At 25.8% G+C, this 115,343-nt stretch carries 139 protein-coding genes, 7 pseudogenes and 1 riboswitch (2 of these 147 only partly in view); of the genes and pseudogenes, 73 read left to right on the top strand and 73 right to left on the bottom strand.

All coding sequences use genetic code 4. The features are described 5' to 3' along the window. Positions 1 to 256 carry the 5' portion of a hypothetical protein gene (locus ACQH23_RS01790; protein ID WP_425378698.1) on the bottom strand. The gene continues 167 nt to the left of window position 1, outside the view, so only the first 256 of its 423 coding nucleotides appear in the window; the start codon lies at positions 254 to 256; its stop codon lies off the left edge, out of view. A 278-nt stretch (positions 257 to 534) separates the two neighbouring features. Here ACQH23_RS01790 and ACQH23_RS01785 point away from each other — a divergent pair, with 278 nt between their 5' ends. The 5 genes from ACQH23_RS01785 (at position 535) to polA (ending at position 5,541) form a co-directional block, all read left to right on the top strand. After that, a complete protein-coding gene (locus ACQH23_RS01785) occupies positions 535 to 1,440 on the top strand; it encodes a hypothetical protein (protein WP_425378697.1) in 906 nt (301 codons plus the stop codon). A 119-nt stretch (positions 1,441 to 1,559) separates the two neighbouring features. Then, positions 1,560 to 2,075 (top strand): lipoprotein, encoded by a 516-nt coding sequence (locus ACQH23_RS01780; protein ID WP_425378696.1) that lies wholly within the window; start codon positions 1,560 to 1,562, stop codon positions 2,073 to 2,075. A 131-nt stretch (positions 2,076 to 2,206) separates the two neighbouring features. Then, positions 2,207 to 2,479 (top strand): hypothetical protein, encoded by a 273-nt coding sequence (locus ACQH23_RS01775; protein WP_425378695.1) that lies wholly within the window; start codon positions 2,207 to 2,209, stop codon positions 2,477 to 2,479. Next, positions 2,454 to 2,864, top strand: coding sequence for a hypothetical protein (locus ACQH23_RS01770; protein ID WP_425378694.1), 411 nt, complete (start codon positions 2,454 to 2,456; stop codon positions 2,862 to 2,864). The genes ACQH23_RS01775 and ACQH23_RS01770 overlap by 26 nt, the downstream gene beginning before the upstream one ends. A gap of 67 nt (positions 2,865 to 2,931) precedes the next feature. Further along, positions 2,932 to 5,541 (top strand): DNA polymerase I, encoded by a 2,610-nt coding sequence (gene polA / locus ACQH23_RS01765; RefSeq protein ID WP_425378693.1) that lies wholly within the window; start codon positions 2,932 to 2,934, stop codon positions 5,539 to 5,541. 181 nt (positions 5,542 to 5,722) lie between these two features. Here polA and ACQH23_RS01760 read toward each other — a convergent pair whose 3' ends face one another. From ACQH23_RS01760 to ACQH23_RS01740, 5 genes and pseudogenes are all read right to left on the bottom strand, one after another. Further along, positions 5,723 to 6,025 (bottom strand): hypothetical protein, encoded by a 303-nt coding sequence (locus tag ACQH23_RS01760; protein WP_425378692.1) that lies wholly within the window; start codon positions 6,023 to 6,025, stop codon positions 5,723 to 5,725. A gap of 157 nt (positions 6,026 to 6,182) precedes the next feature. After that, complete coding sequence (locus ACQH23_RS01755) at positions 6,183 to 6,995, bottom strand: IS30 family transposase (RefSeq protein ID WP_425378691.1); 813 nt, start codon at positions 6,993 to 6,995, stop codon at positions 6,183 to 6,185. Positions 6,996 to 7,084: 89 nt separating this feature from the next. Further along, the gene (locus tag ACQH23_RS01750; RefSeq protein WP_425378690.1) at positions 7,085 to 7,405 is read right to left on the bottom strand and encodes a hypothetical protein; all 321 of its coding nucleotides are present in this window, start codon (positions 7,403 to 7,405) and stop codon (positions 7,085 to 7,087) included. A 21-nt stretch (positions 7,406 to 7,426) separates the two neighbouring features. Then, positions 7,427 to 7,492 (bottom strand): annotated as a pseudogene (locus ACQH23_RS01745) (hypothetical protein); the annotation flags it as partial. 173 nt (positions 7,493 to 7,665) lie between these two features. Then, positions 7,666 to 7,929, bottom strand: a complete 264-nt coding sequence (locus ACQH23_RS01740; protein WP_425378689.1) for a hypothetical protein — start codon at positions 7,927 to 7,929, stop codon at positions 7,666 to 7,668. A 225-nt stretch (positions 7,930 to 8,154) separates the two neighbouring features. On the opposite strand from ACQH23_RS01740, the pseudogene ACQH23_RS01735 reads away from it, so the two are divergent. Both ACQH23_RS01735 and ACQH23_RS01730 read left to right on the top strand, forming a co-directional pair. Continuing rightward, positions 8,155 to 8,622 (top strand): annotated as a pseudogene (locus tag ACQH23_RS01735) (IS3 family transposase); the annotation flags it as partial. Between the two features lie 113 nt (positions 8,623 to 8,735). Next, a complete protein-coding gene (locus tag ACQH23_RS01730; protein ID WP_425378688.1) occupies positions 8,736 to 10,844 on the top strand; it encodes a polyribonucleotide nucleotidyltransferase in 2,109 nt (702 codons plus the stop codon). 121 nt (positions 10,845 to 10,965) lie between these two features. On the opposite strand, the gene ACQH23_RS01725 is transcribed toward ACQH23_RS01730, so the two are convergent. Together ACQH23_RS01725 and ACQH23_RS01720 are read right to left on the bottom strand one after the other, a co-directional pair. After that, entirely contained in the window at positions 10,966 to 11,352 is a 387-nt protein-coding gene (locus ACQH23_RS01725; RefSeq protein WP_425378687.1) for a hypothetical protein, read from the bottom strand. 41 nt (positions 11,353 to 11,393) lie between these two features. Continuing rightward, positions 11,394 to 11,501 (bottom strand): IS3 family transposase, encoded by a 108-nt coding sequence (locus tag ACQH23_RS01720; protein WP_425379282.1) that lies wholly within the window; start codon positions 11,499 to 11,501, stop codon positions 11,394 to 11,396. 611 nt (positions 11,502 to 12,112) lie between these two features. Next, positions 12,113 to 12,284, top strand: a riboswitch (cobalamin riboswitch). A gap of 364 nt (positions 12,285 to 12,648) precedes the next feature. Between ACQH23_RS01720 and ACQH23_RS01715 the strand changes: the two genes are divergently transcribed. The 6 genes from ACQH23_RS01715 to ACQH23_RS01690 all read left to right on the top strand — a co-directional run bounded on the left by ACQH23_RS01715 (position 12,649) and on the right by ACQH23_RS01690 (position 17,515). Continuing rightward, the gene (locus tag ACQH23_RS01715; RefSeq protein WP_425378686.1) at positions 12,649 to 13,104 is read left to right on the top strand and encodes a hypothetical protein; all 456 of its coding nucleotides are present in this window, start codon (positions 12,649 to 12,651) and stop codon (positions 13,102 to 13,104) included. Between the two features lie 173 nt (positions 13,105 to 13,277). After that, positions 13,278 to 13,901, top strand: coding sequence for a deoxynucleoside kinase (locus ACQH23_RS01710; RefSeq protein ID WP_425378685.1), 624 nt, complete (start codon positions 13,278 to 13,280; stop codon positions 13,899 to 13,901). 46 nt (positions 13,902 to 13,947) lie between these two features. Then, on the top strand, positions 13,948 to 15,936 hold the full coding sequence (locus tag ACQH23_RS01705; RefSeq protein WP_425378684.1) for a transketolase family protein: 1,989 nt from the start codon (positions 13,948 to 13,950) through the stop codon (positions 15,934 to 15,936). Continuing rightward, positions 15,936 to 16,547: a bifunctional 4-hydroxy-2-oxoglutarate aldolase/2-dehydro-3-deoxy-phosphogluconate aldolase gene (locus tag ACQH23_RS01700; protein WP_425378683.1), complete on the top strand. Its 612-nt coding sequence runs from the start codon at positions 15,936 to 15,938 to the stop codon at positions 16,545 to 16,547. Before ACQH23_RS01705 ends, ACQH23_RS01700 begins: the two co-directional genes overlap by 1 nt. A gap of 14 nt (positions 16,548 to 16,561) precedes the next feature. Beyond that, entirely contained in the window at positions 16,562 to 17,143 is a 582-nt protein-coding gene (locus tag ACQH23_RS01695; RefSeq protein ID WP_425378682.1) for a nucleoside 2-deoxyribosyltransferase, read from the top strand. 108 nt (positions 17,144 to 17,251) lie between these two features. Beyond that, complete coding sequence (locus ACQH23_RS01690; RefSeq protein ID WP_425378681.1) at positions 17,252 to 17,515, top strand: hypothetical protein; 264 nt, start codon at positions 17,252 to 17,254, stop codon at positions 17,513 to 17,515. 48 nt (positions 17,516 to 17,563) lie between these two features. Here ACQH23_RS01690 and ACQH23_RS01685 read toward each other — a convergent pair whose 3' ends face one another. Both ACQH23_RS01685 and ACQH23_RS01680 read right to left on the bottom strand, forming a co-directional pair. Continuing rightward, complete coding sequence (locus tag ACQH23_RS01685; protein WP_425378680.1) at positions 17,564 to 18,514, bottom strand: IS30 family transposase; 951 nt, start codon at positions 18,512 to 18,514, stop codon at positions 17,564 to 17,566. 183 nt (positions 18,515 to 18,697) lie between these two features. Continuing rightward, positions 18,698 to 18,961: a hypothetical protein gene (locus ACQH23_RS01680; protein WP_425378679.1), complete on the bottom strand. Its 264-nt coding sequence runs from the start codon at positions 18,959 to 18,961 to the stop codon at positions 18,698 to 18,700. Positions 18,962 to 19,337: 376 nt separating this feature from the next. Here ACQH23_RS01680 and ACQH23_RS01675 point away from each other — a divergent pair, with 376 nt between their 5' ends. Then, positions 19,338 to 19,787, top strand: a complete 450-nt coding sequence (locus ACQH23_RS01675) for a hypothetical protein (protein WP_425378678.1) — start codon at positions 19,338 to 19,340, stop codon at positions 19,785 to 19,787. A gap of 93 nt (positions 19,788 to 19,880) precedes the next feature. Here the strand turns inward: ACQH23_RS01675 and ACQH23_RS01670 are convergent, their stop codons facing one another. Next, positions 19,881 to 20,126, bottom strand: coding sequence for an HPF/RaiA family ribosome-associated protein (locus ACQH23_RS01670; protein WP_425378677.1), 246 nt, complete (start codon positions 20,124 to 20,126; stop codon positions 19,881 to 19,883). A gap of 415 nt (positions 20,127 to 20,541) precedes the next feature. Here ACQH23_RS01670 and ACQH23_RS01665 point away from each other — a divergent pair, with 415 nt between their 5' ends. The 9 genes from ACQH23_RS01665 to ACQH23_RS01625 all read left to right on the top strand — a co-directional run bounded on the left by ACQH23_RS01665 (position 20,542) and on the right by ACQH23_RS01625 (position 24,524). Beyond that, a complete protein-coding gene (locus tag ACQH23_RS01665; RefSeq protein ID WP_425378676.1) occupies positions 20,542 to 20,781 on the top strand; it encodes a hypothetical protein in 240 nt (79 codons plus the stop codon). 516 nt (positions 20,782 to 21,297) lie between these two features. Then, positions 21,298 to 21,615, top strand: a complete 318-nt coding sequence (locus tag ACQH23_RS01660) for a hypothetical protein (RefSeq protein ID WP_425378675.1) — start codon at positions 21,298 to 21,300, stop codon at positions 21,613 to 21,615. A gap of 9 nt (positions 21,616 to 21,624) precedes the next feature. Then, entirely contained in the window at positions 21,625 to 21,792 is a 168-nt protein-coding gene (locus tag ACQH23_RS01655) for a hypothetical protein (protein ID WP_425377945.1), read from the top strand. Positions 21,793 to 21,805: 13 nt separating this feature from the next. Next, positions 21,806 to 22,096, top strand: coding sequence for a hypothetical protein (locus ACQH23_RS01650; RefSeq protein WP_425377946.1), 291 nt, complete (start codon positions 21,806 to 21,808; stop codon positions 22,094 to 22,096). Next, positions 22,089 to 22,235 (top strand): hypothetical protein, encoded by a 147-nt coding sequence (locus ACQH23_RS01645; RefSeq protein ID WP_425378112.1) that lies wholly within the window; start codon positions 22,089 to 22,091, stop codon positions 22,233 to 22,235. Before ACQH23_RS01650 ends, ACQH23_RS01645 begins: the two co-directional genes overlap by 8 nt. 2 nt (positions 22,236 to 22,237) lie before the next feature. Beyond that, entirely contained in the window at positions 22,238 to 23,014 is a 777-nt protein-coding gene (locus ACQH23_RS01640) for a hypothetical protein (RefSeq protein WP_425378674.1), read from the top strand. Between the two features lie 2 nt (positions 23,015 to 23,016). Further along, positions 23,017 to 23,787 (top strand): recombinase RecT, encoded by a 771-nt coding sequence (locus tag ACQH23_RS01635; RefSeq protein WP_425378673.1) that lies wholly within the window; start codon positions 23,017 to 23,019, stop codon positions 23,785 to 23,787. Between the two features lie 82 nt (positions 23,788 to 23,869). Beyond that, positions 23,870 to 24,340: a hypothetical protein gene (locus tag ACQH23_RS01630; RefSeq protein ID WP_425378672.1), complete on the top strand. Its 471-nt coding sequence runs from the start codon at positions 23,870 to 23,872 to the stop codon at positions 24,338 to 24,340. 4 nt (positions 24,341 to 24,344) lie between these two features. After that, positions 24,345 to 24,524: a hypothetical protein gene (locus tag ACQH23_RS01625; RefSeq protein WP_425377672.1), complete on the top strand. Its 180-nt coding sequence runs from the start codon at positions 24,345 to 24,347 to the stop codon at positions 24,522 to 24,524. A gap of 25 nt (positions 24,525 to 24,549) precedes the next feature. On the opposite strand, the gene ACQH23_RS01620 is transcribed toward ACQH23_RS01625, so the two are convergent. From ACQH23_RS01620 to ACQH23_RS01595, 6 genes are all read right to left on the bottom strand, one after another. Beyond that, on the bottom strand, positions 24,550 to 24,882 hold the full coding sequence (locus tag ACQH23_RS01620) for a hypothetical protein (protein WP_425377640.1): 333 nt from the start codon (positions 24,880 to 24,882) through the stop codon (positions 24,550 to 24,552). 87 nt (positions 24,883 to 24,969) lie between these two features. Continuing rightward, positions 24,970 to 25,623, bottom strand: coding sequence for a hypothetical protein (locus tag ACQH23_RS01615; protein WP_425378671.1), 654 nt, complete (start codon positions 25,621 to 25,623; stop codon positions 24,970 to 24,972). A gap of 15 nt (positions 25,624 to 25,638) precedes the next feature. Beyond that, positions 25,639 to 26,661, bottom strand: a complete 1,023-nt coding sequence (locus ACQH23_RS01610; protein WP_425378670.1) for a hypothetical protein — start codon at positions 26,659 to 26,661, stop codon at positions 25,639 to 25,641. Then, entirely contained in the window at positions 26,651 to 27,589 is a 939-nt protein-coding gene (locus ACQH23_RS01605) for a hypothetical protein (RefSeq protein ID WP_425378669.1), read from the bottom strand. The genes ACQH23_RS01610 and ACQH23_RS01605 overlap by 11 nt, the downstream gene beginning before the upstream one ends. Positions 27,590 to 27,595: 6 nt before the next feature. Further along, positions 27,596 to 29,002, bottom strand: coding sequence for a hypothetical protein (locus ACQH23_RS01600; RefSeq protein WP_425378668.1), 1,407 nt, complete (start codon positions 29,000 to 29,002; stop codon positions 27,596 to 27,598). 17 nt (positions 29,003 to 29,019) lie between these two features. Then, complete coding sequence (locus tag ACQH23_RS01595) at positions 29,020 to 29,481, bottom strand: hypothetical protein (protein ID WP_425378667.1); 462 nt, start codon at positions 29,479 to 29,481, stop codon at positions 29,020 to 29,022. A gap of 309 nt (positions 29,482 to 29,790) precedes the next feature. Here ACQH23_RS01595 and ACQH23_RS01590 point away from each other — a divergent pair, with 309 nt between their 5' ends. Continuing rightward, entirely contained in the window at positions 29,791 to 30,444 is a 654-nt protein-coding gene (locus tag ACQH23_RS01590) for a hypothetical protein (protein ID WP_425378666.1), read from the top strand. Positions 30,445 to 30,540: 96 nt separating this feature from the next. Further along, positions 30,541 to 31,059: a lipoprotein gene (locus ACQH23_RS01585; RefSeq protein ID WP_425378315.1), complete on the top strand. Its 519-nt coding sequence runs from the start codon at positions 30,541 to 30,543 to the stop codon at positions 31,057 to 31,059. 68 nt (positions 31,060 to 31,127) lie between these two features. Here the strand turns inward: ACQH23_RS01585 and ACQH23_RS01580 are convergent, their stop codons facing one another. The 7 genes from ACQH23_RS01580 to ACQH23_RS01550 form a co-directional block, all read right to left on the bottom strand. Next, complete coding sequence (locus tag ACQH23_RS01580) at positions 31,128 to 31,820, bottom strand: IS3 family transposase (RefSeq protein ID WP_425379281.1); 693 nt, start codon at positions 31,818 to 31,820, stop codon at positions 31,128 to 31,130. 102 nt (positions 31,821 to 31,922) lie between these two features. Next, positions 31,923 to 32,345, bottom strand: coding sequence for a transposase (locus ACQH23_RS01575; protein ID WP_425378665.1), 423 nt, complete (start codon positions 32,343 to 32,345; stop codon positions 31,923 to 31,925). Positions 32,346 to 32,457: 112 nt separating this feature from the next. Next, positions 32,458 to 35,667: a hypothetical protein gene (locus tag ACQH23_RS01570; protein WP_425378664.1), complete on the bottom strand. Its 3,210-nt coding sequence runs from the start codon at positions 35,665 to 35,667 to the stop codon at positions 32,458 to 32,460. A 3-nt stretch (positions 35,668 to 35,670) separates the two neighbouring features. After that, positions 35,671 to 37,062 carry a hypothetical protein gene (locus tag ACQH23_RS01565; protein ID WP_425378663.1) on the bottom strand — a complete coding sequence of 464 codons (1,392 nt, stop codon included), beginning with the start codon at positions 37,060 to 37,062 and terminating at the stop codon, positions 35,671 to 35,673. Further along, positions 37,055 to 37,333: a hypothetical protein gene (locus ACQH23_RS01560; protein WP_253301740.1), complete on the bottom strand. Its 279-nt coding sequence runs from the start codon at positions 37,331 to 37,333 to the stop codon at positions 37,055 to 37,057. Before ACQH23_RS01560 ends, ACQH23_RS01565 begins: the two co-directional genes overlap by 8 nt. A 96-nt stretch (positions 37,334 to 37,429) precedes the next feature. Continuing rightward, positions 37,430 to 38,794, bottom strand: coding sequence for a PBSX family phage terminase large subunit (locus ACQH23_RS01555; protein ID WP_425378662.1), 1,365 nt, complete (start codon positions 38,792 to 38,794; stop codon positions 37,430 to 37,432). Further along, a complete protein-coding gene (locus ACQH23_RS01550; protein ID WP_425378661.1) occupies positions 38,787 to 39,185 on the bottom strand; it encodes a hypothetical protein in 399 nt (132 codons plus the stop codon). The genes ACQH23_RS01555 and ACQH23_RS01550 overlap by 8 nt, the downstream gene beginning before the upstream one ends. Before the next feature lie 388 nt (positions 39,186 to 39,573). Here ACQH23_RS01550 and ACQH23_RS01545 point away from each other — a divergent pair. Together ACQH23_RS01545 and ACQH23_RS01540 are read left to right on the top strand one after the other, a co-directional pair. Then, positions 39,574 to 40,557, top strand: a pseudogene (locus ACQH23_RS01545) (IS30 family transposase). A gap of 481 nt (positions 40,558 to 41,038) precedes the next feature. Beyond that, entirely contained in the window at positions 41,039 to 42,391 is a 1,353-nt protein-coding gene (locus tag ACQH23_RS01540) for a M17 family metallopeptidase (RefSeq protein ID WP_425378660.1), read from the top strand. Positions 42,392 to 42,516: 125 nt separating this feature from the next. On the opposite strand, the gene ACQH23_RS01535 is transcribed toward ACQH23_RS01540, so the two are convergent. The 3 genes from ACQH23_RS01535 to ACQH23_RS01525 all read right to left on the bottom strand — a co-directional run bounded on the left by ACQH23_RS01535 (position 42,517) and on the right by ACQH23_RS01525 (position 44,877). Then, positions 42,517 to 43,467 (bottom strand): IS30 family transposase, encoded by a 951-nt coding sequence (locus tag ACQH23_RS01535; RefSeq protein WP_425377874.1) that lies wholly within the window; start codon positions 43,465 to 43,467, stop codon positions 42,517 to 42,519. A gap of 295 nt (positions 43,468 to 43,762) precedes the next feature. Further along, entirely contained in the window at positions 43,763 to 44,611 is an 849-nt protein-coding gene (locus ACQH23_RS01530; RefSeq protein ID WP_425378659.1) for an IS3 family transposase, read from the bottom strand. A gap of 95 nt (positions 44,612 to 44,706) precedes the next feature. Then, positions 44,707 to 44,877: a hypothetical protein gene (locus tag ACQH23_RS01525; RefSeq protein ID WP_425378658.1), complete on the bottom strand. Its 171-nt coding sequence runs from the start codon at positions 44,875 to 44,877 to the stop codon at positions 44,707 to 44,709. Positions 44,878 to 44,934: 57 nt separating this feature from the next. Here ACQH23_RS01525 and ACQH23_RS01520 point away from each other — a divergent pair, with 57 nt between their 5' ends. Continuing rightward, complete coding sequence (locus tag ACQH23_RS01520; protein WP_425378657.1) at positions 44,935 to 45,198, top strand: transposase family protein; 264 nt, start codon at positions 44,935 to 44,937, stop codon at positions 45,196 to 45,198. A gap of 260 nt (positions 45,199 to 45,458) precedes the next feature. After that, entirely contained in the window at positions 45,459 to 46,055 is a 597-nt protein-coding gene (locus tag ACQH23_RS01515; RefSeq protein WP_425377606.1) for a DDE-type integrase/transposase/recombinase, read from the top strand. 58 nt (positions 46,056 to 46,113) lie between these two features. Here the strand turns inward: ACQH23_RS01515 and ACQH23_RS01510 are convergent, their stop codons facing one another. Further along, the gene (locus tag ACQH23_RS01510) at positions 46,114 to 46,377 is read right to left on the bottom strand and encodes a hypothetical protein (RefSeq protein ID WP_425378526.1); all 264 of its coding nucleotides are present in this window, start codon (positions 46,375 to 46,377) and stop codon (positions 46,114 to 46,116) included. A gap of 243 nt (positions 46,378 to 46,620) precedes the next feature. Between ACQH23_RS01510 and ACQH23_RS01505 the strand changes: the two genes are divergently transcribed. The 7 genes from ACQH23_RS01505 (at position 46,621) to ACQH23_RS01475 (ending at position 53,148) form a co-directional block, all read left to right on the top strand. After that, positions 46,621 to 47,301, top strand: a complete 681-nt coding sequence (locus tag ACQH23_RS01505; protein ID WP_425378656.1) for a terminase large subunit domain-containing protein — start codon at positions 46,621 to 46,623, stop codon at positions 47,299 to 47,301. Positions 47,302 to 47,307: 6 nt separating this feature from the next. Further along, a complete protein-coding gene (locus tag ACQH23_RS01500; protein ID WP_425379280.1) occupies positions 47,308 to 48,240 on the top strand; it encodes a terminase TerL endonuclease subunit in 933 nt (310 codons plus the stop codon). A 170-nt stretch (positions 48,241 to 48,410) separates the two neighbouring features. Then, positions 48,411 to 49,319 carry a phage portal protein gene (locus tag ACQH23_RS01495; protein WP_425378655.1) on the top strand — a complete coding sequence of 303 codons (909 nt, stop codon included), beginning with the start codon at positions 48,411 to 48,413 and terminating at the stop codon, positions 49,317 to 49,319. Continuing rightward, positions 49,300 to 49,509 (top strand): hypothetical protein, encoded by a 210-nt coding sequence (locus tag ACQH23_RS01490; protein WP_425378654.1) that lies wholly within the window; start codon positions 49,300 to 49,302, stop codon positions 49,507 to 49,509. Before ACQH23_RS01495 ends, ACQH23_RS01490 begins: the two co-directional genes overlap by 20 nt. Before the next feature lie 206 nt (positions 49,510 to 49,715). Then, entirely contained in the window at positions 49,716 to 51,362 is a 1,647-nt protein-coding gene (locus tag ACQH23_RS01485; RefSeq protein ID WP_425378653.1) for a hypothetical protein, read from the top strand. 50 nt (positions 51,363 to 51,412) lie between these two features. Beyond that, positions 51,413 to 52,954: a sodium-dependent transporter gene (locus tag ACQH23_RS01480; RefSeq protein WP_425378652.1), complete on the top strand. Its 1,542-nt coding sequence runs from the start codon at positions 51,413 to 51,415 to the stop codon at positions 52,952 to 52,954. Beyond that, positions 52,954 to 53,148, top strand: a complete 195-nt coding sequence (locus ACQH23_RS01475) for a hypothetical protein (protein ID WP_425378651.1) — start codon at positions 52,954 to 52,956, stop codon at positions 53,146 to 53,148. The genes ACQH23_RS01480 and ACQH23_RS01475 overlap by 1 nt, the downstream gene beginning before the upstream one ends. Before the next feature lie 284 nt (positions 53,149 to 53,432). Here ACQH23_RS01475 and ACQH23_RS01470 read toward each other — a convergent pair whose 3' ends face one another. Beyond that, complete coding sequence (locus ACQH23_RS01470; protein WP_425378650.1) at positions 53,433 to 53,558, bottom strand: hypothetical protein; 126 nt, start codon at positions 53,556 to 53,558, stop codon at positions 53,433 to 53,435. Between the two features lie 75 nt (positions 53,559 to 53,633). After that, positions 53,634 to 53,816: a hypothetical protein gene (locus ACQH23_RS01465; RefSeq protein ID WP_425378649.1), complete on the bottom strand. Its 183-nt coding sequence runs from the start codon at positions 53,814 to 53,816 to the stop codon at positions 53,634 to 53,636. Between the two features lie 309 nt (positions 53,817 to 54,125). Here ACQH23_RS01465 and ACQH23_RS01460 point away from each other — a divergent pair, with 309 nt between their 5' ends. The 6 genes from ACQH23_RS01460 to ACQH23_RS01435 all read left to right on the top strand — a co-directional run bounded on the left by ACQH23_RS01460 (position 54,126) and on the right by ACQH23_RS01435 (position 59,098). Continuing rightward, a complete protein-coding gene (locus ACQH23_RS01460) occupies positions 54,126 to 54,188 on the top strand; it encodes a hypothetical protein (protein WP_425379279.1) in 63 nt (20 codons plus the stop codon). Positions 54,189 to 54,642: 454 nt separating this feature from the next. Next, positions 54,643 to 56,706: a fructose-specific PTS transporter subunit EIIC gene (locus tag ACQH23_RS01455; RefSeq protein ID WP_425378648.1), complete on the top strand. Its 2,064-nt coding sequence runs from the start codon at positions 54,643 to 54,645 to the stop codon at positions 56,704 to 56,706. Between the two features lie 69 nt (positions 56,707 to 56,775). Then, complete coding sequence (gene pfkB / locus ACQH23_RS01450) at positions 56,776 to 57,708, top strand: 1-phosphofructokinase (protein WP_425378647.1); 933 nt, start codon at positions 56,776 to 56,778, stop codon at positions 57,706 to 57,708. Between the two features lie 233 nt (positions 57,709 to 57,941). Beyond that, positions 57,942 to 58,364 (top strand): hypothetical protein, encoded by a 423-nt coding sequence (locus tag ACQH23_RS01445; RefSeq protein WP_425378646.1) that lies wholly within the window; start codon positions 57,942 to 57,944, stop codon positions 58,362 to 58,364. A gap of 90 nt (positions 58,365 to 58,454) precedes the next feature. Beyond that, positions 58,455 to 58,718, top strand: a complete 264-nt coding sequence (locus ACQH23_RS01440; RefSeq protein WP_425377916.1) for a transposase family protein — start codon at positions 58,455 to 58,457, stop codon at positions 58,716 to 58,718. A gap of 173 nt (positions 58,719 to 58,891) precedes the next feature. Beyond that, on the top strand, positions 58,892 to 59,098 hold the full coding sequence (locus tag ACQH23_RS01435) for an IS3 family transposase (protein ID WP_425378645.1): 207 nt from the start codon (positions 58,892 to 58,894) through the stop codon (positions 59,096 to 59,098). Positions 59,099 to 59,167: 69 nt separating this feature from the next. Here ACQH23_RS01435 and ACQH23_RS01430 read toward each other — a convergent pair whose 3' ends face one another. Further along, positions 59,168 to 59,305: a hypothetical protein gene (locus tag ACQH23_RS01430; protein WP_425378644.1), complete on the bottom strand. Its 138-nt coding sequence runs from the start codon at positions 59,303 to 59,305 to the stop codon at positions 59,168 to 59,170. After that, positions 59,306 to 60,256 (bottom strand): IS30 family transposase, encoded by a 951-nt coding sequence (locus ACQH23_RS01425; RefSeq protein WP_425378643.1) that lies wholly within the window; start codon positions 60,254 to 60,256, stop codon positions 59,306 to 59,308. Between the two features lie 57 nt (positions 60,257 to 60,313). On the opposite strand from ACQH23_RS01425, the gene ACQH23_RS01420 reads away from it, so the two are divergent. Continuing rightward, complete coding sequence (locus ACQH23_RS01420) at positions 60,314 to 60,652, top strand: hypothetical protein (RefSeq protein ID WP_425378642.1); 339 nt, start codon at positions 60,314 to 60,316, stop codon at positions 60,650 to 60,652. Positions 60,653 to 60,692: 40 nt separating this feature from the next. Here the strand turns inward: ACQH23_RS01420 and ACQH23_RS01415 are convergent, their stop codons facing one another. The 6 genes and pseudogenes from ACQH23_RS01415 to ACQH23_RS01390 all read right to left on the bottom strand — a co-directional run bounded on the left by ACQH23_RS01415 (position 60,693) and on the right by ACQH23_RS01390 (position 65,360). Next, a complete protein-coding gene (locus ACQH23_RS01415; RefSeq protein WP_425378641.1) occupies positions 60,693 to 60,962 on the bottom strand; it encodes a hypothetical protein in 270 nt (89 codons plus the stop codon). Positions 60,963 to 61,153: 191 nt separating this feature from the next. Then, positions 61,154 to 62,137 carry a UPF0236 family transposase-like protein gene (locus tag ACQH23_RS01410; RefSeq protein WP_425378640.1) on the bottom strand — a complete coding sequence of 328 codons (984 nt, stop codon included), beginning with the start codon at positions 62,135 to 62,137 and terminating at the stop codon, positions 61,154 to 61,156. 434 nt (positions 62,138 to 62,571) lie between these two features. Further along, positions 62,572 to 63,873, bottom strand: coding sequence for a YitT family protein (locus ACQH23_RS01405; RefSeq protein ID WP_425378639.1), 1,302 nt, complete (start codon positions 63,871 to 63,873; stop codon positions 62,572 to 62,574). A gap of 297 nt (positions 63,874 to 64,170) precedes the next feature. Next, complete coding sequence (locus tag ACQH23_RS01400; protein ID WP_425378638.1) at positions 64,171 to 64,683, bottom strand: hypothetical protein; 513 nt, start codon at positions 64,681 to 64,683, stop codon at positions 64,171 to 64,173. Positions 64,684 to 64,800: 117 nt separating this feature from the next. Then, positions 64,801 to 64,857, bottom strand: a pseudogene (locus ACQH23_RS01395) (hypothetical protein); the annotation flags it as partial. A gap of 284 nt (positions 64,858 to 65,141) precedes the next feature. Next, complete coding sequence (locus ACQH23_RS01390; RefSeq protein WP_425378637.1) at positions 65,142 to 65,360, bottom strand: hypothetical protein; 219 nt, start codon at positions 65,358 to 65,360, stop codon at positions 65,142 to 65,144. Between the two features lie 71 nt (positions 65,361 to 65,431). Between ACQH23_RS01390 and ACQH23_RS01385 the strand changes: the two genes are divergently transcribed. Together ACQH23_RS01385 and ACQH23_RS01380 are read left to right on the top strand one after the other, a co-directional pair. Then, on the top strand, positions 65,432 to 65,695 hold the full coding sequence (locus tag ACQH23_RS01385; RefSeq protein ID WP_425378330.1) for a transposase family protein: 264 nt from the start codon (positions 65,432 to 65,434) through the stop codon (positions 65,693 to 65,695). Continuing rightward, entirely contained in the window at positions 65,662 to 66,042 is a 381-nt protein-coding gene (locus ACQH23_RS01380) for an IS3 family transposase (RefSeq protein WP_425379278.1), read from the top strand. The genes ACQH23_RS01385 and ACQH23_RS01380 overlap by 34 nt, the downstream gene beginning before the upstream one ends. Positions 66,043 to 66,054: 12 nt before the next feature. Here the strand turns inward: ACQH23_RS01380 and ACQH23_RS01375 are convergent, their stop codons facing one another. Then, positions 66,055 to 67,005, bottom strand: a complete 951-nt coding sequence (locus tag ACQH23_RS01375; protein ID WP_425378636.1) for an IS30 family transposase — start codon at positions 67,003 to 67,005, stop codon at positions 66,055 to 66,057. Between the two features lie 116 nt (positions 67,006 to 67,121). On the opposite strand from ACQH23_RS01375, the pseudogene ACQH23_RS01370 reads away from it, so the two are divergent. Together ACQH23_RS01370 and ACQH23_RS01365 are read left to right on the top strand one after the other, a co-directional pair. Further along, positions 67,122 to 67,415: pseudogene (locus ACQH23_RS01370) on the top strand (DDE-type integrase/transposase/recombinase); the annotation flags it as partial. 39 nt (positions 67,416 to 67,454) lie between these two features. Then, entirely contained in the window at positions 67,455 to 67,637 is a 183-nt protein-coding gene (locus ACQH23_RS01365) for a hypothetical protein (protein WP_425377776.1), read from the top strand. A 283-nt stretch (positions 67,638 to 67,920) separates the two neighbouring features. On the opposite strand, the gene ACQH23_RS01360 is transcribed toward ACQH23_RS01365, so the two are convergent. The 8 genes from ACQH23_RS01360 to ACQH23_RS01325 all read right to left on the bottom strand — a co-directional run bounded on the left by ACQH23_RS01360 (position 67,921) and on the right by ACQH23_RS01325 (position 75,212). Beyond that, complete coding sequence (locus ACQH23_RS01360; RefSeq protein WP_425378635.1) at positions 67,921 to 68,388, bottom strand: UPF0236 family transposase-like protein; 468 nt, start codon at positions 68,386 to 68,388, stop codon at positions 67,921 to 67,923. Between the two features lie 5 nt (positions 68,389 to 68,393). Continuing rightward, entirely contained in the window at positions 68,394 to 68,912 is a 519-nt protein-coding gene (locus ACQH23_RS01355; protein ID WP_425378634.1) for a UPF0236 family transposase-like protein, read from the bottom strand. Positions 68,913 to 69,236: 324 nt separating this feature from the next. After that, complete coding sequence (locus tag ACQH23_RS01350; protein ID WP_425378633.1) at positions 69,237 to 69,464, bottom strand: hypothetical protein; 228 nt, start codon at positions 69,462 to 69,464, stop codon at positions 69,237 to 69,239. Continuing rightward, positions 69,388 to 69,612, bottom strand: coding sequence for a hypothetical protein (locus ACQH23_RS01345; protein ID WP_425379277.1), 225 nt, complete (start codon positions 69,610 to 69,612; stop codon positions 69,388 to 69,390). Before ACQH23_RS01345 ends, ACQH23_RS01350 begins: the two co-directional genes overlap by 77 nt. 683 nt (positions 69,613 to 70,295) lie before the next feature. Next, positions 70,296 to 71,528, bottom strand: a complete 1,233-nt coding sequence (locus ACQH23_RS01340) for a DUF2130 domain-containing protein (RefSeq protein ID WP_425378632.1) — start codon at positions 71,526 to 71,528, stop codon at positions 70,296 to 70,298. A 418-nt stretch (positions 71,529 to 71,946) separates the two neighbouring features. Continuing rightward, positions 71,947 to 72,963 (bottom strand): ABC transporter ATP-binding protein, encoded by a 1,017-nt coding sequence (locus ACQH23_RS01335; RefSeq protein WP_425378631.1) that lies wholly within the window; start codon positions 72,961 to 72,963, stop codon positions 71,947 to 71,949. A gap of 25 nt (positions 72,964 to 72,988) precedes the next feature. Further along, positions 72,989 to 74,275, bottom strand: coding sequence for a hypothetical protein (locus tag ACQH23_RS01330; protein ID WP_425378630.1), 1,287 nt, complete (start codon positions 74,273 to 74,275; stop codon positions 72,989 to 72,991). 706 nt (positions 74,276 to 74,981) lie between these two features. After that, positions 74,982 to 75,212: a hypothetical protein gene (locus tag ACQH23_RS01325; RefSeq protein ID WP_425378629.1), complete on the bottom strand. Its 231-nt coding sequence runs from the start codon at positions 75,210 to 75,212 to the stop codon at positions 74,982 to 74,984. A gap of 298 nt (positions 75,213 to 75,510) precedes the next feature. Here ACQH23_RS01325 and ACQH23_RS01320 point away from each other — a divergent pair. The 12 genes and pseudogenes from ACQH23_RS01320 (at position 75,511) to ACQH23_RS01265 (ending at position 81,120) form a co-directional block, all read left to right on the top strand. Beyond that, positions 75,511 to 76,339, top strand: a pseudogene (locus ACQH23_RS01320) (IS5 family transposase). 381 nt (positions 76,340 to 76,720) lie between these two features. Beyond that, positions 76,721 to 76,873 carry a hypothetical protein gene (locus tag ACQH23_RS01315; protein ID WP_425378628.1) on the top strand — a complete coding sequence of 51 codons (153 nt, stop codon included), beginning with the start codon at positions 76,721 to 76,723 and terminating at the stop codon, positions 76,871 to 76,873. Between the two features lie 266 nt (positions 76,874 to 77,139). Continuing rightward, the gene (locus tag ACQH23_RS01310; protein WP_425378319.1) at positions 77,140 to 77,379 is read left to right on the top strand and encodes a hypothetical protein; all 240 of its coding nucleotides are present in this window, start codon (positions 77,140 to 77,142) and stop codon (positions 77,377 to 77,379) included. A gap of 516 nt (positions 77,380 to 77,895) precedes the next feature. After that, positions 77,896 to 78,213 (top strand): hypothetical protein, encoded by a 318-nt coding sequence (locus tag ACQH23_RS01305; protein ID WP_425378425.1) that lies wholly within the window; start codon positions 77,896 to 77,898, stop codon positions 78,211 to 78,213. A 9-nt stretch (positions 78,214 to 78,222) separates the two neighbouring features. Next, positions 78,223 to 78,390, top strand: a complete 168-nt coding sequence (locus tag ACQH23_RS01300) for a hypothetical protein (RefSeq protein ID WP_425377995.1) — start codon at positions 78,223 to 78,225, stop codon at positions 78,388 to 78,390. Positions 78,391 to 78,403: 13 nt separating this feature from the next. Beyond that, positions 78,404 to 78,694, top strand: coding sequence for a hypothetical protein (locus tag ACQH23_RS01295; protein ID WP_425377946.1), 291 nt, complete (start codon positions 78,404 to 78,406; stop codon positions 78,692 to 78,694). Beyond that, positions 78,687 to 78,833: a hypothetical protein gene (locus ACQH23_RS01290; protein WP_425377635.1), complete on the top strand. Its 147-nt coding sequence runs from the start codon at positions 78,687 to 78,689 to the stop codon at positions 78,831 to 78,833. The genes ACQH23_RS01295 and ACQH23_RS01290 overlap by 8 nt, the downstream gene beginning before the upstream one ends. 2 nt (positions 78,834 to 78,835) lie before the next feature. Further along, positions 78,836 to 79,612, top strand: a complete 777-nt coding sequence (locus tag ACQH23_RS01285) for a hypothetical protein (RefSeq protein ID WP_425378627.1) — start codon at positions 78,836 to 78,838, stop codon at positions 79,610 to 79,612. Positions 79,613 to 79,614: 2 nt separating this feature from the next. Beyond that, positions 79,615 to 80,265 carry a recombinase RecT gene (locus tag ACQH23_RS01280; RefSeq protein ID WP_425378626.1) on the top strand — a complete coding sequence of 217 codons (651 nt, stop codon included), beginning with the start codon at positions 79,615 to 79,617 and terminating at the stop codon, positions 80,263 to 80,265. Between the two features lie 69 nt (positions 80,266 to 80,334). Next, a complete protein-coding gene (locus ACQH23_RS01275; protein ID WP_425377744.1) occupies positions 80,335 to 80,481 on the top strand; it encodes a hypothetical protein in 147 nt (48 codons plus the stop codon). Then, the gene (locus tag ACQH23_RS01270) at positions 80,466 to 80,936 is read left to right on the top strand and encodes a hypothetical protein (RefSeq protein WP_425377671.1); all 471 of its coding nucleotides are present in this window, start codon (positions 80,466 to 80,468) and stop codon (positions 80,934 to 80,936) included. The genes ACQH23_RS01275 and ACQH23_RS01270 overlap by 16 nt, the downstream gene beginning before the upstream one ends. Before the next feature lie 4 nt (positions 80,937 to 80,940). Next, positions 80,941 to 81,120 carry a hypothetical protein gene (locus tag ACQH23_RS01265; protein WP_425378625.1) on the top strand — a complete coding sequence of 60 codons (180 nt, stop codon included), beginning with the start codon at positions 80,941 to 80,943 and terminating at the stop codon, positions 81,118 to 81,120. Between the two features lie 25 nt (positions 81,121 to 81,145). On the opposite strand, the gene ACQH23_RS01260 is transcribed toward ACQH23_RS01265, so the two are convergent. The 6 genes from ACQH23_RS01260 to ACQH23_RS01235 form a co-directional block, all read right to left on the bottom strand. Further along, positions 81,146 to 81,478, bottom strand: a complete 333-nt coding sequence (locus ACQH23_RS01260; RefSeq protein ID WP_425377640.1) for a hypothetical protein — start codon at positions 81,476 to 81,478, stop codon at positions 81,146 to 81,148. Between the two features lie 87 nt (positions 81,479 to 81,565). Next, positions 81,566 to 82,219: a hypothetical protein gene (locus tag ACQH23_RS01255; RefSeq protein ID WP_425378318.1), complete on the bottom strand. Its 654-nt coding sequence runs from the start codon at positions 82,217 to 82,219 to the stop codon at positions 81,566 to 81,568. A gap of 15 nt (positions 82,220 to 82,234) precedes the next feature. After that, positions 82,235 to 83,257: a hypothetical protein gene (locus tag ACQH23_RS01250; protein WP_425378624.1), complete on the bottom strand. Its 1,023-nt coding sequence runs from the start codon at positions 83,255 to 83,257 to the stop codon at positions 82,235 to 82,237. After that, on the bottom strand, positions 83,247 to 84,164 hold the full coding sequence (locus tag ACQH23_RS01245) for a hypothetical protein (protein WP_425378230.1): 918 nt from the start codon (positions 84,162 to 84,164) through the stop codon (positions 83,247 to 83,249). Before ACQH23_RS01245 ends, ACQH23_RS01250 begins: the two co-directional genes overlap by 11 nt. A gap of 6 nt (positions 84,165 to 84,170) precedes the next feature. Continuing rightward, positions 84,171 to 85,577 (bottom strand): hypothetical protein, encoded by a 1,407-nt coding sequence (locus ACQH23_RS01240; protein WP_425378623.1) that lies wholly within the window; start codon positions 85,575 to 85,577, stop codon positions 84,171 to 84,173. A gap of 16 nt (positions 85,578 to 85,593) precedes the next feature. After that, a complete protein-coding gene (locus ACQH23_RS01235) occupies positions 85,594 to 86,055 on the bottom strand; it encodes a hypothetical protein (RefSeq protein WP_425378566.1) in 462 nt (153 codons plus the stop codon). 313 nt (positions 86,056 to 86,368) lie between these two features. On the opposite strand from ACQH23_RS01235, the gene ACQH23_RS01230 reads away from it, so the two are divergent. Together ACQH23_RS01230 and ACQH23_RS01225 are read left to right on the top strand one after the other, a co-directional pair. Further along, entirely contained in the window at positions 86,369 to 87,298 is a 930-nt protein-coding gene (locus ACQH23_RS01230) for a hypothetical protein (protein ID WP_425378622.1), read from the top strand. Positions 87,299 to 87,408: 110 nt separating this feature from the next. Then, positions 87,409 to 87,915, top strand: coding sequence for a lipoprotein (locus ACQH23_RS01225; RefSeq protein ID WP_425378621.1), 507 nt, complete (start codon positions 87,409 to 87,411; stop codon positions 87,913 to 87,915). Positions 87,916 to 87,951: 36 nt separating this feature from the next. On the opposite strand, the gene ACQH23_RS01220 is transcribed toward ACQH23_RS01225, so the two are convergent. The 5 genes from ACQH23_RS01220 to ACQH23_RS01200 are packed head-to-tail and all read right to left on the bottom strand — an operon-like array spanning position 87,952 to position 94,699. Further along, complete coding sequence (locus tag ACQH23_RS01220; protein ID WP_425378620.1) at positions 87,952 to 91,182, bottom strand: hypothetical protein; 3,231 nt, start codon at positions 91,180 to 91,182, stop codon at positions 87,952 to 87,954. Positions 91,183 to 91,185: 3 nt separating this feature from the next. Then, on the bottom strand, positions 91,186 to 92,577 hold the full coding sequence (locus tag ACQH23_RS01215; protein WP_425378312.1) for a hypothetical protein: 1,392 nt from the start codon (positions 92,575 to 92,577) through the stop codon (positions 91,186 to 91,188). After that, on the bottom strand, positions 92,570 to 92,848 hold the full coding sequence (locus ACQH23_RS01210) for a hypothetical protein (protein WP_253301740.1): 279 nt from the start codon (positions 92,846 to 92,848) through the stop codon (positions 92,570 to 92,572). The genes ACQH23_RS01215 and ACQH23_RS01210 overlap by 8 nt, the downstream gene beginning before the upstream one ends. Then, a complete protein-coding gene (locus ACQH23_RS01205; RefSeq protein WP_425378619.1) occupies positions 92,848 to 94,308 on the bottom strand; it encodes a PBSX family phage terminase large subunit in 1,461 nt (486 codons plus the stop codon). The genes ACQH23_RS01210 and ACQH23_RS01205 overlap by 1 nt, the downstream gene beginning before the upstream one ends. Beyond that, positions 94,301 to 94,699 carry a hypothetical protein gene (locus tag ACQH23_RS01200; protein ID WP_425378309.1) on the bottom strand — a complete coding sequence of 133 codons (399 nt, stop codon included), beginning with the start codon at positions 94,697 to 94,699 and terminating at the stop codon, positions 94,301 to 94,303. The genes ACQH23_RS01205 and ACQH23_RS01200 overlap by 8 nt, the downstream gene beginning before the upstream one ends. A 388-nt stretch (positions 94,700 to 95,087) precedes the next feature. On the opposite strand from ACQH23_RS01200, the gene ACQH23_RS01195 reads away from it, so the two are divergent. From ACQH23_RS01195 to ACQH23_RS01185, 3 genes are all read left to right on the top strand, one after another. Continuing rightward, the gene (locus ACQH23_RS01195; protein WP_425378308.1) at positions 95,088 to 96,071 is read left to right on the top strand and encodes an IS30 family transposase; all 984 of its coding nucleotides are present in this window, start codon (positions 95,088 to 95,090) and stop codon (positions 96,069 to 96,071) included. 153 nt (positions 96,072 to 96,224) lie between these two features. After that, the gene (locus ACQH23_RS01190; RefSeq protein ID WP_425378618.1) at positions 96,225 to 96,398 is read left to right on the top strand and encodes a hypothetical protein; all 174 of its coding nucleotides are present in this window, start codon (positions 96,225 to 96,227) and stop codon (positions 96,396 to 96,398) included. A 14-nt stretch (positions 96,399 to 96,412) separates the two neighbouring features. Beyond that, the gene (locus ACQH23_RS01185) at positions 96,413 to 96,913 is read left to right on the top strand and encodes an IS3 family transposase (protein ID WP_425378617.1); all 501 of its coding nucleotides are present in this window, start codon (positions 96,413 to 96,415) and stop codon (positions 96,911 to 96,913) included. Between the two features lie 272 nt (positions 96,914 to 97,185). On the opposite strand, the gene ACQH23_RS01180 is transcribed toward ACQH23_RS01185, so the two are convergent. Genes ACQH23_RS01180 through ACQH23_RS01165 form a run of 4 tightly spaced genes read right to left on the bottom strand, consistent with a single transcriptional unit; the run spans position 97,186 to position 98,639 of the window. Beyond that, positions 97,186 to 97,404, bottom strand: coding sequence for a hypothetical protein (locus ACQH23_RS01180; protein WP_425378616.1), 219 nt, complete (start codon positions 97,402 to 97,404; stop codon positions 97,186 to 97,188). A gap of 18 nt (positions 97,405 to 97,422) precedes the next feature. Then, positions 97,423 to 97,809 (bottom strand): UPF0236 family transposase-like protein, encoded by a 387-nt coding sequence (locus tag ACQH23_RS01175; RefSeq protein WP_425378615.1) that lies wholly within the window; start codon positions 97,807 to 97,809, stop codon positions 97,423 to 97,425. Between the two features lie 45 nt (positions 97,810 to 97,854). Next, a complete protein-coding gene (locus tag ACQH23_RS01170) occupies positions 97,855 to 98,115 on the bottom strand; it encodes a hypothetical protein (protein ID WP_425378614.1) in 261 nt (86 codons plus the stop codon). 5 nt (positions 98,116 to 98,120) lie between these two features. Beyond that, the gene (locus tag ACQH23_RS01165; RefSeq protein WP_425378613.1) at positions 98,121 to 98,639 is read right to left on the bottom strand and encodes a hypothetical protein; all 519 of its coding nucleotides are present in this window, start codon (positions 98,637 to 98,639) and stop codon (positions 98,121 to 98,123) included. A 235-nt stretch (positions 98,640 to 98,874) separates the two neighbouring features. On the opposite strand from ACQH23_RS01165, the gene ACQH23_RS01160 reads away from it, so the two are divergent. From ACQH23_RS01160 to infB, 6 genes are read left to right on the top strand one after another with little or no spacing between them, the layout of a single operon-like run. Beyond that, positions 98,875 to 99,177 carry a hypothetical protein gene (locus ACQH23_RS01160; protein WP_425378612.1) on the top strand — a complete coding sequence of 101 codons (303 nt, stop codon included), beginning with the start codon at positions 98,875 to 98,877 and terminating at the stop codon, positions 99,175 to 99,177. Positions 99,178 to 99,190: 13 nt separating this feature from the next. Next, entirely contained in the window at positions 99,191 to 99,364 is a 174-nt protein-coding gene (locus ACQH23_RS01155) for a hypothetical protein (protein WP_425378611.1), read from the top strand. Continuing rightward, the gene (gene nusA, locus ACQH23_RS01150; protein WP_425378610.1) at positions 99,348 to 100,781 is read left to right on the top strand and encodes a transcription termination factor NusA; all 1,434 of its coding nucleotides are present in this window, start codon (positions 99,348 to 99,350) and stop codon (positions 100,779 to 100,781) included. Before ACQH23_RS01155 ends, nusA begins: the two co-directional genes overlap by 17 nt. Positions 100,782 to 100,800: 19 nt before the next feature. Further along, positions 100,801 to 101,076 (top strand): RNase P modulator RnpM, encoded by a 276-nt coding sequence (gene rnpM, locus ACQH23_RS01145; RefSeq protein WP_425378609.1) that lies wholly within the window; start codon positions 100,801 to 100,803, stop codon positions 101,074 to 101,076. A 2-nt stretch (positions 101,077 to 101,078) separates the two neighbouring features. After that, positions 101,079 to 101,384: a L7Ae/L30e/S12e/Gadd45 family ribosomal protein gene (locus ACQH23_RS01140; protein ID WP_425378608.1), complete on the top strand. Its 306-nt coding sequence runs from the start codon at positions 101,079 to 101,081 to the stop codon at positions 101,382 to 101,384. Between the two features lie 23 nt (positions 101,385 to 101,407). Further along, complete coding sequence (infB, locus tag ACQH23_RS01135) at positions 101,408 to 103,261, top strand: translation initiation factor IF-2 (protein WP_425378607.1); 1,854 nt, start codon at positions 101,408 to 101,410, stop codon at positions 103,259 to 103,261. A 137-nt stretch (positions 103,262 to 103,398) separates the two neighbouring features. Here infB and ACQH23_RS01130 read toward each other — a convergent pair whose 3' ends face one another. Beyond that, positions 103,399 to 103,896: a hypothetical protein gene (locus ACQH23_RS01130; RefSeq protein ID WP_425378606.1), complete on the bottom strand. Its 498-nt coding sequence runs from the start codon at positions 103,894 to 103,896 to the stop codon at positions 103,399 to 103,401. A gap of 28 nt (positions 103,897 to 103,924) precedes the next feature. Then, the gene (locus tag ACQH23_RS01125) at positions 103,925 to 104,263 is read right to left on the bottom strand and encodes a hypothetical protein (protein ID WP_425378605.1); all 339 of its coding nucleotides are present in this window, start codon (positions 104,261 to 104,263) and stop codon (positions 103,925 to 103,927) included. A gap of 57 nt (positions 104,264 to 104,320) precedes the next feature. Between ACQH23_RS01125 and ACQH23_RS01120 the strand changes: the two genes are divergently transcribed. Continuing rightward, complete coding sequence (locus tag ACQH23_RS01120) at positions 104,321 to 105,271, top strand: IS30 family transposase (RefSeq protein WP_425377887.1); 951 nt, start codon at positions 104,321 to 104,323, stop codon at positions 105,269 to 105,271. A 12-nt stretch (positions 105,272 to 105,283) separates the two neighbouring features. Here ACQH23_RS01120 and ACQH23_RS01115 read toward each other — a convergent pair whose 3' ends face one another. From ACQH23_RS01115 to ptsP, 3 genes are all read right to left on the bottom strand, one after another. Next, positions 105,284 to 105,607, bottom strand: a complete 324-nt coding sequence (locus ACQH23_RS01115; RefSeq protein ID WP_425378604.1) for a hypothetical protein — start codon at positions 105,605 to 105,607, stop codon at positions 105,284 to 105,286. Positions 105,608 to 105,923: 316 nt separating this feature from the next. Next, on the bottom strand, positions 105,924 to 106,670 hold the full coding sequence (locus ACQH23_RS01110; RefSeq protein WP_425378603.1) for a 4-diphosphocytidyl-2C-methyl-D-erythritol kinase: 747 nt from the start codon (positions 106,668 to 106,670) through the stop codon (positions 105,924 to 105,926). 677 nt (positions 106,671 to 107,347) lie between these two features. Continuing rightward, a complete protein-coding gene (ptsP, locus tag ACQH23_RS01105) occupies positions 107,348 to 109,084 on the bottom strand; it encodes a phosphoenolpyruvate--protein phosphotransferase (protein ID WP_425378602.1) in 1,737 nt (578 codons plus the stop codon). Positions 109,085 to 109,580: 496 nt separating this feature from the next. Between ptsP and pgsA the strand changes: the two genes are divergently transcribed. Both pgsA and ACQH23_RS01095 read left to right on the top strand, forming a co-directional pair. Then, on the top strand, positions 109,581 to 110,297 hold the full coding sequence (gene pgsA / locus ACQH23_RS01100; protein WP_425378601.1) for a CDP-diacylglycerol--glycerol-3-phosphate 3-phosphatidyltransferase: 717 nt from the start codon (positions 109,581 to 109,583) through the stop codon (positions 110,295 to 110,297). Continuing rightward, complete coding sequence (locus tag ACQH23_RS01095) at positions 110,275 to 111,078, top strand: SDR family NAD(P)-dependent oxidoreductase (RefSeq protein WP_425378600.1); 804 nt, start codon at positions 110,275 to 110,277, stop codon at positions 111,076 to 111,078. Before pgsA ends, ACQH23_RS01095 begins: the two co-directional genes overlap by 23 nt. A 190-nt stretch (positions 111,079 to 111,268) precedes the next feature. Here the strand turns inward: ACQH23_RS01095 and ACQH23_RS01090 are convergent. The 6 genes and pseudogenes from ACQH23_RS01090 to dnaK form a co-directional block, all read right to left on the bottom strand. Beyond that, positions 111,269 to 111,376 (bottom strand): annotated as a pseudogene (locus ACQH23_RS01090) (IS5/IS1182 family transposase); the annotation flags it as partial. A gap of 501 nt (positions 111,377 to 111,877) precedes the next feature. Further along, positions 111,878 to 112,438: a UPF0236 family transposase-like protein gene (locus ACQH23_RS01085; protein ID WP_425378599.1), complete on the bottom strand. Its 561-nt coding sequence runs from the start codon at positions 112,436 to 112,438 to the stop codon at positions 111,878 to 111,880. Positions 112,439 to 112,737: 299 nt separating this feature from the next. Continuing rightward, positions 112,738 to 113,061, bottom strand: coding sequence for an IS3 family transposase (locus tag ACQH23_RS01080; RefSeq protein WP_425378598.1), 324 nt, complete (start codon positions 113,059 to 113,061; stop codon positions 112,738 to 112,740). A gap of 14 nt (positions 113,062 to 113,075) precedes the next feature. Then, positions 113,076 to 113,339, bottom strand: coding sequence for a hypothetical protein (locus tag ACQH23_RS01075; protein WP_425377654.1), 264 nt, complete (start codon positions 113,337 to 113,339; stop codon positions 113,076 to 113,078). Between the two features lie 433 nt (positions 113,340 to 113,772). Beyond that, a complete protein-coding gene (gene dnaJ, locus ACQH23_RS01070) occupies positions 113,773 to 114,888 on the bottom strand; it encodes a molecular chaperone DnaJ (protein WP_425378597.1) in 1,116 nt (371 codons plus the stop codon). Positions 114,889 to 114,956: 68 nt separating this feature from the next. After that, on the bottom strand, positions 114,957 to 115,343 hold the 3' end of the coding sequence (dnaK, locus tag ACQH23_RS01065) for a molecular chaperone DnaK (RefSeq protein ID WP_425378596.1). It continues 1,398 nt past the right edge of the window; the window shows 387 of its 1,785 coding nt (coding positions 1,399–1,785); the start codon falls outside the window, past its right edge; it ends in the stop codon at positions 114,957 to 114,959.

Genomic DNA, 115,343 nt, shown 5'->3' with positions numbered 1-115,343 from the left:
TTAAAGTTTGCATTTTTTCAGTCAAAGAAGTACCACTAACTTTATCTAAATTAGTTTTAATATCTTCAATTTTAGTAGATGGAACATCTTTAAAGGCTTTTAATTCATCTAATTCATTAGATAATTTAATAAAGTCTTCTTTTGATATAACATCTTCGCGTTTTTGCACACTTTCTCTAATTTGCTTTGCTTCATTATTAAACTGATTTAAGATATTTTCTGCAATTTCTTCACTTAAACCTTGTTCGATTAACAAGTCAGCATAACTCTTTTTTACGGAAAAAGATTAAACCTATGCCTTCATTATATACTATTATTTTACTAATACAACACTTTATGTAAAATAATATAAAATAAAATTAATATATTTCATTGCTAATTCATCCCTTAAAACACGCGTAATAAGAAGTATTTAACAAGATAAAAGTTTTTAAAATAATTACTAATTTTGCTTGTATATATATATATATATATATATAATGACAGTAGATCTTGATAAAAATTTTCAAGATTAAGAAATGAAGAAAAACAAGTATGAAAAAATTACTTAGTTTATTAAGTGTATTAACAATTAGTGGAACTGCTATACCAACAACAATTGCTGCTAGTCCTTATCAAAAAGGGAACAATAAATTAAATATTATAAAAAGAGGTATTAATTCACAAAAATTAAATAATTTAATAGATATCAAAAATAACCTATCTGAAAAAGTAAAAGATATGGGTGAAAAAGTTATTGAAGAATGTCAATTAATGATATTACTTGAACGTGATTTAACGCTAAAATTACAAGAATTAGGAAATTATCTTAAAGAAGATTTATCAAAAAATATTACTATAAATAAAAATAATCTAAAACAAAGTATTCAAAATTTAGGACAAAATGTAAAAACTCTTGGAATAAAAATGAAAGCAGTTGGAGAATTAGTAAAACAAATAACTAATGGTTTAATTAAAAGTTTAATAAATGTAGAAGATTTAGGTAATGGTTCTATTTCTCAAGGAGAAATTTTAGAAAAATTAGGTGAAATTATTTATTTATATCAAAATGAAAATTTAACTACTGATAGTGTTAATATATCTAAAATAAATGAAAATATTAATATTATTGGTCAAAACATTAATACTATAGGTATAAAATTAACAATAGATGAGAAACTTAAATATTATCCAGACATATTACCGGGATTACCAGATTATAGAAATATTTTAAAACCATGATTAACAAATGAATTAAACGGATATGTTTTAGGTAATAAGTTAAAAGAAATAGGAACTAAAATACAAAATATTCAAATAAATAATAATCAAATATCTAATCAAAATATTGAAGATTTAGGTGAAGAAATAAAAAATGTTTCTTTAATAATAGAACAAGGTTATAAATCTACAAAAGCTTTTGGTTTTTCATTGATTGAATTAGGAAAATTTATAAAATAATCAGTATAATTAAATTGATATAAATATTTTTTAAAATATTTATAGATGAAAATAATCTATATTATTTTCATTTTTAATTAAATTAACAAATAAAATTATATAAAAAAGAAAGGATAAATATGAAAAAAATACTAAATATTTTATGATCAATCACTTTAATAGGAACAAGTACAACAAGTTTAGTTGCTTGTAATACACCACAATATAGTGAAGAAAAATTAAAAGAACAAAAAGAAAAACATAAAATAGATACAAAAAACCAAACTATTAGAGACAATTTAGAATGAATTGCACCACAAGAAAAACCATTTAATGAGATTGATAATAAATATTATTATGTATTATGAAAGGGTCAGAAGTGGAATATTAAAAAGTTTAAAAATAATGAAAAAATACAAAATAAATATAGTTTTAAAATTTTAGAACAAAAATATGAATACAAACTTAAATTACATCGTTATAGTTTAAACTATGAAGTTGATTTAAATGTTTATGAACCATCTAATATGACAAACTGACCTTGAAGAATAGACCATGGTACTTATTTTAAATCAGTTTATCGTTGAAATTCATTAGATAAACCAGAACCTGATTTAGTTTTAGATGATAAAGACAATATAAAAGTTAAAGATTAATAAAAAATAGGGTTTTAGACTGCACCCCGTTTAGTAAGTATTAATAAAAAGGTTTACAATAGACTGCACCCAAAAAAGTAAGTAAAGAAAAAAAAGTCTTTGCTAAACTTTTAAAGGAGGTGCATTTTTATATGGCAAGAAAAGGACAAAAATTTAATAAATATACAGCAGATTTTCGAAAAAGGATAGGACAAGAGATTAAAAATAATAGTATAAGTTTTATTGCAAAAAAATATGCAATTAATAAAAAAACTGTTGCTTCATGGTATGAAAATTTTAAGAAAGGAATTTTAAACACCAATAAAGGTCCAAAAGAATCATTTGAAAAAAGAGATTTAAACTATTACAAAGTTAGGTATGAATTACTAAAAAAGCTTCATGACTTTTACAATTTGGCAAATTAATTATTATTCTAGAAAAATTAAAAAATTAATTCGAAATCTTAGTTCCGATGCATTATTTTTTTATCTTGAAAAACCATCAATAATATCAGGATATGGTAATAAAATTAAGTATTTAACAACGAATCAAATTAATAAATATCAGATTATAAATCTTAAAATTATTGATTCAAAAATCTCATCAATTACTAAAGATGTTTATCATGAATTTGATCATAATTATCAATACTATAAAACAAAGAAAATAATTAATAATCTTTACTTTAATATGTTACAACAACCAGCTTTTAAAATTAATCCAAAATTAAAAAAATTTTATATTGCTTTAAAAAAAGAATATCAATATGTCATGTTATATGGAAGCGGGGGCGCTTTTATTGTCTGATAATTTAATTTTAAAGTATAATTTAAAATTAAATTAGGCTATAATTGGACATAAATGAGGAGGTTGTAAAATGAAAAAAGTATTGTTAATTGATGGGAATTCTTTGCTTTTTAGGGCATTTTATGCTACAGCTTATAATGGCGAAATGTTAAAAAGTTTAGATGGAACACCAACAAATGCTGTTTATGCTTTTGCTAATATGTTGAATAAAATCTTAAAGGCAAACAATTACAATAGTGTTGTTGTTGCTTTTGATAAAGGCAAAAAGAATTTTCGGCATGATTTATTAGAGAACTATAAAAATGGTCGGAGCAAAACGCCAAATGAATTAATTGTCCAATTTCCGATTGTTAAAGAATTTTTAGATAGTTACCAAATTCCATATTTAGAACAAGAAGGATATGAAGCAGATGATTTATTAGGGTGTTTAGCAAAAGTTGCTGAGCAAGAGAATTACTATGTTGATATTTTTTCAAGTGATAAGGATTTATATCAATTAATTACTGACAAAACAAATATTTTAGTTCCTCGACAAGGGGATAGTGCCGATGTTATTGACCAAGCTGCTTTAGCAGCAAAGTGAGGAATCAAGTCTTTTCAAGTTCCTGATTTAAAAGGATTAATGGGTGATTCTTCTGATAATTTAAAGGGTGTTCCTGGTGTTGGCGAAAAAACAGCCGTAAAATTAATTAAGGAGTATCATTCAATTGAAAATTTATATGATAATATTGACCAAATTAAAGGTGCGTTACAAAAAAAAATGGTAAAGCATAAAGATAGTGCTTTATTATGTAAAAAAGTAGCTACTATTTTTTGTGATCTTAATTTGGAACAATTTGCCTTTATTCCATTCGAACCAAAGCAAGACGTCCTAATGCAGTTTTATTTAAAATATAATATGAACTCATTTGTAACAAGATTATTTAATAATAAGGAAAATGATATTCAAAATACTAGTTTAAAAGTTAAAATTATTGAAGCATGGCAACCTGAATTTAACGAAGATAACACGACGGTTTATTTAGAATTATTAGATGAAAACTATCATAATTCAGAAATAATTGGCTTTGGAATTGTTAATTCAAAAGGTGTTTTTTATTTTGATTATATTGATGCAAAGCATGATAAGATATGACACCAATTTTTAAGTGACAACAAACATCAGAAGATAACTTATCATGCCAAGAGTTTAATTGTGGCTTTAGCGCGGGATAATATTTTTGTGCAAAATATTACTTATGATATGATGCTTGCCAGTTATGTTTATAATTCAAATGTTAAAAATAGTTTAGATACTTATATTAATTTATTTGATAAAAAACAAATTTTAACTGATGAATTATTTTATGGCAAAGGGGTAAGAAAACAAATTCCTACTGATGTAATTAAATTGAGTCAGTTTATTGGTGAAAAAGCATCATATATTCATAAGTTAAGACCAAAAATTATTGAGTTATTGAAAAGCAATCAACGGTATGATTTATATCATAATATTGAATTACCAACTGCTTTTGCCTTGGCTCGAATGGAAATTAATGGGGTTAAAGTTGATCAACATGAGTTAACAACGCAAACAGTACGGATTGAAAAAATTGTCCAAGAATTAAATGACGAAATTAATAATCTTGCCCAAAAAGAAATTAATCCTAATTCACCGAAACAAATTTCAGAGTTATTATATCAAGACTTGGCATTACCTGACCGGAAAAAGGGGTCAACGGCGCAAGAAACCTTAGAAGAAATTAAAGCTAATCATAGCATTATTCCTAAAATATTAGATTATCGAAAATATCAAAAATTATATTCAACGTATTTAAAAGGGATGGAAAAATATATTTTTACCGATGGGAAAGTTCATACGATTTATAAGCAAACTTTAACAAATACTGGGCGTCTTTCTTCAGTGGAACCTAATATGCAAAATATTAGCATTCGCGATGAAATCCAAAAAGAGGTTCGTAAAATTTTTGTTGTTTCATCAAGTAATAATGTTTTATTATCATGCGATTATTCGCAAATTGAATTACGGATTTTAGCGCATATGTCAAAAGATCAAGATTTAATTACTGCTTTTAATAACAATGAAGATATTCATACTAATACGGCAATGAAAATTTTTAATTTAACAAAAGATGAAATTACGCCAAATATTCGTCGTAGTGCCAAAGCAGTTAATTTTGGGATTATTTACGGAATTAGTGATTTTGGTTTGGCAACTGATTTAAATATTTCTGTTGCGAAAGCAAAAGCAATTATTAGTAATTATTATCAACAATTTCTGACAATTAAGACTTTTATTGAAAGCCAGATTGAATTTTGTAAACAAAATGGTTATGTTACAACAATTTTTAATCGGAAACGTTATGTTCCAGAAATTAATGATCGTAATTATATGCAACGTGAATTTGGGAAACGAATTGCGATGAATATGCCAATTCAAGGGAGCGCTGCGGATATTATTAAAATTGCTTTAAAAAATATTGACCAAGAATTTTTAAAATTAAATTTAAAAGCAAAAATTATTGCACAAATTCATGATGAACTAATTTTTGAAATACCACAAAACGAATTAACGCAAGTTCAAAAGATTGTTAAAACATTAATGGAAGATTCAACCAAATTAGATGTAAAGTTAACAGTTGATATGAAAACCGAATTAAGTTGATATGATTTAAAATAATCTTAAATCATATCAACATTTTTTATAAAATATGATTCTTTATTAACAACTTACTTTTTATTACCTGAATTGTAAAATTAAATGGGATAGTTAAACAAATAAAAATATTGTGTTAAAATCCAAATTTAAAAAAGGAGAAATAGTAGACTGCACCCCGTTTAGTAAGTGTTAATAAAAAGGTTTACAAACTTTCATTTATTATATATTTTTCTTTTTGGTTTGAATATCATTTATTTCATTTTTTAACATCATTAATATATTCATTATGAGATTTATAATTTTTATTATGGATTGTTCCTTTTTTAAGTAATGAATGAAAACTTTCAATAATAATGTTGTCTGCACAATGATAATTTTTACCCATTGAAATTATAATTTTGTTATCTAAACATTTACTATTATAATCTTTAGATGTATATTGATATCCGTGATCTGAATGAATTATTGTTTTATTTAGATCTTTTTTTATTTTTTTAATTGCCAAATTGTAAAGTTAAGTGCAACTAAATTATTTTTCTAACCAAATATTCGATTGGCGAAAGATAATTTAGTATTTTTCTTGGTCTTTGGTTTAAAGACAATATAAATTTATGAACTGCATTTTTAGTAGTATTTGAAAAATTAAATTTTTTAGGAAATTTTTATCTAATTAAACCATTAGTATTTTCATTAGTACCTCTTTGTCAGGGTGAATATGCATTAGCAAAATAAATTTTCACATTTAAATTTTTTTCAAGTTGTTGTCAATTAGCAAATTCTTTACCACGATCAAATGTTATAGTCTTAACAAGATTATTTGGAAGAATTGATAAATAATGGCTAATATTTTCGTTAATAACTTTAGTAGTTCTATTTTCAACTAATATTGCTAAAGTAAATCTTGATGTTCTTTCAACTAAAGTTATTAAACATGATTTACTTTTACCTCGTGATGATACTACGGTATCACCTTCTCAATGACCAAGAGTTACGCGATTATTAACATTAGCATTTCGTTCTTTAATTAATTTACCATTAAATTTACCCCGATTTTCTTGATATTTTCGTTTCTTACCTTTTCTTCTTAAATTTTTATTAGTAACTTTTTCAAGTAATCCAGAATAAATTCAATTGTAAATTGTTTTAAAACTAATAATTCATTCTTTATGAAAATTTTTAATTCTGCCATAAATTTGTTCGGGTGATCAACCTAATAATAATTTTTGTTGTACATATTTTACTAATTCTCTATTTTTAAACTTATGAAAATAAATATGTGATTGTTTTCTATTTTCTGCTTTATTTTGTGCAATTAATGAAAAATAATGATTATTATCTTTATTTCTATTAACTTCTCGAATAATAGTACTAATACTTCGATTAAGATTTTTAGCTATTTCACTAATTTTTATTTTAAACTTCAATTGATTATCAATATAAATTCTTTCATCTATGCCAAGATGTTTATATCCCATATAAAAACTCCTTGCTTTATTTTTTCTAAAATAAACTTAGCATCATAAAATTTTTATATGAGATTTTTTGCAATTTTATTTACTTGCACTTACAAGTATAATTCAGCAATTTTATTAATTGCAGCATTTAAATTATCAATTACAAGTTTGTTATTATTAAATTTTGATCATTTTACATCAATAATTTCTTTAGTATATCCATCAATTATTGTTGATTGATAATGTTTTTTACCATTTCAAATTAAATAAGTTACATCAGTAAATAAAATTGAAAATCTTTCTTTAATATCATTAAAATTACGATTTACTAAATCAGGATATTTAATTATATTTTTATTTCTATTTTGTTTTATTAATATTTTTATACGCATACGCTTTACATATTCAGCTTGAATATTATTTTCTTTCATAATTCGTAATACTTTCTTAGCATTATAAACAATGCCATAATCTTCTTTTAAATATTTGGTAATTCGACGATAACCAAATTGTTTTAAATTTTCTTCATAGACTTTTACAATATTTTTTAATGATTCGCTATCCTTGCCATTACTTGAATAATTTTTATATTTATCTCAATAACTACGCTTTAAATCTGTTACATCAAGTAATAAATTTAGTGGATATTTATTAATGTTTTCTTTGATAAAAAATACAATTTTTCTTTTATTTAATTGTAAAAGTCATGAAGCTTTTTTAGTAATTCATACCTAACTTTGTAATAGTTTAAATCTCTTTTTTTAAATGATTCTTTTGGACCTTTATTGGTGTTTAAAATTCCTTTCTTAAAATTTTCATACCATGAAGCAACAGTTTTTTTATTAATTGCATATTTTTTTGCAATAAAACTTATACTATTATTTTTAATCTCTTGTCCTATCCTTTTTCGAAAATCTGCTGTATATTTATTAAATTTTTGTCCTTTTCTTGCCATATAAAAATGCACCTCCTTTAAAAGTTTAGCAAAGACTTTTTTTCTTTACTTACTTTTTTGGGTGCAGTCTATTTATCGCGAAGAAAAATTCGCCAAATTATGATTAAAAATCAGTTAGTATCTAAATACACCAAATTAAAATATTGTAATCATAAGTCAATGGTTAATAACGACGAAATTAGCAACGTTTTAAACCGTGAATTTAATAATAAACAACCAAATGAAGTTGTTGTTAGTGATTTAACATATGTTCAAGTTGGTGCTAAATGACATTATATTTGTTTATTAATTGACTTGTTTAATCATGAAATAATTAGCTATAGTGCCGGGACAAACAAAACAGCCCAACTAGGACAAAAAGCCTTTTATTCAATTACAAGACCATTAAATCAAATTACGTTATTTCATACTGACCGGGGTAATGAATTTAAAAATAAAATCATTGATAATATCTTAAATACTTTTAACATCAAACGATCATTAAGCAATAAAGGCTGTCCATACGATAATGCTGTGGCTGAAACAACTTACAAAAGTTTTAAAACGGAATTTATCAAGGGGCAAAAATTTATAAATTTAACCCAATTAAAATACAAATTATTTGACTTTGTGCATTGATATAACAATATTCGAATTCACGGTCGTTTAAATTATTTAACACCTGTTGAATTTAGAAAACAACAGTCCATATAAAAAGTGTCCTAAAAAGGGTTGCCAATCCAATATTTATATCATATCGTAAATATAAAATAATGTGTGATAAAATTAAGAAGATAAATTATAACAGAGAGGAATAAAGATTTTTGATGGCAAAACAAGTATTTAAAAAAATAATAAATAATCGAAAGTTGATTGTAGAACATGGTCAGTTAGCAAAACAAGCAAGTGGCTCAGTCTTAGTTCGCTACGGAGAAACGGTTGTTTTAGTAACAGCAACAGTTAATAATAAAGTTAGTGAAGCTGATTTTTTTCCGTTGACGATTGTTTTTCAAGAAAAATTATATTCAATAGGTAAAATTCCAAGGGGATTGTTAAAACGAGAAGGGAAACCATCAGAATATGGGACATTATCAGCACGGGTAATTGACCGATCTTTACGGCCATTATTTTCTGAAAACTTCCGGAATGAAGTGCAAATTGTTATTAATGTTTTAGCAGTTGATAATGATAATGATGTTCGAATTGTTAGTTTATTTGCCGCATCATTAGTCCTTGGTATTTCAAAAATTCCTTTTGCTGGACCAGTAGCGGGAACATTAGTAATGGTTGATCAAAAGAATAATATTATTATTAATCCCTCATTAGAGCAACTAAATGATGGCCAAATGGAACTAATTGTGGCAGGAACAGTGGATGCAATTAATATGGTTGAAGCAGGGGCCAAAGAAGTTTCCGAAAATTTAATGTTGCAAGCAATTTTAACTAGCCATGAGATTATTCAGGAGTTAATTGCTTTTCAAAATGAAATTATCGCTAAAGTTGGGGTTCCCAAAATGGCGGTTGAATTGTTTCAAGTTAGACCAGAAATTATGACTTATGTTGATGAAAATTATGCAAAGGAATTAGTTACTGCAGCACAAATTAAAACAAAGATTAAACGTTATGAGACAATTGAATTTTTAACTGAGCAAGCAATTAGTCATTATCCTGTTCCATCATCGCTTGCGGAGAAAGAACAAAAAAAGTTAATTACCGAATTAAAAACAGCGTTACATGATATTGTTCGCCAAGAAGTACGTCGTCAAATTATAATTGATAAAACTCGGTTAGATGGCCGGAACTTAGATCAAATTCGTCCATTAAGTAGTGAGATTGATATCTTACCAGTTGTTCATGGGAGTGCTTTATTTACGCGTGGTGAAACACAAGTTTTATCAGTTGTAACGTTAGGAACATTAGGGGAAAAACAAATTATTGATGGTATTACTGACGAAGAAGGGAAACGCTTTATGCACCATTATAATTTTCCCCCATTTTCTGTTGGACAAACTAACCGAATGGGTCCTCCTTCACGACGAGAAATTGGCCACGGTGCATTAGGAGAGAAGGCCTTAAGTCAAATTATTCCGAATGAAAAAGTGTTTCCATATACAATTCGAATTGTTTCAGAAGTTTTAGAATCAAATGGTAGTACTTCGCAGGCATCAATTTGTGCTGCGACATTAGCTTTAATGGCCGCTGGTGTTCCAATTACAGCTCCCGTAGTGGGAATTGCAATGGGATTAGTTAAAGAGGGGAAAAATTATACTATTTTAACTGATATTCAAGGAATGGAAGATCACCTTGGCGATATGGACTTTAAAGTAGCGGGGACGGCAACGGGGATTTGTGCCTTACAAATGGATATTAAAATTGCGGGGATTGATAAAACAATATTAAAAGAGGCATTAATGGCGGCTAAAAAAGCACGTTTAACAATTTTAGAAAATGTCTTGGCTGCGATTGCAACTCCACGGTCGGAGTTAGCCCCAACAGCGCCAAAAATGAAAACATTTATTATTCCAGTTGATAAAATTCGGGAAGTTATTGGTCCTGGTGGTAAAATGATTATAGCTATTATTGAAAAATCTGATGATGCCAAAATTGATATTGAAGATGATGGACAAGTTACCATTTATCATAAAGCAACAACGGCAATTGAAAAAGCATATCAATTAATTAAAGCGATTGTAACGCCCGTTACAATTGGTGAGGAAATAATTGGACCAGTTGTTAAAATTGAAAAATTTGGGGTTTTTGTTAATTTGAAAGAAAGTGTTGATGGTTTAATTCATATTTCGAAGTTATCAGACAAAAATGTTGAAAAAGCGGAAGATATTGTTCAATTAAATGATAATGTTAAAGTTAAGGTTTTAGAGATTAATGAAAAGGGGAAAATTAAATTACAATTAATGGAAATTTTACCTAAAAAGTAACTTAATTTTTTAATAAAAAACTTTAATTTTGTCGAAAACTCTTGATAAAGTCAAAAAAAATCATCAATATGACAATTTGAAAACGAATTTGGTGGAAGATTATTATTGTTCTTTAACTTTTTTAGATGTTAAAATATAATACCGTTGCTTGTTGGTTTGGTGTTAAACCTTTGTGTTGGTATTTTCATTTTCAGAGATTTAAATAATTTTGAATGTTAGTAAAACCTAAACCCTGATAATGAATTAAGGCTTCTTTAAGACTTGCTTGTAATTTACTAATTTTATTTAATTTTCGATAACTGGCATCAGGATTTGTCCTAGTTTTAGTGGCATATAAAGTAGAACTTGTTTGTTTTGCTACTAATAAATATAATGGTTGCATATCAGAAATAATAATGAAATTTTTGTTAATTAATTTTGTATTCATATTTTCAATAATTCACTGTTTTTGTAATCGTTTGGTATTAGTGGATTGAACAAAAATATTATTATTAGTATCAACCGCCATTTGAATACAACATGGATTGGCAACCCTTTTTAGGACACTTTTTATATGGACTGTTGTTTTCTAAATTCAACAGGTGTTAAATAATTTAAACGACCATGAATTCTAATATTGTTATATCAATGCACAAAGTCAAATAATTTGTATTTTAATTGGGTTAAATTTATAAATTTTTGCCCCTTGATAAATTCCGTTTTAAAACTTTTGTAAAAGTAGACTGCACCCCGTTTAGTAAGTATTAATAAAAAGGTTTACAAACTTTTATTTATTATACTTCTTGAGATACTAACAAAAATAAAAAAATTACAAATAAAAAAAATTAAATTAAACTTTAAAATAATCATTTTTAAAAATTTTAATTGCTTTTTAAGCATAAATAATCAGGTATCGCAAGAAGACTAATATCATGGTTTAGGTTTTACTAACATTCAAAATTATTTAAATCTCTGAAAATGAAAATACCAACACAAAGGTTTAACACCAAACCAACAAGCAACGGTATTATATTTTAACATCTAAAAAAGTTAAAGAACAATAATAATCTTCCACCAAATTCGTTTTCAAATTGTCATATTGATGATTTTTTTTGACTTTATCAAGAGTTTTCGACAAAATTAAAGGAGAATTTTCATAAAATTAAATCAAAAAAGCGATATACTTATTTTAACGATAGAACTGCTATTAAATGTATATGGTTTCCACAAATAATTTGTTAATTTTAACTTGCATTTTAAAACTAAACTTTATATTATTACTTTAACAACTTTAAAAAGCAATTTTGGATGTTACGGGAATTAGGTGTGAATCCTAGGCTGTCCCAGCAACTGTAAAGTGAATGAAAACTAAGATAGTTTCATTGAGAAATAATTTCTTGAGAAGGATTAGCGAGTAAAGTGAAACAAAGCCAGTAGACCGATCTAAAAAACATTGATGAGATATCAATGCTGCACTTATAGTTATTATCTCTGGGGTTGGATAATTAATTATTTATTAGTGAAAACTATTAAATAATAATTTGAAAGACGTCAAAAAGCGTTTTTTAGTTGTTAATTTAAAGCAGTAATCCTATTTAAAGGAATTATTTAAAAAACAATAAAATAATAAGAATTAATTAATAATTAAGTGAAATAAAATGTAATTTAAAATAATAGTATAAATTAAACATCATTTATGTGAATATACAACAATATTCTTTTTCGTGTTTTTGAAATGTCATTAAATTTTGAAAATTTTAAATAAGAATAGGACTGATAGGGATTTATTGTTAATTAAATTAATCGGAAAAGAGAGGAACAAAGAATGACACCACATATTAATGCCAATAAAGATGAAATTGCGAAAGTTGTTTTAATGCCAGGCAACTCATTACGAGCAAAAACAATTGCGGAAAAATATTTAACTGATTTGAAATTAATAAATAAAGTTCGTAATATGCTAATGTATACTGGCAAGTATCAAGACATTGAAGTAACAATTGCCGGAAGTTATAATCCAGATATTAAAGTTTATGATATTTTTAATGTTAAAGAGGCCTTTGGTGAGAGTAATTATGCTAAAATTGCGGCTAATATTTATAGCAATTTAATTGCAGCGAGTGAAAAATTATTTACTGAGATTGAGGCAGTAGCGCAAGCTAAAGGAATTAAAACGCATACTGGCGTTGCTGTTTTTTATCGTTATGATGACTCCTTAGCCTTTATTACTGAACATAATTTAGATGTTGTTGAAATGGGAATCGTATGTTTTATTTGCTAATGCGATTGTAACCCAAAAACAAGTAGCAACTTTATTAACAGTTTCTGATCATCTTGTGACCAAAGAAGGTACGACAGCATCGGAACGCCAAAATAATTTTATGATAATGACTGAATTAGCGTTAGATACTGTTGTGCAATTAATGGGTTAGACCAAATGAAAGGAGCAATAAAATGAAAATTGCAGTCTTTGGAACCGTTGGAGCCGGGAAAACAAAAGTTAGTGATGAATTATGTCAACAATTAAACTATGATTTATTTAAAGAACCATTAGAAGAAAATCCATATTTTAATGACTTTTATCAAGACATGGCAGGATTTGCTTTTAAAATGCAAATTTATATGTTAACAACAAGAATTGAACAGTATTTTAATATTGATAATTACGACAATACTATTTTTGATCGCACAATTTTAGAGGACCCGGTTTTTGTTCGCGTTTCACATTTATTAAACATTATGAATGAAACTGATTTTAAAGTTTATAATCGTTTCTTTCAAAATGTTATCATCCCAATTTTGAAACAAAAATTAGGGTTTGATGTCATTATTTATTTAAAAGTTTCAACAGCGAAAGCTGTTGAACGAATTAAGCAACGTGGGCGTCAATTAGAATTAGAAACCCCATATCACTATTGAGAAAAGTTAAATGAACAATATGAAGTTTTATATCATGAGTTAAAAAAGGACTATAAATTTATTGTTGTTGATGCTGATAATGATGATTTTTCTGAAAAGATAAATGTCATTATGCAAAATTTATTAACCCTTGATAATAAAATTTCTTGTTTAATTTAAAAAATAATTATTATTAAAATTTTAATTTAATAAGGAGGAAGTTAGAATGAAAAGCATAAATAATAATATTGAAACAAAAAGTTTAAGTAATTTAAGAATTTTGGGGTTAGATCCAATTATCTATAATAAAACTGGTCACCCTGGGATTGTCTTAAGTGCAGCACCACTGATGCAAGCAATTTATTTAAATAATTTAATTGCAAATCCGGCCGTTCTTGATTGAATTAATCGTGATCGTTTTGTGTTATCACCAGGACATGCTTCAACACTACAATATGCAATTTTACATTTAGCTGGTTATAATTTAACAATTGAAGATTTGAAAAATTATCGTCATATTAATTCAAAAACCCCAGCGCACCCTGAATATGGGGTAACACCAGGAGTTGATAACTCTTCGGGACCATTAGGACAAGGAGTTGGCTATGGTGTTGGAATGGCTTTAGCGGAACAACATTTAGCTGCTAAATTTAATAAACCAGATTATAAAATTATTGATCATTATACGTATGTATTGTGTAGTGATGGTGATTTACAAGAAGGTGGGGCAATTGAAGCAATCCAGTTAGCTGGGGTATGAAAATTAAATAAATTAATTATGTTATATGATTCAAATGATTGTCAATTAGATACGAAGTGTGATGCTGTTTTAAAAATTGATTATCAAGACTTTTTTGAAGCGCAAAACTGAAATTATATTCGGATTGAAGATGCCGATGAAGATTTAACAGCAATTCAAAAAGCAATTGCCCAAGCCCAAAAAGCTGATAAACCAACTTTAATTGAATGTAAAACAATTATTGGTTATGGTCATCCAAAACAAGGATCACCAATGCATTCTTCACCATTTACGCCAGAAGAAATGGACCAAGTTAAAGGATTTTATGATTTTAACCATCCGCAATTTTATGTTGATAATGATGTTAAAAAACATTGACAAGAGACATTTGTAAAACGTGGATCAACAAAATATGAAGAATGAAAGAAAAAAATTACGGCTTACAAAGCAGCTTTTCCAAAAGAACATGCAGCATTATTTACCGTACCAACAGTTGAATTAAAAGCGTTTGAAGGATTATTAACAACGGACAAAGATAAAAAAGCGGGAACGCGAATTATTATGGGAGAGGTATTTAAACATTATCAACAAAAATGTCCAAATAATATGTTTGGTGGTAGTGCGGATTTAGGAACAGCGACAAAAATTATTGGTTATAATGGGTCATGAACAATTGAAACGCCCGAAAATAATAATGTTCATTTTGGGGTGCGAGAATTTGCAGCCGGAACAATTAGTATAGGAGTTGAATTACATCACGGATTAAAAGGATTTAATTCAACATTCTTAATTTTTGCAGATTATATGAAACCATGTATTCGTATGGCTTGTATTCAAAACTTACCTGTTATTTTTGGTTTTTCACACGACTCAATTGGGGTTGGTTTTGATGGAAAATCACACCAACCAGTTGAACAATTAGCAATGTTACGAAACTGTCCAAATTTGAATGTTTTTCGTCCTGCTGATATTAAGGAAGCAATTGGATGTTTGAAAGCCAGTGTCGAATCAAAAAAAACGCCATCAGCATTAGTTTTATCGCGCCAAGATACGCTATATCAATTGGCAGAAACATGTTGAGAACAAACACCTAAAGGTGGTTATGTTGTTGTTGGAGAAGATGAGAAAAAACCATTAGACGCTATTATTATTGCAACAGGGACCGAGGTTGCTCCAGCAATTGTCGCGGCTAACACAATTAAGAAAAACATTCGGGTTGTATCAATGCCTTGCGTTGAATTATTTGAACAACAGCCAAAGGCTTATCAAGAAAAAATTGTTCCAAAAGAAGTGACAAAAGTAATTGCATTGGAATTTTCAAATGATTATGTTTGATACAAATTTGTTGGGAAAACTGGTTTAGTGTTAGGAGTTGATGACTATGGTTTATCAGGAAGCGCTGATGCGATCATCAAGTATAAACACTTAGATCAAACTTCGATTATTAATAGAATTACAGCATATTTGGCAGAATAATGATTACATTAAAAAAAGTATTAGCTTATAAAACTTTTTATGTAATTCGAAATCATAATTATGCTGTTGCGCAACAAATTTGTGAACAGTTAATTAACTTACAAGTAAAATGTTTAGAATTAACTTTTACGATTCCTAATGTTGAACAATTAATTAAATTTTTTCGATATAAATATCCAGCAACATTAGTTGGGGCGGGAACCGTTTTAACATTAGACCAAGCAATTCGAGCTACGGAAGCCGGAGCGCAATTTTTAGTCGGGCCAGTTTTTAATCAAGCAGTTAGTGATTATTGTCATCAAAATAATTTATTATATATTCCAGGAGCGATGACATTACAAGAAGTTAGCAATATTGTTAATGCAAAATGGGAAATTATTAAAATTTTTCCAGCGACAGCTTTTAAATTAAATTTTATTCAAACAATTAAAATATTTTTCCCCACAAAAGTTTATATGGCGTCGGGAGGAATTAATTTAACGAATTATGAAGAGGCAACAAGGTTAGGATATGATTTAATCGCCGTTGGGGCTTTTATTACCGGAGATGTTAATAGTAAAGGTCTTGACTTGGAAAAACTTAAAATATTTGAAACAATAGTTAATCAATAAAGGAGAAAAATAATATGAAAGATAATAGAAAAGTAATTTATAATGCGGGCAGTATGTTTACTGAGGCCCAATGAAATACAAGAAAACGAGAAGGCGATTTGTTACGCGAAATGTTTCCAGATTTTGTGATTGGTAATCCTGTTGATTTTGAAACAAATCAAACAGTTCGTCCAACAAATAAAGCAATTTTTGAATTAGATTATGCAGGATTAACGGATGCTAATTATGTTATTTTTGAATTAGATGGATGAGATTCAGGAACACATATGGAATTTGGTTTAATGGTTGAGCAAGCATTGCATAATAAGAAGAAATATTTATTTCCAGTGATTTCTGATTTTCGTTTACAACAGGGAATTTTAAAAGGAGAATTCCCTGGTTTTGGTTTAAATGAAATGATTACTGGTGCATTATATTTTGAACCATTAAATAGTGGTGATATTCCGCAAATTACGTTATGCGACTCACATAAGATGGCATGTGAAGCAATTAAGGCAATTGAAATGGGGGAAATCGCTGATTATAGAGAAAAATATGATATTAAGGATATTTTTAAAGAAGATAAGTTATATAATGGTTTTGATTGTCAAATTTAAAATAATTATCCGAATTACGAAAAAGTCAAATTCAATATTAGACTGCACCCAAAAAAGTAAGTAAAGAAAAAAAGTCTTTGCTAAACTTTAAAGGAGGTGAATTTTTATATGGCAAGAAAAGGACAAAAATTTAATAAATATACAGCATATTTTCGAAAAAGGATAGGACAAGAGATTAAAAATAATAGTATAAGTTTTATTGCAAAAAAATATGCAATTAATAAAAAAACTGTTGCTTCATGGTATGAAAATTTTAAGAAAGGGATTTTAAACACCAATAAAGGTCCAAAAGAATCATTTGAAAAAAGAGATTTAAACTATTACAAAGTTAGGTATGAATTATTAAAAAAGCTTCATGACTTTTACAATTAAATAAAAGAAAAATTGTATTTTATCGCCAAATTGTAAAGTTAAGTGCAACTAAATTATTTTTCTAACCAAATATTCGATTGGCGAAAGATAATTTAGTATTTTTCTTGGTCTTTGGTTTAAAGACAATATAAATTTATGAACTGCATTTTTAGTAGTATTTGAAAAATTAAATTTTTTAGGAAATTTTTCTCTAATTAAACCATTAGTATTTTCATTAGTACCTCTTTGTCAGGGTGAATATGCATTAGCAAAATAAATTTTCACATTTAAATTTTTTTCAAGTTGTTGTCAATTAGCAAATTCTTTACCACGATCAAATGTTATAGTCTTAACAAGATTATTTGGAAGAATTGATAAATAATGGCTAATATTTTCGTTAATAACTTTAGTAGTTCTATTTTCAACTAATATTGCTAAAGTAAATCTTGATGTTCTTTCAACTAAAGTTATTAAACATGATTTACTTTTACCTCGTGATGATACTACGGTATCACCTTCTCAACGACCAAGAGTTACGCGATTATTAACATTAGCATTTCGTTCTTTAATTGATTTACCATTAAATTTACCCCGATTTTCTTGATATTTTCGTTTCTTACCTTTTCTTCTTAAATTTTTATTAGTAACTTTTTCAAGTAATCCAGAATAAATTCAATTGTAAATTGTTTTAAAACTAATAATTCATTCTTTATGAAAATTTTTAATTCTGCCATAAATTTGTTCGGGTGATCAACCTAATAATAATTTTTGTTGTACATATTTTACTAATTCTCTATTTTTAAACTTATGAAAATAAATATGTGATTGTTTTCTATTTTCTGCTTTATTTTGTGCAATTAATGAAAAATAATGATTATTATCTTTATTTCTATTAACTTCTCGAATAATAGTACTAATACTTCGATTAAGATTTTTAGCTATTTCACTAATTTTTAATTTAAACTTCAATTGATTCTCAATATAAATTCTTTCATCTATGCCAAGATGTTTATATCCCATATAAAAACTCCTTGCTTTATTTTTTCTAAAATAAACTTAGCATCATAAAATTTTTATATGAGATTTTTTGCAATTTTATTTACTTGCACTTACAAGTATAATTCAGCATAAAAGAAAACCTTAATAAATTTAGTGGATATTTATTAAGGTTTTCTTTGATAAAAAATACAATTTTTCTTTTATTTAATTGTAAAAGTCATGAAGCTTTTTTAATAATTCATACCTAACTTTGTAATAGTTTAAATCTCTTTTTTCAAATGATTCTTTTGGACCTTTATTGGTGTTTAAAATCCCTTTCTTAAAATTTTCATACCATGAAGCAACAGTTTTTTTATTAATTGCATATTTTTTTGCAATAAAACTTATACTATTATTTTTAACCTCTTGTCCTATCCTTTTTCGAAAATATGCTGTATATTTATTAAATTTTTGTCCTTTTCTTGCCATATAAAAACGCACCTCCTTTAAAAGTTTAGCAAAGACTTTTTTTCTTTACTTACTTTTTGGGGTGCAGTCTAGTCTACTTTGTAAAGATTTATAAGATATTTAATAAATGTGTAAACAACTTTAAGTTAACGAAAAAGTTGTGATAAAAAGTTTCTATTTTAAGAATTTAAGATGCTGCCATTTCTCTGAATTAATTAATAATTATGGGTTTACAAATAAAAAAACAACCCTTTTTATTTAACAAGAGTTGTTTTTTGTCGCTTCATCGTACATGATACAATATAAAGAGTTTTCTACAAAATTAAAGAAGATTTATCACCAATATTTTTAAAAATAAGTTATAATATAAATAATGTTATGGTTAAGGAGGAAAACAATGGCAAAAATGAAATATGTAACAATTAAAATTACTGTAACATTCCAAAAAGTAATGCTTTGAATTTCTGGGTTTTGATTATTTATCTTGGCAATTTTAAATTCTTTTCCTATCGTTCATGTTAACACAAGACTTTTTGATCTTCATAATACTGGTGGCGATAAGGGCACAATTATTTTAATTACAGCTTTCTTATTTATTTTTATTGCAACCTTTATTCGACATAAAATCGGTAAACTAGTTGCAGGAATTATTTTTATTACTATTGCAGTTGTTGGAATGATTGGAGCAATTATTACTTCAACAAAAGAAGTTTCAACATGAGTAATTGTTGTTGGTGAATTAATCGCTATAATTGGTGCATTAATTTGATTATTAGAAGGAATTGGGGCAATTCGTGCCACTAAAAATAGTCCTTCAACAAGTACAACACCTACAAACAAACAGTAATTAATTACAAACAATAAAAAAATGTTTAACCAAATTGGTTAAACATTTTTTTATTAATGTCTATTATTCAAAATCAAACTCTTCTTCTTCTGCCTAAATCACTGTCTCATAAAACTTTCCTAATGATTGATTTTTATTATGACGGTCTTCTTGTTTTCCTTTAATTTTTCGTAGTTGTTCTTCAATTTTATATAGTGTTTGATCAACTGCTTTATAAAAATCACTATTACGAACTTCTGCTTTTAAGAAATTATTTCGTCCTCTAATATCAATTGCAGTATGAATTACAATATTATTTTGCTGAATTATACTTGTAAGTGCAAGTAAATAAAATTGCAAAAAATCTCATATAAAAATTTTAGGTTGTATAAATTATTTAAGGGTTTTAATTAATACCTTAGAAATTGTGGAATAATATACCACTTACTTATCTAGATTATATTACTTGTATCATGTACGATGAAGCGACAAAAAACAACTCTTGTTAAATAAAAAGGGTTGTTTTTTTATTTGTAAACCCATAATTATTAATTAATTCAGAGAAATGGCAGCATCTTAAATTCTTAAAATAGAAACTTTTTATCACAACTTTAAGTTAACGAAAAAGTTGTATTACACATTTATTAAATATCTTAGAAATTTTTACAAAGTGTACCTTTTTTTCTCCAATTTTAAGGTGTTGTCCTTTCTCTGTTTTAGTTAATTAATTTGGCTAATAAATAAAAAAACTTAATATTAAAGGAAGGAGTAAGTAATGGAAATTAATACGCAACAAACAATCTGTGATGTTGATAATTGCTATAAAGCAATATCATTAATTACCGAAGAATTTTTATCAAATAAAGTTTTATGAACTTGTGAAAAACATAAAGATTTATTAAATCGTACAAAAGATAAAAAACAAACGCGGTTTTATAAAAAATTAGAAAATTCAAAAATTATCTTTGATTGAGAAACTGGTTCTTTTAAACTTTGATTTTATAAAACAACTTAATGCAGTGTGGGACGGTTATTTTAAATAACTAAGTGCTTCCATAAGAACATGAGTTTAAGCTCATTCCCACAGCCAGCCGAGGCAAGTACTGAAATAGTGTATGAGGAAACATGTAAATCGGCGCTGGTTATATTTAAACTAAGCGATAGTCGTGATAAGTGCAAAGTCAACATCGAACGACAATAAAAATAGAGATGGCCACTTTATAAATAAATTTGCGATAGACATTGTCCCATCGAGGATGGCAGCGGTTCTACAAACCACAAAGCCAGCACCAGGCTCTTCAAGGTGCAAGTGAATTTATTTTAAAAACTGAACGTTTTGACTTGAAATAGTGCGGATGAAGAGAGAGAATTCTCTGGCTTTACCTCATAAAAACAACTGTCTATTATCTAATAATAAACAAATATTAAATATATTATCGCCACCGCTCACCCCCAGTGAAGCGGATGGCGTAGTAAATAAATAGATAAATACTTATATAACTAATTCTCGCTTTGGCACTTTCACTTGGGAGTGAGTGCCAGCGAATTAAAAATAGGAGGAAATATAATGGAATATAAAAGTTTGTATATTAATAAAACTTGAAGTGAAATAACAACATCATTTGATTGAGTGAATTGTCAACCTGTTAATTGTCGTATTTCTCATCATAAAAATCATTATGATTTACAGTGTTTAGAATGAGCAAAAATGTACTTAAATTTATTTGAAGATAAATGAGATGTTATTGCTTCTTATATGCAACATTATAAAATTAACGATATTTTAGATTTAGCATCAGATGGTTGAAAAATATTACAAATTGAGAAAAAAATCAATCAAATAATTTAGGAGGTTTATATGAAAAAGTTAAATAAAATTTGTCTTAAACAAAGATATTGAGATTATTGTTTTCATAAAGAATGCAATAAAGAAAATAAATTGAATGAATTAATGCTTAAAAGTTATCCAGTTTCATTTGAAGATATGACTGATGAACATTGAGCATTAAACAATAAAAATAATTAGGAGGAATAAGAAAATGTCATATTGTATTAGTGATTACTTAAATGAAAAATGAATTAATAATAACGCATTAAAAATTAGTAATAAAGATATTATTTATGCACAAATTGATAGTGACTATGATAAGAGTTGAGAATTAAATTTATATCTTAAATTTGGTAATGAAGAACGACATGTAGGTAATATTTCATTGCCAAAAGATTTTGATTTAAATTTAAAATGATATGAAATTGATGAGGTTAAAGGTTTAATAGATGATTATTTAGAAGATGAAGAAGCAGACTACGAAGTGATAAATTATGAATAATATGTGAAAAGATGAAAGTGGTTATGTTTATAGCGAAGAAGATTTATTTAATATCGCATTAGAAGAATGTTGTTCAGAAGAAAGTGCCTATGAATATATTGATAATTTAATTATGGATATGAATTTGGAGGAAATTTAATTATGGCAGATTTAAAATTAAATAATCAAATTAAAAATATTACCTATCCATTTTATTTAAAAGGTAATGATTTTAAAGAATTAAGTTTAAAAGCATTACCGATTAAAAATTGAATTGATAATCACGGTAAAGAATTAACAGATTTTATCTATCGTCATCTTAATCATTATGCATTAAATGGTTATCAAGATATACATTTAAAAGATATACCCAGTGCTATTAGTAAAATTGATTTTGTTTTTAGAGAACCATTAGAATTAATAAAAGATTTTAAAGATGAATTAAATCGAATTAGAGTTAATATTATTAATTTAGAAAAAGTACTTCAAAATAATAAAATTGAAATTAAAAATAGCCTAATACAAGTTCAATATTTAAAACAACAACAGTTTATTAAAACTAAAAAACAAGAACAAGAAAATAGGGTTGAATATGCTAATAACTTAACGCCTGATATGGGGTTAGACATGGACCAAATTGAAGATGAACAAGTTCGTGTTATGGAAGATGTAGCAAAAATAGAACAAGATTTAGAAAAAACTACTAGTAAATTTCGGAAAGAAAAAATATTAATTAAAGATATTGATATTTTGGGTGTTAATGATGATTTTTTACAAAATGCTGATAAATTAGAACTTATTAATTTAATTAAAAATTATTTAATTGTTGATGAACAAATTGTTAAAAACGAAATTAAAAAACAATGAGATAGTAATAAAAACATTAATACTATTGGTGTTAATGGAATTAAATTCAAAATAAATAAAGGAGAGAAATAATTATGAATAATCAAATGGGAATAAAAGAATTAGTAGCAACAGCAATTAAAGCATATGAATTAAATGTTAATGCTAAATATTTACAAGAAAATTTAATTGCTTTACAAGAACTAAAATTAAAAAATAATCAAAGTTATATGAATTTAGTGGGTAATGCTGATAATGGAAAAATTACAGCCTTAGGAATTATTAATTTAAGTAATAAAGGTTTAATATTCGGAAAAGATTTTAATATTATTCCATTCAAAAATAAATTAACAACTATTATTGATAGTAGTGTGTTTCAAAAAAGAATGGAACAAGAAAATTGAATGTTAAAACGAGGAATTATTTATAAAAGTGAAAAATTTGTATGAGATACCGATTTACAAAAACCAAAATTACATGAAATAGATTTTATGACAAATACCAGTCAATATGAAAATATTATTGGTGCTTATGCTTTTGGAATTAATCGTTTAACTGGTGAAACAAAAGGAATTTTATTAAGAAAAGCTGATATTGACCGTTTAAAAAATAGTAGTCCAAGTGGAAATAGTGAATATTCGCCTTGAAATAAATGACCAAAAGAAATGGTTGAAGCAAAATTATATCGTAAATTAGCCCAAGAATTAGGTGTAGATATTACTGACATTGATTTAGATGAAAAAGAAATTAAAGAAGATGGTAATTTTGATTATATACCTTTTAATGATATTACTGTCGCCAAAAATAAGGGGCAGATGAGCGATGAACCCTTATCAAACAATATAAATATACCTCATCTTATATAGAAATAGCGGATACAAACAATAATGTAGTTAAAGAAGAAGATATTTCTAATGTAGTACCAACAGTTAATAATAATGATGAAGAATGAGCAACTTGATAAAAATAGGTATTGACCCATCAGGGACTGGTACTACTGCTATCGTTACTTTTAAAGATAATAAATTAATTGATAAATCCGAATATACACATTATGATTGAATTACACAACCCGATATTATTTTAGATGTATTAAGACCAGATGCAATTGTTAATATTGAAGATTGTTTATATACATCTGATAATGCAAGTAAAGATAGGGATGATTTATTAAAAGTAATTGGAACAGTTAAATACAATACAAAAAAAGTACACAATATTAATTGAGTATCACCAAAACATACTAAATCAATTGTTAAAAATATGGAAAATTTAAGTAAATATAATGACAGTTGTATATGAAAATTTGATAAAGATAGTAATTTAATTTATCAATATGGTAAAGGTTGAAAATATAATAATGAGAAAATAAGTAATCATTTACGAGATGCAATTATTATTGCTAATTATGAGGTTTAATATTATGAAAAAATCATATAATCAAAAAACAGGAAAATATTATTCTTGTAAAATTCGAAATGTTAATATTTACTTAAATGAAAATGAAGAAAAAGTTTGAAATAAATTATCTAACTTTGATACTTATTCACAACGAATAGAATATCTTATTAATTTTTATATAAGTCACAACAAAGAAAAATAAAAAATAACCTTAATTGGTTATTTTTTTAAATACTATTTGTTAGTTGTCTAATAGCATCTTTTTGTGCTTGTTTTTTGTCGTTTACTTTAACTTGTTTTTTAACATTTTTAATTTGACCTGTTTTAAGGGCTAATTCTGTTGCATAATCAGGTCCTCGTAAATGTTTTTCGTGGGCAATAACAGCCGTTCTCAATTCTCTAAGTTCTGCTTTATATTTTTTAATTTTTTTAGCAGATAATCCAAGAATACCAAGACTACCCATTCCACCAGCACCAGCTAACACAAGTAAAGCAATCATTAATGTTTCATTCATGTTTTTGTTTCCTTTCTTATCCTTACTCAAACAGTGGCCATCCATTTTTTCAGAACAAAATAATTTATAAATTAAGCTATATAACCACCCAAAATATCTACCACCCCTATATATAGTCTATTTTAATAAAATTTAATTATTAGTTTCATAATTATTATTTATATTTAATTTTTTGTTATTTTCTTCTTGTTTTTGTTTTTTAATATTTTCGTTTTGTGTATTTTTAAATATTTCTTCTGTTATACCATCTAAATTATTTCATTGTTTTGCTATTCTTGGTTGAATAACACGCGGATTAATCCGACAATCTAAACAATGTCTTAAATGGTCTTTTTTTCATTTTAATTTATCAATTAAAATAATAATTAAAGAAATTATTAAAGTAATTAAAGGTAAAATTGTAAATAATAATCCCATTTTAGATAATTTTAATCGTGGAATATCAATTTTCATATCTACTTTTGGTTTACTACTAGCAACAAATATACCCTGAATTCCATGTGTAAATAAAGGTGTTAATAAAATGGCAATACCATTGCCTCAATATTGACCATAATTGTATCAATTAATTTGATCCTTAATACTATTAATCATCCCGTATTCCAATCAAAAATTTAATGCTAAAAACATTAAAGTATAAAAACTAACTACTCAACTCCTAATTTTATATTTTCTTTCTCATTCTCTAATATCTTTATGAGTTCAATTATAAGTTGGAATAGGATCTTTTTTAAATCAATTTCAAGGTAATGCACCCTTTAATCAAGTTGTTTTATCTTGCTTCATTAATTAAACCCCTTTCTAACTTACTTTTTTTCTTTCAATGTGTAAACCAGTAATTGTTCCATCTGTCCCACCAGTACGTATAGCAATAATTCCATCATCTTCTAATTCTACGCGATGAGAAAAAACGTTTTCTAATTCAAATGATCCAACAGTTATTTTTCCCCTAAAATTTTTGTATGTTGATAAATAATAATAATTTTGATTACTTGTTTTAATTCAAATATTGTATTTATAATTTTCTTTATCTCAATTTTGTATTTCATAATCAAACCTTGTATTATCTAAATCACTAGTGTCAACAATTTCTCAATCTGAAATATTTGTTTTTCAAACACCATTTTCATAATAAATCGTATCATTATCAAACGGAACAACAAGTTTAATATATTCATTATAATCAATTTTACTATAATCGATAATTGTTGGGTGAGTAATATTAATAGTATTATCGGTTTGTACTCGTTCTTTTAAATAAAATAATAAAGTTTCATAAAATGTTTTTTTAGTAATATATTTATATTCTTCTTCTCAAGAATGAGCATAATTCCCTAAATGATAATTATATGGTCTCGTAACTGTTTTACTAGATATAATATCAATTATTTCACCAGCTAATTTTAAAGCATTTTTAACATCTCTAGTAATATTTTCATTTGCTTCGGGGTCATTGGTTTGTGAATAAGCAACTCCACCTTGTGAAAATGAAGCACTACCAGTTAAATCATTAACACCTTTTGGTAAATATCAATTCATAACTGCTAATAAACAAGCAGATTGAATATAACTTAATCATTTATCATATTCAATTATTCCAGTATTATCTTTTTTTACTCAGGGAAATAAATCTTTTTTATTAATCTTATCGGAAATTGTTCCACCTGATAATCTATCCATTCATAAACTAGTTTTTAAAATAGCATTATAAATTAAATTATCATTATAAGCAGATTGCTTACGGTCATTAATAGGTTGTCAAAGTTTACTTTCTTTAACATCTTCAACTGTTATAAATAACAAATTACTTAAATTATTTTCCATATAATACACCCCTTAATTGATTATGATATTTATTTCTTAAATTAGATAGTTTATAACTATTAACTTTTCTTTGTGCTTTTTTAATTTTTTTAATAGTTTGATTAGTTTTATAAAACATACTTTTAACTGGTGTTTTATATAAATTATTAATATTTTTAACATCACTTTTTCGCTCTCGATACCATTTTTTATTATTAATTTCACCAGCAAAATTGAAATTAAAGTGTCCAATCTTTAAATTATTAATAAACCTTTTAATTTGTTGTAATTTTTGAATATGTGGTAATGTTAATTTGATATTTCCTTTTGGGTATTTTTCTTTTAATTCTTTTGGTAATCGTTTTTTAATATAATCTCTTAAATGACTAGGTAATCATTTTCTTAATCAATAACGCCAAAATAAAGTTCCAGCATTAGATACAGCATTACTTAATAATTTTCAAATTTCAAATGGAACACTAGGATAAACATATGGACCATAAAACTTCGGATGTTTTGCTGTTTTTGTATATATTAAAATAGTTAAATTGCCTGTTAAAGTTAATTTATTTGTTATATTAAACATACCACTATCAAGCCAACTACTATTTAAAGGTTGTCAATTAGTGTTTAGATAATTTTCTTTTTTAAATTGTTCTCTATTTTTAATATTGTTATCTTTTTCTAATTTACTTAATATTTGTTTAATTTCTTTTTTATGACCTTTTTTAATTAAATTTAAATAAGTATAAGGATTTAATCACTGATAAATATCTTCAATTTTATTTGTAATTTTATTATATTTATCAGTAACATAATTAATTGGCTTTAATACTTTATTTTGAACTTGATTAACTCTATTAATTAAATTAACAAACTTATTTATTAAAGGTTTATTTCCTAAATTTTCTGTTAATAAAGTTAAAATTCGTAATATTAATAAATTCATTGTTTATTAAGAATTTTTAATTACTACTTCAATTGACTTTGTTTTACCAGTTGCTTTGTTTTTACCTTCAATTAAAACTTCAACAATTTTATCATTTGTAATATCAATTGGTCAGTCTTCACCTTTAGGATTAATAGAATAATCAAAATCATTTTCAGTTAAAGAACTATCTACAGTTTTAACTGCTTTTAAAACAACGTCTTTAAATTGTGGTTTTAATCATCCATCACTAACATCTTTGGGATCTGGTAAATTAATGATTGGTTTATCTAATTTATTTATTTTACTAATATCTATTTTAGCAACATCTGGTGTTAAAATTACATTAGATTTTGTTGTATTTATTGGTGTAGAAATTTCATAATCAACCGGCACTCTAAATGTTTTATTTAAATTACTTTTAGCAGTATCAATTTCTTCTTGTGTTGGTTGTTTTTCTAAAATAATCTTACATGTTTTTGGATATAAAATAGTTGGTGTTGCATATTGCACTTTACCAATTCATTTAGGGTTAGCAGTATCATTATCTAAAACTTGTTGAATAGTATCCATATTAATTGGATATGCTCATACTTGTTTATTAATAAGTAAACCATTTATATTAGTAAAATTATAACCTTTATCTCGGTTAACTTGTCCTTTTGTATATGTTTTTTCTAAATGAAAACTTTTCGATACCGGAATACCCATTGCGGTATTTTCATATAATTCACCATTAACCATTGCTTTTAATTGAGCTTGTGAACCAATTACTTTTAAATAAGCAGGTGTTAATCCTAAATAGGCTCTTCGGCCTAAAACCATAAACATTTTATCGGTTGGTAAACCAAAATATAAATTACTAATTTGATTAGTTAATTCAATCAAAGTTTCATTTAATGTAAAGAATGCTTTATTTGCTTCATCGGCACTATCGGCTGTATAACTACGAAATGGAATTACTTCATATTGACCATCTGCTAAACAATAATCATAAATCCCCTGAATTAATTCACATTCTAAATTAACAAATTTATTCTGGACAACACTAGCAATAGCATCAGCAATAATACCATTTTTAATATTTTGTTCTATCATTGCTAAGTCAAATGCTTCATTCATTAATTTTAAATTAAATCTTTTATTAATAGGCACCGGAATTCTTGTTAATCCCATAGTTTGAGTTGCCCCACCATTTGGTAATGCATAATCATCTTGTCATACCACACGATGAGTTAAATTATATAATGCTTGTCCTGCATTAGGTAATCAAGCAACTTGTTCAGCAGTTGCAGTTGCATATTGCATAATACTTGCATGCTCATTCATTAATGGTCCTCTTAGCATAGCGTTAACCATATCAACATAGGCTTTTTGACCTGTTGTATTACCTTGTAATGTAAAATGTACTTGCGGCAAATTAATTGTTGCCATAATATTTCACTCCCTTATTATCTAAGGTTTTTAAGTGTATAATCAGTTAATTTCTTAATTTCTTCTGGAGTATATGCTCCTTTTTCTTTAATAGTTTCAATTTCATCATTTTTATTTTCAACCGAATTTTCAATCATATCTTTAATTAAATTAGCTGGTGAAACTGATGGTTGTTCTTGCACAAACAAATCAGGTTTTAATTCTTTTAAAGTTTGCATTTTTTCAGATAAAGAACTACCACTAACTTTATCTAAATTAGTTTTAATATCTTCAATTTTAGTAGATGGAACATCTTTAAAGGCTTTTAATTCATCTAATTCATTAGATAATTTAATAAAGTCTTCTTTTGATATAACATCTTCGCTTTTTTGCACACTTTCTCTAATTTGCTTTGCTTCATTATTAAACTGATTTAAGATATTTTCTGCAATTTCTTCACTTAAACCTTGTTCGATTAATTGTTCTTTTATAAGTGCCATTTTATAAACTCCTCTTTTTTTATCCTTGTCCGATTAACAAGTCAGCGTAACTCTTTTTTACGGAAAAAGATTAAACCTATGCCTTCATTATATACTATTATTTTACTAATACAACACTTTATGTAAAAATAAATAAACTTAATATATTTCATTGCTAATTTACCCCTTAAAACGTGTATTAATAGCTTTTTAACAAGATAAAAGTTTTTAAAATAATTACTAATTTTGCTTATATATATATATATATATATATACTGGGAATAGATCTTGATAAAAAGTTTCAAGATTAAGAAAAGGAGAAAAACAAGTATGAAAAAGTTACTTAGTTTATTAAGTGTATTAACAATTGGTGGGACTGCTATACCAACAACAATCGCCGCTAGTCCATATCAAAAAGAAAATAGTAAATTAAATCGAGTTAAAAGAGACACTCAACCTCAATATTGACAACAACAATATAGTCCGGCAGAGTGTTTTTATAATCCGATAGATTTTAATCGCACCGTACGTTATAATAAAAACGGCACTTGAGAATATGACAATATTACTCAAAGTGAGAGAAATTGTTTATGACAAAAAGGTATTAGAGAAGCAAATTTTAGAGCACAACAAAGAATTCAAGAATGAAATAGTTATTATGAAAAACAAAGAATTGAACAACAACAACATAATTATAATCAACAAGTTAAGAGAGAGTGAGAAAAAGAACAACTTCTAAAATTCAAAAACGATTTAATACAAGCAGAAAAAGAAGGAGCAAACTTAACTGATGATTTAAGAGCTGCTTTTAAAATGCACGGACCTAAAGTTATTGGTGCTGGAACAGGTGCTTTAACAGGGGTAACTATTGGTCTTTTATGTGGCCCCGGGGCACCCGTTTGTTCTGCTGTTGGTTCAGTAATTGGAGCAATTGTTGGAGCGATTTCTGGTGGTGTTGCTTATGAAATAATAAATAGAATATAATAAATAAAATTATTATATTTATGGAAATAATATAAAAGTTATTTCCTTTTTTAATTAAATTAACAAACTTTATAAAAATACAAAGGAATTAAAAATATGAAAAAAATATTAAGTATCATAGGTGTAATATCATTAATAGGAACAAGTACAACAAGTTTAATTGCTTGTAATACACCACAATATAGTGAAGAAAAATTAAAAGAACAAAAAGAAAAACATAAAATAGATACAAATAATGAAAATATTAAAAACCATTTAGAATGAATAGCACCACAAGAAAAACCATTTAATAAGATTGATAATAAATGATATTATGTAACATGGCGTGGTAATAAAAATCATAATTGAAGAATTATTAATTTTAAACATAATGAATTAAAAATAGGGAAAATATTTGATAAATATAATAAATATACATTGGAATTAAGAGAAGAAACGGGATATCCATTTTATTTTACTTTATATGTTAGATATTCTTCTTCTTGAGCTCCGGCAGATTGAGAATCATATAATGGTGCCGGTACATACTTTAAATCAGTTTATCGTTGAAATTTAGATACCAATGAACCTAATTTAATTGTTGATGAAAATAGTAATGTAAAAGTTAATGAATAATAGGAAAAGAAATATAAATAAAATTAACATTTTAAATAAATATGCACAGTTTCAGATAACTGAGAATTTTAATTAAAAAATGCTTTCATTTCATATTGAAGTGGTGGCATTTTTAAATTTAAAATTTTTCTTTTTTCATTATAATGAATTATATAATTATCTACAATATTTTTTACTTCTAAAATATTTTTACAGTGTGATAATTCTGAGTTCTCGTTTTTAAGAATTGAAAATTGATTTTCAATCGGTGAATTATCTAAACAATTGCCTCTTCTTGACATACTTATATTTATACCGTGTTTTTTTAATAATTTTTCATAAGCTTTTGAAGTGAAATGAATACCTTGATCAGAATTAATAGTTAATTCACCTTTGATTATTTTTCTTTTAATAATTGCTTCTTTGATACAATTATTTACTCAATTTACTGTTGGAGTTGTTGTTAAAGAATAATTTACTATTAAATTACTAAATAAATCCTTGATTGCAAATAAATATACTCATTCTGTGATTGTTTTAACATACGTAATATCAATTGATCACTTTTGATTAGTTTTTTCAGCTTTAAAATTACGTTTTAATAGATATTTATGTCGAATATGTTCATTTGTCATTTTTAAGAAATGATTAATTTTTTTTCTTGTTTTAATTCTTACACTAGAAATTCTATTAGCTAATTTCATATAACGATAAACTGTTGAATTCGACACATTAATTTTTTGCTCTTCCAAAGATAATTTAATTTGTCTGTGTCCTTTAATACTATTTTCTCTATGAATTGCTTTAATTATTTCATATATTGAATAATCAATATTTGGTTGATATTCATCACAATTTTTTGAATATTTATTTCAAGTATCATATTAAATTCTTAATTCTTTTAAATATCATGATAAAGTAATTTTTGAAACTTGCAATTCTGATTTAATAAAAGCAATTTGTTTTCTAATGTTTGTTTTTGTTTTTATCTTTGGAAGAGCTTCAAGCTTTTTTAAAACTTCATTCTCAGCTTTTATTCTTTCATTTTCTTTTTTTAATAAATAGTTTTCACGTTCTAAGGGGTTTTTAAACTTATTTAATTCAAAATCTTTTCGCTTTTTTCGTTCTTTTAGAATTTCTTTATTTTGTTGAAATTGATTTACTCATTTTGAAATAGTTGCTAAACTAATATGATATTCTTTTGCTATTTCACTATAAGATTTATTGTTAATTGAGTATTCATTAACAATTTTTTCTTTAAATTCAAAAGAATGATCTTTAGACCCTTTTATTTTACCTTTAGCCATATAAAAATGTTTCTCCTAACTTTATATATTAATAATAATCTAGAAAAATTTTTATTTATATATCTCAGTTAAAAGAAACATTGCACATTTTAAATAAATCTCTTTTTTATTTTTATCTAGGTTTAAATGTAATTTTAACAGGATTATCACTCATATTTACCATATTTAATATACTCAAAGCATTTAAGTCTATGATTATACCTTTATCATTACCTAAGTAATAAGTTCAATTTGCCGATAAATTAGCAAATACTACTTTTGAAAATCTAATTTTTAATTTTACATCATTAGTATAATATGCTTGTAAATATGTTTCTGTAATTTTTTCATTATCATTATTAGATAATTTTGTTATTTGTAATAAAAATTTAATATATTCAATGATTCCAACTTTTTCAGTTTTATATTTATTTGCATATTCTTTACTTGGCAAACCATCAGTATAAGCAGTAGCAAGTGTTTGAATTTTATTAGTTATATTATCAGTATATAAAGTTATTGTATTTTCAAAATTAACTTTATCAGTTTGTGATATACCTGCATTTTGTAAAGCAATATTAGATAATGTTCCATAATTATATGCACAAAACTCATTATAACCACCACCTAAAATACTTACATCTCTATTATTAATAAAATGCTCTATATCAGGTTTCGAACATCTAACTTGTAAATTATTAAGATTACTTATTTCAATTTTTTTATATGAACTAATAAATTTATCAATACTTTGAATTGTTGGGTCAATTTGTTTTAAATCAACTTCAATTTCATAATAAGCATTATTAAATTCATCATAAAATAAATTAACAGGAATTACAGAATTTTTTGGTTTTTTACATTGTGCTGGGGCTGTAATTTTAGTTTTTAATGGTTGTACTACATTAGCGCCTCAAATATCTTTTGTATATTCTGAATAATTATATGGCACTGGTGGTAATACATATTCAGGGTAATTAAATGTTGGTATTTCATAGTCATGTGGTAATAAGAAACTAGTTTTATAATTAGTTGTCATATCGCGTAAATAATTATTTAAGGTACTTTTTGTTTTACCTCTGAAACTCCATACTGATAAACGTAAATAATCTTCTTCATTATTGGTATATGGGTTATCAGCATAAAAGATAATTTCAAAATTACCTTTATATAATGCTTGTATTGAAAACATATCAATAATATAACTACAATTTGTCCCATCTGGTGTTTGTAAGAATTCACAATCATTATCTTCTTCACTATAACTAACTGGTGTTTGAGCATCTACTGCTGTTGTAAGTTCATTAATTAAATAAATTCGGTTAGTTTTTTCGTTTAATTGTTTTAAATTATATGTTGAATAAACTATATTATTTGTTGGTTTACCATCCTTAGTTAAAACAGTACCTACTAATTTATCAGTTAATAAAGTAGTAAACCCGAAACTAGTAGCATTTGCTCCAAAAATAGCACCAACTTTATCATTGCCTTGTTCTCTAAATATTTCAAAAGGTAAATAACATTTACCTTTTGAGTTTTCAGACCAAAAAGCATCATTATAAAAACTATAAATATTAGCACTCATAAATCCATTTAATCATTGAAAATTAGGTCAAGTTTTTTCATCTTGATTAATAACTCAGCCTCAAGGAATACCAAACGAAATAAAGTTTAAGAATTTACCAACTCCGCCTGGTATCGTAAAAGGATTAAAAACTAACTTTTGAGTATAATTTAAAGGTAAGACAGTAATTTGGCGATTAATAAAATTATTCATATTTAAAATATCTCAAACATTACATGAACCCATTTTATTGTATTCAATTTGAACACTACCAACAGTATTACCAAATTCATCTTTTCTTCTAAAATATGATGATGCTTGGGTACTAATAATATTATTAACGTCACCACTATTTACTTTTATTTGACTTGGTGGTGTTATTTTTCAATTTTTAGACCAATAAAATTTAGAGTCCTTATTTTCTTCATTAATAGTTGTTCCAACAGCGGGATTAGTTGCTGTCGAACTTTCTTGGTCAGTTATAACAATACCCTCACTATTTTTTTGCTTTCAAAAATCATATCTACTTTCCATATCTTTTTTTCAGTTTTCATAACCGGTTATCATTGTTGGTTGAATCCCTTGAATGTTATATCAACTTACTTCTGGTGATGCATAAGTATTTACTTTATCAGGCGGACACGGATACATGTTATACATTAATAAATCTCGTGAATTCATTACTTTTGGATTAAATTGACCTTTAATAATTGGTCTCCCAATTACAGGCATATCAAAAAAGATCGGATTACCATAAAATTTAACGGCCATTGCTCTAACACCGGGGTCTTTTAATAACATATCATCTAATTCAATAGTTGATGTATTTGTTTTCTCATTATAAGTTATTTTAGGAAAACAATAACCTTCCCCAGGTGCTGATGTTTGAATAAATTGTCGTACTGATAAACCACTATTACTAATTTTGTCATTAATACTTGAAAAGGTAATTTCTTGTCATAAAAAACTACCATCATATGGTGAATAATAATTAATAACATTTGATGGATATAATCATTGTCTATCTTGGGGAGCAATATTTATATTACCTCCACCAATATTTAATCCATGGTCATTAAAAACCGTATAAAAATTATAATAATCATTAATATTTAATTTACTTGCATCTTCATCTAAAATTAATAAAGTATATTGTCTTTCAGTTGATTGCTGAGTAAATACTTGTTCAAATTTAGCTTCTCCAAATTGAATTGAACTTCTATCATCAATCATATAAGCATCTCAATATTTACCAACCTTAACTTCTTTTGTATAAAAATTATCAGCTTTATTATCATTATTAATAAAATAACTTAATTTATATTGCTTTAAGTATGCTAACATTCTATTAATATCATAAATGTTTTCACCATCAATTAATTTTCAATAAACATTATTATTTTCATCTTTTAATTTTATAGCGAAAGGTGTTTCATTATTTGCTCATATAGTTGAATTAATTGATTGTTTACTAAAATCATCAATTGTTAATATCTTAATTTCTTCACCTTTATGTTTTTGAACTATTTTTAAACTATCTTGTCATTGAGCAATCGTACTTTCCATATTATCAAATATTCTTGAATAACTACCATAATCACTAGGCTTTGCGTTATTAGGTTTTCAACCTGTTTCAGTATCAGGAATATATGAACTATAAACATTAAAAGGAAATACCATTCAATGTCTATTATCTTTTATATTTTCTCTGATATCTATTAAAGTATCGTGGGCTTGTCTTCTTAATTCTTCGATAACTCCTGGGTTAATTCTACTCATTTTTTAATTCTCCTTTATTTCCGTTCTACCTTGTAAGGCGTTTTGATTATTACCAGTTTCATCATATTCTAGTAATTTATTATTATGTTCGATTTCTTTGGCTTGCATTTTATCTTGTCATTCTTCTACTTTCTCAAAATATTTTGTTGCTTCTAATTCATCAATATTGTCATATTCAGTTATAGCTCTTATTGGTTCCATTGTGCCATTATCTAATATAGCAGTAATTAATTCATTTTGTCGCATTTGGTCAACTAAACTAGCACTAATAAAATCAAAACCATAAGGCCGTTCACCAATACCATCTCATAAACCATAATATTTTAAAACAGTATCAAACATCTTAGTATAATATTGCTTACGATATGCTTGTAAATATGCTTGTTTTTCTAAGTCTTTTGTTTTAGTTAATAATGACTGTGTTTTATTCTGGTCATTATCTGATTTATCACCAAAAGGACTAGAAAAATGACATGCTAAATATACTTGTTCAATAATTGATTTTTGATCTTCAGTATATGTTTCTAAGGTTGGTGCACCTTGTACTACTTGTAAAGATTGTGATGATGTCCCATCTGCTGCCGTTTGACCTGATTGAATGAAAATATCATCAAATACATCTTGTAATGCTTTTTTATTTCCCATATTGTAAGCATTCATTAAACCATCATCTAATACCCCATATCAGTGCGTACGATTAGCTCATCGTTCTTTTGATTTAATATTAAAACTATCTTCTAAATCAAATTGTAATTTATAACAATTTGCCATTGTAGGTCATGGATTTAATGTAGTTGAAGTTGATAAGAACAACGGATTAGGTTCATTAATCATTTCTCAAAAAGGTACTATACCTAATTTATTTTTAAATTCTTGAACTAAAAAAGGTCTAACATCATCTTTAATTTGTGTTTTACTTTGTCCAACAACTACCTCGTTATTTTTTGGTCAACCTTTAATAACTATTTTATCTTTGGTACAAATTAAATTTAAAATAAATCCACTGTCTGATTGATGATAATTTAATCAAATATCAGCCCCTTGTTCAATTTCATTTATTTTACTTACACGAGATGTAAAGTTAAAAGGGTTAATTCATAAATCAATATTGCCATCACTAGTTTCTAATAAACCAAAAATAGTTTTACCCATTAAACTTGCTGTTAATTCGTTTTTATCTAACTTTTCTTTTATTTTATAATTTTCATATCATCAATTTAATTTTTCTAAAATATCTTTACGATGAGACTTAAATAAAATATCTTTACCATTTATTAATCGCATTTGATGACGAGCAATAATATTTGCTAAATTAATTGTTCAATCATAATTATAAAATTTTAAAACACTATTAATATCACTTAAGTTTGGTAAACTAGGGAAAGTATTATTCATGGTTATTTTGCTCCTTTAATTTTAAGATAAGTGCATAATTAATAATATTTACTGTTAATAAATTTGGCTCATTTGCTAAAACTTGAACACATACTTTAACTTTTTGATATTTTTTAATATATTCGTTATATAAATTTAATTTACATATTGCGATATTATCTTTTTTTAATTCTTGACAAAGTCTTTTTTTAACTTGTCCACAAACAGACATATAAGGTCTTTTTGCATTTATTACACGTTCATCATGGATTACATAAATATCTTTTTTCATTAAGTTATTCACTCCCTTTGTTGTAATAATTTATAATCTGCTGAATTATTATGTTTAACCATTGGTATTAATTCAAAATGTAAAGCATAAAAATCACTATCAAATGTATCAATCATATAAGTCTAACATTCGTTCTTCTCTGGCATCTGGTTTATCTTCTCATTGAATTAATTCATATTGGGTTTTACTGACAGGACATTTTTCTCATAATCATTTTAATTGGTTTGTATTTATTAACATTGTAAATGCTTCAATCCGATGTCTTATTTTAAATTTCTGTTTTTGTGCTGGTTTAAATGTCATATATTGCCCAAAAGTATAATTATATTTTTCTCTATTTAAACTTTGTAATGTTGAATATGCACTATCATCAACATTTATACTAATACCCTGCTGTATTAAATTAAAGTATTGATTTAATTGATTATTATAAAACTCTAAAATATCTTTTACTTGTTCTAATTCTGTTTTAAATTGCTGTGTAGCATTTGAATGCGTATACTCAGAAGATTTATAAGCTTTTTTATCAAATGAATTATATAGTCAAAAACTAGCGGCAGTAGTATGTCCCTTAGGACTGGTCGCGTTAGCAATATCAACACCACCTAATAATTTCGTTGGTTGAATAATATCTGTTGCTTGCATAATATCAATATATCTTGCAAAAATTGAACCACTAGTATTACCGGGCAATCCTCAACTCCATACTCTTGCTCTTTCAATATCTAATTGTTCTAATCTTAATTGTTCATTAACTTTATCTTGTGGTAATTTATAATTAAGTCTTCAACTAGAATAATGAATAATAATTTTCATATTTCATTTTTCAATATATTTAATTTGTTCATATTTACTACGCATTATTTCTTCATTAAAAGATAATAATTCATTACAATAACCAACAATATATCTTTTTAAACTTTCAGGATTACACGTATTAATTGTTATTTTATTTTGATAACCACGAATAGCAAACTCTAAATCACTTAAATCTTTTTGTTGAAATTGGTCACATTCTTCTCTTCAATCAATTACTAATTTATACTTATTCAAATCAGCAAAGGCTTTTAATTTTTCTTTTCGACTTGGTGAATGTAAACCTTTACAATATATTTTGCTACCATTTGATAAAGTAAAAGTAAAATTTGATAAATTAATACTATAAGGTATATTATTTTCATCTAACATATTTCATATATTTTGAAATACACTATCTTTTAAATCTTTACTCCAATACATACTAGCAATTATACAAATTGGTTCTTTAATTAATAAACTAATTTTTAATAATTCACCAAACATTTTAATATTTGATATAGTCTTACCACTATATCGTGTTCCAATTTGATTAATTTCATTAACTAATTCATATTTCTTAACAAATGGATATTTATTACCAATATTACTATTTTGTAATAACCAATAAGGAGTTTCTAATAAATAAGTAAAATGATTAAGCATTATTTTCAGTTTCTTTTTTAATATCTCTAATATCCGTTTGTAAATTAACAATTATTGGTTGTTGATTATTTAAGTTTAATTCTTTTTCAAGTTCTTTTTCTTGTAGTGAATATTTATAATTAAATGCACGCTGTCAATATAACCTAGTACCTTCTGGCGTTTTAACCATTTGTTTAATAAGTTCACTTTCTATTTTATCAACTTGTTTTTCAAGTAAAGGAACTATCTTTTCGCTCCGATAAATTTCTTGTCTTCAATGGCGAGAAAGATTTAATTTATTGGTTAAATCATTTAAAGTATAGGGGATATTAGGTGATTTATCACGTCAAAACTGCTCTATTTTACGATAAAATGTTCGTAAACTTGCTGTTTTTGGATTAAATTCTTTCATTTTTACTCCTTTTTCCATACTAAAATTGCTATTATTTAATAAATATGATTAAATAAAAGAGTAAACTATATCTGAAAATATAACAAAGAACCATCGCGGTTCTTTTTTTATCATTTACATTTTACATCAAAATAAAAAAAAGTAAACTTAATTACCGCAATGTTTCTCCTAAATTTATATATTAATAATAATCTAGAAAAATTTTTATTTATATATCTCAGTTAAAAGAAACATTGCAGTAAACTTAATTACTTTATTTTTTATAAACAGCTTTAAGAGACAGAATTTACTTACTGTTTATCACTTAGATTATATACTTATAAAAATAATTGTCAATAATTTTTAATTTAATGTTATAAATATTTTAAAAAGAATTGGAGACAGAAAAATGCAAAAATATACACATGTAAAATTTGATGAACGAAATTTATTTAAAGATTTATTATTTTCTGATATTTGTAAAAAGAAAAATGATTCAATTAATTTATCAGAAATAGCACGGCAAATGAATCGTGGAATTAATACTGTTAAAAGAGAAATAAAGCGATTTAAAAAGGTAGAAGATTATATGCCAGTTGAAGCACAAAAAGATTATAAACAAAAGCGAAAAAGGTCTATTAAAAAACTACCTACATTTACAGAAGAGCAGCAAGAATTTTTAAATTTACGATTTAATATTTTTGGTGATTCGCCAGCGTAAATTATTCATCGATATTTTATAAAGTTTGGTGTTAAATTTCCTGCTTGTGTTAAAACTTTTTATAAATGAATTTATTTAGGTCTTTTGGGTTTGTTAAAGAAAAATTTATTAAATGGTGGCAGAAGAAATATAACAAAGAAAAGACCTGATAATCGCGGAAAATTAGATGATAAATTCAAATCAATATGAGATATTGAAAATAAAAAATCTAATGTTGGTTTTTTTGAAATGGATACCGTAGTTGGAAAAGACCATCAATCTAGTTGTTTGGTATTAGTTGAACAAAATAGTAAAAATTATTTTGCAATTAAATTAGGAGAACATACTGCTAATGAGGTTTTAGAAAAACTTGAAGAATTAGTTAAAATTAATGGTTTGGTTGGAAAAATTAAAGGAATAATAACTGATAGAGGAAAAGAATTTAGTAAGTTTGAAGAAATAGAAAATATTACTGGTTCTAATATTTATTTTTGTGATCCGGGTTCACCAAAACAAAAACCATTAATTGAAAGAATGAACCGTGAATTTAGAAAACGGTATATTAAGGGAACGGATTTTAATAATGTTACTCAACAAGAAATAGATTGAGTAGTTAATGTTATGAATGAAAAATTAAGGCCTTGTTTGAATTGAAGAACATCTAAAGAAGTATTTTTAAATAATTTTAGATAAGTTTATTTTAAAAATTTAATAAATTATTTTTCAGTGTGCTTAAATATGCTTAAAATAGACTAAATTTACAAATATTTTAATTTTTTTAAAAAAATAGTTGCATTTATTTTAAATGATGTTATTATCATACTAACAAGAGACAGAATTTGCTGCTTGAATTTACATAATACAACTTTTAATTTTATTGTCAATATATTTTTCTATTTTTTGTCCTTATCTTGTGATAATTTCGTAATAGTTATCTATCAAAAATTTCGCAATCATTTAAAATTAAAAATGATTGCGAAATTTTTGATAGATAACTATTACGAAATTATCACAAGATAAGGACAAAAAATAGAAAAATATATTGACAATAAAATTAAAAGTAATATAATCTAGATAAGTAAGTGGTATATTATTCCACAATTTCTAAGGTATTAATTAAAACCCTTAAATAATTTATACAACCATTATCTATATAGAAAGAAGGAATTTTACAATGGTATTATTAAATGATAAGAAACAAGATTTAACTTTAAAAGCAATTTTTAAAGGTGACGAAATTAATCCCTTAGTTGTTCAAGAAAATGGCACAACAACTTTAATTTCAGAACAAAAAACAATTTATGCTTATTTTGAAAAATCATTAACTTTTAAAAGTGCAGAAGATTTTATAAAAAAATTTATGACAACAATCAAATATAATTTAAACATTGATGTTGATACTTTCAAAAAAAGAGCCAAAGCAAATAGTCATCTTTTCCAAGCCTTAGCCGAAGGAACACTATATGCATTAAATGATAGTTATAATTTAAAAACAGGTAAAAAAGAAAAAACAGATTACACAGTTAATTTAATTCACACCTGTGAAAAAGCGCCTACCGTATTTAAAGAAATTCAAATTAAAATGGAGTTTGTGAACTTTGCTCGTATGTTACAAGATACTCCTCCAAATTTAATGTATCCAGAAGTTTTTGCTGAAAAAATTACAGCAGTGGCAAAAGGAATACCAAATTTAAAAGTGAAAATTTTAGATAAAAAAGAAATTGAAAAAGAAAAAATGAGGTTACTTTTAGCTGTTAATGCTGGAAGTTACTTAGAACCACGCGTTGTTGTTTTAGAATATTTAGGTGATAGTAGCAAAAAAGAAAAAGTTGGGTTAATTGGAAAAGGAATTACTTTTGATAGTGGTGGATATAATTTAAAACCTTCAACAGCCTTAACTGGAATGAAATTTGATATGTCTGGAGCAGGAATTGTTTGTTCAACTGTCTTAGCTTTAGCAAAAGCCCAAGTTAAAACAAATATTGCCGCAGTAGCTTGTTTAACAGAAAACCGTATTGGTGGTAAAGCAACCCTAACAGAATCAGTTATTACTTCAATGAATGGAAAAACAGTTCAAATTGACAATACTGATGCTGAAGGAAGATTAGTCCTAGCCGATGGTATTACTTATGCTATTCGTAAATTAAATGTTTATAAATTAATTGAAGCTTCAACTTTAACTGGAGCAATTCTAGTTGCCTTAGGAAAATTATTAACTGGAGTCTTTGCTAACAATGATGCTTGATATGATCAATTTGCTCAAGCAGCAACTAATGCCCATGAAGGAATTTGAAGAATGCCAATTTTAGAAGAGCACACTGCCGTAATGCGAAAAACACCAATTGCCGATTTAACAAATGCTGAAAGTTCACGTTTTGCTGGTAGCTCAACTGCTGCTGCCTTCCTATGCGAATTTGTGGAAGAAAAACCATATATTCATTTAGACATTGCTGGAACAGCAGATACTAATAATGGTCGTGGAACCGGAATAATGATTAAAACATTATTTGAACTATTTAAAGGATAATCCCAAACATTTTGCAACCGCAAGATGTTTTTTTATTGCATGTAGAATAAAGGATGAAGTAGGAAAAAACAACTCTTATTAAAGGATTGTTTTTTTTATTTGCCAAATTGTAAAGTTAAGTGCAACTAAATTATTTTTCTAACCAAATATTCGATTGGCGAAAGATAATTTAGTATTTTTCTTGGTCTTTGGTTTAAAGACAATATAAATTTATGAACTGCATTTTTAGTAGTATTTGAAAAATTAAATTTTTTAGGAAATTTTTCTCTAATTAAACCATTAGTATTTTCATTAGTACCTCTTTGTCAGGGTGAATATGCATTAGCAAAATAAATTTTCACATTTAAATTTTTTTCAAGTTGTTGTCAATTAGCAAATTCTTTACCACGATCAAATGTTATAGTCTTAACAAGATTATTTGGAAGAATTGATAAATAATGGCTAATATTTTCGTTAATAACTTTAGTAGTTCTATTTTCAACTAATATTGCTAAAGTAAATCTTGATGTTCTTTCAACTAAAGTTATTAAACATGATTTACTTTTACCTCGTGATGATACTACGGTATCACCTTCTCAATGACCAAGAGTTACGCGATTATTAACATTAGCATTTCGTTCTTTAATTGATTTACCATTAAATTTACCCCGATTTTCTTGATATTTTCGTTTCTTACCTTTTCTTCTTAAATTTTTATTAGTAACTTTTTCAAGTAATCCAGAATAAATTCAATTGTAAATTGTTTTAAAACTAATAATTCATTCTTTATGAAAATTTTTAATTTTGCCATAAATTTGTTCGGGTGATCAACCTAATAATAATTTTTGTTGTACATATTTTACTAATTCTCTATTTTTAAACTTATGAAAATAAATATGTGATTGTTTTCTATTTTCTGCTTTATTTTGTGCAATTAATGAAAAATAATGATTATTATCTTTATTTCTATTAACTTCTCGAATAATAGTACTAATACTTCGATTAATATTTTTAGCTATTTCACTAATTTTTATTTTAAACTTCAATTGATTCTCAATATAAATTCTTTCATCTATGCCAAGATGTTTATATCCCATATAAAAACTCCTTGCTTTATTTTTTCTAAAATAAACTTAGCATCATAAAATTTTTATATGAGATTTTTTGCAATTTTATTTACTTGCACTTACAAGTATAATTCAGCATTTGTAATTTTTTTATTTTTGTTAGTATCGCAAGAAGTCTAATAAATATTTATTGAATTATTTTGATTTTTTAAATAAACACTCTTGCTTGTTGAGAAACATTTTGATTTATTAAAAATTGGTAATTATTTTTATTAAAATAAAAATTATGTTCTTTTTGCTGCACAGTTTCAGATAACTGAGAATTTTAATTAAAAAATGCTTTCATTTCATATTGAAGTGGTGGCATTTTTAAATTTAAAATTTTTCTTTTTTCATTATAATGAATTATATAATTATCTACAATATTTTTTACTTCTAAAATATTTTTACAGTGTGATAATTCTGAGTTCTCGGTTTTAAGAATTGAAAATCAATTTTCAATCGGTGAATTATCTAAATAATTGCCTCTTCTTGACATACTTATATTTATACCGTGTTTTTTTAATAATTTTTCATAAGCTTTTGAAGTGAAATGAATACCTTGATCAGAATTAATAGTTAATTCACCTTTGATTATTTTTCTTTTAATAATTGCTTCTTTGATACAATTATTTACTCAATTTACTGTCGGGGTTGTTGTTAAAGAATAATTCACTATTAAATTACTAAATAAATCCTTGATTGCAAATAAATATACTCATTCTGTGATTGTTTTAACATACGTAATATCAATTGATCACTTTTGATTAGTTTTTTCAGCTTTAAAATTACGTTTTAATAGATATTTATGTCGAATATGTTCATTTGTCATTTTTAAGAAATGATTAATTTTTTTTCTTGTTTTAATTCTTACACTAGAAATTCTATTAGCTAATTTCATATAACGATAAACTGTTGAATTCGACACATTAATTTTTTGCTCTTCCAAAGATAACTTAATTTGTCTGTGTCCTTTAATACTATTTTCTCTATGAATTGCTTTAATTATTTCATATATTGAATAATCAATATTTGGTTGATATTCATCACAATTTTTTGAATATTTATTTCAAGTAACATATGAAATTCTTAATTCTTTTAAATATCATGATAAAGTAATTTTTGAAACTTGCAATTCTGATTTAATAAAAGTAATTTGTTTTCTAATGTTTGTTTTTGTTTTTATCTTTGGAAGAGCTTCAAGTTTTTTTAAAACCTCATTCTCAGCTTTTATTCTTTCATTTTTTTTAATAAATAGTTTTCACGTTCTAAGGGTTTTTTAAACTTATTTAATTCAAAATCTTTTCGCTTTTTTCGTTCTTTTAGAATTTCTTTATTTTGTTGAAATTGATTTACTCATTTTGAAATAGTTGCTAAACTAATATGATAGACTGCACCCAAAAAAGTAAGTAAAGAAAAAAAGTCTTTGCTAAACTTTTAAAGGAGGTGCATTTTTATATGGCAAGAAAAGGACAAAAATTTAATAAATATACAGCAGATTTTCGAAAAATGATAGGACAAAAGGTTAAAAATAATAGTATAAGTTTTATTGCAAAAAAATATGCAATTAATAAAAAAACCGTTGCTTCATGGTATGAAAATTTTAAGAAAGGGATTTTAAACACCAATAAAGGTCCAAAAGAATCATTTGAAAAAAGAGATTTAAACTATTACAAAGTTAGGTATGAATTACTAAAAAAGCTTCATGACTTTTACAATTAAATAAAAGAAAAATTGTATTTTTTATCAAAGAAAACCTTAATAAATATCCACTAAATTTATTACTTGATGTAACAAATTTAAAGCGTAGTTATTGAGATAAATATAAAAATTATTCAAGTAATGGTAAGGATAGCGAATCATTAAAAAATATTGTAAAAGTCTATGAAGAAAATTTAAAACAATTTGGTTATCGTAGAATTACCAAATATTTAAAATAAGATTATGGCATTGTTTATAATGCTAAGAAAGTATTACGAATTATGAAAGAAAATAATATTCAAGCTGAATATGTAAAGCGTATGCGTAGAAAAATATTAATAAAACAAAATAGAAATAAAAATATCATTAAATATCCTGATTTAGTAAATCGTAATTTTAATGATATTAAAGAAAGATTTTCAATTTTATTTACTGATGTAACTTATTTAATTTGAAATGGTAAAAAACATTATCAATCAACAATAATTGATGGATATACTAAAGAAATTATTGATGTAAAATGATCAAAATTTAATAATAACAAACTTGTAATTGATAATTTAAATGCTGCAATTAATAAAATTAAAAAAATAAAAAAAGATCTAAATAAAACAATAATTCATTCAGATCACGGATATCAATATACATCTAAAGATTATAATAGTAAATGTTTAGATAACAAAATTATAATTTCAATGGGTAAAAATTATCATTGTGCAGACAACATTATTATTGAAAGTTTTCATTCATTACTTAAAAAAGGAACAATCCATAATAAAAATTATAAATCTCATAATGAATATATTAATGATGTTAAAAAATGAAATAAATGATATTCAAACCAAAAAGAAAAAGATATAATAAATGAAAGTTTGTAAACCTTTTTATTAATACTTATTAAACGGGGTGCAGTCTAAAATACAATTTTTCTTTTATTTAATTGTAAAAGTCATGAAGCTTTTTTAATAATTCATACCTAACTTTGTAATAGTTTAAATCTCTTTTTTCAAATGATTCTTTTGGACCTTTATTGGTGTTTAAAATCCCTTTCTTAAAATTTTCATACCATGAAGCAACAGTTTTTTTATTAATTGCATATTTTTTTGCAATAAAACTTATACTATTATTTTTAATCTCTTGTCCTATCCTTTTTCGAAAATCTGCTGTATATTTATTAAATTTTTGTCCTTTTCTTGCCATATAAAAATGCACCTCCTTTAAAAGTTTAGCAAAGACTTTTTTTCTTTACTTACTTTTTTGGGTGCAGTCTAAAGAAAGCGATCAAAAAAATGAAGTATCTCCTATATTCCAAACAAACAATAATCTATTAGATGAGATTCTACAAATAGAAGAAAAGTAATTTATAATGGAAAAAACTATGAATAGTAAAACTAATTTAGAATTATATAACGAGTGAATTAAAAAAATAAAAACATTGTTTGTTTGAAAATTAAAAAGATATTATCTAATTTAGTTAATGAATTAAAAAATAGTAAAAGGTTTTATTTTAATAAAAAACAAGCAAGTGGTGCAATAATTTTTATAGAAAGGTTTTGTCATCTTTCAACTGGTGAATATGCGGGGCAAAATTTTAAATTAGAATTATGACAAAAAGCATTTATAGAAGCATTATTTGGTTTTTATGAAAAAGAAAACAATATTCGTAGATTTAAAGAAGCATTATTAGTTGTTGGTAGAGGGAATGGTAAATCAACCTTAGCATCTGCTATTGCTTTAAAATGTTTGTTATTGGATAACGAAAAAAGAGCAAGTATATATACAGTTGCAACGAAAAAAGAGCAAGCAAAAATAATTTTTGATGAAGTTAAAAGTATGATTAGACAAGAAGAATGATTAAATAGTAAATTAAAAATAACAAGAGATAAAATAGAATTTTTAAGAGATTGATCACATTTTCAACCATTAGCATCAGAAGATAAAACATTAGATGGTTTAAATCCATATGTAGTAATTTTAGATGAATTGGCGGCTATGAAAAAAAGAGACTTATATGATGTTATTAAATCAGCAACATCAAAAAGAAAAAATACATTAATGCTTTTAATTACAACAAGTGGAAGTACTCGTGAAAGTATTTATGATGAGAGATATGAATATGCTTAAAAAGTATTAAATAATATTTATCAAAACGATAATTTTTTACCTTGAATATATGAATTAGATAATTTTAATGAATGAAAAAAATTTAAAAATCTATATAAAGCAAATCCAAATCTTGGTATTTATAAAAATATTGAAAAGTTAAAAGAAGAATGAGAAACAGCAATTAACCAACCATTACAACAACCAAGTTTTTTAACTCGCCATTGTAATATTGCTTCACTGCAAGAAACTTCATTATTTAATTTTGGCTCTTTACAAGAAAAAAATAATAAAAATGTTAATTTAGAAGATTATTTTAAAAATAAATATTGTACTATTGGTATTGATTTATCACAAACAATGGACTTAACTGCTGTTGTAATTTTAATACCCGAAAAAACTGGTGAGTTTTTTATTTTTCCACATTTTTTTATTCCCCGAGAAAGAGCATATAAAAATGAAAAAGAAGACAAAGTTTTATATTCTGTTTGAGAAAAACAAGGATACATAACTTTTACACTTGGATCCGCTGTAAATAGAGATGAAATAATTGATTATATTATTGAGACTGTTAAAAAATATAATTTAATTTGTGTAAAAATTGGATATAATAGATATTATGCAGATTATATAAAAGAAAAATTGGAACAAAACGGTTTTTATAATAGAACAGAAGTTGTCACAAATGGTATATATACAATATCACCATTAGTAAAATCGATTGCTCCATTATTTTATGATGATAAAATTATTTATAATAATCACCCTATTTTTAAATGAAATTTAGATAACACAAAACTTATAACAGATAGCAAAGAAAATGTTATGCCAATTAAAAAAAGTTCACGTAAAAGGATTGATGGTTTTATGGCATTATTATTTGCTTATAAAATGTATATAAATAATGAACAACATTTTAAAATTTATCAAACAGACATAGGAAAAAATTTTAATGATTAACTAATTTTAAAGTACATTTTTTATAAAGACTTGTACTTTTTTAAATAATGATGGTATCATCGTGACGACTTAAATTATTGATTTAAGTAAGGGAGGGTAATAAAATTGCTCTGTGATTTAAGAAAAAACAAAAAAAAATAAATAATAATTTATCCAAAAAACAAAATTTTATGTATATTAATCATGACTTTAAAACTTTTTTATCAAATTTTACTAATAATTATGAAATTGATGTTGTTAAAAGCACAATTAATCGAATAGCAAGTGATATTGCCCAGTTAAAAGAAATACCACAGTGTGTCGAAAAAGAAAATATTAAAACCACAAATAAATATAATTTAAAATATTTATTAAATGTTAGACCAAATTTAGGGATGAGTACTTATGATTTTTATTATAAAATAACAACTAATTTGTTTTTACAAGGAAATACTTTTATTTATATTCAATGAGAAAATGACAAAATTAATTCTTTAATTCCTATTGAGTATGATTTTTTAGAAATTTTATTCGATAAAAATAATCAATATTTTATAAAGTTTTATTTAAATAACACAAATTTAGTATTACCATATGATGATTTAATACATTTACGAAAATTTTATAATAAAGGATTATTCGGAGAAATTCCAAATAAATCATTAGAATATTCAACAAAATTACTAGAAGAGATGATTAATTCCTCAATTAATAATTTAAAACAATCAGGTAATTTAAAAGGTATATTAAAAGTTAATAATATAGTTGCTCCAGAACAATTACAAGAAAAATTAAAAGAATTTGTAGATAATAATTTACAAAATAAATATCGCGGTTTTGCCATTTTAGATAATGGTCTAGATTTTCAAGAAGTAGATTGTAATATTTCTAACTTAAATAAAGAACAAATGGAACAATATCGAAATAATATTTATAACTTTTATAATGTTGCTTCTGAAATTGTTAATGGAAAATATAGTCCAGAGCAATATCAAGGTTATGTTAGTTCTGTTATTCAACCATTATTAACACAATGAGAACAAGAATTTAGTTTTAAAATTTTCAGCAAAACGAGTACTATTGGGAAATTTACAAGATAAAACAGCATATTACGCAAAAATGTTAGAGCATAGTGTTTTATCACCAAATGAAGTTAGAAATCAAGAGGGATATGAAAGTGTTGAGGGATTAGATATTTATGGAATGACAAAAAATTCTGATTGGCAAGAACACGAAAAAATTAGCTGAATTATACTTGCACTTACAAGTATAATTCAGCTAATATATTAATGATGTTAAAAAATGAAATAAATGATATTCAAACCGAAAAGAAAAAGATATAATAAATGAAAGTTTGTAAACATTTTTATTAATACTTACTAAACAGGGTGCAGTCTACTTTTTTTAAAAGTCCTTTTTTTTAAAATAAGACTTATTTTAAATTAAACTAGTGTGTAGCAGTAATAAATTTTTAAAATATAAAAGGAGAAAAAATTATGGGAAAGTTTCATGCAATAGCGAGTAGTTTATGAGTGTTTGGAACTGTTAATTTGGCATTTATACCAACTACTAATTTTGTTGATTCAAATGGATACATTGGATTAACAAATATTACATCAACTAGTCAAGATGATTTTATTTATTCTGGACGAATATTGCTTGAATTTATTTATAAATCATCAAATATTAGTAGTAACAGTACAATAAGAGAAATCGAACAAAATATTATTCAAAATAAAGATACCATTTATAATGGTTGAGGTAAAACATGTAATGTTACAATAAATCGAAAGGAACTGTTTGAAATGTCGTTAATCGGTTCAATTGTTAACATTAGTGGTTATGGAATGGAAAGTTGAAAAGAATTTTTTGCGGAAGCATATGCGAAGTGAACAACAACACCAGATGCGATGAAAAATAAGAGTTGAGAAATTTTGAATGAGTTTTTTATTGATATTTATGCGCCCTTACAAAAAAATAATTTTGGTTCACAAATAAGTACGCTTCAAAAGAGCCTTGATTTCATTGACCAGTATCTTGCGTCATCAAAAATTATTTACGATACTAATTTAGCAAAAAAATCATCTGATGCTGTTAATTTAAAATATAGTTCTAATCTTTTTGGTTCTCGTTTTGGGTTACAACAAACAATTGGAGAAGAAGAGAGTTATACTTTTAATGCTCTTAAAACGGCATTAATTATGTGACAATCAAATAAAAATAAGGACATTAAAAATAGTCATTTTCCTATTTTAAGTAGTGTAATATACCAAAATATTATTGCCAATGGATGATGGGATTTATCTGATGAATTAGCAAAAATGATGAATGATTCCTATACGAAAGCCCAAAGGTCATCCCGTAGAAAATATGAAGACTTTATGAGTGCGGCAAAACAAAAGAATTATGCATCATTTGATAAATTAGATCAGACTTTAAAAAATTTAACAAGGTATGAGAATAATTATTATCACCGAAAAGGTAGCACCATTTTCTTAAAAGATAGTGTTCAAGCAGTTCAAGATTATTATCGTTGAAGTGATGATGAGGTTAGGAATTTTGAAAATCAAATTTTGGATTTATTTAATATAACCTATGCTGTAACGGATAATAATTTTAAATATTTCTTAACTGGTTTTATTTTTTCACCATATGCCCGATTGGAAAATCAATCAGAACGGACAGCAGCTTATACAAGTTATTCTTTTGAAAATGCGATAGGAACAAGCAATCAAATTGTTACAACAAGAAAAGCAAATATTGTTATTTCTACTGAAGGAATTGATAATACTATGCGCGGAAGAGTTAGTTCGCAATATAATAGTGGATGATGAAGTGCACCGAATCAATTTTATATTTTAAATCATGAGATGGGACATGCTGTTGATGCTTATTATGGAATGATTAAAGAAGCCCGTAATAATGCACAAGATTATTTTAAAGACATTTTAGATAATATTGGGGTTAGAGGTCAATATTCAGGGAATATTTTTGGTTACGATGATGTTTCTAGTTATAATCAAAAAGTTAATCTTATTAAAATAATTTTAATTGTTATTTTTGGGGTTGTTTGTACAAGTATTATTATTGCTGTTATTTGGGGGGCACGTCGCAAGATGCCACCACAAAACAAAAAAGATTAATAAAAATGCAAGATTGTTGCATTTTTATTTAAAAGCAAAGGAGGAGAAAAATGAGTATTAAGAAGCAAATGACAAAATTTGGATTTATTGTTTCATCATTAGGAGCCGCAATTGGCTTAGGGGTAATTTGAGGGTTACCTGGTTATATTAATAAAAATGGGGGATTTTATTTTTTCTTAATTTATATTTTGGCGATGTTAATTGTTGGGGTGCCCTTATTAATTTTTGAATTTAATTTGGGGAATCTCCGTCGGAAAAGTGTTATTAATATTTTTGATAAGGAAAGTGTGCACTTTAGCCGGTTTATGGGGTGATTTCAAGCGACATTAATGATTATTATTCCGATTTATTATTCAGTACTAGTTGGTTATACGATTATTTCAATTGGGATTGAGTTTAGTCCGACCTTAATTAGTAATGTTGATGGGAATATTTTTAATAATCATATTTTAGAACAGGGCGGTTTTGGCGTCATAAATAATGGTGGTTTTCAATGACTTGTCTTCTTAGCTTTTCTATTTGTGGTCTTGTTAGTTGGAGTTATTTTATTATTTGGAATTAAAGGAATTGAAAAAGTTAATAAATTTTTTATGCCCTTATTATTTTTAATTATTTTAATTTTAGCAATTTATATTTTAACTGTTTCCGGTAGCCACCAAGGATTAGCAACATTATTTTTACCCGAAAATTTAAAAAAATTACAACAAAGTGAAACCTGATCAAGTGTTTTTTCCCTATCCTTTTTTACAACATCATTAGGGATGGGAATGATGATGCGGTTTTCTGGTGTTGGACCGCATAATCAAGATAATGCTTCAAAAGCGTATTTATTGGTAATTGGAATTTTATTTTTATCGATTACTAATTTAATTTTTATTTTTGGCGCATCAGGAGCAATCGTTAATAATTTAGTTACGGATAAAAGTAATATTTTATTATTTCAACAACAAATTGCCGCAAAGTTCGGGAATGATTTAATGGTTTTTGTTTTTAATGTTTTACCCGAAACATTCCACATTATTAATCAGAATACTGCCGTCGGAATTGGAAATTTCTTAGGGGTTTTATTCTTTCTCGCTTTATTTATTGCTGGATTAAGTACAACAGTCGGAAATGTCGAAGTTGTTGTTGATGCGATTGAAACCCAATATGAAATTAGTAATCAAAAAGTAATTTGTGGAATTTGTTCAACAATTATTTTGGTTGGTTTAGCATTAGTTTTTGAAAGTACTTATCAAGTAATTAATTCATTCCAATTGTTAGCAGCGGGGTTAGATTTAATTTTAGTATCGTTAGCCCAAATTATTTTCTTTGTTTGATATGCCAGAAAAATTAATATTATAATAAATTACAATAATCAAGTGTCATGAATTAAATTACGAAAATTATATCAATTAATGATGCATTATTTAATTCCCTTGATTTTAGGGGTTATTATTGGCTTTTCAATTTATGATTTTATTATTAGTTGTACTAAAAATGTGTGATATATTTCAGTCTTAGCGTTTGTTTTAGGAATTTTTGTGCCAGTCTTAGTGGCAAGTCTAAATAATTATTATGGAATAAAACGCGAAAAAGGAGGGGTAAAATAATGTTAGTCACAATTGCTATTGTTGTTTTATTGGTTTTATCAACTTTATTAGCCGTTGCTTTTGGTTTTTTTATTTATAAGGATTGACAACGTAGTCAGCATACATTAGAGGTTGACCAAAAGCTGGCAATGGAAAATAAATTAGAAACGGATTTAGAACCAAGTTTAGATCATAAAACTGATAAAGAAGAGTAGGTTTAATATTTCCTGAATTGTAAATATATTTGGGACATTTTATTGAATATTTTGTATTAAATTCAATGAATTTTTATAATTTAATGATTTTATTGACATTGAATTTATTTTCAATGCTATTTTATTTAAGTAGACTGCACCCTGTTTAGTAAGTATTAATAAAAATGTTTACAAACTTTCATTTATTATATCTTTTTCTTTTTGGTTTGAATATCATTTATTTCATTTTTTAACATCATTAATATATGCCAAATTGTAAAGTTAAGTGCAACTAAATTATTTTTCTAACCAAATATTCGATTGGCGAAAGATAATTTAGTTGCACTTAACTTTACAATTTGGCATTTTTTAAACTTCAATTGATTATCAATATAAATTCTTTCATCTATGCCAAGATGTTTATATCCCATATAAAAACTCCTTGCTTTATTTTTTATAAAATAAACTTAGCATCATAAAATTTTTATATGAGATTTTTTGCAATTTTATTTACTTGCACTTACAAGTATAATTCAGCAATTGTAAAAATCATGAAGCTTTTTTAGTAATTCATACCTAACTTTGTAATAGTTTAAATCTCTTTTTTCAAATGATTCTTTTGGACCTTTATTGGTGTTTAAAATCCCTTTTTTAAAATTTTCATACCATGAAGCAACAGTAGACTGCACCCAAAAAAGTAAGTAAAGAAAAAAAGTCTTTGCTAAACTTTTAAAGGAGGTGCATTTTTATATGGCAAGAAAAGGACAAAAATTTAATAAATATACAGCATATTTTCTACAAAATTAAAGCAAAATTATTCAAAATTAAATTTATTTTTGGTTAAAAAAAGCGTATAATTATAAATAGTGAGAAGATGTTAAAAGATACGATAAGAAAAAATTTTAGCTTGCTTAGATGATCAACATTTAGTGTTAGTTAATGATTTAATTGCCCAATTGTAAGTCTCTCCAACAACATTACGCCGTGATTTAAAGGAAATGGAACAACAAGGTTTATTAAAACGCGTTCATGGTGGGGTTAAATTGCAAAAGGGCCGTTAATTTCGGCTAGAGGAACAATTAAATGAAAAGATTCAACTGCATGTTGAAGAAAAGTATTTAATTGTTCGTTAAGAAGTTGCAAAAATTAAAAACAAAATGTGTCTTTACTTAGACGCTGGGTTGTCAACCTTAGCCCTAATTAAATTGTTACAGTCAGTAGATGATTTAGTAATTATTACTAAATCAATCTTCCATGTTGAATTAGTAACCTTAGCGGGATTTAATGATGTCTCTATATTCCTTTTATTGTCTTAGGTGGTAAGTATAAGCACCAAACAGGGGCTTTAATCGGATGAGAAGAAAATGATTAAAGCGGAAGTTATTAAACGAACAACCAAGAGTTATATTCTTACGGATGAATCAAAATTTAACATCAAATCATTATTAAAATTCACTTCCTGTTCGGAAGTTGAAATCATTACAAGTTCAAAGAAAGGATAGAGAGATAAAAATTATGAAAATAATTGATTATTTTACTGAAACGACAACCGTTTTAAAAACTTCTGCGACAGATAAAATTGAAGTCTTTGCCACATTAGCAGCAGCATTAGTTAATAATGAAACAGTTATTGACCAAGCGGCATTAATTAAGGCTTTAGAAAAACGAGAAACAGAAGGCCCAACGGGAGTTGGTAATGGTTTAGCAATTCCCCATTGTTCAAGTAGCAGTGTTACAAAACCAGCAATTGCGATTATGACATTAGAAAAAGCCATTGATTGACAAAGTTTAGATAATAAACCAGTTGATGTCATTTTTATGATTACAACTCCAGCCGAAGAAGGCGAACAACATTTACATGCCTTGGCAAAATTAGCTGGTTTTTTAGGGAAAAGTAAAGTTGTGAACCAAATTCGAGCAGCAAAAAATTTTGCTGATATTATTACAGCTTTTGACGAACCAATTAATGAGCATGAGATAGTTAAGACTGATGGTCATTATGATATTATTGGGATTACAGCTTGTCCAACCGGAATTGCCCATACTTATATGGCTAAGGAAAAAATGGAAGAAGCCGCTAAAGCAATGGGCTTAACAATTAAAGTTGAAACCCAAGGGCGGAGTGGCAATGAAAATGTGTTAACAGCCAAGGATATCGCCAATGCGAAAGCAATTATTATTGGAATTGATAAAAAAATTATGGGAATGAGTCGTTTGCAAGGAGTTTCTTATTTAGAAACAAGTACAAAAGATGTCATCTACCATGGCTCAAGTGTAATCCAAGACGCTTTAAACGGAAAACGCTTAACAGTTGGTAAAGCTAGCAAAGGTGGCAGTGAAGAAGTTGGAGAATTAAGTTTAAAAAACTTTAAAGATGTTACCAAAAACCTTCTTGGTGGAGTTTCACGAATGCTGCCATTTGTGGTTGCTGGGGGAATTATTTTAGGAATTGGATTCTTATTAGATTCTGGTAATTCTGGTGGTAACTTTGGGGTAACTCGTGATGTTGCTGCTTGATTTTCAGGATTAGGAAAAGTAATCTTTGGAATGATGGTCCCAATTTTAGGAGCTTATATTTGTTACTCAATTGTTGGCCCCCAAGGATTATTGCCAGGGATGACAGCGGGGTTAATTGCGAATGCGCCGGGAATGTTATATGATGCTTCAACCAAAACAGGATGAGCAAACACATGAGGGCGTCTATTCCCAGACTCAGTTTCAAACTTTAACTCAGGGTTCTTTGGTGCCTTGATTGGTGGTTATCTGGTGGCTTTTGTTGTCTATGGATGTCAAAAAGGGTTTGCCCGTTTCCATCCATCATTAAGAGGAGTACGAGATATTGTCTTAATTCCTATTTTAGCAGCCTTAGCAGCCGGAGTCTTAATGTTTGGATTAAATATTCCATTAGGATATTTAAACTGAGGTTTAAGTGAAGGATTAAAAGCCATTGCTGATTATAATTTAAATGCTTTAATTGGAATTATTATTGGGTTAATGATGGCAGCCGATATGGGTGGTCCGATTAATAAAGCCGCCTATGTTTTTGGAACCTTAACGATTGATGCAACGCAAACAGCTTATGCAGGAATTCGTGCAACTAATGGGGGAACAGTCTTTATGGCTGTTGCAATGTTAGCTGGGATGGTGCCACCATTAGCTTTAGCCTTATGTACTAGAATGTTTAAAAAATATTGAACAAAAAAAGATGTTGAACAAGGTAATACAAACTATTTCTTAGCAATCTGCTTTATTACAGAAGGGGCAATTCCATTTGCCGCTGCTGATCCAAAACGAACAATTCCTTCAATTATGGCCGGAAGTGCTATTACCGGAGCGATTGTGAGTGGTTTTGGGGTAACCTTAGCAGCACCACATGGTGGAATCTTTGTCTTCCCATTATTACAAATTCAAGATAATGGTAAAAATTGATTTATGATTGCTAATCATGGTGCTTCAATTGGGGTTGCTGTCTTAATTTCAGTTATTGCCTTAATTATAGGAAGTTTTGTTAGTGTCTTAATTCTTGGTTTTTGAAGAATGCACGATGTTAAAAACAATAAAATTACTTTAGCAGTTTAATTTAAAACATAAAAACCCAACTAGTTGGGTTTTTATAATACTAAAATAAGAACGAAAGGAGTAAAAAAGATGATTTATACATTAACATTAAATCCCGCAATTGATCAAGTAATTGAAGTTCCTAATTTTCAGTTAGGAGAAACAAATAAAGTTGTTAGCGAATATGAGGTTATTGGGGGCAAAGGAATTAATGTTGCAGTGATGCTACAACATTTAGGATATCCAACCACTGCCTTAGGCTTTTTGGGTCACGATAATAAAGAAGTGTTTGAACATTATTTAGCAAAGCAAGATGTTGTTGCTTGTTTTCATGAGGTTGCGGGTAAAACACGAACTAATATGAAAATTAAGAGTTTAGAAATAAAGCAAGAAACCGAATTAAACGGAATTGCTTTTGCAATTAGTGACAATGATATTGCTGCAATATTAACAATTATTAAAACAGAAGTAACAAAGAATGATTGTTTAATTATGTCTGGTTCGTTACCGCAAAATTGTCCATTTGATTTATATCAAAAGATTAGTACTTATTGTTATGAAAATCAAATTATATTCGTTATTGATGCAACAAAAAATGTATTATTATCAACTTTAGGGGCAAAACCATTCTTAGTTAAACCAAATTTAGATGAATTAAATGAATTATTTGGAACCGATTATAAATTTACCCAAAAAGCTAAAATTGTTGCTTTAGGTCAAAAATTACAAGCACAAGGGGCCCAAAATGTTTTAATTAGTAGTGGTAAAGATGGCAGCATCTTAATTACTCCAACAGATGTGTATCTTGGTAATACGGCAACGGGCCAATTAATTAATTCATCTGGAGCTGGTGATTCAATGGTTGCTGGTTTTGTTGGAACTTATTTAACAACTAAGGATTATCAAAAAGCTTTGTTAACTGGAATTTGTGCTGGTTCAGCAACTGCTTTTAGTCCAGGAATTGCTGAACAAGCAGTAGTGGAAAGTTTAAAAAAACAAATTAAGATTACTGTCTTTAAATAATAAAAATGATATTTTTATAAATATGCAATGTTTTAGACTGCACCCAAAAAAGTCTTTGCTAAACTTTTTTGGGTGCAGTCTACTTTGTAAAGATTTCTAAGATATTTAATAAATGTGTAATACAACTTTTTTCGTTAACTTAAAGTTGTGATAAAAAGTTTCTATTTTAAGAATTTAAGATGCTGCCCTTTCTCTGAATTAATTAATAATTATGGGTTTACAAATAAAAAGGGTTGTTTTTTGGAGGTTCATCGTACACGATGCCTTTTCCTCAAAATAAAATTATTAAAACAAATGAAATTTCAACAGAAATTAAAACATTTGTTATAAGTAAAGCAGATAAATTAAGGGATGTTTCTTTTTCAGAATATAAAACTAAATATCAAGACCAAATAATATCATTTTTAATACAAGTATCAGATACAAATTTAAAACCCATTAATAATGTTCAAAATGTATATTTACAAGCATATTATACTAATAATTTAAAATTAAAAATTAGATTTACAAAAGTTATATGGCCAAGGTTTATGGGGGCTGTTGGTTATCCCAGTTGAGGACATAATACTAATTTAACTTTTTTAAATAATTCTGATAATTTAAATTTTACTAATGAAAGCAATAATACAGTTAATATTATAATTAAGCCAAATTAAAAAAGTGCAATTAGCACTTTAGACTGCACCCAAAAAAGTAAGTAAAGAAAAAAAGTCTTTGCTAAACTTTTAAAGGAGGTGCATTTTTATATGGCAAGAAAAGGACAAAAATTTAATAAATATACAGCAGATTTTCGAAAAATGATAGGACAAGAGGTTAAAAATAATAGTATAAGTTTTATTGCAAAAAAATATGCAATTAATAAAAAAACTGTTGCTTCATGGTATGAAAATTTTAAGAAAGGAATTTTAAACACCAATAAAGGTCCAAAAGAAAAAAGAGGAAAAAGAGATTTAAACTATTACAAAGTTAGGTATGAATTACTAAAAAAGCTTCATGACTTTTACAATTAAATAAAAGAAAAATTGTATTTTTTATCAAAGAAAACCTTAATAAATATCCACTAAATTTATTACTTGATATAACAGATTTAAAGCGTAGTTATTGAGATAAATATAAAAATTATTCAAGTAATGGTAAGGATAGTGAACCATTAAAAAATATTGTAAAAGTCTATGAAGAAAATTTGAAACAATTTGGTTATCGTAGAATTACCAAATATTTAAAAGAAGATTATGGCATTGTTTATAATGCTAAGAAAGTATTACGAATTATGAAAGAAAATAATATTCAAGCTGAATATGTAAAGCGTATGCGTAGAAAAATATTAATAAAACAAAATAGAAATAAAAATATCATTAAATATCCTGATTTACTAAATCAGGATATTTAATGATATTAAAGAAAGATTTTCAATTTTATTTACTGATGTAACTTATTTAATTTGAAATGGTAAAAAACATTATCAATCAACAATAATTGATGGATATACTAAAGAAATTATTGATGTAAAATGATCAAAATTTAATAATAACAAACTTGTAATTGATAATTTAAATGCTGCAATTAATAAAATGCCAAATTGTAAAGTTAAGTGCAACTAAATTATTTTTCTAACCAAATATTCGATTGGCGAAAGATAATTTAGTATTTTTCTTGGTCTTTGGTTTAAAGACAATATAAATTTATGAACTGCATTTTTAGTAGTATTTGAAAAATTAAATTTTTTAGGAAATTTTTCTCTAATTAAACCATTAGTATTTTCATTAGTACCTCTTTGTCAGGGTGAATATGCATTAGCAAAATAAATTTTCACATTTAAATTTTTTTCAAGTTGTTGTCAATTAGCAAATTCTTTACCACGATCAAATGTTATAGTCTTAACAAGATTATTTGGAAGAATTGATAAATAATGGCTAATATTTTCGTTAATAACTTTAGTAGTTCTATTTTCAACTAATATTGCTAAAGTAAATCTTGATGTTCTTTCAACTAAAGTTATTAAACATGATTTACTTTTACCTCGTGATGATACTACGGTATCACCTTCTCAATGGCCAAGAGTTACGCGATTATTAACATTAGCATTTCGTTCTTTAATTGATTTACCATTAAATTTACCCCGATTTTCTTGATATTTTCGTTTCTTACCTTTTCTTCTTAAATTTTTATTAGTAACTTTTTCAAGTAATCCAGAATAAATTCAATTGTAAATTGTTTTAAAACTAATAATTCATTCTTTATAAAAATTTTTAATTCTGCCATAAATTTGTTCGGGTGATCAACCTAATAATAATTTTTGTTGTACATATTTTACTAATTCTCTATTTTTAAACTTATGAAAATAAATATGTGATTGTTTTCTATTTTCTGCTTTATTTTGTGCAATTAATGAAAAATAATGATTATTATCTTTATTTCTATTAACTTCTCGAATAATAGTACTAATACTTCGATTAAGATTTTTAGCTATTTCACTAATTTTTATTTTAAACTTCAATTGATTCTCAATATAAATTCTTTCATCTATGCCAAGATGTTTATATCCCATATAAAAACTCCTTGCTTTATTTTTTCTAAAATAAACTTAGCATCATAAAATTTTTATATGAGATTTTTTGCAATTTTATTTACTTGCACTTACAAGTATAATTCAGCAATAAAAAAAGAGCTAAATAAAACAATAATTCATTCAGATCACGGATATCAATATACATCTAAAGATTATAATAGTAAATGTTTAGATAACAAAATTATAATTTCAATGGGTAAAAATTATCATTGTGCAGACAACATTATTATTGAAAGTTTTCATTCATTACTTAAAAAAGGAACAATCCATAATAAAAATTATAAATCTCATAATGAATATATTAATGATGTTAAAAAATGAAATAAATGATATTCAAACCAAAAAGAAAAAGATATAATAAATGAAAGTTTGTAAACCTTTTTATTAATACTTACTAAACAGGGTGCAGTCTATTCTAATAATAATTATAAACTATTTTCTTTAAAAGAGTTTTAGTATTTGATAATGTAGAAGCGGTGAATATTGGTAAGTTATATTGTTTAACTTCTGGATTATTCATCTTTTTAAATATTCATCTTCAAGTAATTTGTTCATTTTTTACTTGAAAATTTTTAATTTCTGTTCGTTCTTGAAAGGGATTAATCCCATTAGCTGTCAATTGTTTTAATAACATTACTTTGTAAATCGTTTTTTCATTAAATATTTTTGGTTTTGAACGAAACATTACTTTAATAATTCGAGCAATATAACTTTCAATGCGACAACCAATATTTTCTTGATATTCTCATTTTTGAATTGCTCCATAGTATGTTCTTAAATAATTAGATATTTCTTGTAACTTTCCTTTCGCTTCTTCGGTTTTAACAAGCTGATAAGCTCATTCAAGGTATTTTGTAACCTTGTTTCAGTTTAATTTTAGAATTGCTTTTCTAATTTTATTAAATAAATAACGTTTATAATATCGTGGACCACGGAGACAATCTTTAATTTTTTTAATAACATGGAAATAAATTCAACATTGATGTGTTTTTCAACCGTTGAAATATATTGTGCACCATCACCAAGCACAATAATTTTAGTTGTCTCGGGTGATTCATAATTTAAGTTAATAAATTCTTTAATTCCTTGTCAGTATTTTTTAGAGTTAATTTTTTTAACTTCATTAGTCATTGTTACTAGAAATTTGACATTATGCATTGTTTTTCGTATTGTTTTAGGATCTTTATAACCAGTATGAAAGACGGTTAAACGGATTCTTTTCTTAATTTTTAATCGTTTTTTGATTTGATAACTAATGGCATTGCGATATGCTTCATCGGTTTCAATATAAATAACCCCATCATGTTTTAGTTTTGTATCTGGTTCATCTAGCATTAGTTCTAACAAATGTTTAATATCAAACCGTTTAATAAGGTTAAAAATTGTTTTTTTTGTTATGTTAGCATTCCGATACATATTACAAATATCTTGATAACTAAAATTTATGCCTAATTTGCTGATTATTTCTAACGAAAAATCATAATCAAGTCGCTGATAACTTTCAATCCCTAATTGAATATCAAGTAAAAAGACCGTTTTTGGTTTTTTTGCCACTTGAAATTCTGGTTTTAAGATATATTTTCGTCGTTTAAAAGTAACTTCACCATTACGAAAAACCAAAGTTCGTTGATAAAATCCTTTTGGAATATAACGTGCTTTGCGTCAGTCCTTATTAAAAATATAGTTATCAATATATTCAAAAATATTTTTAAATATTATTCAAGCTTCAGAACTAATTTCATTGTTTAAATAGGATAATAGTGCTGTAATAGGGATATTGGGGCTAATTTCATTAATTAAATCAATAAAAGAGTTATTATTTTCGTTTAAAAACTCTTGGATTCTAATTATAATATTCATAGGATAGTTTTCTTTCTAATTTTTTTCAAACTTAATTATACTGAAAACTTTCTTTTTTATTTTCCCCAACTTTGGCAACGCAATCTTTTAAAGAAAAATAGTGTCAATATCTAGCAAAAATTTCGCAAAATTATTTAATTAATAATGTTTGTAATGTATATTGATTATTTCAAGGATGATTTGGTTTTGGTTTATGTGCTTTAGATTTGGGAACTTTGTTTTCAATATTTTTAATAGGAACCGGAATGTATTCTAATAAATTATATATTTGATTGTTATATTTTAAATATAATGTTTCATCAAATGCTTTAATTACTGTAATTTTTGTTTTTGAATTAAATACTTTTTTTTATTTACTTACTTTTTTTGGGTGCAGTCTAAAGTCTAATATTGCAAAAAAGTTTGACTTGGTTTAATTTAATCCCCCATAACAGTTAATACTTATCAACTTTATAGTTAGCAATAATCTTATCAAGTTTATGCGATAAGATTTTAGCGTCCGGATCAGAAACAACAATTGCCGCTTTAATCTTTTTATATTCTAAAACGGAAGTTGAAACAATAATAACTTCATTATTAATATCGTTCCCTTCATAATGATCACGTGCTGAAATTCGCACAATGTCATTTGGATAATGAACATATTGTAACCCTGAAACGATTGCATCGCCTTTTGAAGTAATAACCATTAAACTACGATATTTAAATTTCGGGAAAATAATATCAATCGTAATTGCTTGCACAACAACAAATAAATATGAAGCAAATAATGCCGGACCAAAGAAGTATTTAATTTTGTGAATCGCAATATCAACGTCAATTAACCCGCCTTCATCAATTTTAAAGCCAAGTTCTTTAATTTGGTCAATATGGGTCGCTCAATCTTTACCAAAATAAATACTTGTAATTTCACTACGACTTAATAATGTGATGTGAATTGCTAACATTGCAACAATAATAATATAATTAACAATGCGGTTATAGTTCGCAATTGATATTTTTTTCTTAACTGAATAATAGGCAAAAACAAAATCAGTTCCGGCGGTTGAAGATCCCCCTTTATAAACTAATCCATAAGCAATTCCATTTAAAATTCCCGCTACCGCGGCAAACACAAATAATCAAATTTGATACATTCCCCCATAATTAGTAAAAACATTTAAACTACTATAATTAACAATAAAAAATAATTCTTGGGGATTAATAACAGGAATATAAGCAAAAGTAAAGTGGAACCCATTTTGCAAAACAATATAAACAATTGTTCGGAATGAGAACCGAATCCCTACTTTAATAACCCCAAAAATAAATAAGGGAACATTAAAGACAAAGTAAAATATTCAGTACATACTTGTCTGCATTTGTAATTGATTTTGTTCTGGTCAAATTCCAATGGCAATTCCCCGGGCAATGGCCCCAATTCCACTTGGGGTAATCCCGTTACTTGTTGTTGCCGCAATAAAATAATCATAACTCGCCATTCCTAAAAAAGCAGCAAAAATAATATAACCATAATCACGGAATAAGAGTGATTTAAAGTAAGCTTTAAAACGTAAATTAAATTCTGTTCGGGAAATCCGTTCACGACTACGGGTTTTCCGTTCATTTGTTTTTTCTTTCGGATAATTTTCTGCTGTTTTATTTTTTATATTATCAGGGCTAACTCCAGAGTTATTACTATCTCTTTCTTGTTTTAATATGTTTTCTTCATCGTTAACCATTTTTCGTTTTTCCATGCCCTTTCTTAACCTTAATTATTATAAATAAGTATAACACCCTTTAAAAAATAAAAAACAACCGAAATCTTTAATTTTGTAGAAAACTATTGATAAAATAAAAAAAATCATCAATATGACAATTTGAAAACGAATTTGGTGGAAGATTATTATTGTTCTTTAACTTTTTTAGATGTTAAAATATAATACCGTTGCTTGTTGGTTTGGTGTTAAACCTTTGTGTTGGTATTTTCATTTTCAGAGATTTAAATAATTTTGAATGTTAGTAAAACCTAAACCATGATAATGAATTAAGGCTTATCTAAGACTTGCTTGTAATTTACTAACTTTATTTAATTTTCGATAACTGGCATCAGGATTTGTCCTAGTTTTAGTGGCATATAAAGTAGAACTTGTTTGTTTTGCTACTAATAAATATAATGGTTGCATATCAGAAATAATAATGAAATTTTTGTTAATTAATTGTTTATTCATATTTTCAATAATTCACTGTTTTTGTAATCGTTTGGTATTAGTGGATTGAACAAAAATATTATTATTAGTATCAACCGCCATTTGAATACAACATTTAGTGTTAGTGGAAAATGGATCAAGATGAGTTTTTCGTTTATCAAATTTATCTTTAAAATTACCTTTATGGATTTCTTTAATAAATGTTTCATCGATTTGTATTTGGCCATTTAATTTTTTAAATTTTAATTGAGTATTTTCTAATTGTTTTGATGGCATTAATTTTTGACGATTATATCAAGCTGTTTTGGGTGTTGTTTTAATAAAACGGGAAATTACTTTACTAGATTGTCATAGCAATGAAATTTGAATTAATAAATTTCATTGTTCATAATTTAAATGACTTCAATAAGTAAAATGATGACGAAAAGCATCAAAACTAGCCCGACATTTTTTGCATAAATATTTTTGTTTTCCTTCGGGATTATGGCCATTTTTAACACAATGATAAGATTTGCAATTAGGACATTTAATACCTTTATCTCTAAATTTTTGATCAATTTCATTTAAGCGTTTTTGTTTTTTGATTAATTCTGCTTCTTTTTTAACTTTTTAATAAAATTCTAAAAATTGACCATCTGTTAAACTATTTATTAATTCTGCAAGTATTTTTTCCATCAATTATTTACCTCTCTTTATATTAAAAATATACCTAATTTTAGATATATTTTATAAATATCAAGAGTTTTCTACAAAATTAAAGATAGTTTTCGACGGTAGCGTGTAAAATGTTGGGGAAAAGTTTTCAGCATTAAGTTCTAATAATAATTATAAACTATTTTCTTTAAAAGAGTTTTAGTATTTGATAATGTAGAAGCGGTGAATATTGGTAAGTTATATTGTTTAACTTCTGGATTATTCATCTTTTTAAATATTCATCTTCAAGTAATTTCTTCATTTTTTACTTGAAGATTTTTAATTTCTGTTAGTTCTTGAAAGGGATTAATCCCATTAGCTGTCAATTGTTTTAATAACATTAGACTGCACCCAAAAAAGTAAGTAAAGAAAAAAAGTCTTTGCTAAACTTTTAAAGGAGGTGCGTTTTTATATGGCAAGAAAAGGACAAAAATTTAATAAATATACAGCAGATTTTCGAAAAATGATAGGACAAGAGGTTAAAAATAATAGTATAAGTTTTATTGCAAAAAAATATGCAATTAATAAAAAAACTATTGCTTCATGGTATGAAAATTTTAAGAAAGGAATTTTAAACACCAATAAAGGTCCAAAAGAATCATTTGAAAAAAGAGATTTAAACTATTACAAAGTTAGGTATGAATTACTAAAAAAGCTTCATGACTTTTACAATTAAATAAAAGAAAAATTGTATTTTTTATCAAAGAAAACCTTAATAAATATCCACTAAATTTATTACTTGATATAACATATTTAAAGCGTAGTTATTGAGATAAATATAAAAATTATTCAAGTACTGGTAAGGATAGCGAACCATTAAATAATATTGTAAAAGTCTATGAAGAAAATTTAAAACAATTTGGTTATCGTCGAATTACCAAATATTTAAAAGAAGATTATGGCATTGTTTATAATGCTAAGAAAGTATTACGAATTATGAAAGAAAATAATATTCAAGCTGAATATGTAAAGCGTATGCGTAGAAAAATATTAATAAAACAAAATAGAAATGCCAAATTGTAAAGTTAAGTGCAACTAAATTATTTTTATAACCAAATATTCGATTGGCGAAAGATAATTTAGTATTTTTCTTGGTCTTTGGTTTAAAGACAATATAAATTTATGAACTGCATTTTTAGTAGTATTTGAAAAATTAAATTTTTTAGGAAATTTTTCTCTAATTAAACCATTAGTATTTTCATTAGTACCTCTTTGTCAGGGTGAATATGCATTAGCAAAATAAATTTTCACATTTAAATTTTTTTCAAGTTGTTGTCAATTAGCAAATTCTTTACCACGATCAAATGTTATAGTCTTAACAAGATTATTTGGAAGAATTGATAAATAATGGCTAATATTTTCGTTAATAACTTTAGTAGTTCTATTTTCAACTAATATTGCTAAAGTAAATCTTGATGTTCTTTCAACTAAAGTTATTAAACATGATTTACTTTTACCTCGTGATGATACTACGGTATCACCTTCTCAATGACCAAGAGTTACGCGATTATTAACATTAGCATTTCGTTCTTTAATTGATTTACCATTAAATTTACCACGATTTTCTTGATATTTTCGTTTCTTACCTTTTCTTCTTAAATTTTTATTAGTAACTTTTTCAAGTAATCCAGAATAAATTCAATTGTAAATTGTTTTAAAACTAATAATTCATTCTTTATGAAAATTTTTAATTCTGCCATAAATTTGTTCGGGTGATCAACCTAATAATAATTTTTGTTGTACATATTTTACTAATTCTCTATTTTTAAACTTATGAAAATAAATATGTGATTGTTTTCTATTTTCTGCTTTATTTTGTGCAATTAATGAAAAATAATGATTATTATCTTTATTTCTATTAACTTCTCGAATAATAGTACTAATACTTCGATTAAGATTTTTAGCTATTTCACTAATTTTTATTTTAAACTTCAATTGATTCTCAATATAAATTCTTTCATCTATGCCAAGATGTTTATATCCCATATAAAAACCCCTTGCTTTATTTTTTCTAAAATAAACTTAGCATCATAAAATTTTTATATGATATTTTTTGCAATTTTATTTACTTGCACTTACAAGTATAATTCAGCAATAAAAATATAATTAAATATCCTGATTTAGTAAATCGTAATTTTAATGATATTAAAGAAAGATTTTCAATTTTATTTACTGATGTAACTTATTTAATTTGAAATGGTAAAAAACATTATCAATCAACAATACTTGATGGATATACTAAAGAAATTATTGATGTAAAATGATCAAAATTTAATAATAACAAACTTGTAATTGATAATTTAAATGCTGCAATTAATAAAATTAAAAAAATAAAAAAAGATCTAAATAAAACAATAATTCATTCAGATCACGGATATCAATATACATCTAAAGATTATAATAGTAAATGTTTAGATAACAAAATTATAATTTCAATGGGTAAAAATTATCATTGTGCAGACAACATTATTATTGAAAGTTTTCATTCATTACTTAAAAAAGGAACAATCCATAATAAAAATTATAAATCTCATAATGAATATATTAATGATGTTAAAAAATGAAATAAATGATATTCAAACCAAAAAGAAAAAGATATAATAAATGAAAGTTTGTAAACCTTTTTATTAATACTTACTAAACAGGGTGCAGTCTACATTACTTTGTAAATCGTTTTTTCATTAAATATTTTTGGTTTTGAACGAAACATTACTTTAATAATTCGAGCAATATAACTTTCAATGCGACAACCAATATTTTCTTGATATTCTCATTTTTGAATTGCTCCATAGTATGTTCTTAAATAATTAGATATTTCTTGTAACTTTCCTTTCGCTTCTTCGGTTTTAACAAGCTGATAAGCTCATTCAAGGTATTTTGTAACCTTGTTTCAGTTTAATTTTAGAATTGATTTTCTAATTTTATTAAATAAATAACGTTTATAATATCGTGGACCACGGAGACAATCTTTAATTTTTTTAATAACATGGAAACGATCAATGATAAATTCAACATTGATGTGTTTTTCAACCGTTGAAATATATTGTGCACATCACCAAGCACAATAATTTTAGCTGTCTCGGGTGATTCATAATTTAAGTTAATAAATTCTTTAATTCCTTGTCAGTATTTTTTAGAGTTAATTTTTTTAACTTCATTAGTCATTGTTACTAGAAATTTGACATTATGTATTGTTTTTCGTATTGTTTTAGGATCTTTATAACCAGTATGAAAGACGGTTAAACGGATTCTTTTCTTAATTTTTAATCGTTTTTTGATTTGATAACTAATGGCATTGCGATATGCTTCATCGGTTTCAATATAAATAACCCCATCATGTTTTAGTTTTGTATCTGGTTCATCTAGCATTAGTTCTAACAAATGTTTAATATCAAACCGTTTAATAAGGTTAAAAATTGTTTTTTTGTTATGTTAGAATTCCGATACATATTACAAATATCTTGATAACTAAAATTTATGCCTAATTTGCTGATTATTTCTAACGAAAAATCATAATCAAGTCGCTGATAACTTTCAATCCCTAATTGAATATCAAGTAAAAAGACCGTTTTTGGTTTTTTTGCCACTTGAAATTCTGGTTTTAAGATATATTTTCGTCGTTTAAAAGTAACTTCACCATTACGAAAAACCAAAGTTCGTTGATAAAATCCTTTTGGAATATAACGTGCTTTGCGTCAGTCCTTATTAAAAATATAGTTATCAATATATTCAAAAATATTTTTAAATATTATTCAAGCTTCAGAACTAATTTCATTGTTTAAATAGGATAATAGTGCTGTAATAGGGATATTGGGGCTAATTTCATTAATTAAATCAATAAAAGAGTTATTATTTTCGTTTAAAAACTCTTGGATTATAATTATAATATTCATAGGATAGTTTTCTTTCTAATTTTTTTCAAACTTAATTATACTGAAAACTTTCTTTTTTATTTTCCCCAACTTTGGCAACGCAATCGTTTTCGACAAAATTAAAAAAAATAGTTGCATTTATTTTAAATGATGTTATTATCATACTAACAAGAGACAGAATTTGCTGCTTGAATTTACATAATACATTAGACTTCTTGCGATACTTTATTATTTATGCTTAAAAAGCAATTAAAATTTTTAAAGATGCTTATTTTAAAGTTTAATTTAATTTTTTTTATTTGTAATTTTTTTTATTTTTGTTAATATCGCAAGAAGTATATTCTATTAAAATCCTTTAACCATACGACGGAAAAAGTTTAATATCTTAATAATAATAAATAATTCAAATGTAATTAAAATAATTCAAGCATCACCTAAAAAAGTTATTAATTGCGGTAAAATACCATATACAGCATCTTTTACTTTACCCATTGCATTATCTAAACCAGTTCAAATGGAATTCATTCCATCACCAAATCCGATTTTTGTAACTGTTTCAGTTAATAAATTCATTATTTTCTATCCTCCTTTTTTTCAAGTTCTTTTTTTCTTTTTTCTTACCTTGAATTTGTCTAACTTTTTGATAAATTGATAAACCAATTCACGCAAAAATACCTAACAAAATCAAAATACTAAATATTCATGTTAATCATACTGGCATGATATAATTCCTTTCATAAATCTTTAATTTTGTCAAAAACTCTTGATAAAATAGAAAAAATCATCAATATAACAATTTGAAAACGAATTTGATGAAAGATTATTATTGTTCTTTAACTTTTTTAGATGTTAAAATATAATACCGTTGCTTGTTGGTTTGGTGTTAAATCTTTGTGTTGATATTTTCATTTTCAGAGATTTAAATAATTTCTTTAATTTTGTAGAAAACTCTTGATATTTATAAAATATACCTAAAATTAGGCATATTAGACTTCTTGCGATATTAACAAAAATAAAAAAATTACAAATTAAAAAAATTAAATTAAACTTTAAAATAATCATTTTTAAAAATTTTAATTGCTTTTTAAGCATAAATAACAAGGTATCGCAAGAAGTATATTTTATAAATATCAAGAGTTTTCGACAAAATTAAAGTCATAAATTAAAAAATTGAAATTTGCAATCTTATTGACAGTATTAATAACAATATCTTTACCGTACTTTTTAACTAACGATCGCAAAATTAAATATTGCTTTTTTTGCATAATTTCAACTCCTTATTTAAAATATTAATAAAATCAATTTTTTAAAAATGTAAATACCAAAAGTACAAAATGTATGTGGTTTCTACAATTTTTTTATTTACTTACTTTTTTGGGTGCAGTATATTTTTTCTCCTTTAATTTAAAAATTAAACTCTTCAAGAAATTCTCTAATATTGTGTAATGCATTATTATGCATCTTCTCTCTTGCAATTTTAATTTCATCCACTTTTTTAGTAATGCTTGCCTCTGCTTCTTTAATTCTCGTAAAACTATCTTCAAACATTTTAATTAATTTTGGTAAATGGACTTCTTTTCAAGAAGTAAATGCTTTTAATTTTTCATCATAATTTGTTATTTGTCTTTGAGAATCTAATTTATATTCAATTTTAATCATACTTCTAATAATTTGTCCTACAAAAATAAAACTATCTGCATCGCATAGATAAATATTTGGATTTTCATCAGATTTTTTAAATGGAATCCCTGAATATTTTTTATTGAATGATGTTGCAACAAGAATTCCATATTTTGAACCTTGTTTAGCCATATCTTCGACTAATTTTTTTTCTCATGCATTACTTCATTCTGCATTTTTTACTTCATAAACTATTTTGCCTATTTTTTTATTATCAATTATAATTTCTTGTAAATAATCTGCTTTTTTATCTTGTGAAGTAATTTTAGTAACTTTATCATCTTCAAATACTTTTAATAATTCACCATATACTTCATGCTCAAAGTTTTCTCCTTTTGTTTTATTCTGGATAACTTTATTAGTAGCATTGGCAATCTTTAATTCCTCAACTTGAGAATTAAGAACTTTTAATTCTTTTTCGTAATTTAAAATTATTTCTTGTTGTTTGTTCATTAATTGGTTTTCTTTTTCAATCAATAATTTGTCTAAATTAACTTTATTATTACTTAATTCAATACTTTGATTAGTAATAATTTGATTAAGTTTATCAAGCTCTTCTTGCTTTATCTTATTAAATTGATTCTCTTTCTCAGCCAATGTTTTATCTAATTCAAGTTTATTATTTTCTATAAGAGTACTTAACTTAGCAATATGTTCTTTTAGATTATCAATTTCTTTTTGTTTTGCCAAATTAATTGAATTTTCTTTTTCAATCAATAATTTTTCTAAATTAACTTTATTATTACTTAATTCAATACTTTGATTAGTAATAATTTTATTAAGTTTATCAAGCTCTTCTTGCTTTATCTTATTAAATTGATTCTCTTTCTCAGCCAATGTTTTATCTAATTCAAGTTTATTATTTTCTATAAGAGTACTTAACTTAGCAATATGTTCTTTTAGATTATCAATTTCTTTTTGTTTTGCCAAATTAATTGAATTTTCTTTTTCAATCAATAATTTTTCTAAATTAACTTTATTATTACTTAATTCAATACTTTGATTAGTAATACTTTGATTAAGTTTATCAAGCTCTTCTTGCTTTATCTTATTAAATTGATTCTCTTTCTCAGCTATAATTCTTGATAATTCTTCTTTTTGCTGTTCTTGTAAATCAATAATTAATTTTTCTTTTAAATTTTGAATATAAATATCTTTATGCTTGTCAAAAATAGATTTTAAATTAGATAAAATTTTTTCATTTTTACTAAAATCTTCTTCTGTAATAATATATCCACAATTGAAACATGTGAATTCTCATTTCATTTTTTTATCTCCTTTTTTCTTATTTATTATTTACTAATGACGTTTAACTAATTGATTATTATTTCCTGAATTGTAAATATATTTTCAAAATAATTTCTTTTTCTATACCCTACCGGGTCAAGCCTCCTTGCCCCGGTCAATTTTGGTGCTGTTTTTTTAATTGCTTTTTCCGTAATTTACGACTAGTAGTCATATTAGGCGGTAAGGTAATATTTAGTTTTTGCAATAAGAAATTAAATGAAAATTCAACTTCACTAATTTTTACAATTTTAATATGTTTTTTTAAGGCATACTGCGTTACATAATATAAATGTAATGGCGAATTTAAAACGAAATTTAAAGAATTATTCGCACGATCATACCAGTTTGGAACACGGTTGACATTAAAAAACCGGATCATTTCTTGGGAATTATTTGTAACAAGATAGTAACTATTTTTAATATTAAAAGCAGCTAATTGCCCCGTATAAATTTGTGTTCCACTCATTACCATCGTAAATTCATCAATATAGTTTTTAATTTCATCTAACAAATGGGAAGAAAAAAAGACTGTTTTACCACATAATGTTAACTGTTTTAAATAAGAAATAATTTTTTTTCGATTATTAATATCTAATCCGGCTTCTGGTTCATCTAAAATTAAAATTTCTGGATCATGAATAATTCCTTGAATAATCATGACCCTTTTTTTCATTCCCGATGAAAAGGAATTAACATCCTTATCACGGTGTTCTCAAATTTCTAATGATTTCATTAAGTATTCAATACGGTCGCGAAGATATTTTCCGCGTAAACCATTAGTTTTTCCTAAATACTTTAAAAAATTATAAGAACTAATATTTTCGGGAAAAGTAACAAATTCTGGTACATAACCAATCATTTTTTTCATACTAATTTTTGTTGCTTTTTTATCAAAAATGGTAATTTCCCCTTTAAATCCCTTTAAACCACCAATTAAAGATTTAATAAAAACCGTTTTTCCACTTCCCGATGATCCTAAAATAACATGTAATTTCCCCCGGCCAACATTAAAATTAAAAGGACCAACAATACTATTTTTAAATTTTTTACTAAAATTACGCGCAGCAATGGCAACATCACTAAACACTAATGCATTATTATTCATCTTTTAAAATCTCCTTTGTCATCATTTAAGTAATATTTTTGCGGCGTAAAATTAGATAAGAATTAAGTAAAAATAAACCAGATATTTCTAAATAAATATATAATAATAATTTAATATTTAAGAATGGTGGTGGATAAAGATTAACTTTTTTATCTGTCATGCCCAATAATATTGGGAAATCTTGATAACTCATTAAATAATTGTTTTGAACAGTAAAATCAATATTGCTTCGTTCAATTGGAGTAAATCAAAATGAAACATACGATAACAAACTTGTTCAAATTTGATTTCAATGTTCAATAATATTCAATTTCGAAATTAAACTATAAGTTTCCATTAAATCATTATATTTTTGTCAGGCGCTATTTGTTTTTAATGGTATTAATTCAAGTAATTTATAATCCATTATTTTTTTTACAATATCAAGTTCAATTTCCCTTAAAACATAAAGCGTTTTAATGACAAAATCATTTTCATTATCAAAATCAAGATCATCTGAATTTTTAATTCCAAAATAAATAAAAACTCATTTTTGAAACTCATCACCATTATTATAAATTGATTCAATTGGTAAAACACCCATTCGATCAAATTCTGTTTTAAAGATCGATACCGGATTAAACGAATTTGGTTCTGATAATTTTCGGTCAACAGTTACTAACTTTGGATCATTATTTTTTGATGATAAATTATAATATGATTTAGATAAATTAAAATAAAATAAAGAAGTTCCATTAAAAAAATTTAGTCTAAGATACGGCAATCATGTTGTTTTTTTGCCAATGACATTAATAAAATCAAGTAGTTCTTTGTGAATTTCATTATGTGGGTCTAATTCAATTGGTGCTTTAAAAAAGTAGTCCGTTGCAAAATGAACTTTCATTTTAAGATTCTGCGTTCCAACACTACTAATAATTTGATTGACAGTACTATTTTTTCCATCATAATTATATTTTGTTGTTGAATCCCACTTTTGAAGACCATCAATTTCATATTCACTTTCCTTTGTTTTAGTTAAACCAAGTGATTTATAAAACTCTAAACGTTGAACTCGTAACGTCGAATCATCTGTAATATTCCAATAGTCAGCATTATCAAAAACTTTTTTTAAATCATCATAGTCATATTGACTATAAAAATTTCACATTTCATTAGTTAACTTATCATATTTAATTCATTTTTGTTCTAATTTTCTTTTAAAATTAATCGTATCTTTAATAATTTTAACGGGATAATTTTGCTTAACAATTGATTCATTAGCAAATGATAAATCAATGTTATTCGTTAAACTCATAATTAGTGAATATGGCATTCCACCAACTAAAAACAAACTACAGAAAATAACAACAATTAATAAAACAATTTGCGAATTTAAAAAAGTTACCGCAAATAAAATCCCACTTGAAGCAAAAAAAGATAATGTTAAAGAATAAATAAATAACTTTAATAATAAATTTTGATAAACTTGGAAATATTCGGGGTCATGCTGTTTAAAGAAACTTCCAATATACCCAGTGCCGAAAGCGAACAAGATAATTGTTCCTAAAAAAAGAAGGATTAAAATTCAAAGCGAAATCAATTTTAATAAAAATAAAACAAAACGGGAATACGGCTTTGAAATTAATAATAAATAAGTTCCATCTTCAAACTCTCGTCCAAAAATTTTAATAATTACTAACAAAACAAACAATAATAATAAAATGTTATTAAAAATAAATACAGCATACTGAAAATTTTTTAAAAATTCATTAATATCTTTTGAAGATAAAAAAAGAGTAATCGCAATTGCTCCAAATAAAACAAGTGACAGTAAAAGTAACACTCAGATTGCCATTGAACGACGAATTTTAAAAATCGAAAAAGATATTATTGACCATCATGAATTTGATCTGCTTTTTTTTAACATTTTGTTTCCCATCTATTTTCCTCAAATTATTTATTTATATCTGCTAAATTTATATGGATGTATTTTATCATTTTTTAATTTGTTTTACTAGTATAATTAATTAGCAATTAAATTAATTCTTCTTCAGTAACATATGGCATAACAGCAATAATTTTTTCATTATTTTTATTCCTTTATCTTTAATTATGTTCTTCCTCACCAATATTTTTTGATTCTTCTCTTTATTATTTTTATTTCCAACAAATGCCTCATTAATTAAATTAGAATGTATCGTTCGCCGATACATTTCATAGCCAATTGCCCCAATACCACTTGTTAGTAATAAAACAGCAATAATTGCCATAATCCAAACTCAATGTTGAATTTTTGGTTTAACATTACTAATTTAAATAAGCTCCTCATTTGAAATTGGAATTGGTAACGATGAAGCTGTCATATTCCTATCCAGGGACGGTTCATCATTTTTAATTAACATGTTTGAATTTATTTCTTCCTTCAAATTAGCTTGTTGATTATTATCTCTTTGTGTTCCAAAGACAACTTCTTCAATAGACTTCTTGCGATACCGGCTTTTCTTATTAATAATATTTCTATAGAATATAATTAAAAATAAAAAATATAAATTAGGAGGGTATAAAACTATGAAAAATGATAACTTTAAATTTCTTAATGATAAAGAATTATTACGATTAACAGGAATAAAACAAAATACTTTTAATAAAATGTTAGATATTTTAAAAGAAGCCGAGTTAAAAAAATTTAAAAAAGGCGGAAAAGATAATAAATTATCATTAGAAAATCGTTTATTAATGACTTTATCATATTGAAGAGAATACCGCACTTATTTTCATCTTGGCAAAACTTTTGGCATTAGTGAGAGTAATTATTATCGTGATATCAAATGAATTGAAAACACTTTAATTAAACACCCTGACTTTCAACAACTTGATGAGCAAAAAACATTAATAAATAAATATTTTAATGATAAAACAATTATTATTGATGCAATCGAAACAGCAATCCAACGCCCAAAAAAAGACAAAAAAAATACTATTCCGGAAAAAAGAAAAAACATACTATCAAAACACAAATAATCCTCGAAAAAGAAAGCAAAACTATTATTGCAACAAATTTTGCTTGTGGTAAAACCGATGATTTTCGTTTATTTAAAGAATCAAAATACCGCTTTTAAAAGCTAGCAAAGTAATAGTTGATACATGTTATCAAGGCTTGCAAAAAATGCATCGGAATGTTTTGATTCCGCATAAAAAAACAAAGCAAAAACCTTTAAATAACGAACAAAAACAGCATAATAAACTAATTTAACAAATGAGAATCGTTATTGAAAATGTTTTTGCTATCCTTAAAAAATTTAAAATTATTACTGAAAAATTTCGGAATCGTAGAAAAAGCTTTGCTTTAAGATTTAATTTAATTGCTTCAATCTATAATTTTCAATTGTTATTATAAATAAAACAAGAAGTTGAATGAAAATTAACTTTAAATAATAAAATCATTTTTTGTTGTGCCAAAATAACGCATCGCTTATAAAGACTATAAGAATTAAATTAATAAGAGGTATAAATTCCTATTTGTATTTTTTTCTTTATGAATTAATTTGCAATGATTATCATAGTATCGCAAGAAGTCTATTGAATAAATTATCCGCTAATAAATTACGCGGAATAATTTATTCTTTTACTTTTTAATTTCAATATCATTTGAAATCTTATTGACAGTATTAATAACAATATCTTTACCGTACTTTTTAACTAACGACTAGACTGCACCCAAAAAAGTAAGTAAAGAAAAAAAGTCTTTGCTAAAGTTTTAAAGGAGGTGCATTTTTATATGGCAAGAAAAGGACAAAAATTTAATAAATATACAGCAGATTTTCGAAAAATGATAGGACAAAAGGTTAAAAATAATAGTATAAGTTTTATTGCAAAAAAATATGCAATTTGTATCATGTACGATGAAGCGGCAAAAAACAACTCTTGTTAAATAAAAAGGGTTGTTTTTTTATTTGTAAACCCATAATTATTAATTAATTCAGAGAAAGGGCAGCATCTTAAATTCTTAAAATAGAAACTTTTTATCGCAACTTTAAGTTAACGAAAAAGTTGTATTACACATTTATTAAATATCTTAGAAATTTTTACAAAGTGTACCTTTTTTTCTCCAATTTTAAGGTGTTGTCCTTTCTCTGTTTTAGTTAATTAATTTGGCTAATAAATAAAAAAACTTAATATTAAAGGAAGGAGTAAGTAATGGAAATTAATACGCAACAAACAATCTGTGATGTTGATAATTGCTATAAAGCAATATCATTAATTACCGAAGAATTTTTATCAAATAAAGTTTTATGAACTTGTAAAAAACATAAAGATTTATTAAATCGTACAAAAGATAAAAAACAAACGCGGTTTTATAAAAAATTAGAAAATTCAAAAATTATCTTTGATTGAGAAACTGGTTCTTTTAAACTTTGATTTTATAAAACAACTTAATGCAGTGTGGGACGGTTATTTTAAATAACTAAGTGCTTCCATAAGAACGTGAGTTTAAGCTCATTCCCACAGCCATCCGAGGCAAGTACTGAAATAGTGTATGAGGAAATATGTAAATCGGCGCTGGTTATATTTAAACTAAGCGATAGTCGTGATAAGTGCAAGGTCAACATCGAACGACAATAAAAATAGAGATGGCCACTTTATAAATAAATTTGCGATATATATTGTCCCATAGAGGATGGCAGCGGTTCTACAAACCACAAAGCCAGCACTTGGCTCTTCAAGGTGCAAGTGAATTTATTTTAAAAACTGAACGTTTTGACCTGAAATGGTGCGGATGAAGAGAGAGAATTCTCTGGCTTTACCTCATAAAAACAACTGTCTATTATCTAATAATAAACAAATATTAAATATATTATCGCCACCGCTCACCCCCAGTGAAGCGGATGGCGTAGTAAATAAATAGATAAATACTTATATAACTAATTCTCGCTTTGACACTTTCACTTGGGAGTGAGTGCCAGCGAATTAAAAATAGGAGGAAATATAATGGAATATAAAAGTTTGTATATTAATAAAACTTGAAATGAAATAACAACATTATTTGATTGAGTGAATTGTCAACCTGTTAATTGTCGTATTTCTCATCATAAAAATCATTATGATTTGCAATGTTTAGAATGGGCAAAAATGTATTTAAATTTATTTGAAGATAAATGAGACGTTATTGCTTCTTATATGCAACATTACAAAATTAACGATATTTTAGATTTAGCATCAGATGGTTGAAAAATATTACAAATTGAGAAAAAAATCAATCAAATAATTTAGGAGGTTTATATGAAAAAGTTAAATAAAATTTGTCTTAAACAAAGATATTGAGGTTATTGTTTTCATAAAGAATGCAATAAAGAAAATAAATTGAATGAATTAATGCTTAAAAGTTATTCAGTATCACAAGAAGATATTACTGATGAACATTGAGCATTAAACAATAAAAATAATTAGGAGGAATAAGAAAATGTCATATTGTATTAGTGATTACTTAAATGAAAAATGAATTAATAATAACGCATTAAAAATTAGTAATAAAGATATTATTTATGCACAAATTGATAGTGACTATGATAAGAGTTGAGAATTAAATTTATATCTTAAATTTGGTAATGAAGAGCGACATGTAGGTAATATTTCATTGCCAAAAGATTTTGATTTAAATTTAAAATGATATGAAATTGATGAGGTTAAAGGTTTAATAGATGATTATTTAGAAGATGAAGAAGCAGACTACGAAGTGATAAATTATGAATAATATGTGAAAAGATGAAAGTGGTTATGTTTATAGCGAAGAAGATTTATTTAATATCGCATTAGAAGAATGTTGTTCAGAAGAGACTGCTTACGAATATATTGATAATTTAATTATGGATATGAATTTGGAGGAAATTTAATTATGGCAGATTTAAAGTTAAATAATCAAATTAAAAATATTACCTATCCATTTTATTTAAAAGGTAATGATTTTAAAGAATTAAGTTTAAAAGCATTACCGATTAAAAATTGAATTGATAATCACGGTAAAGAATTAGCAGAGTTTATCTATCGTCATCTTAATCATTATGCATTAAATGGTTATCAAGATATACATTTAAAAGATATACCCAGTGCTATTAGTAAAATTGATTTTGTTTTTAGAGAACCATTAGAATTAATAAAAGATTTTAAAGATGAATTAAATCGAATTAGAGTTAATATTATTAATTTAGAAAAAGTACTTCAAAATAATAAAATTGAAATTAAAAATAGCCTAATACAAGTTCAATACTTAAAACAACAACAGTTTATTCAAACTAAAAAACAAGAACAAGAAAATAGGGTTGAATATGCTAATAACTTAACGCCTGATATGGGGTTAGACATGGACCAAATTGAAGATGAACAAGTTCGTGTTATGGAAGATGTAGCAAAAATAGAACAAGATTTAGAAAAAACTACTAGTAAATTTCGGAAAGAAAAAATATTAATTAAAGATATTGATATTTTGGGTGTTAATGATGATTTTTTACAAAATGCTGATAAATTAGAACTTATTAATTTAATTAAAAATTATTTAATTGTTGATGAACAAATTGTTAAAAACGAAATTAAAAAACAATGAGATAGTAATAAAAACATTAATACTATTGGTGTTAATGGAATTAAATTAAAAATAAATAAAGGAGAGAAATAATTATGAATAATCAAATGGGAATAAAAGAATTAGTAGCAACAGCAGTTAAAGCATATGAATTAAATGTTAATGCTAAATATTTACAAGAAAATTTAATTTCTTTACAAGAACTAAAATTAAAAAATAATCAAAGTTATATGAATTTAGTGGGTAATGCTGATAATGGAAAAATTACAGCCTTAGGAATTATTAATTTAAGTAATAAAGGTTTAATATTCGGAAAAGATTTTAATATTATTCCATTTAAAAATAAATTAACAACTATTATTGATAGTAGTGTGTTTCAAAAAAGAATGGAACAAGAAAATTGAATGTTAAAACGAGGAATTATTTATAAAAGTGAAAAATTTGTATGAGATACCGATTTACAAAAACCAAAATTACATGAAATAGATTTTATGACAAATACCAGTCAATATGAAAATATTATTGGTGCTTATGCTTTTGGAATTAATCGTTTAACTGGTGAAACAAAAGGAATTTTATTAAGAAAAGCCGATATTGACCGTTTAAAAAATAGTAGTCCAAGTGGAAATAGTGAATATTCGCCTTGAAATAAATGACCAAAAGAAATGGTTGAAGCAAAATTATATCGTAAATTAGCCCAAGAATTAGGTGTAGATATTACTGACATTGATTTAGATGAAAAATAAATTAAAGAAGATGGTAATTTTGATTATATACCTTTTAATGATATTACTGTCGCCAAAAATAAGGGGCAGATGAGCGATGAACCCTTATCAAACAATATAAATACCTCATCTTATATAGAAATAGCGGATACAAACAATAATGTAGTTAAAGAAGAAGATATCTCTAATGTAGTACCAACAGTTAATAATAATGATGAAGAATGAGCAACTTGATAAAAATAGGTATTGACCCATCAGGGACTGGTACTACTGCTATCGTTACTTTTAAAGATAATAAATTAATTGATAAATCCGAATATACACATTATGATTGAATTACACAACCCGATATTATTTTAGATGTATTAAGACCAGATGCAATTATTAATATTGAAGATTGTTTATATACATCTGCTAATGCAAGTAAAGATAGGGATGATTTATTAAAAGTAATTGGAACAGTTAAATACAATACAAAAAAAGTACACAATATTAATTGAGTATCACCAAAACACACTAAATCAATTGTTAAAAATATGGAAAATTTAAGTAAATATAATGACAGTTGTATATGAAAATTTGATAAAGATAGTAATTTAATTTATCAATATGGTAAAGGTTGAAAATATAATAATGAGAAAATAAGTAATCATTTACGAGATGCAATTATTATTGCTAATTATGAGGTTTAATATTATGAAAAAATCATATAATAAAAAAACAGGAAAATATTATTCTTGTAAAATTCGAAATGTTAATATTTACTTAAATGAAAATGAAGAAAAAGTTTGAAATAAATTATCTAACTTTGATACTTATTCACAACGAATAGAATATCTTATTAATTTTTATATAAGTCACAACAAAGAAAAATAAAAAATAACCTTAATTGGTTATTTTTTTAAATACTATTTGTTAGTTGTCTAATAGCATCTTTTTGTGCTTGTTTTTTGTCGTTTACTTTAACTTGTTTTTTAACATTTTTAATTTGACCTGTTTTAAGGGCTAATTCTGTTGCATAATCAGGTCCTCGTAAATGTTTTTCGTGGGCAATAACAGCCGTTCTCAATTCTCTAAGTTCTGCTTTATATTTTTTAATTTTTTTAGCAGATAATCCAAGAATACCAAGACTACCCATTCCACCAGCACCAGCTAACACAAGTAAAGCAATCATTAATGTTTCATTCATGTTTTTGTTTCCTTTCTTATCCTTACTCAAACAGTGGCCATCCATTTTTTCAGAACAAAATAATTTATAAATTAAGCTATATAACCACCCAAAATATCTACCACCCCTATATATAGTCTATTTTAATAAAATTTAATTATTAGTTTCATAATTATTATTTATATTTAATTTTTTGTTATTTTCTTCTTGTTTTTGTTTTTTAATATTTTCGTTTTGTATATTTTTAAATATTTCTTCTGTTATACCATCTAAATTATTTCATTGTTTTGCTATTCTTGGTTGAATAACACGCGGATTAATCCGACAATCTAAACAATGTCTTAAATGGTCTTTTTTTCATTTTAATTTATCAATTAAAATAATAATTAAAGAAATTATTAAAGTAATTAAAGGTAAAATTGTAAATAATAATCCCATTTTAGATAATTTTAATCGTGGAATATCAATTTTCATATCTACTTTTGGTTTACTACTAGCAACAAATATACCCTGAATTCCATGTGTAAATAAAGGTGTTAATAAAATGGCAATACCATTGCCTCAATATTGACCATAATTGTATCAATTAATTTGATCCTTAATACTATTAATCATCCCGTATTCCAATCAAAAATTTAATGCTAAAAACATTAAAGTATAAAAACTAACTACTCAACTCCTAATTTTATATTTTCTTTCTCATTCTCTAATATCTTTATGAGTTCAATTATAAGTTGGAATAGGATCTTTTTTAAATCAATTTCAAGGTAATGCACCCTTTAATCAAGTTGTTTTATCTTGCTTCATTAATTAAACCCCTTTCTAACTTACTTTTTTTCTTTCAATGTGTAAACCAGTAATTGTTCCATCTGTCCCACCAGTACGTATAGCAATAATTCCATCATCTTCTAATTCTACGCGATGAGAAAAAACGTTTTCTAATTCAAATGATCCAACAGTTATTTTTCCCCTAAAATTTTTGTATGTTGATAAATAATAATAATTTTGATTACTTGTTTTAATTCAAATATTGTATTTATAATTTTCTTTATCTCAATTTTGTATTTCATAATCAAACCTTGTATTATCTAAATCACTAGTGTCAACAATTTCTCAATCTGAAATATTTGTTTTTCAAACACCATTTTCATAATAAATCGTATCATTATCAAACGGAACAACAAGTTTAATATATTCATTATAATCAATTTTACTATAATCGATAATTGTTGGGTGAGTAATATTAATAGTGTTATCAGTTTGAACGCGTTCTTTTAAATAAAATAATAAACTGTAATAAAATGTTTTTTTCGTAATATATTTATATTCTTCTTCTCAAGGATGAGCATAATTCCCTAAATGATAATTATATGGTCTATCAACCGTTTTACTAGATATAATATCAATTATTTCACCAGCTAATTTTAAAGCATTTTTAACATCACGAGTAATATTTTCATTTGCTTCGGGGTCATTTGTTTGTGAATATGCCACACCACCTTGTGAAAATGAAGCACTACCAGTTAAATCATTAACTCCTTTTGGTAAATATCAATTCATAACTGCTAATAAACAAGCAGATTGAATATAACTTAATCATTTATCATATTCAATTAAACCTGTATTATCTTTTTTTACTCATGGAAATAAATCTTTTTTATTAATCTTATCTGAAATTGTCCCACCTGATAATCTATCCATTCATAAACTAGTTTTTAAGATAGCATTATAAATTAAATTATCATTATAAGCAGATTGCTTACGATCATTAATAGGTTGTCAAAGTTTACTTTTTTTAACATCTTCAACTGTTATAAATAACAAATTATTTAAATTACTTTCCATATAATACACCCCTTAATTGATTACGATATTTATTTCTTAAATTAGATAGTTTATAACTATTAACTTTTCTTTGTACTTTTTTAATTTTTTTAATAGTTTGATTAGTTTTATAAAACATACTTTTAACTGGTGTTTTATATAAATTCTTAATATTTTTAACATCGCTTTTTCGCTCTCGATACCATTTTTTATTATTAATTTCACCAGCAAAATTGAAATTAAAGTGTCCAATCTTTAAATTATTAATAAACGTTTTAATTTGTTGTAATTTTTGAATATGTGGTAATGTTAATTTAATATTTCCTTTTGGGTATTTTTCTTTTAATTCTTTTGGTAATCTTTTTTTAATATAATCTCTTAAATGACTAGGTAATCATTTTCTTAATCAATAACGCCAAAATAAAGTTCCTGCATTAGACACAGCATTACTTAATAATTTTCAAATTTCAACTGGAACACTAGGATAAACATATGGACCATAAAACTTCGGGTGTTTTGCTGTTTTTGTATATATTAAAATAGTTAAATTACCTGTTAAAGTTAACTTATTTGTTATATTAAACATACCACTATTAAGCCAACTACTATTTAAAGGTTGTCAATTAGTGTTTAGATAATTTTCTTTTTTAAATTGTTCTCTATTTTTAATATTGTTATCTTTTTCTAATTTACTTAATATTTGTTGAATTTCTTTTTTATGACCTTTTTTAATTAAATTTAAATAAGTAAATGGATTTAATCATTGATAAATATCTTCAATTTTATTTGTAATCTTTTGAAAAGGATTAGCATAATATGAAGCAAACTTATTAACCTTATTAATTAAATTAACAAACTTATTTATTAAAGGTTTATTTCCTAAATTTTCTGTTAATAAAGTTAAAATTCGTAATATTAATAAATTCATTGTTTATTAAGAATTTTTAATTACTACTTCAATTGACTTTGTTTTACCAGTTGCTTTGTTTTTACCTTCAATTAAAACTTCAACAATTTTATCATTTGTAATATCAATTGGTCAGTCTTCACCTTTAGGATTAATAGAATAATCAAAATCATTTTCAGTTAAAGAACTATCTACAGTTTTAACTGCTTTTAAAACAACGTCTTTAAATTGTGGTTTTAATCATCCATCACTAACATCTTTGGGATCTGGTAAATTAATGATTGGTTTATCTAATTTATTTATTTTACTAATATCTATTTTAGCAACATCTGGTGTTAAAATTACATTAGATTTTGTTGTATTTATTGGTGTAGAAATTTCATAATCAACCGGCACTCTAAATGTTTTATTTAAATTACTTTTAGCAGTATCAATTTCTTCTTGTGTTGGTTGTTTTTCTAAAATAATCTTACATGTTTTTGGATATAAAATAGTTGGTGTTGCATATTGTACTTTACCAATTCATTTAGGGTTAGCAGTATCATTATCTAAAACTTGTTGAATAGTATCCATATTAATTGGATATGCTCATACTTGTTTATTAATAAGTAAACCATTTATATTAGTAAAATTATAACCTTTATCTCGGTTAACTTGTCCTTTTGTATATGTTTTTTCTAAATGAAAACTTTTCGATACCGGAATACCCATTGCGGTATTTTCATATAATTCACCATTAACCATTGCTTTTAATTGATCTTGTGAACCAATTACTTTTAAATAAGCAGGTGTTAATCCTAAATAGGCTCTTCGGCCTAAAACCATAAACATTTTATCGGTTGGTAAACCAAAATATAAATTACTAATTTGATTAGTTAATTCAATCAAAGTTTCATTTAATGTAAAGAATGCTTTATTTGCTTCATCGGCACTATCGGCTGTATAACTACGAAATGGAATTACTTCATATTGACCATCTGCTAAACAATAATCATAAATCCCCTGAATTAATTCACATTCTAAATTAACAAATTTATTCTGGACAACACTAGCAATAGCATCAGCAATAATACCATTTTTAATATTTTGTTCTATCATTGCTAAATCAAATGCTTCATTCATTAATTTTAAATTAAATCTTTTATTAATAGGCACCGTAATTCTTGTTAATCCCATAGTTTGAGTTGCCCCACCATTTGGTAATGAATAATCATCTTGTCATACCACACGATGAGTTAAATTATATAACGCTTGTCCTGCATTAGGTAATCAAGCAACTTGTTCAGCAGTTGCAGTTGCATATTGCATAATACTTGCATGCTCATTCATTAATGGTCCTCTTAGCATAGCGTTAACCATATCAACATAGGCTTTTTGACCTGTTGTATTACCTTGTAATGTAAAATGTACTTGCGGCAAATTAATTGTTGCCATAATATTCACTCCCTTATTATCTAAGGTTTTTAAGTGTATAATCAGTTAATTTCTTAATTTCTTCTGGAGTATATGCTCCTTTTTCTTTAATAGTTTCAATTTCATCATTTTTATTTTCAACCGAATTTTCAATCATATCTTTAATTAAATTAGCTGGTGAAACTGATGGTTGTTCTTGTATAAACAAATCAGGTTTTAATTCTTTTAAAGTTTGCATTTTTTCAAATAAAGAACTACCACTAACTTTTTCTAAATTAGTTTTAATATCTTCAATTTTAGTAGATGGAACATCTTTAAAGGCTTTTAATTCATCTAATTCATTAGATAATTTAATAAAGTCTTCTTTTGATATAACATCTTCGCGTTTTTGCACACTTTCTCTAATTTGCTTTGCTTCATTATTAAACTGATTTAAGATATTTTCTGCAATTTCTTCACTTAAACCTTGTTCGATTAATTGTTCTTTTATAAGTGCCATTTTATAAACTCCTCTTTTTTTATCCTTGTCCGATTAACAAGTCAGCGTAACTCTTTTTTACGGAAAAAGATTAAACCTATGCCTTCATTATATACTATTATTTTACTAATACAATACTTTTTATACATAAAATACTAAACTTAATATATTTTATTACTATTTTAGGTCTTAAAACTCGTAATAATAGCTTTTTAACAAGATAAAAGCCTTTAAAATAATTACCAATTTTGCTTGTATATATATATATATATATATACAATGAGGATAGATCTTGATAAAAAAGTTTCAAGATTAAAAAAGGATAAAAACAATTATGAAAAAATTACTTAGCTTATTAAGTGTGTTAACAATTAGTGGAACTGCTGTACCAACAACAATAGCCGCTAGTTCTTATCAAGAAGAAAATAATAAATTAAATATTATAAAAAGAGATACTAATTCACAAAAATTAAATAATTTAATAGATATCAAAAATAACCTATCTGAAAAAGTAAAAGATATGGGTGAAAAAGTAATTAAAGAATGTCAATTAATGATATTACTTGAGCGTGATTTAACGCTAAAATTACAAGAATTAGGAAATTATCTTAAAGAAGATTTATCGAAAAATATTAAAAATATTACTATAAATAAAAATAATCTAAAACAAAGTATTCAAAATTTAGGACAAAATGTAAAAACTTTTGGAATAAAATTGAAAGCAGTTGGAAAATTGGTAAAACAAATAACTAATGGTTTAATTAAAAGTTTAATAAATGTAGAAGATTTAGGTAATGGTTCTATTTCTCAAGGAGAAATTTTAGAAAAATTAGGTGAAATTATTGATTTATATAAAAATGAAATTTTAACTACTGATAGTATAAAAGAAAATATTAATATTATTGGTAAAAATATTAATACTATAGGTATAAAATTAACAATGAATGAAAAACTTAAATATTATCCAGACGTATTACCAGGATTAAAAGATTATAGAATGATTGTAAAACCATGATTAACAAATGAATTAAACGGATATGTTTTGGGGAATAACTTAAAAGAAATAGGAACTAAAATACAAAATATTCAAATAAGTAATAATAAAATATCTAATCAAAATATTGAAGATTTAGGACAAAATATTGAAGATTTAGGTGAAGAACTAAAAAATGTTTCGTTAATATTAGAACAAGGTTATAAATCTACAAAAGCTTTTGGTTTTTCATTGATTGAATTAGGAAAATTTATAAAATCATCAGTATAATTAAATTGATATAAATATTTTTTAAAATATTTATAGATGAAAATAATCTATATTATTTTCATTTTTAATTAAATTAACAAATAAAATTATATAAAAAAGAAAGGATAAATATGAAAAAAATACTAAATATTTTATGATCAATCACTTTAATAGGAACAAGTACAACAAGTTTAGTTGCTTGTAATACACAATATACAGAAGAAGAATTAACACAATTAAAAGAAAAAAACAAAATAGATACAAATGATGAAAATATTAAAAATAATTTAGAATGAATATCACCACAAGAAAAATCATTTAATAATGTTGATAATAAATGATATTTTGTTGTATGGCGTGGTGATGAAAATAATGATTGATTTTTAACTAAATTTAATAACAATATAGATTTAAATTCTATTTCATTAAAAAGAAAACTTGATCATTATAAAGAACACGATTTATTTATTTCTCCAAATGGTTTAGTTATAAATAGATATGATTTTACTTATGAGCCTAGTAAATGATGAGAAATAAATAGTAATTATTTTAAATTTGTTTATCGTTGAAATGATGAAGAACAAAATTTGCCTAAATTAGATATTGATGAAAATGGTAATATTATAAAAGTTAAATAAAAATAGAAAAATAGATAATTAAATATATTTTTTTGTTTATCTTGGTTTAATTGTAATTTGAATAGGATTATCACTCATATTTACAATATTTAATACACCCAAAGCATTTAAATCTATGATTATATCTTTATCATTGCCAAAATATTTATAAGTTTCTAATGTAACTATATTTACTCTATAAAACGAAAGGTCAGGTCTTATTACTTTTGTAAATCTAATTTTTAATTTTACATCATTAGTATAATATGCTTGTAAATATGTTTCTTTAATTTTATCGTTATCATTATTATATAGTTTTGTTATTTGAAGTAAAAAGGAAAAATCAGAATTTTTAGTAAAAGAATAACGATTTTGATAAAATCTTCCAATATATAAACCATTAGTATATGCAGTAGAAAATTTTTTAATATAATTATTTATATTATCTGTATATAAAGTTATTGTATTATCAAAATTAACTTTATCAGTTTGGGATGAACCTCCAAATTTTAACACACCATTGGACAAAGAGTTAATATTGTCATTACAATCATTAACACCACCTAAAATATCAATATTTCTATTAGGAATAAAATTATTTATATCTGGTTTTCCACATTCAACTTGTAAATTATTAAGATTACTTATTTCTATTGTTTTATAAGAACTAATAAATTTATCAATGCTTTGAATTGTGGGATCAATTTGCTTTAAATCAATTTCAGTTTCATAATAAGCATCATAATAATTGTTATTAAATAAATTAATAAAGTCTTTTTTTCAAAGAAAAGAAATGGTTGTACTACATTGTGCTTGTGCTGTAATTTTAGTTTTTAATGGTTGAATTGCATTGGCACCTCATATATCTTTTGTATAAGGTTTATAGTTATATGGCACTGGTGGTAATACATATTGTGGATAATTAAATGTTGGTATTTCATAATCATGTGGTAATAAGAAACTAGTTTTATAATTAGTTGTCATATCGCGTAAATAATTATTTAAGGTACTTTTTGTTTTACCTCTGAAACTCCATACTGATAAACGTAAATAATCTTCTTCATTATTGGTATATGGGTTATCAGCATAAAAGATAATTTCAAAATTACCTTTATATAATGCTTGTATTGAAAACATATCAATAATATAACTACAATTTGTCCCATCTGGTGTTTGTAAGAATTCACAATCATTATCTTCTTCACCGTCACTAACTGGTGTTTGAGCATCTACTGCTGTTGTAAGTTCATTAATTAAATAAATTCGGTTAGTTTTTTGATTTAATTGTTTTAGATTATATGTTGAATAAACTATATTATTTGTTGGTTTACCACCCTTAGTTAAAACAGTACCTACTAATTTATCAGTTAATAAAGTAGTAAACCCGAAAATAGTGGCATTTGCTCCAAAAATAGCACCAACTTTATCATTGCCTTGTTCTCTAAATATTTCAAAAGGTAAATAACATTTACCTTTTGAGTTTTCAGACCAAAAAGCATCATTATAAAAACTATAAATATTAGCACTCATAAAGCCATTAAGTCATTGAAAATTAGGTCAAGTTTTTTCATCTTGATTAATAACTCAGCCTCATGGAATACCAAATGAAATAAAGTTTAAGAATTTACCAACACCACCCGGTATTGTAAAAGGATTAAACACTAATTTTTGTGTATAGTTTAAAGGTAATACTGTTATTTGGCGATTAATAAAATTATTCATATTTAAAATATCTCAAACATTACATGAACCCATTTTATTGTATTCAATTTGAACACTACCAACAGTATTACCAAATTCATCTTTTCTTCTAAAATATGATGATGCTTGGGTACTAATAATATTATTAACGTCACCACTATTTACTTTTATTTGACTTGGTGGTGTTATTTTTCAATTTTTAGACCAATAAAATTTAGAGTCCTTATTTTCTTCATTAATAGTTGTTCCAACAGCGGGATTAGTTGCTGTCGAACTTTCTTGGTCAGTTATAACAATACCCTCACTATTTTTTTGCTTTCAAAAATCATATCTACTTTCCATATCTTTTTTTCAGTTTTCATAACCGGTTATCATTGTTGGTTGAATCCCTTGAATGTTATATCAACTTACTTCTGGTGATGCATAAGTATTTACTTTATCAGGCGGACACGGATACATGTTATACATTAATAAATCTCGTGAATTCATTACTTTTGGATTAAATTGACCTTTAATAATTGGTCTCCCAATTACAGGCATATCAAAAAAGATCGGATTACCATAAAATTTAACGGCCATTGCTCTAACACCGGGGTCTTTTAATAACATATCATCTAATTCAATAGTTGATGTATTTGTTTTCTCATTATAAGTTATTTTAGGAAAACAATAACCTTCCCCAGGTGCTGATGTTTGAATAAATTGTCGTACTGATAAACAACTATTACTAATTTTGTCATTAATACTTGAAAAGGTAATTTCTTGTCATAAAAAACTACCATCATATGGTGAATAATAATTAATAACATTTGATGGATATAATCATTGTCTATCTTGGGGCGCAATATTTATATTACCTCCACCAATATTTAATCCATGGTCATTAAAAACCGTATAAAAATTATAATAATCATTAATATTTAATTTACTTGCATCTTCATCTAAAATTAATAAAGTATATTGTCTTTCAGTTGATTGCTGAGTAAATACTTGTTCAAATTTAGCTTCTCCAAATTGAATTGAACTTCTATCATCAATCATATAAGCATCTCAATATTTACCAACCTTAACTTCTTTTGTATAAAAATTATCAGCTTTATTATCATTATTAATAAAATAACTTAATTTATATTGCTTTAAGTATGCTAACATTCTATTAATATCATAAATGTTTTCACCATCAATTAATTTTCAATAAACATTATTATTTTCATCTTTTAATTTTATAGCGAAAGGTGTTTCATTATTTGCTCATATAGTTGAATTAATTGATTGTTTACTAAAATCATCAATTGTTAATATCTTAATTTCTTCACCTTTATGTTTTTGAACTATTTTTAAACTATCTTGTCATTGAGCAATCGTACTTTCCATATTATCAAATATTCTTGAATAACTACCATAATCACTAGGCTTTGCGTTATTAGGTTTTCAACCTGTTTCAGTATCAGGAATATATGAACTATAAACATTAAAAGGAAATACCATTCAATGTCTATTATCTTTTATATTTTCTCTGATATCTATTAAAGTATCGTGGGCTTGTCTTCTTAATTCTTCGATAACTCCTGGGTTAATTCTACTCATTTTTTAATTCTCCTTTATTTCCGTTCTACCTTGTAAGGCGTTTTGATTATTACCAGTTTCATCATATTCTAGTAATTTATTATTATGTTCGATTTCTTTGGCTTGCATTTTATCTTGTCATTCTTCTACTTTCTCAAAATATTTTGTTGCTTCTAATTCATCAATATTGTCATATTCAGTTATAGCTCTTATTGGTTCCATTGTGCCATTATCTAATCTAGCAGTAATTAATTCATTTTGTCGCATTTGGTCAACTAAACTAGCACTAATAAAATCAAAACCATAAGGCCGTTCACCAATACCATCTCATAAACCATAATATTTTAAAACAGTATCAAACATCTTAGTATAATATTGCTTACGATATGCTTGTAAATATGCTTGTTTTTCTAAGTCTTTTGTTTTAGTTAATAATGACTGTGTTTTATTCTGGTCATTATCTGATTTATCACCAAAAGGACTAGAAAAATGACATGCTAAATATACTTGTTCAATAATTGATTTTTGATCTTCAGTATATGTTTCTAAGGTTGGTGCACCTTGTACTACTTGTAAAGATTGTGATGATGTCCCATCTGCTGCCGTTTGACCTGATTGAATGAAAATATCATCAAATACATCTTGTAATGCTTTTTTATTTCCCATATTGTAAGCATTCATTAAACCATCATCTAATACCCCATATCAGTGCGTACGATTAGCTCATCGTTCTTTTGATTTAATATTAAAACTATCTTCTAAATCAAATTGTAATTTATAACAATTTGCCATTGTAGGTCATGGATTTAATGTAGTTGAAGTTGATAAGAACAACGGATTAGGTTCATTAATCATTTCTCAAAAAGGTACTATACCTAATTTATTTTTAAATTCTTGAACTAAAAAAGGTCTAACATCATCTTTAATTTGTGTTTTACTTTGTCCAACAACTACCTCGTTATTTTTTGGTCAACCTTTAATAACTATTTTATCTTTGGTACAAATTAAATTTAAAATAAATCCACTGTCTGATTGATGATAATTTAATCAAATATCAGCCCCTTGTTCAATTTCATTTATTTTACTTACACGAGATGTAAAGTTAAAAGGGTTAATTCATAAATCAATATTGCCATCACTAGTTTCTAATAAACCAAAAATAGTTTTACCCATTAAACTTGCTGTTAATTCGTTTTTATCTAACTTTTCTTTTATTTTATAATTTTCATATCATCAATTTAATTTTTCTAAAATATCTTTACGATGAGACTTAAATAAAATATCTTTACCATTTATTAATCGCATTTGATGACGAGCAATAATATTTGCTAAATTAATTGTTCAATCATAATTATAAAATTTTAAAACACTATTAATATCACTTAAGTTTGGTAAACTAGGGAAAGTATTATTCATGGTTATTTTGCTCCTTTAATTTTAAGATAAGTGCATAATTAATAATATTTACTGTTAATAAATTTGGCTCATTTGCTAAAACTTGAACACATACTTTAACTTTTTGATATTTTTTAATATATTCGTTATATAAATTTAATTTACATATTGCGATATTATCTTTTTTTAATTCTTGACAAAGTCTTTTTTTAACTTGTCCACAAACAGACATATAAGGTCTTTTTGCATTTATTACACGTTCATCATGGATTACATAAATATCTTTTTTCATTAAGTTATTCACTCCCTTTGTTGTCATAATTTATAATCTGCTGAATTATTATGTTTAACCATTGGTATTAATTCAAAATGTAAAGCATAAAAATCACTATCAAATGTATCATCATATAAGTCTAACATTCGTTCTTCTCTGGCATCTGGTTTATCTTCTCATTGAATTAATTCATATTGGGTTTTACTTACAGGACATTTTTCTCATAATCATTTTAATTGATTTGTATTTATTAACATTGTAAATGCTTCAATCCGATGTCTTATTTTAAATTTCTGTTTTTGTGCTGGTTTAAATGTCATATATTGCCCAAAAGTATAATTATATTTTTCTCTATTTAAACTTTGTAATGTTGAATATGCACTATCATCAACATTTATACTAATACCCCGCTGTATTAAATTAAAGTATTGATTTAATTGATTATTATAAAACTCTAAAATATCTTTTACTTGTTCTAATTCTGTTTTAAATTGCTGTGTAGCATTTGAATGCGTATACTCAGAAGCTTTATAAGCTTTTTTATCAAATGAATTATATAGTCAAAAACTAGCGGCAGTAGTATGTCCCTTAGGACTGGTCGCGTTAGCAATATCAACACCACCTAATAATTTCGTTGGTTGAATAATATCTGTTGCTTGCATAATATCAATATATCTTGCAAAAATTGAACCACTAGTATTACCGGGCAATCCTCAACTCCATACTCTTGCTCTTTCAATATCTAATTGTTCTAATCTTAATTGTTCATTAACTTTATCTTGTGGTAATTTATAATTAAGTCTTCAACTAGAATAATGAATAATAATTTTCATATTTCATTTTTCAATATATTTAATTTGTTCATATTTACTACGCATTATTTCTTCATTAAAAGATAATAATTCATTACAATAACCAACAATATATCTTTTTAAACTTTCAGGATTACACGTATTAATTGTTATTTTATTTTGATAACCACGAATAGCAAACTCTAAATCACTTAAATCTTTTTGTTGAAATTGGTCACATTCTTCTCTTCAATCAATTACTAATTTATACTTATTCAAATCAGCAAAGGCTTTTAATTTTTCTTTTCGACTTGGTGAATGTAAACCTTTACAATATATTTTGCTACCATTTGATAAAGTAAAAGTAAAATTTGATAAATTAATACTATAAGGTATATTATTTTCATCTAACATATTTCATATATTTTGAAATACACTATCTTTTAAATCTTTACTCCAATACATACTAGCAATTATACAAATTGGTTCTTTAATTAATAAACTAATTTTTAATAATTCACCAAACATTTTAATATTTGATATAGTATTACCACTATATCGTGTTCCAATTTGATTAATTTCATTAACTAATTCATATTTCTTAACAAATGGATATTTATTACCAATATTACTATTTTGTAATAACCAATAAGGAGTTTCTAATAAATAAGTAAAATGATTAAGCATTATTTTCAGTTTCTTTTTTAATATCTCTAATATCCGTTTGTAAATTAACAATTATTGGTTGTTGATTATTTAAGTTTAATTCTTTTTCAAGTTCTTTTTCTTGTAGTGAATATTTATAATTAAATGCACGCTGTCAATATAACCTAGTACCTTCTGGCGTTTTAACCATTTGTTTAATAAGTTCACTTTCTATTTTATCAACTTGTTTTTCAAGTAAAGGAACTATCTTCTCGCTCGCGTAACTATCATATCTTCACTTGCGAGAAAGATTTAATTTATTGGTTAAATCATTTAAAGTATAGGGGATATTAGGTGATTTATCACGTCAAAACTGCTCTATTTTACGATAAAATGTTCGTAAACTTACTGTTTTTGGATTAAATTCTTTCATTTTTACTCCTTTTTCCATACTAAAATTGCTATTATTTAATAAATATGATTAAATAAAAGAGTAAACTATATATGAAAATATAACAAAGAACCATCGCGGTTCTTTTTTTATCATTTATATTTTACATCAAAATAAAAAAAAGTAAACTTAATTACCGCAATGTTTCTCCTAATTTTATATATTAATAATAATCTAGAAAAATTTTTATTTATATATCTCAGTTAAAAGAAACATTGCAGTAAACTTAATTACTTTATTTTTTATAAACAGCTTTAAGAGACAGAATTTACTTACTGTTTATCACTTAGATTATATACTTATAAAAATAATTGTCAATAATTTTTAATTTAATGTTATAAATATTTTAAAAAGAATTGGAGACAGAAAAATGCAAAAATATACACATGTAAAATTTGATGAACGAAATTTATTTAAAGATTTATTATTTTCTGATATTTGTAAAAAGAAAAATGATTCAATTAATTTATCAGAAATAGCACGGCAAATGAATCGTGGAATTAATACTGTTAAAAGAGAAATAAAGCGATTTAAAAAGGTAGAAGATTATATGCCAGTTGAAGCACAAAAAGATTATAAACAAAAGCGAAAAAGGTCTATTAAAAAACTACCTACATTTACAGAAGAGCAGCAAGAATTTTTAAATTTACGATTTAATATTTTTGGTGATTCGCCAGCGGAAATTATTCATCGATTTTTAATAAAGTTTGGTGTCAAATTTCCTTCCTGTCTTAAAACTTTTTATAAATGAATTTATTTAGGTCTTTTGGGTTTGTTAAAGAAAAATTTATTAAATGGTGGCAGAAAAAATATAACAAAGAAAAGACCTGATAATCGCGGAAAATTAGATGATAAATTCAAATCAATATGAGATATTGAAAATAAAAAATCTAATGTTGGTTTTTTTGAAATGGATACCGTAGTTGGAAAAGACCATCAATCTAGTTGTTTGGTATTAGTTGAACAAAATAGTAAAAATTATTTTGCAATTAAATTAGGAGAACATACTGCTAATGAGGTTTTAGAAAAACTTGAAGAATTAGTTAAAATTAATGGTTTGGTTGGAAAAATTAAAGGAATAATAACTGATAGAGGAAAAGAATTTAGTAAGTTTGAAGAAATAGAAAATATTACTGGTTCTAATATTTATTTTTGTGATCCGGGTTCACCAAAACAAAAACCATTAATTGAAAGAATGAACCGTGAATTTAGAAAACGGTATATTAAGGGAACGGATTTTAATAATGTTACTCAACAAGAAATAGATTGAGTAGTTAATGTTATGAATGAAAAATTAAGGCCTTGTTTGAATTGAAGAACATCTAAAGAAGTATTTTTAAATAATTTTAGATAATTTTATTTTAAAAATTTAATAAATTATTTTTCAGTGTGCTTAAATATGCTTAAAATAGACTAAAATTACAAATATTTTATTTTTTTTAAAAAAATAGTTGCATTTATTTTAAATGATGTTATTATCATACTAACAAGAGACAGAATTTGCTGCTTGAATTTACATAATACAATTAATAAAAAAACTGTTGCTTCATGGTATGAAAATTTTAAGAAAGGGATTTTAAACACCAATAAAGGTCCAAAAGAATCATTTGAAAAAAGAGATTTAAACTATTACAAAGTTAGGTATGAATTACTAAAAAAGCTTCATGACTTTTACAATTAAATAAAAGAAAAATTGTGTTTTTTATCAAAGAAAACCTTAATAAATATCCACTAAATTTATTACTTGATGTAACAAATTTAAAGCGTAGTTATTGAGATAAATATAAAAATTATTCAAGTACTGGTAAGGATAGTGAACCATTAAAAAATATTGTAAAAGTCTATGAAGAAAATTTAAAACAATTTGGTTATCGTCGAATTACCAAATATTTAAAAGAAGATTATGGCATTGTTTATAATGCTAAGAAAGTATTACGAATTATGAAAGAAAATAATATTCAAGCTGAATATGTAAAGCGTATGCGTAGAAAAATATTAATAAAACAAAATAGAAATAAAAATATCATTAAATATCCTGATTTAGTAAATCGTAATTTTAATGATATTAAAGAAAGATTTTCAATTTTATTTACTGATGTAACTTATTTAATTTGAAATGGTAAAAAACATTATCAATGCCAAATTGTAAAGTTAAGTGCAACTAAATTATCTTTCGCCAATCGAATATTTGGTTAGAAAAATAATTTAGTTGCACTTAACTTTACAATTTGGCAAATTAAATTAATATTTTAATTTTTTAGAAAACTCTTGATATTTTAATAAAATCAGGATTTTATTTGGTTTTTGATAAAATGTATTTCTTGCAAATCTCTATATTTTATAAGGGTTTTTTATTTTATCAAGAGTTTTCGACAAAATTAAAAGAATTAATAACGCTTAATAATTAGTGAAATCGTTTAAAATGGGTAACGTGTAAAATGTTGGGGAAAAGTTTTCAGCATTAAGTTCTAATAATAATTATAAACTATTTTCTTTAAAAGAGTTTTAGTATTTGATAATGTAGAAGCGGTGAATATTGGTAAGTTATATTGTTTAACTTCTGGATTATTCATCTTTTTAAATATTCATCTTCAAGTAATTTGTTCATTTTTTACTTGAAGATTTTTAATTTCTGTTAGTTCTTGAAAGGGATTAATCCCATTAGCTGTCAATTGTTTTAATAACATTACTTTGTAAATCGTTTTTTAATTAAATATTTTTGGTTTTGAACGAAACATTACTTTAATAATTCGAGCAATATAACTTTCAATGCGACAACCAATATTTTCTTGATATTCTCATTTTTGAATTGCTCCATAGTATGTTCTTAAATAATTAGATATTTCTTGTAACTTTCCTTTCGCTTCTTCGGTTTTAACAAGCTGATAAGCTCATTCAAGGTATTTTGTAACCTTGTTTCAGTTTAATTTTAGAATTGCTTTTCTAATTTTATTAAATAAATAACGTTTATAATATCGTGGACCACGGAGACAATCTTTAATTTTTTTAATAACATGGAAACGATCAATGATAAATTCAACATTGATGTGTTTTTCAACCGTTGAAATATATTGTGCACCATCACCAAGCACAATAATTTTATCTGTCTCGGGTGATTCATAATTTAAGTTAATAAATTATTTAATTCCTTGTCAGTATTTTTTAGAGTTAATTTTTTTAACTTCATTAGTCATTGTTACTAGAAATTTGACATTATGCATTTTTTTTCGTATTGTTTTAGGATCTTTATAACCAGTATGAAAGACGGTTAAACGGATTCTTTTCTTAATTTTTAATCGTTTTTTGATTTGATAACTAATAGCATTGCGATATGCTTCATCGGTTTCAATATAAATAACCCCATCATGTTTTAGTTTTGTATCTGGTTCATCTAGCATTAGTTCTAACAAATGTTTAATATCAAACCGTTTAATAAGGTTAAAAATTGTTTTTTTGTTATGTTAGCATTCCGATACATATTACAAATATCTTGATAACTAAAATTTATGCCTAATTTGCTGATTATTTCTAACGAAAAATCATAATCAAGTCGCTGATAACTTTCAATCCCTAATTGAATATCAAGTAAAAAGACCGTTTTTGGTTTTTTTGCCACTTGAAATTCTGGTTTTAAGATATATTTTCCTCGTTTAAAAGTAACTTCACCATTACGAAAAACCAAAGTTCGTTGATAAAATCCTTTTGGAATATAACGTGCTTTGCGTCAGTCCTTATTAAAAATATAGTTATCAATATATTCAAAAATATTTTTAAATAGTATTCAAGCTTCAGAACTAATTTCATTGTTTAAATAGGATAATAGTGCTGTAATAGGGATATTGGGGCTAATTTCATTAATTAAATCAATAAAAGAGTTATTATTTTCGTTTAAAAACTCTTGGATTCTAGTTATAATATTCATAGGATAGTTTTCTTTCTAATTTTTTTCAAACTTAATTATACTGAAAACTTTCTTTTTTATTTTCCCCAACTTTGGCAACGCAATCTTTAAAATGGATTTAAAAAATATGCTTGCTTTTTATTAATAAAGGATTATAATGATAATGTAATTAAAAAGGGTCAGGAAAGAGCACAATTGTGCTCTTTCTTTAATGCCATAAATTTAGTTATGTTTGATTAAGAAAGGGCGGTGTTGGATGGAACAATTTATACGACAGGAGCAACAATTAAGAACTGCGTTAGCGAATTACTTAACCGAGCAAAACTTAACATTGTTTGCCATTAATTTTTTACAAGAATTTGAAACAAATGTTGTGCAAGTGTTAATTGAAGATCAAACAACCGGACTTGATTTAGATCGGTTAACAATTATTAGCGAAGAGATTAATCATCTGGTTGATAATCTTGATTTGTTTTCAGAAGAGTATTTGTTAGAAGTTTCAATACCAGGAGAGGGAACGACCATTACGAGATTGAAATGAATTACAATAAACTCTTAATGCATATGTTTATTTGGAATTTAAGGAAAAAGTCAATAATTTAACTGATGTTATTGGTGAATTAACAATGGTTTATCAGGAACAGAATCTTAATGTTACTTATTTTATAAAAGGTGCTCGTAAAACCTTACAAACAACTTATCAAAATATAAATATTAAATTTGCGCGTTGTGCGGTTAAATTTTAAGAAAGGAACATTATATAGCATGATTGATGGTGAAAAATTATTAACAACAATTGATGAAATTGTTAGTGAAAAACAAATTAGCCGTGATTTAATTTTAGAATCAATTAAAGAAGGAATTAAAAAGGCTTATGAAAAACATTTTGATCCTGAAGCAACAATTGTTGTTGATATTGATCAAAAAACAGGACAAATTAAAGTTGACAAAGAATTAACTGTTGTCAAAAAAGTTGAAGATGACTTATTAGAAATTGGATTAAGTGAAGCAAAAGCAAAATACGGGGACCAAATTACGATTGATGATAAAGTTTATGAACCAGTTAACTCTGAAGAATTTTCTCGTTTAGCAATTTTCCAAGTTGGCCAAATTATTAAACAACAAATTAAAGAAGCCGAAAAGGATTCAATATTTGATGAATATATTGTCCAAAAAGGGCATTTAATGACTGATGTTGTCATTGCTGCGGAAGAAAAATACCTATTAGTCGAAGTTGAACGAACATTTGCTTATATTCCCCACAAGAATTTAATCTTTTCTGATCATTTTGAAGTTGGCCAAGTAATTACCTTTTTAGTCGAAGATGTTGTTAAGTCAAAAAATGCCGGCCAAATTACTGGTTCTCGAACAAGCAATGATTTTTTATATCGTTTATTAGAACGCGAAATTCCCGAGATTTTTGAACAAGTAATTAATGTTAAAGCAATTGCCCGTGATCCAGGGCGTCGTAGTAAAATTGCGGTTTATAGTACAAATGATAATATTGATCCAATTGGAGCTTGTGTTGGAAGCAAGGGAAGCCGGATTAATAAAATAACAGCGGAATTACAAGATGAAAAAATTGATATTTGCATTTATAATGATAATAGTCAACAATTTATTATTAACTCATTATCACCAGTAAAAGTAATTTCAATTATAACTAATGAAGAAGAAAAAGAAGCGGATGTTGTTGTTCCCGACGAACAATTATCATTAGCAATTGGGAAATGTGGTAGTGCTGCCAAATTAGTTGCGAAGTTAACGAAATGAAAACTAAATATTATGAGTTACAATGAAGCGTTAACTAAACAAATTGAAATTTTATGAAATGGTAATTTAACCACCGAGGAACTTACGGCTTTACAAGTTAAATTAAAAGATAAAATTAAACCAAAAACAGCAATTACCCCAAAACCTGTGACAATCACAACGGGATTACCAATTGAAGAATTTGAAATTATTGAAGAGCAAATGGCAAAAGAAACGCTGATTTTGGATGAAGAAAATTATAATGTTGATGATTTAACCGAAACAACCCCAGCGGTATTAGCCAATGAAATTGAAGAAGATATTTCTTATTTTGAAACTGAACAATTTGAAAATCAAGATGATGAAATTAACTATGAAGACTATGATGATTATTACGATCAAGATAAATAATTAATGAGGAGGGAGAAAGATGGCAAATCACAAAAAAATTCCCTTACGAAAATGTGTTGTTTTACAACAAATGTTACCAAAAAAAGAATTGGTACGAATTGTTAAGACACCAAACGGGGAAGTTATTATTGACCCAACCGGGAAGGCCAATGGTCGTGGTGCTTATTTACGACCAACATTAGAGATTTATGAAAAAGCAAAAAAAAGTAATGCTTTAGAGCGGGCATTAAAAACAAAATTAAATAATCAATTTTACGAAATGTTATATCGTGAAATTAGCGAAGGTTGAGATTAACAATGTTACCACAACAAGGATATAGTTATCTTGGTTTAGCAAAAAGAGGCGGTAACCTCATTACGGGAGTTAGGTTATTAACAGCGATTCAACAAAAAACCGTTTATTTAGTATTAACTAGTGTTGATGTTGGCCCAACGCAAGCTAAAAAATATGAACAAAGATGTTTTTATTATCATATTTCTTATTTTAGGTGCCTTGATTTCAATTTAACCCAACAAGCTTTAGGAATGAATAATGTTAAAACAATAGGAATTAAAGATCAACATCTTGCCCAAAGGTTGTTAACATTATTAAATAATTCTTAAAAATCAAAAAGGAGGAGGGACAGATGAGTAACCAAAAGAACAAACAAAATAAAAAATCATTAGCGAAAAATCAACGCAATCGGATTCAATCACAATTAAAAACGGTTGAAGCCCATATTAAAGAAGGGGTTTTTGTGTATGATGAAGCATTAACAATTGCTGAATTTGCCCAAAAAATTAAAAAACCTGTTACTGATATTATTAAATATTTCTTTAGTAAAGGAATGATGTTAAATCAAAATACTTTTTTAACCGAGGAACAATTAGGGGAGTTATGTTTGAATTTTGGGTTAGATTTTAAACGAGAAAAATCAGTAACGCACGAAAACTTAATTGAGAGTTTTGAAGTTAATGATGATCTCGCATCGTTAGAAAAACGCCCATCAATTGTAACAATTATGGGGCATGTTGACCATGGGAAAACAACCTTACTAGATACAATTCGAAATACTAATGTTGTTAGTACTGAACATGGCGGAATTACCCAACATATTGGGGCGCATCAAATAAAAACGAAAAATGGGGAAAAGATTACCTTTGTTGATACTCCTGGCCATGAAGCTTTTACCCAAATGCGTGCCCGTGGAAGTGCGGTAACGGATATTGTTGTCTTAGTGGTAGCGGCTGATGATGGGGTGATGTTGCAAACAAAAGAAGCAATTGACCACGCCAAAGCCGCGGGTGTACCAATTATTGTCTTTGTTAATAAAATGGATAAACCAGGAACAAATTTAGATAATATTTTAATGCAATTATCGCAAGAAGAATTAACACCTGAAGAATGAGGAGGGACAACGCCTTATGTGAAAGGAAGTGCCAAACAAAAACAAGGAATTGATGAATTGTTAGATACCATTTTATTAATGGCTGATTTAATGGAATTAAAAGCAAATCCAAATCGTTTTGCGTTAGGAACCGTCCTTGAATCACACTTGAATCGGGGTTTAGGACCAGTGGCAACATTATTGGTCCAATCAGGAACATTAAATATTAAAGATGCCTTAGTTGTTGGGTATACTTTTGGTTTTGTTCGTGATTTATCCGATGAAAGTGGTAAAAAAATTAAATCGGCGGGACCTTCAACGCCAGTTATGATTCATGGTTTAAATGAAGTCCCTAATGCCGGAGACCGTTTTATAGTCTTTCGGGATGAAAAACTAGCCCGGGAAATAGCTTTAAAACGAAAAACAATTGATACGATGAATAAACGTTATAAAAATCAAAATTTCTCGTTAGAGAGTTTATCAGCTCAAATTAAAGATGGCCAATTAAAACAAATTAATATCATTTTAAAAGCGGATACCCAAGGAACAGTTGAAGTAGTGAAGTCAAGTTTAATAAAAATTAATATTCCGGGCGTAAAAATTAATGTTTTACGAGCAACTGTTGGCGGAATATCGGAAAGTGATGTTACATTAGGGCTAGCTAGTCAGGCCTTTATTGTTGGTTTCAATGTGCGACCAACGGCCCATGTCCGTAAAAAAGCCGAAGATGAGGGAGTCGCAATTCGCTTACATACGATTATTTATAAACTAACTGAGGAAATTATTGCCGCCGCAGAAGGAATGTTAGATCCGGAAATGGTCGAAGAAGTTCTAGGCCAAGCAGAAGTCCGTCAAATCTTCCGTCATTCCGATATTGGAACAATTGCTGGTTGTCATGTCACGGATGGTCTTATTCCCCGTAAATCACGCGTGCGCGTGTTACGCGATGGCGTTATTGTTTATAATGGGGAATTAGCATCTTTAAAACATATTAAAGATGACATTAAGGAAGTTAAGAATGGTGCTGAATGTGGTTTAACAGTTAAAAACTATAATGATTTAAAAGAGCAAGATGTTATTGAAGCTTATACTGAAAAAGCCATTACAAAGTAACGGCTTTTTTTATTTTATGGTTTTTTTATGTTATTTTCTTTAATTTTGTAGAAAACTCTTGATAAAGACAAAAAAATAATCAATATGACAATTTGAAAACGAATTTGGTGGAATATTATTATTGTTCTTTAACTTTTTTAGATGTTAAAATATAATACCGTTGCTTGTTGGTTTGGTGTTAAACCTTTGTGTTGGTATTTTCATTTTCAGAGATTTAAATAATTTTGAATGTTAGTAAAACCTAAACCATGATAATGAATTAAGGATTCTTTAAGACTTGCTTGTAATTTACTAATTTTATTTAATTTTCGATAACTGGCATCAGGATTTGTCCTAGTTTTAGTGGCATATAAAGTAGAACTTGTTTGTTTTGCTACTAATAAATATAATGGTTGCATATCAGAAATAATAATGGAATTTTTGTTAATTAATTTTGTATTCATATTTTTAATAATTCACTGTTTTTGTAATAGTTTGGTATTAGTGGATTGAACAAAAATATTATTATTAGTATCAACTGCCATTTGAATACAACATTTAGTGTTAGTGGAAAATGGATCAAGATGAGTTTTTCGTTTATTAAATTTATCTTTAAAATTACCTTTATGGATTTCTTTAATAATGTTAGACTGCACCCCGTTTAGTAAATATTAATAAAAAGGTTTACAAACTTTCATTTATTATATATTTTTCTTTTTGGTTTGAATATCATTTATTTCATTTTTTAACATCATTAATATATTCATTATGAGATTTATAATTTTTATTATGGATTGTTCCTTTTTTAAGTAATGAATGAAAACTTTCAATAATAATGTTGTCTGCACAATGATAATTTTTACCCATTGAAATTATAATTTTGTTATCTAAACATTTACTATTATAATCTTTAGATGTATATTGATATCCGTGATCTGAATGAATTATTGTTTTATTTAGCTCTTTTTTTATTGCTGAATTATACTTGTAAGTGCAAGTAAATAAAATTGCAAAAAATCTCATATAAAAATTTTATGATGCTAAGTTTATTTTAGAAAAAATAAAGCAAGGAGTTTTTATATGGGATATAAACATCTTGGCATAGATGAAAGAATTTATATTGAGAATCAATTGAAGTTTAAAATAAAAATTAGTGAAATAGCTAAAAATCTTAATCGAAGTATTAGTACTATTATTCGAGAAGTTAATAGAAATAAAGATAATAATCATTATTTTTCATTAATTGCACAAAATAAAGCAGAAAATAGAAAACAATCACATATTTATTTTCATAAGTTTAAAAATAGAGAATTAGTAAAATATGTACAACAAAAATTATTATTAGGTTGATCACCCGAACAAATTTATGGCAGAATTAAAAATTTTCATAAAGAATGAATTATTAGTTTTAAAACAATTTACAATTGAATTTATTCTGGATTACTTGAAAAAGTTACTAATAAAAATTTAAGAAGAAAAGGTAAGAAACGAAAATATCAAGAAAATCGGGGTAAATTTAATGGTAAATCAATTAAAGAACGAAATGCTAATGTTAATAATCGCGTAACTCTTGGTCATTGAGAAGGTGATACCGTAGTATCATCACGAGGTAAAAGTAAATCATGTTTAATAACTTTAGTTGAAAGAACATCAAGATTTACTTTAGCAATATTAGTTGAAAATAGAACTACTAAAGTTATTAACGAAAATATTAGCCATTATTTATCAATTCTTCCAAATAATCTTGTTAAGACTATAACATTTGATCGTGGTAAAGAATTTGCTAATTGACAACAACTTGAAAAAAATTTAAATGTGAAAATTTATTTTGCTAATGCATATTCACCCTGACAAAGAGGTACTAATGAAAATACTAATGGTTTAATTAGAGAAAAATTTCCTAAAAAATTTAATTTTTCAAATACTACTAAAAATGCAGTTCATAAATTTATATTGTCTTTAAACCAAAGACCAAGAAAAATACTAAATTATCTTTCGCCAATCGAATATTTGGTTAGAAAAATAATTTAGTTGCACTTAACTTTACAATTTGGCTATTTTTTTAATTTTATTAATTGCAGCATTTAAATTATCAATTACAAGTTTGTTATTATTAAATTTTGATCATTTTACATCAATAATTTCTTTAGTATATCCATCAATTATTGTTGATTGATAATGTTTTTTACCATTTCAAATTAAATAAGTTACATCAGTAAATAAAATTGAAAATCTTTCTTTAATATCATTAAAATTACGATTTACTAAATCAGGATATTTAATGATATTTTTATTTCTATTTTGTTTTATTAATATTTTTCTACGTATACGCTTTACATATTCAGCTTGAATATTATTTTCTTTCATAATTCGTAATACTTTCTTAGCATTATAAACAATGCCATAAATCTAGACTGCACCCAAAAAAGTAAGTAAAGAAAAAAGTCTTTGCTAAACTTGCAATGTTTCTTTTAACTGAGAATTTTAATTAAAAAATGCTTTCATTTCATATTGAAGTGGTGGCATTTTTTAATTAAAATTCTCAGTTATCTGAAACTGTGCATAACCTTAATTGGTTATTTTTTTATTTTTGTTAATATCGCAAGAAGTCTAATAAATAAAAGTTTGTAAACCTTTTTATTAATACTTACTAAACGGGGTGCAGTCTACTTTTAAAATTAAATTATCAGACAATAAAAGCGCCCCCGCTTCCAGATAACATGACATATTGATATTCTTTTTTTAAAGCAATATAAAATTTTTTTAATTTTGGATTAATTTTAAAAGCTGGTTGTTGTAACATATTAAAGTAAAGATTATTAATTATTTTCTTTGTTTTATAGTATTGATAATTATGATCAAATTCATGATAAACATATTTAGTAATTGATGAGATTTTTGAATCAATAATTTTAAGATTTATAATCTGATATTTATTAATTTTATTTGTTGTTAAATACTTAATTTTATTACCATATCCTGATATTATTGCTGGTTTTTCAAAATAAAAAAATAATGCATCGGAACTAAGATTTCGAATTAATTTTTTAATTTTTCTAGAATAATAATTAATTTTAAAAAAATTACAAATAAGTTTAATCATTGCCACGGCATTACTTGCAGAATAGCCCAGACCTGACCCAATTGTTGTATTTTTAGTTAAATGAATATGAATTGGTGTTGATTTAAATTTTGGAAATATATCAATAAATTTATGATAAGCATCTAAAATAGTATTATTATGTAAATCAAGTTCTTTCTTATTACAAGTAAAAATTGTCTGTTGACCTTGATATGGTAATACCTCAACAAAATCATATTCTTCCTGATAAGGAAAAATAATGCTCTGAATGCGGTGCATTTTTTTTAACTTATTTTTGTGAAAAACTTCTAAGATTAAATTAAACTTACCATATGACTTTATCTTCATTTTACAATTCTCCCTTAATTTGTTTAACTTCATTATACTTCTTGCGATACCTAATTATTTATGCTTAAAAAGCAATTAAAATTTTTAAAAATGATTATTTTAAAGTTTAATTTAATTTTTTTAATTTGTAATTTTTTTTAATTTTGTCGAAAACTATTGATAAAGTCAAAAACCTTTATAAAATATAGATATTTGCAAGAAATACATTTTATCAAAAACCCAATAAAATCAAGGTTTTTGACTTTATCAAGAGTTTTCGACAAAATTAAAGCCCTATTTTTAAAACAATGGCAAACCGGCCACTTCTTTAACTAACAACAGAATCGCCCCAATTAAACAAAATAAACATATTAAAAATAAAATTAAATACTTATTTTTTTGAAAGGCAGCCCGAATGGTCGTTTTTTGGTTAACATTAAAACTATCGTTTTTAACATTATGTCGATCTTTCCGACGTTGTCATCAATATCATCCACCACTAAGCAACGATAATATAGTAAAAATAACAACTAAAGCAAATCAATGCTGGGAGCGGGATATTAATACTTGTTTGGACATTTAAATAATTCATACAAACCACCTATTTAATAAAAAAAACACTATATATAATTATTGCACATTTTCAGATAACTGAGAATGTGCACTATATATAATTATAGTGTTATTTTAACAAAATTTTAAGCGTTTAAAGCATATTTTGTTCTTTTTTCAACTAATGTTAAAACTTCATCAGCTGTTTCTGCTGCTAATGCTTCTGATACTAATTGTTCCATTGCTGAAACTTCTAATTTACTAATAATGCGACGAGCATTTAAAATGCTTGTTGCTGACATTGAAAAGTAATCTAATTTCATTCCCATTAAAAGCGGAATTGCTTGTTCCTCTCCCGCCATTTCGCCACACATTCCAACTCATTTTTCTTCTTTATGTGCGCCATCAATAATTGTTTTAATTAAGCGTAAAACAGACGGATTATATGGTTGATATAAATATGCCACAAATTGACTCATACGATCAGCTGCCATTGTATATTGAATTAAATCATTAGTTCCGATTGAAAAGAAATCAGCATGTTTAGCAAATTGATCAGTTATCATTGCTGCTGCTGGAATTTCCATCATCATTCCAATTTCAATATTATCCGCAACTTTATATCCTACTTTAATTAAAGCGGCTTTTTCCTCTAAAGTAATTTCTTTAGCGGCTTTAAATTCATCAATTGTTGCAATCATTGGAAACATAATTCCCATTTTTCCATGCACACTGGCACGTAATAAAGCCCGCAATTGTGTACGGAAAACATCTGTTTTATCCAAACAAAGACGAATAGCACGATAACCTAAAAATGGGTTCATTTCTTTGGGAAATTTAAAGTACGATAATTTTTTATCGCCCCCAATATCTAATGTTCGAATAATAACTGGTCGTCCTTGCATTCCTTCTAATACACCTTTATACGCTTCATATTGTTCATCTTCAGTTGGAAAATGATCATTATCCATGTATAAGAATTCACTTCTAAACAGCCCAATTCCTTGGCCACCGTTATCTAAAACCCCTTGAATATCTTTTGGCGCCCCAATATTTCCTTCTAAAACAAATTTTTTATAATCATCTTTGGAAATAGTTGGTTTGTCTTTAAATGCTAATAATTCTTGTTGCAATTGTAAAAACTTTTCTTTTGCGGTTGTTCATTCTTTAACTTCTGCTGTTGTTGGATCTAAGATAATTTCTCCCGTTGTTCCATCAAGCATAATTGTTTCATTATGTTTAACTTGTTTTGTAACATCTTTTAATCCTAAGACAGCTGGAATTTCTAAACTACGCGCCATAATTGCCGTATGACTAGTTCTTCCCCCCATATCACAACTAAATCCTTTAACAAATTTAGGATTTAACTGCGCTGTTTGGGAGGGTGTTAAATCTTCTGCAACAATAACAACTTCTTCATTAATAGTTGTTAAATCTAACACTGGAAGAACATTTAAAAGGCACTTAATTAAACGGTCCGTTACATCTTTAACATCAGCAGCACGTTCTTTAAAATATGTATCATCCATCCCGGCAAACATTGTAATAAATTTTTGGGCAACTGTATGAATTGCATACGTTGCATTATTGTTATTATTCCTAACCATGTTTTTTGCTTCATCAATCATTGCTGGATCATGCAATATTTCTTTGTGTGCTTCAAAAATCGCCGCTTTCTCTGCCCCTAATTTTTCCAAAGCAATCTTTTGTAATTTTTCAATATCTGTACTTGTTTTTTGCATTGCTGTTTCTAACATTTTAATTTCTTTTGTTGGGTCAGAAACCGTATTATTTGAAATTTCATATTTTGGTTCTTCTAATTTAAAAACTTTTGCAATCGCAATTCCATTACTAGCACCTATCCCGTGTAGTTTTTTTGACATAATAAAAAATCCTCACTTCTTTCTACTAAAACTATTTTCATTATATACCGAAAATGAGGAATTTGTTCCATTTTAAAGCTTTAATTTTGTAAAAACTCTTGATAAAATAAAAAAACCATCAATAGACTAGTAGACTCACTAGACTGCACCCCGTTTAGTAAGTATTAATAAAAAGGTTTACAAACTTTCATTTATTAGACTTCTTGCGATACTAACAAAAATAAAAAAATTTACAAATTAAAAAAATTAAATTAAACTTTAAAATAATCATTTTTAAAAATTTTAATTGCTTTTTAAGCATAAATAATAAGATACCGCAAGAAGTATAATGAAAAAGTTTCTTTAATTTTGTCGAAAAATCTTGATATTTTATAAATATCAAGATTTTTCGACAAAATTAAAGGAGTTTTCTACAAAATTAAAGCATTTATATAATATAATATGTAAGTAATATTAACATATCAAGCAAAGATAGTTTTAGAAAAGAGGACATAAAATGAATTGAGCTAATCGTATTACATTAATTCGGATTTTTTTAATCCCAGTTATTATTGTTTTAATGGTAATTGTTCCTTTTGAAAATAGTTCATTGTATAATGGCTGAAATCAACGCTTAGTAATTGAAGGAAACAATGTTATTTATTCATTGCCAATTAGTTATTTAATTGCTGGAATTTTATTTATTATTGCTAGTTTAACTGACTTATTAGATGGTTATGTTGCTCGTCGATATCATCAAGTTACAACCTTTGGGAAATTTTTTGATTCAATTGCCGATAAATTATTAACAAATACTGTTTTAATTGTATTTGCATGTGCTAACATTATTTCAATTTGAATGGTTGTAATTTTAATTGCCCGAGACTTTGTAATTGATGTTGTTCGCCAAATTTTAGCAATCAAAAAAGTAGTAATGGCTGCTAATCAATTAGGGCGCATTCGCGCAGCAATGGAAATGTTTGGAATGATAATTTTATTTTTTGTTGGCTTTCGTATGTTTAATGGTCATTTTTTACAAACTGGACAATGAGATGAATTTGGATGAGTAAACCAAATTATTATGATTCCAATGTATTTAGCAACAGTATTATCATTAGCGACGGCTGGTAATTATATTTTCTTAAATCGAAAAACATTATTTTATATAACAGTTATTAAAAAACCAACATTAGAAAGTGTACAAGAAACCAATGGCACAGAAAAAGGAAAATAAATTAGAATGAGCTGTTGTTACGGGGGCTAGTAAAGGATTAGGCTATTGCTATTGCGAAGAATTATTAAAACTTGGCTATAATGTTATTGCAGTTGCTCGTGACACCACCCCGGTTGCTACTTTACAAAAAAAATATCCATCCCAATCAATTAAAATGATTAATTATGATTTAAGTATTTTAGCAAATTGTCAAAAACTATTTAATGAGGTACAAACAGATAATGTAACAATTTTAATTAATAATGCTGGATATGGGATTTGAGGTTACTTTAATGAATCTAGTTTAGAACAAGAAATGAATATGATTGATTTAAATATTAAAGCGTTACATATTTTAACAAAAATTTTTGTGCAACGATTTATTGAACAAAACCAAGGTCGTGTTTTAAACATTGGCAGTTTAGCGGCGTTTACCCCTGCCCCAGTCTTTGCTAGTTACTATGCTTCAAAAGCTTATGTTTGAAGTTTAGGCGTGGCAATTAATACTGAGTTAAAGAAAACAAAGTCACCAGTACGGGTTATTACCTTATGCCCTGGCCCTTTAAAAACTGATTTTTGAAATCGAAGTAGCAATCAACACAATGCCAAATATCATTCAACTGTCAAAGTAATGAAAACGTCTACTTATGCTCGCAAAAGCCTCGTAAAAGGTTTAAAAGTAAAACGAAAAAATTATATTATAACGGAGAGTATTAATAAGATTGTTAAGAAATTAACAAAATGGAGTCCTCAAAGTTGAGTGTTAACATCAGTCTATAATTATCAAAGAAAACGAAAATAGAAACAACAATATACTTCTTGCGATAATATGATAATCATTGCAGATTAATTCATAAAGAAAAAATACAAATAGGAATTTATACCTCTTATTAATTTAATTCTTATAGTCTTTATAAGAGATGCATTATTTTGACACAACAAAAAATGATTTTATTATTTAAAGTTAATTTTCATTCAACTTCTTGTCTTATTTATAATAACAATCGAAAATTATAGATTGAAGCAATTAAATTAAATCTTAAAGCAAAGCTTTTTCTACGATTGCGATATTTTTCAGTAATAATTTTAAATTTTTTAAGGATAGCAAAAACATTTAAATAACGAACAAAAACAGCATAATAAACTAATTTCACAAATGATAATCGTTATTGAAAATGTTTTTGCTTTGTTTTTTTATGCGGAATCAAAACATTCCTTTAATTTTGTAGAAAACTCTTTATAAAGGCAAAAAACCTTATAAAATATAGAGATTTGCAAGAAATAAATTTTATCAAAAACCCAATAAAATAAACGTTTTATTAAAATATCAAGAGTTTTCGACAAAATTAAAAAAAATCATATTCTTTGTTTTTTATGATATAATACACTTCTTGCGATACTAACAAAAATAAAAAAAATTAAGGTTGTATGTATTATTTAAGGGTTTTAATTAATACCTTAGAAATTGTGGAATAATATACCACTTACTTATTTAGATTATATTACTTTTAATTTTATTGTCAATATATTTTTCTATTTTTTTAAATTTTTCCACGACAAAAATAAATGTTTATTAAAGTTATTTAATTTATTAGATAAAATTAATAAAAATATAAGTTTGATTGTAAACTATTATTTACAAAATTATTAACTGAATAATTAATTCTATTTTCTTCTAATGGTTCATTAGTATTAAATAAATTAATTTTATTTTTAAAATTTATCATACTAGTATTTAATTTATTTTTAAGAGTTTTTTCATTATAAGTTGCTTTTTTAACCGAAACACCTTTACAGTAATGTGATATATCACCCTCAATATGACAACCAATATTATTTCATAATGTTTGATTTCTGATGCCTTCTTCATTATTTTTAATTAATCTAATTGTCTCTTTTAAGAATTTCATTTTTGATTCTTTTATAAAAGAAGCGCTGTTTTCTAAACATTCTAATAATTCTTCATATTTAGCATTAAAAAAATAATCAACTGCTTTATGATATGTTTCTTTATTTTTCTTGTTTTTACTTTGATAAGGATATAATTTTTTAAATCTACTTGCAAGATGAAATTTATCTATCGTGTAATGTACTTTATTTTTAGGGAAATATTCTTGAATAAATTTTGCAATATTTTTAATTCAAGGTGCACCATCACCCAATACCATAAATTCAATATTGTCATTAATATCATAATAACTTGTAATTAATGTAAGTAATTTACTAACAAAATTAGTTAATTTACTATTTTTTTTAATATATTCTGGAATATTATCTAGTTCTATAACACCTAATTTATTTGCAATTACAGGTCTTTTTTTAGTTGATTTTGCTTTATCAAATCCAGTATGAACAGTTGAAAATATACTATGTTTTTTTATTTTTTCTTTTAATTTTTTCTTTTCATTTCAAATTTTTAAATAAGTTCCATCAATTTGAATATATAAAGTATGAGGTACCTTTATTTTTTTATCAGTTTTATTAATATTTTTCTACGCATACGCTTTACATATTCAGCTTGAATATTATTTTCTTTCATAATTCGTAATACTTTCTTAGCATTATAAACAATGCCATAATCTTCTTTTAAATATTTGGTAATTCGACGATAACCAAATTGTTTTAAATTTTCTTCATAGACTTTTACAATATTTTTTAATGGTTCACTATCCTTACCAGTACTTGAATAATTTTTATATTTATCTCAATAACTACGCTTTAAATTTGTTACATCAAGTAATAAATTTAGTGGATATTTATTAAGGTTTTCTTTGATAAAAAACACAATTTTTCTTTTATTTAATTGTAAAAGTCATGAAGCTTTTTTAGTAATTCATACCTAACTTTGTAATAGTTTAAATCTCTTTTTTCAAATGATTCTTTTGGACCTTTATTGGTGTTTAAAATCCCTTTCTTAAAATTTTCATACCATGAAGCAACAGTTTTTTTATTAATTGCATATTTTTTTGCAATAAAACTTATACTATTATTTTTAACCTCTTGTCCTATCCTTTTTCGAAAATCTGCTGTATATTTATTAAATTTTTGTCCTTTTCTTGCCATATAAAAATGCACCTCCTTTAAAAGTTTAGCAAAGACTTTTTTTCTTTACTTACTTTTTTGGGTGCAGTCTACTAAATGGCGCTTTCCTTGTTATCAAATTATTTACATATTCTTCCCTGTAATTTACAAATAATTTGATAAAAACTATTTTTCCCCTAGTTACGAAGAATAACTACATAAAATAATTCTCTCTTTGCATTAAAAAAATCAACGCCTTTTTTTAATTTTGTAGAAAAATCTTTATATTTTAACAAAACCTTGATTTTATTGGGTTTTTGATAAAATGGACTTTTTACAAATTTCTATATTTTATAAGGGTTTTTGACTTTATCAATAGTTTTCGACAAAATTAAAGACGCCTTTTGGCGTTGATTTTTTCCTTTATATTATAATTTATAGATTAATAACATAATTAAAACTTTTACTTGCTCAATTATAAATCTTCATAGAAATCATCGGTAATTTTAAACGAACTACTATTTTTTAATTTTTGTAAAATTGTTTTCTCTTCTGGGGACAATTTTGTTGGAATTGTGACAATCACATTAACAATTAAATCCCCCCGTTTTGTTGAAGTTGGTGATTTAAAAAAACCACGATTGGGAATATTAAAAATACTATTTGTTTTTGTATTTGATGATAATTTTAAATGAACATCACCATCAAAAGTTGGAACTTTAATTTCATCTCCTAATAAGGCATCTAAATACGAAACAGGTAAATTTAAATGTAAGTTGTCATTAACCCGTTTAAAGTATCTATTCGATTTGACTAAAATTTCAAGATACAAGTCACCTCGAGGGCCATTATTTAATCCATAGTTTCCTTTTTCACGAATTCGGACTTGTTGATTTTCATAAATTGATTTTGGTAATTCAATTTCAACGGCTTCTTTACCACGATAATGCCCTTGCCCTTTACATTTTGAACATTTATTGGTAATAACTTTCCCCCGTCCTTTACAATCTGGACATGGTTGTTGCGACTGAATAATACCAAAAATGCTCCGTTGTTCAAGATTAACATAGCCATAACCATCACAAGATGTACAAGTATGAATGTCTTTTTTCGGATCTTTTGCTCCCGTTCCTTCACAACCTTCACATTTCTTATCAATATTTAAGTCTAATTTAACTGTTTTACCAAACATTTGTTCTTTTAAAGTTACTACAACACGAGCGGCAATATTTTCCCCTTTAATAGATTGATTGCTAAAACCGCGTTGTTTCTTACCACCACCAAAAAAGTTTTCAAAAATATCGCCAAAACCACCAGAGAAAATATCTTCAAAATCAGCAGTTCTACCAAAACCACCAAAACCATTTGGATCAGTTCCCGCATTGCCAAACTGATCATAATTACGGCGTTTATTGGGGTCTGATAAAACTTCATAAGCTTCATTAACTTCTTTAAATTTTACTTCGGCATCCTTTTCTTTTGAAATATCAGGATGATATTTTTTCGCTAATTGCCGAAAAGCACGTTTAATTTCATCATCAGTGGCATTACGATTAACACCTAATACTTCATAATAGTCTCGTTTTCCCATTTTACCATCTTTCTGCTTTCTCTTTTAAAGAAAAGATAACTAAAATAATTTTAGTCATCATTATCGTCTTATTTATCTTTTTTTTCATCATCATTGTTAGTAACTTCTGGTTCTGGTTGGTCACCTTCTTGATCATGCATAAATTTTGAAGCTTCAGCCATTGCTTGTTCTAACAGTGTCATTTTGGCTTCTAATCCTGCATAGTCTTCTTTTTCTAACAATTCTTTAATTTCTTTAACCATTTCTTCTGAAGTTTTTAATTGCTCAGGATCCATTTTATCCTTATTGCCCTCTAAAACTTGTGTAATTGTTGTAATATATGACTCTGCTTTATTGCGTAGTTCAATGTTTTTTAATTTTTGTTCATCTTTATCTTTGTTTTGTTCTGCTTCATCAACCATTCGTTGAATTTCTTTTTCTGTTAAACCACCACCATTGGTAATTGTAACTGATTG

This window comes from Spiroplasma endosymbiont of Polydrusus pterygomalis (assembly GCF_964030635.1).
In the GTDB taxonomy this organism is placed as follows: domain Bacteria; phylum Bacillota_I; class Bacilli_A; order Mycoplasmatales; family Mycoplasmataceae; genus Spiroplasma.
The sequence above is the reverse complement of the archived record's forward strand: the minus strand, read 5'-3'. Positions and strand labels throughout refer to the sequence as shown.